This is a genomic window from Streptomyces puniciscabiei, assembly GCF_006715785.1.
Lineage (GTDB): Bacteria > Actinomycetota > Actinomycetes > Streptomycetales > Streptomycetaceae > Streptomyces > Streptomyces puniciscabiei.
Window position 1 is genome coordinate 3,464,960 of sequence record NZ_VFNX01000001.1, and the last position, 112,773, is coordinate 3,577,732.

Here is a 112,773-nt window from a genome sequence, read left to right on the forward strand (position 1 = left end):
CCGCAGCGGCAGCGATCGCCGGAGTGCTCACCGGCGTCATCGCCATGCTGGCGTTCCGTTGGAGCGAACGCGACCAGAAGCGACCGACCAGGACTTCTTTGCACACCGATCCCGTACTCCCGCCCGGCGTGGACACCGTACTGTCCGTGCTCCGCTCCTCGGCCGTCGTCCTCGACGAGGGCGACACCGTGGTCAAGGCAAGCTCCGCCGCCTACGCCCTCGGGCTGGTCCGCGGCGGCAAGCTCGCCGTAGAACCCATGCTGCAGATGGCCAGGGACACCAGACGCGACGGCGAGATACGCCAGGTCGAGCTGGACCTGCCCCGGCGCGGCACCGGACGCGGCGAGGCCCTCGCGGTCTCCGCGCGCGTGGCCCCGCTCGGCTCCCGCCTGGTCCTGCTGCTGGTCGAGGACCTGACCGAGGCCAGGAGGATCGAGGCCGTACGACGCGACTTCGTGGCGAACGTCAGCCATGAGCTGAAGACGCCCGTCGGCGCGCTCTCCCTCCTCTCCGAGGCGGTCATGGACGCCTCCGACGACCCCGAGGCCGTGCAGCGCTTCGCGGGCCGCATGCAGATCGAGGCGACCCGGCTGACCAACCTGGTCCAGGAGCTGATCGACCTCTCCCGGGTGCAGAACGACGACCCGCTGGAGGACGCCGAGCCCGTCCGCGTGGACGAGCTGGTCGCCGAGGCCATCGACCGCTGCCGCCACCAGGCCGGCACCAAGCAGATCACCATCGCCGCCGGTGGCACGGCCGACCTGCACGTCTGGGGCAACCGCGGCCAGCTCGCCGCCGCCCTCGGCAACCTGGTCGAGAACGCCGTGAACTACTCCCCGGCCCGCACCCGCGTCGGCATAGCCGCCCGCAGGATCAACGCACCCGGCGGCGACATGATCGAGCTCGCCGTGACGGACCAGGGCATCGGCATCTCCGACAAGGACAAGGAGCGCATCTTCGAGCGCTTCTACCGCGTCGACCCGGCCCGCTCACGGGCCACCGGGGGCACCGGTCTGGGTCTCGCGATCGTCAAGCACGTGGTCGCCTCGCACGGCGGGGAGGTCACGGTCTGGAGCGCCGAAGGCCAGGGCTCCACATTCACCCTCAGGCTGCCGGAGGCGGGCGCGGCCCGCGACCGCGCGCAACAGCACCCCGACCTCGACGAAGACGACGAGGACGGCGGCGCCCCCGACTCATCCCCGTACGAACCGCTTCCCGCCCCGGAGGTCCTTCCGTGACCCGAGTGCTCGTCGTCGAGGACGAGGAGTCCTTCTCCGACGCCCTGTCGTACATGCTCCGCAAGGAGGGCTTCGAGGTGGCCGTGGCGGCCACCGGCCCCGACGGACTCGACGAGTTCGAGCGCAACGGCGCCGACCTCGTCCTCCTCGACCTGATGCTGCCGGGGCTGCCCGGCACGGAGGTGTGCCGCCAGCTGCGCGGCCGCTCCAACGTCCCCGTGATCATGGTGACGGCCAAGGACAGCGAGATCGACAAGGTCGTCGGCCTGGAGATAGGAGCCGACGACTACGTCACCAAGCCCTTCTCCTCCCGTGAGCTGGTCGCCCGCATCCGCGCCGTCCTGCGCCGCCGCGGCGAGCCGGAGGAGGTCACCCCGGCCGCGCTGGAGGCGGGCCCGGTCCGCATGGACGTCGACCGCCACGTGGTCACCGTCTCCGGCTCCAAGGTCGACCTCCCCCTGAAGGAGTTCGACCTGCTGGAGATGCTCCTGCGCAACGCCGGCCGCGTCCTGACCCGCATGCAGCTCATCGACCGCGTCTGGGGCGCCGACTACGTGGGCGACACCAAGACGCTCGACGTCCACGTCAAGCGCCTGCGCGCCAAGATCGAACCGGACCCCGGGGCGCCGCGGTACCTGGTGACGGTGCGGGGGCTGGGCTACAAGTTCGAGCCGTAGGCCGTACCCGCCGGCCGCACCGGCCGTACGACGCCGCAATGGCCGTACGACGGAGGGCGGCACCCCGCCACGGGGTGCCGCCCTCCGTCGTACGGCTGCTCAGTGGCTGCTCACTGCCCGGCGACCGACTGGGAGGCGGAGTCGCTGGGGGTCGCGCCCGCACCCGTGGTCGCGGTGTTGCTCGCGGTCGCCGACGGGGTCGCCTTGCCCTTGCCGTGCTTGCCCGGCTTGGCGCTGCCGGAGGCGGTGGCGCCCGGGGCCGGGGAGGCCGTCGCCGGGCCGGACGGGATCTGCGACGGGCCCCACTTGTCGAAGTAGCTGGTGGCCGGCACCACGAAGGCGCGCAGGCTCACGTCACCGGTCTTGCTGAAGGTGAAGGTGATCTTCTGGGCGTTGCCGTCCTGGACGGCCTGACGGCCGTTCGGGATCTCGGCGGAGCTGTTGCCCTTGCCGCCGAGGATCAGGGAGCCGTGCGCCGGGACGGTCAGGCTGCCGCCCTTGGCCGCGGTCAGCTGCACGCTCTCGGTGCTGCCCGGAATGGCGATCGACTGCAGGGTCTCGTCCGTGGTGCCCGCGTTGAACAGGGTCGCGGAGATCACGGCCGGACCCGTCGACTTCAGGTCGGGCTGGGTGATGACCGTGGCGTTCTGGACCTTGATGTTGCCGACCGTGGTCGCGGCGTTGTCCGGCTTGACCTCCAGGGTCTGCGAGCCGTTGCCGGCACCACATGCGGCGAGCGAGGCGATCGAGAATGCGATGGCGGAGGCGGCGAGGGCGCCGCGTCGAAGGCTGCTGCTCACGGCGGCGGCAACTCCTTGAACGCGCGGGCGGCTCCCCTTATAAAGCCGCCCTAAGTGTCTGTCAGCGGGCTTAGGTTACCGAGCCGTTCCTGGGCCATCGCACCCGACCCTCCCCAAGCGTCCGGCTTCCCACCGGCTGGGGGTACCGCGAACACCCTCGTCACTCCAGTCACACGTGACTCTCCGGTCACTTTGCCTGGCGCTCGTCCGTCATTCACATAAGCGCTCGCAAAATTTCCGTGAAGGAATGCGCACCCCCTCGATATTGATCACGCTCGACCCCTGCCGGCGGCCGTTGATCAATTCCGGAATCGGCCCTGGATCGGCCCCGGACCACCGAACGGAGTAGCGGAAGTCGTACGCTTGGAAGCGGACAAAACGGGACGTTCGTCCACTTGGAGAGGGCTCCGGGAGTGTGTAACGTACGCGTTTCACTCCGCCCGAAGAGCCCCTCCGACCTGCGAATTCCCGCTTCCGCAGGCCTCTCGCAGCACGTTCCTGTCGCAGTTGTCAAGCCCCGAGATATGCCCTGACCTGCGAAAACGCCATTCAGAAGACGCCGTATCCGTGTTACCCTGGATAGCCACGGAAGGGGTACCTGTCACATGACGTTCAAGGTTGGCGACACCGTGGTCTATCCCCATCACGGGGCCGCGCTGATCGAGGCCATCGAAACTCGCCAGATCAAAGGCGTGGACAAGACCTACTTGGTGCTGAAGGTCGCCCAGGGTGACCTGACGGTACGTGTGCCAGCGGACAATGCTGAGTTCGTGGGCGTGCGTGATGTGGTCGGTCAGGACGGGCTGGACCGGGTCTTCGAGGTGCTGCGCGCGCCGTATGCCGAGGAGCCCACGAACTGGTCCCGTCGTTACAAGGCAAACCTGGAGAAGCTCGCCTCCGGCGATGTCATCAAGGTCGCGGAAGTCGTGCGTGACCTGTGGCGTCGCGAGCGCGAGCGAGGGCTCTCCGCCGGTGAGAAGCGCATGCTCGCCAAGGCCCGCCAGATCCTGGTGAGCGAGCTGGCGCTCGCGGAGAACACGAACGAGGACAAGGCCGAGGCCCTGCTCGACGAGGTGCTCGCCTCCTGACGCGCCACGGCGGCGAACCCTCGCTTCCGGCACGCTCAGCACGTTCAGCACAGTGAAATGCCGCGGTGCCCGATGACACAGACCATGTCGCCGGGCGCTGCGGCATGTTCATACCCGCAGGCGGTGTTCGGCGGGGAAGCCGGTGGCCCAGCCCCCCGATACTTGACGTGCCGGGCCCGGGCGGATGGCTCGACCAGGGTCACGGAAAGGGTCCGGTCAAGGCGTCGCGCCCGGCACTCCTCCAGGCCATACCCACCTAGGTCGAGCACACAAACCTGACAGGAACCGATGTCTGACGAATCGCGCCCTTCGCCCGCGCAGACCCCCACCGAACCCCGCGTCGCCGCCGTGATTCCCGCCGCCGGCCGGGGCGTGCGCCTCGGTCCCGGCGCCCCCAAGGCGCTCCGCGCGCTGAACGGCACGCCCATGCTCATCCACGCGCTCCGCGCGCTCGCCGCGTCCCGCCATGTCTCCCTGGTGATCGTCGTGGCCCCGCCGGACGGCGCCGCCGAGGTCAAGTCCCTGCTCGACGCGCACGCCCTGCCCGACCGCACCGACTTCCTGGTCGTCCCCGGCGGCGACAGCCGGCAGGAATCGGTCAGGCTCGGCCTCGCCGCGCTTCCCCCCGAGTACGGCATCGTCCTGGTGCACGACGCGGCCCGCCCGCTCGTCCCCGTCGACACGGTCGACGCCGTCATCGAGGCCGTACGCGCGGGCGCCCCCGCCGTCGTCCCCGCCCTGCCGCTCGCCGACACCGTCAAGGAGGTCGAGCCCGCGGCCGCCCCCGGCGACCCGGAGCCGGTGGTCGCCACCCCCGAACGCGCCCGCCTCCGCGCCGTCCAGACACCCCAGGGCTTCGACCGGGCCACCCTGATCCGCGCCCACGAGAGCGTCACCGACAACGTCACGGACGACGCGAGCATGGTCGAGCAGCTCGGTCTGCCCGTCGTGACCGTCCCCGGGCACGAGGAGGCCTTCAAGGTCACCCGCCCCCTCGACCTGGTCCTCGCCGAGGCGGTCCTGGCCCGCAGGAGGCTCAACGATGGCTTCTGAGGCACCCCTGCTCCCGCAGGTCGGCATCGGTACCGACATCCACGCCTTCGAGGAGGGCCGCGAGCTGTGGTGCGCGGGCCTGAAGTGGGAGGGCGAGGGACCGGGCCTGGCCGGGCACTCCGACGCGGACGTGGTCGCGCACGCCGCCTGCAACGCCCTCTTCTCCGCCGCCTGCCTCGGTGACCTGGGCCGGCACTTCGGCACCGGCCGCCCCGAGTGGTCCGGCGCCTCCGGGGTGGCCCTCCTCACCGAGGCCGCCCGGATCGTCCGCGAGGCCGGCTTCACCATCGGCAACATCGCCGTCCAGGTGGTCGGCCCCCGCCCGAAGATCGGCAAGCGCCGGGACGAGGCCCAGAAGATCCTCTCCGAGGCGGCCGGCGCGCCCGTCTCCGTCTCCGGCGCCACGACGGACGGCCTCGGCTTCCCGGGCCGCGAGGAGGGCCTGATGGCGGTGGCGACGGCACTGGTGGTCCGTACGGGCTGAGGCCGCAGCGATGGCGCTCGTGGTGCGGGTGAGCGGAGAGCGTGCGAGGGTACCCGGAGAGTCACTGCCGACTTGAGGAGGTACCACCATGCCCGCCACCCTGCCCGACCGGCTCAAGTCCCTGCTCGACGGTCCCGTCTTCATCGTGGTCGGCACGATCCAGCCGGACGGCCGCCCGCAGCTGTCCCCGGTGTGGGTGAAACGGGACGGTGACCAGATCCTGTTCTCCACCACCGTCGACCGCCGCAAGAAGAAGAACCTCGACCGCGACCCCCGGGTGAGCGTCGTCGTCCAGGACCCCGAGATGCCGTACACCTACGCCGAGATCCGCGGCACCGCCGAACTCGACACCCAGGGCGCCCAGGAACTCATCGACGAACTGTCCCTGAAGTACACCGGCAAGAAGTACGCCGAGTTCAACCCGGCGTCCGCCAATGACGCCGACCGCGTGATCGTCAGGATCTCGCCGGAGAAGGTCGTGGGCATGTTCTGAGGCATGCGGCACTGGGCACCACCCCGCGCCCACTACTCTGGAGTGGTGACCATTCGCCTGTACGACACCAGCGCCCGGCAGATCCGTGACTTCACCCCGCTCAAGCCGGGCTGCGTCTCGATCTACCTGTGTGGCGCCACCGTGCAGGCGGCACCGCACATCGGGCACATCCGGTCGGGCCTCAACTTCGACATCATGCGCCGCTGGTTCGAGTACCGCGGGTACGAGGTGACGTTCGTCAGGAACGTCACGGACATCGACGACAAGATCATCGCCAAGGCGCATGAGCAGGGCCGGCCGTGGTGGTCGATCGGGTACGAGAACGAACGCGCCTTCAACGAGGGCTACACCGCCCTCGGCTGCCTGCCGCCGACCTACGAGCCGCGCGCGACCGGCCACGTCACCGAGATGGTCGAGATGATGCAGCGCCTCATCGACCGCGGTCACGCCTACGCGGCCGACGGCAACGTCTACTTCGACGTGCGGTCCTTCCCGTCCTACCTGCAGCTGTCGAGGCAGGAGCTGGACAACCTGCTCCAGCCGTCCGGCGAGGGCGAGACCGGCAAGCGGGACGCGCGCGACTTCGCCATGTGGAAGGCGGCGAAGCCGGGTGAGCCGACCTGGCCGACCCCGTGGGGAGAGGGCCGCCCCGGCTGGCACCTGGAGTGCTCGGCCATGGCGCACAAGTACCTGGGCACCGCCTTCGACATCCACGGCGGCGGCCTGGACCTGATCTTCCCGCACCACGAGAACGAGATCGCCCAGGCCAAGGCCTACGGCGACGAGTTCGCGCAGTACTGGGTGCACAACGCCTGGGTGACCATGGCCGGCGACAAGATGTCCAAGTCGCTCGGCAACAGCGTGCTCGTGTCCGAGATGGTCAGGAAGTGGCGGCCCATCGTGCTCCGCTACTACCTCGGCACCCCCCACTACCGCTCGATGATCGAGTACAGCGAGGAGTCGCTGCGCGAGGCCGAGTCGGCGTTCGCGCGGATCGAGGGCTTCGTGCAGCGGGTCACCGAGCTGGCCGGCAAGACCGTGGAGCCGGCCGCCGAGGTCCCGCCCGCCTTCGCCGAGGCGATGGACGACGACCTGGGCGTTCCGCAGGCCCTGGCCGTGGTGCACACCACCGTCCGGCAGGGCAACAGCGCGCTGGCCGCCGACGACAAGGACGCCGCCGTCGCCCGCCTCGCCGAGGTGCGGGCCATGCTCGGTGTCCTGGGCCTGGACCCGCTCGACGAGCAGTGGGCGGCCGAGTCCGACCAGGGCGAGGACCTGCACGGCGTGGTCGACAGCCTCGTACGCCTCGTCCTGGACCAGCGCGAGTCCGCCCGCGCCCGCAAGGACTGGGCCACCGCCGACGCCATCCGCGACCAGCTGAACCAGTCGGGTCTGGTCATCGAGGACAGCCCGCAGGGCCCGCGCTGGACCCTGGGGTCCCGGTAGTCACCGACCCTTGATCGATTGTGCCGCCCGGCCCCCCGGGCGGCACACTGCATAGACGTACGCACACTTTTCCCGCAGAGAACGCAGAGAACAGGTAGGTCATGGCCGCGAACAACCGCCGCATGTCCGGCAAGAAGGGCGCGCAGGTCGGCAGCGGCGGGCAGCGGCGCCGGGGCCTGGAGGGCAAGGGCCCGACCCCGCCCGCCGAGATGCGCAAGGGCCACGCCAAGCAGCGCGCCGCCGCGGCCAAGGCCCGCCGCGCCCAGGGCCGCACGCAGCAGCGCCGGGGCGGCGGCAGGTCCTCCTCCGAGCTGGTCGTCGGCCGTAACCCGGTGGTCGAGGCGCTCCGCGAGGGCGTCCCCGCCTCCACCCTCTACGTCCAGCAGTTCATCGACAACGACGAGCGCGTCCGCGAGGCCCTCCAGCTCGCCGCCGAGCGCGGCGGCATCAACCTGATGGAGGCCCCGCGTCCCGAGCTGGACCGGATGACGAACGGCCTGAACCACCAGGGCCTCGTCCTGCAGGTCCCGCCGTACGAGTACGCGCACCCCGAGGACCTCACCGAAGCCGCCTACGACGAGTCCGAGGACCCGCTGATCGTCGCCCTCGACGGCGTCACCGACCCGCGCAACCTCGGCGCCGTCGTCCGCTCCGTCTCCGCCTTCGGCGGCCACGGCGTCGTCGTGCCCGAGCGCCGCTCGGCCGGCATGACCGCCGGCGCCTGGAAGACCTCCGCCGGCACGGCCGCCCGCACCCCGGTCGCCCGCGCCACCAACCTCACGCGCACCCTGGAGGCGTACAAGAAGGCCGGCATCACGGTCGTGGGCCTGGCGGCGGACGGCGAGGTCGAACTCGGCGAGCTCGAGGCCCTGGACGGCCCGGTCGTCATCGTCGTCGGCAGCGAGGGCAAGGGCCTGTCCCGTCTGGTCGGCGAGACCTGCGACTTCCGCGTCCGCATCCCCATGCCCGGTGGCGCGGAGTCCCTCAACGCCGGTGTGGCGGCGGGCATCGTCCTGTACGAGGCGGCGCGCCGCCGCCGCTGACGTGACGGCGCGCCGGCAGGACCGACGTGACGGCGCGCCGACGTGACTGAACACCCGTCCGGAATTTCACCCATGCGGGGTATTTCTGGCGTCCATGCGGCGTTCGAGGCCGCTTTGACGGGGTCCGGACACATCCGCCCGGTCAAAGCAGTGTCCTAACACCACGTCGCTCGGTTAGATGAGTGTGGACACCAGAACACCCCGCACACCCACGGGGGGACGCTCGTCGGGATTCCAGCCCGGACCCGACGACGCTCCCGCGCTGAGCATGGTGAAGGTGCCGAGCGATCCGGCGCAGGTCATCGTCAATCACGCCAGCTTCCGCGTGCAGCTGGGCGCATCGGCGAAGCGCACCCAATCCCCGCGGATCGCCCGGCATCTGAGCGCCGCCCAGGACACCGCCCGGATGCCCGTCATGGGCACCGCCGGCCGGCCGGGCGCCGCCGCCGGCCGCCGCCGCCCCGTCGTGTGGAGCGGCAAGTCCGCCCCCGACGACACCGGCGCCCACCGGCTCCTCCAGGCCGTGCGGGGCAGCAGCGTCCGCCACGCCGACGAGCCCGAGCCGGGCGCCACCCAGGTCATCCCACGCGTCGGGACCGACTACGCCGACGCCTACGACGCCCTGGAACAGACGGTCGAGACCCCGGTCCTGGGCCACCAGCGCACGGCCCCCGACGCCGCCGACGGCACCCGCCTGCTGCCGCACATGCGCCCGGCCGGCGGCGCCTACGACGAACCCCCCTACCCCGGCCCCGGCTTCGAGCCGTACGACGGCCAGGACAGCCGCGACGGCCACTACGACGACTACGACGACTACGCCGACCCCTCCGACCCCGACGCCCCGCGCCCCGCCCGGCGAGGCGGCGACGACCCGGCCCGGCACGCCTACTACCCCGGCCGCCGGATGAACCTCGGCGTCGTCCTCCTCCCCCTGCGCATCTTCCTCGGCTTCATCTCCATCTACGCCGGCATGGGCAAGCTGTGCGACCCGCTCTACTTCGACGGCGGCAAGCGCGGCTCCATGGTCAAGTGGCTGGACACCCTGCACCCCTGGGAAGTCGCCGAGCCACTGCGCCAGTTCGCCCTGCACCACCCCGTCGGCTCCGGACTGGTCATCGCCTTCCTCCAGGTGGTCGTCGGCGTCCTGACCGTCCTCGGCTGCTGGCAGCGCGTCGCCGCGGTCCTGGGCGCCCTGCTGTCCGCCGCCCTGATCGTCACCGTCAGCTGGAAGACGGTTCCCGCCTACGACGCCCCCGACATCATCTACATGGCCGCCTGGTCCCCGCTGATCATCGCCGGCGCCCCCGTCTACTCGGTGGACGGCCGCCTCGCCGCGGGCGCCTGGCGCCGCCTCGGCCCCCGCGCCGACATCTGGGACCTGCGCCGCTACGTCCTGCGCCGCGGCGTCCTGATCACGGCCGTCACCGCCGGCGTCACCCTGCTCGTCGGCTCCCTGCTCGGCGGCGCCGTACGCGACTCCAGCCGCGTCGTCGTCCCCGGACCGGGCGAGGCCCCCCGCAACAACCTCCCCGGCTCCCCGCTCCCGCAGGGACCCGGCAAGCGGCACCAGAAGACCCCGGCGGCGTCCAGCTCGCCCACGGGCGGTGCCACGGCCGGCGTGAGCCCCTCCGCGACGGCCCCGACCCGTACCGCCGGCGGTACGACCACGACCCCCAGTCAGACCCAGGGCACCCTGGGCCAGACCCCGCCCCGCCAGTCCTCCCCGACGGGCGGCGCCCCGAGCACGACGGCGGGCCCGACCAGCACCGGCGGCACATCGACCGGCGGCTCCTCCTCGGGTGGCGGCAGCAGCTCCGGCGGCTCCTCGTCCTCGGGCCAGTCGGGCCTGGTGGGCGGCCTGCTCGGGTAACCGCGCCTGCACCAAGGGCCCCGTACCGGTGCAGGTACGGGGCCCTTTCGGCATGCGGTACGGCCGGGCGGTATGCGGTAAGGCCGGCCGGCATGCGGTACGGCCGGGCTCACCGCCCCAGGGCCGCCAGCTCCTTGGCCGCTTCCGTCAGATCCTTCGCCGTGTCGATGGCCCGCCAGTACGCCCCCTGCGGGATCGGATACCCGAACAGCCGCCGCTCCCGGGCCAGCCCGGGAAACGTGGTCCGTTCGTGATCCCCCCGCTCGGGCAGCAATTCCGCGAACTCGGGCGAGAAGACGTACACGCCCGCGTTGATCTCGAACGTCGACGGCGGGGCTTCGATGAAGTCGGTGATGTGCCCGAACCCGTCGGTCTTCACCGCACCCCAGGGGATCCGCGGCCGGGCCAGGGCCAGGGTCGCGACGGCATCCCGCTCGGTGTGGAAGTCGGCCATGTCCCGCAGGGAGAAGCGGGTCCAGATGTCGCCGTTGGTGGCGTACCAGGGCCGGTCGGGGCGGGGAAGGCGCGCGGCGGCGTACTTGAGGCCGCCGCCACGGCCGAGGGGCTCGGTCTCCACGACGGTGGTGACGGAGACGGGCAGGTCGGCGGAGTCCAGCCACTTCTGCAGGACCTCGGCGAGATGGCCGCAGGAGACCACCACGTCGGTCACGCCTTCCTCGGCGAGCCAGGTCAGCTGATGGCCGATGATCGGAGTGCCCGTGCCCGGGATCTCGACCATCGGCTTGGGCCGGTCGTCGGTGTAGGGACGCAGCCGGGAGCCCTGGCCACCGGCCAGGACCACGGCTTGAGTGGGGCGCGACGCGGCGTTGGGATGGGTCATGACCGCACTGTACGGGGCGCCCTGCCAGGTCCGGCCGACAGCGACGCGCCCCTTGGGGAGCCGTTACCTTCGCGGTTCCTCCGGGGTGAGGAACCGGAACCCCAAGGAGCGGTCACCGGCGTCCCGGCGCACCCGGCGTTCAGCTGTGCGCGGCGGCGAGCACGCCCGAGGCGTACGACGTGTCGCACACCGGGCGGGCGTAGGACTGGGCGCGCGTGGCGCCGTAGATCCGCTCCGCGGCCTGGCCCACCGCGCGGGCGATGGAGGTGCAGTGCCGGGCCAGCGAGGGGCGTCCGTTGACCGCCTGCTGGAGGTGGGTGAGGACGACCCCGGGGTTCTTGTTCTGCAGCTCGGCGATCAGCTGGTCGCGGAGCACGTCCTGCGGGGCGCGGGAGACCGACTTGGTGGAGACCTGCGCCGCGGAGACGTCAGAGGCGGTCAGCGCCGAGCTGGAGGGGCTCCCCGTCCAGTTCACCCGGGTCACCGCGAGGGTTCCGGAGAGCACCAGGACGACGGGCAGGACGAGGGCGAGAGTGCGGCCGATCCGGCGGGCAGGGCCGCCCCGGTGGCCGCGTCGCGTCTGTGGGGTGGTGGAGTGCTTCACGCGTGTGAGGGTAGCGCGGGGTAATGATTTGGCGACATTTAGTCACCCCTTCGGGGGACGGGACGGTGCCAATTTCTGGGTAAGAGGTTGACGTCTCCCGCCCGGAATGATCGCTGTGCCGGGTATCTCCCGACGCGCACACCACACGAAAGGGGCCCCGCGGCACTCCGCGGGGCCCCTTTCGTCAACCTCGGTACAAACGCGCTGCTCAGTCGGAGAGACGCTCACCCGTGGACGTCGAGAACACGTGGGTCTCGCCCGGCCGCGGCACCACGTGCAGCGTCGAGCCCTTCTCCGGGACCTGGCGGCCGTTCACGCGGACGACCAGGTCCTTGACCTCGCCGCCGACCTCGGCCGTGCCGTAGACGTAGCCGTCGGCGCCCAGCTCCTCGACCACGTTCACGGAGACGGCCAGACCGGCCGGCGCGTCCGCGCTGTCCTTCGTCAGGGCGGTGGCCGCACCGCCGCCGAGCTCGACCACGTCGAAGTGCTCGGGCCGGACGCCCACGGTCACCGTACGGTCACCCTTGTCGGAGGCCGCCTTCAGCGCCTCCCGGTTGACCGGGACCACGCTGTTGCCGAACTTCACGCCGCCGTCGGCGATCGGGACCTCGACCAGGTTCATCGCCGGGGAGCCGATGAAGCCGGCGACGAAGAGGTTCGCGGGCTTGTCGTACATGTTCCGCGGCGAGTCCACCTGCTGCAGGATGCCGTCCTTGAGCACGGCCACCCGGTCGCCCATCGTCATGGCCTCGACCTGGTCGTGCGTGACGTAGACGGTGGTGATGCCGAGCCGGCGCTGCAGCGACGCGATCTGCGTACGGGTGCTCACCCGGAGCTTGGCGTCGAGGTTGGACAGCGGCTCGTCCATGAGGAAGACCTGGGGCTCACGCACGATGGCGCGGCCCATGGCGACACGCTGGCGCTGACCACCGGAGAGCGCCTTCGGCTTGCGGTCCAGGTACTCGGTGAGGTCGAGGATCTTCGCGGCCTCCTCGACCTTCTGCCGGATCTCCGCCTTGTTGACACCGGCGATCTTGAGCGCGAAGCCCATGTTGTCGGCGACCGTCATGTGCGGGTAGAGGGCGTAGTTCTGGAACACCATGGCGATGTCCCGGTCCTTGGGCGGCAGGTGCGTGACGTCGCGGTCACCGATGCGGATCGCGCCGCCGTTGACGTCCTCCAGGCCCGCGAGCATCCGCAGCGAGGTGGACTTTCCGCAACCCGACGGGCCGACCAGGACGAGGAACTCGCCGTCCTCGATCGCGATGTCGAGCGAGTCGACGGCGGGCTTGGTGGAACCCGGGTAGATCCGGGTCGCCTTGTCGAACGTGACAGTGGCCATGGTGAATGGGCCCCCTTCTACCGGCAGGAACGTGCCGGACGATCCGTTGTAGGAAGGTGGTTGGTGTAGTCCACACAGGTGAACCGCGCGAACTGGCTCAGGACGCTACCTGGCGTCCATGTGGTCTGTCAGTACCTGGGCCACTGTGAACTTCGCGGAAATTTTCGACGGGAGTCGGCCGAGACCTGGGTACACTGCACGGGCGCCCACGCGCACGCCTCCTTAGCTCAGCTGGTCAGAGCGCCGCTCTTGTAAAGCGAAGGTCGTCGGTTCGAATCCGACAGGGGGCTCTCATCCTGAGCAGCACGAACGCCCCGGCCGATGATCGGTCCGGGGCGTTCGGCATGCCGAAGCGGTCCGGCGGCCCCTGACCGCCGGGCCGCTATGAGTAGATCAAGATCCGAAGGTGAGGATGTACACCGGGCTGTTGGAGCTGCCCTCGTTGTGCACTACCGGACAGGACGTCTTCTGCGCGGTGTTGTTGGTCTTGACCTGAACTCCGCAGAAGGGCGAATCGTCCCAGTTCAACTGGTTGATGTTGCTGAGCACGGGGATGTTGTCCCCCCGCCGTTGTCCTGGGCGCAAGCGCTGGCCACCCCGATGCCGGCGAAGAGGATCCCGCAGGTGGCCGCGGCCACCCCTGCGATCTTCCGGACGGTCCTCATGCGTTCTTCTCCGCTGCTGTGCCCCGAATCGGGAAGATACCTGGAGAACGATGTGCAAAAAGAATCAGAGCGTAACGTCGTTCATGTTTTGATCACTCCGACGGCCGTACACATCACGAAGCTGCTGGACGAACTGAGCGGCCCATAGGCCTCGTTGCCCGTCGCGCCCCCGACGGACCCTGAAAAAAGGCCGCCGGCCTGGGGATTCCCCAGGCCGGCGGCTTTTGTGCGCGGTGTGGGCGGTCGGTCAGCCGATGGTTGTGATGCCGTCGGTGGTCACAGTCGGGCGGCCGGAGGTGCCGACCACGACGATCTTCAGGGTGTGTTTGGCGGAGCTGGACCAGGTCTTGGTCCAGATCGCCTGGCGGTAGAGGGTGGTGGAGGACTTCAGGTCCACCGTGGTGACCTTGGTGCCGTCGACGTAGACGTACGCCTGGCCGGAGGTGGAGGCGCGGGAGACGATCCAGGCCACCGAGCGTCCGGTGAAGGTCCAGCTGATCGAGGCGCCGGCGGAGGAGGAGCTGTAGGAGTAGCCGCCCAGGTAGCTGGTGCTGCTGCGGTGGGTCCAGGCGCCGGTGCGGGTGGTGGAGGTCTCCTGGATGATCGACGGTGTCCGGTTGACGGAGGCGCCCGCGGTGTTGCCGGCCGCGTCGTACGCCTTGAGGGCGAACAGGTCCGAGGTGCCGGGCTTCGCGGTGGTGTTCCAGGTGGTCGTGGTCGGGCCGAAGGCGGCCGAGGACGGCGAGGTCGCCAGGACCTTGGCGAGGGCCGCGTTGTCGGCGGCCTTCCAGGTCACGGTGACGGGGACCGCCGTCGCACTCACGGTGCCGGTGCGCGTCTGCACGGCCGGGGTGGTCGGGAAGGTGGGCGCGGTGGTGTCGCCGACCAGGGTGGCCGAACCGGACAGTGTGGTGGCGCCGCGGACGTGGGTGGCGCGGACCTGGACGGTGTGGCTGCCCGTGGCGACCGAGACCGCGGCGGAGCGGGCGGAGCCGGCGGTGTGTGCCACGGCCTTGCCGTCGACCAGGACGTCGAAGCCGGAGATCACGGCGGACGGTGTGGCGGTGCTCCAGCTCACCGTGGCCGCGCCCTTGGTGTAGTAGCTCGCCCCGGACTTGGTCGCCCCGCCGGACATGCCGGTGACGGTGACGGCGCCGACCGGGCCGGCCGCGTAGGAGCGGATGGTGCTCAGGGCGTTGTAGAGCTGGTTGCCGGGGCAGTCGGTGGCGTAGCCGTTGCGGTGCCCGGAGACGACGTTGAAGTTGTAGCTGTTGCCCAGGGTGAAGCCGTGGCTGTCGGAGGCGCCCTCGGGCAGGGAGGCGGTGCCGGTGCCCGGGTTCACGCCGGTCATGCCGAACTTCCAGGCCGCGATGCGGGCGATGGAGGCGAGCATGGCCTGGCTCGGGGTGGCGCCGGGGAAGGTGCTGGCGGTGGAGTCGCCGCCGCTGAGGTCGGTGTAGGTGCCGATGGCGGCGACGCCCATGCTGTTGGTGTTGAACCCGTACGTCTGGGCGCCCACGACCGGCAGTGCCATCCCGCCGAAGCGGCCCTCGAAGATGGTGCCGCACTTGTCGACGAGGAAGTTGTACCCGAGGTCGCGCCAGCCCTGGTTGAGGTGCTCGGCGTAGATGCCGCGCACGATCGCCGGGGAGTCGGCGCAGGAGTAGTTGTTGGTGGTGTCCGTGTGGTGGACGAACATCACCTTCACCGCCGAGCCGTACGACGGGTAACCGGACTCCCGCGCGCACTCGTCCGCGCCCCAGCCGGCCCGGGTGACGACGGTGGGCGGTGCCACCGTGGAGGTGGTCGCGGCCGGCATCGGGTCGGGCGGGGTCGGCGACGAGGACGGGGAGGGGCTTGCCGAGGAGGCCGGGCAGGACGGGTACGCCTGGTCCATGGTCGGCAGCTGGCTCGGCCAGGACGTCGGCGACGCGCTCGGCGACGCACTCGGCGAGGCGGGTGCGGAGGCGGAGGTGGACGCGGAGGCGGAGGCGGAGTCGGAGGCTGAGGTCCCGGTGGACGGCGTGGCCGATGCCGAGTCCGTGGCGGTGGCGGTGGCGGTGTCCGTGGGCGCGGCGGAGTCCGTCGCGGTCGGGGTGCCGGAGGCGTCCGCCGCGGTGTCGGTCGGTGCCGCGCTGTCCGTCGGGGTCGCGGTGTCGGTGGCCGTCGCGTCCATGGCGTACGCCGCCGGGTCCATGCCGGAGTCCTGCGTCGTGCCGGTGGCGGGCTTGCCCGGGTCGACCAGGTCCACCCGCAGCCCGGCGGGCAGTGCGGTCGTCCGGCCGGTGCCGCTCGCGCGGACCTGGATTCCGTTCGACGGCCCCGACCACATGGGGGACATGCCGCCGCGCACCCCGGGACGGTTCAGTTCGGCGGCGTCGGGGACGTCGTCCGGCTGCTGCATCTTCAGCCACGGCGTCCAGTGGCCGCTGACGGCGGATCGGGTCCGCACCTCCACCGTGCCGCGCAGCGTGGCGTGCGCGCCGTTCCAGGTGACACCCACCATGCTGAAGGGAGCCGTGGACCGGGCTCCCAGCGCCTTGAGCGACGCGCTGCTCCCGGTGAGGGAGAGCGAGTGGACATGTGTCTTGATCGGTCCCGACGCGGCAGAGGCTCCGCCGTGGCCTGCCGACCCGGCCATGGCGACGGTCGCCACGGTCACGCCGGCACCGGCGACGAGCGCGCCCAGCGCGATCCAGGTGCGCTTCTTCGGGCCGACTCGACGGCGGCCGCGCCGTACTCTCTGTTCAGTTCTCATGCCCACCCTGAAGCCCCGTTGTCGTTGTCATCACAGGCACTGCGAGGCACAGCCGTCACAGGAGTGCCCGGAAGTACCAGCGCACCGGGACGTTGAAGCATCACATATCCCGGGGAGGGCGTGGCGAAAATGCCGCCGGCCCGGGGGTTTCCCCGGGCCGGCGGGACGTTCAGGTGGTGTGCGTCAGGGCACGTACGACCGGGTGTTGCTCGCCCACAGAGCGCCGCCCTTGCCCGTTCCGCCGGTGGAGGTGTACACGACGAAGTTGCCGTCGTTCTGCATCACGGCGTACGCGCCGGAGTGGCCGTTGGTGTGGGTGGACCACAGGGCGGTGCCGGTGCTCGAGTAGACGACGAGGTTGCCGTCGGTCTGCATGTACGCGTAGGCGCCGGAGTGGCCGGAGGTGCCGGTGGACCAGATGGCCTTGCCGTCGTGCTTGCGGTACATCACGAGGTTGCCGTCGGGCTGCATCACGAGGCGGGTGTACGTGGCCTGGGCCCACCAGCCGCCCTTGAGCTTCTGGCCGGAGCCGATGGTCGCCGAGTGCACGTAGGTGCCGTCCGACCACAGCGAGCCGCCGGTGCTCGGGCCGCCGCCGGAGCCGTAGACCACCAGGTTGCCGTCGTCCTGGACCAGGAAGTAGGCGCCGCTGTGGCCGTTGGTGTGGGTGGACCACAGGGCGGTGCCGGTGCTCGAGTAGACGACGAGGTTGCCGTCGGTCTGCATGTACGCGTAGGCGCCGGAGTGGCCGGAGGTGCCGGTGGACCAGATCGCCGGGCCGCTGCCGCTGGTGCCGTTCGTCTTGAGGTAGGCGACCAGGTTGCCGTCGCTGCCCATGGTCAGCGTGATGTTCCCGCTGCTCAGCTTGTGGCCGGAGGTCAGCTTCTGGCCGGGCTGGAGCGAGTTGACGCTGTTGGCGCCGGGGGCGAAGGCGGCGGTGCCGTTCGGGGTGCCGAGGCCGGTCGGGCCGTCGTAGCCGGTGCCCGCGGTGCACAGGTAGGCCGGGGAGCAGGTGCCGTTGCTGCCCGTGCTGACGTCGTTCAGCGCGGAGGTGCGGCCGTAGGGGTAGGACGACGGGTAGCTGTTCGCGGTCGGGGTGCCGGCGAGGGCGTAGGTGGCCGCGACGATCGGCGCGGAGGCGCTGGTGCCGCCGTAGACGTCCCAGCCGGAGGCGCCGTAGGTGTCGTAGACGGCGACGCCGGTGTTCGGGTCGGCGACCGCGGAGACGTCCGCGACGGTACGGCGGGAGCAGCCGCTGTCGGTCTGCCAGGTGGGCTTGGCCTCGTCGGCGGAGCAGCCGGAGCCGGTGCCGTCGGTGGCGTCGTTGGACCACACCGACTCGGTCCAGCCGCGGGTGTTGCTCGCGCGGTTGAGCGAGGTGCCGCCGACCGCGGTGACGTAGGGGGAGGAGGCCGGGTACTCAACGCCGTAGCCGCTGTCGCCCGCGCTGACGGTGACGGCGACGCCGGGGTGGTTGAAGTACTGGACGTCGGCGGTGGTCTCGGTCGGGTCCTCGGTGCCGCCGAAGGAGTTGGAGACGTACTTGGCGCCGAGGGCGACGGCCTCGTTCTCGGCGGTGCCGATGTCGGTCATGCTCGCGGAGGAGGCCTCGACGAGCGTGATGTGGCACTGCGGGCAGACGGCGCTGACCATGTCGAGGTCGAGGGAGATCTCGCCGGCCCAGCCCGAGTCGGGGCTCGGGTAGGTGGTGCCGCCGGTCTGGTTCACCTTGTGGAAGCAGCCGTTGGCGGTGGTGCAGGCGGGGAGGCCGTACTGGGACCGGTAGGCGGCCAGGTCGGACTCGGCGTTCGGGTCGTCCATGGCGTCGACGATGGCGACGGTCCGGCCCGAACCGGCCGTCGCGGACGGCAGGTTGTAGGCGCTCTGGAGGTCCGAGGGGCCGTATCCGGACGGTGTGGCGTCCGGGCTGACGGTCAGGTGCTGGACGATGTCGGTGCGGGCCTCGGCGAGGCACGCGACATGGCCCGGCGTGGTGGTGTGGGCACACAGATGCTTGATGTGGGCCGCCGCGTGGGACGGCGGTGCCGCGAAGGCGGTCGCCGTGAGCCATCCGGTGGACATTCCGGCGGATATGAGTGCCGTGGTGGACAGCAGAGCGGCGGTGGATGCCGCCCGGTGTCTCCCTGAGAGCAAGGAAGTGCCCTTCTGGTGTGGTGGTGTTGGGGAGGCCGAGTGGTCTGCCCGTGACAGTCGAATGCTGTCGATGCATTTCGGCCAGGGGCAACGAGAAACAAGTAAGAGATTGATCGGAATCAGGTGCGGAGCTTGCGCGCCAGTTCGAGCTGCCGCTCCTCGACGGGCCGGCCGTCCTCCACGTCCCACAGGGCGTTCTGCAGCAGCCGGCCCAGCGTCCAGGCACGCGCCCGCTCCCGGTCCAGCCCGAGAACCTCGGTCATCGCGTCGAAGCGCCGGCGCACCTCGGCCGCCTCGAACCGGTTGTCCAGCGCCGGCCACAGCTCGAAACCCGGATCGCCCGCGAGCGGCTTCGGGTCGATGGCCAGCCAGTCCGCGCGGCCGGCGGCCAGCACGTTCTCGAAGTGCAGGTCCCAGTGCAGCAGCCGGTCACCGGGCTCGGCGACGACCTCACGCACGGCGGCCGCGCAGTCGGCGACGAGGCGCCGGGCCGCGAGATCCGGGATGCGCCCCAGCGCCCACGGGGTCTGTTCCAGCATGGCCCCGGCGATGTCACCGAGCCGGCGCATACCCGGCGGCGCCGGGAAGGACGTCAGATGGGCCAGCAGCCGCGCGACGACCACGACGGCCTCGCGCGTGTCGGCCACGGCGGTGAGCATCCGCGTCTCGTCCAGCCGCTCCAGGAGCATGGTGCCGGTCGCCGGATCATGGTCGAGGAGCCGTACGGCCCCGTCGCCGTCCCACACCCGCAGCGCGACCGGTTCCCCCTCGCTCTCCTCGTCCGGCAGCTGGAGCTTGAGGACGGCGCGGGTGCCGTCGGCGCGGGTGACCGGCAGGACCAGGGCGCTGACGCCGTTCATGGAGGGACCGTCGAGCCGCAGCCGCCATCGGTCGAGGAAGGCCGCCGCGAGGTCCGGCAGCCCGGCGACGAACGCCCGCCCCGCCGCGCCGTTGTACCTCGCCTGGGCCTCCGCGAGCTCGCCGGGGATGTCAATCACGGGCCGGACGATACCGGCGTGCGTGAATCGGCTCATGCGAATCATCCGGGGCCTCGGCGGCGTATGGGCGTACATCCGCAGTGCTCCCGGCACGTATGTGTGGCTGGGTGTCCTGTTCGTCACGACCGTCGCGCTGCACCAGATGTCGCCGGAGTTCGAGGAGCACTTCCTGCGGCAGCGGTCGACCAACATCCACGAGCTGTCGCGCAACCCGGTGCGGGTCCTCGTGGCCAGCGCGCTGTGGATCGACAGCGGCCGCTGGCTGCCGTACATCCTGCTGTACACCGTGTTCCACGCGCCGGTGGAGCGCTGGCTCGGCACCGCCCGCTGGCTCGCCGTGTGTGCGCTGGCGCATGTGCTCGCCACGCTGATCAGCGAGGGCGCGCTGCTCAAGGCGATCCGCGACGGCATGGCACCGCACTCGGCGGTCAACACCCTGGACGTGGGCGTGAGTTACGCCCTGGCCGGGGTCATCGCCGTGCTCGCCTACCGGATCGCGCCGCCCTGGCGGTACGCGTATCTGCTGGTGGTCCTCGGGGTCTTCGCGCTGCCGCTGACCGAGGGATCGACCTTCACCGACCTCGGCCACTTCGTCTCGGCACTGATCGGACTGGCCTGCTCCCCCCTGACCAGAGGCCGCGGAAAAGCATGGAATCCGAAGGAGACACTGGCCGCTCCGAGGGGTTAACGTCCCGGCCATGAGCAGCTCGGCAAGCAGTGTCGTCAACGGCGGGATCTCCTTCTGGTACGCGGACGACGGCCTCCCCGCGGTACGCGAGCCACTGCCCGGGGACGCGACCGCCGACGTCGCGATCGTCGGCGGCGGCTACACCGGCCTGTGGACCGCGTACTACCTGAAGAAGGCCGCCCCCTTCCTCCGCGTCACCGTCCTGGAGCAGAAGTTCTGCGGCTACGGCGCCTCCGGCCGCAACGGCGGCTGGCTCTACAACGGCATCGCCGGCCGCGACCGCTACGCGAAACTGCACGGCCGCGAGGCCGCCGTACGCCTGCAGAAGGCGATGAACGACACCGTCGCCGAGGTGATCGCGGTGGCCGGGGCCGAGGGCATCGACGCCGACATCCACCAGGGCGGCGTCCTCGAAGTGGCCACCACCCCCGCCCAGCTGGCCCGTCTGAAGGCCTTCCACGAGCACGAGCTGTCGTACGGCGAGAAGGACCGGGAACTCTACGGCGCCCGCCAGACCGCCGAACGCATCCGGATCGCCGACGCGGTCGGCTCCACCTGGACCCCGCACGGCGCCCGGCTGCACCCCGTGAAGCTGGTCAAGGGCCTCGCGGCGGCGGTGGAGGCCCTCGGCGTCACGATCCACGAGTCGACCCCGGTGACCGAGATCCGCCCCAAGCACGCCGTCACCCCCTACGGCACGGTCCGCGCCCCCTACGTCCTGCGCTGCACCGAGGGCTTCACCGCGTCCCTGAGGGGCCAGCGGCGCACCTGGCTCCCCATGAACTCCTCCATGATCGCCACCGAGCCGCTGACCGAGGAACAGTGGGGGGCCATCGGCTGGGAGGGCCGCGAGACCCTCGGCGACATGGCCCACGCCTACATGTACGCCCAGCGCACCGCCGACGGCCGGATCGCACTCGGCGGCCGCGGGATCCCCTACCGCTTCGGTTCGCGCACGGACAACGACGGCCGCACCCAGGCGGCGACGATCGAGGCCCTGCACGAGATCCTGACCCGCTTGTTCCCGGCGCTGGCCGGGGTGCGGGTGGAACACGCCTGGTCGGGCGTCCTGGGTGTGCCGCGCGACTGGTGTGCCACGGTGACCCTCGACCGCTCGACGGGTCTCGGCTGGGCCGGCGGGTACGTCGGCTCCGGCGTCGCCACCACCAACCTGGCCGCCCGCACCCTGCGCGACCTGGTCCAGCAGGACTCCGGCCAGGGCGGCCGCACCGAGCTCACGGACCTGCCCTGGGTCGGTCACAAGGTCCGCAAGTGGGAGCCGGAACCCTTCCGCTGGCTCGGCGTCCACGGCATGTACGCCACCTACCGCACCGCCGACCAGCGCGAACGCCTCCACCCGGGCACGGAGTCCTCGCGGCTGGCGAGGCTGGCGGACCGGGTGGCGGGGCGGCACTGAGCGGGTGGTGACCCCCATTAGTCTCGCCGCATGATTCGTACCGCGATACCCGCCGACATCCCCGTCATCCATGCCCTGATCCGTGAGCTGGCCGAGTACGAGAAGGCGCCGCAGGAGGCGCGGGCGACCCAGGAGCAGCTCCGCGAGGCGCTGTTCGGGGAGCGGCCGGCGGCGTTCGCGCACCTGGCGGTGGACGACGCCACCGGGGAGGCCGTGGGCTTCGCGCTGTGGTTCCTGAACTTCTCCACCTGGCGCGGGGTGCACGGGATCCACCTGGAGGACCTGTACGTCCGGCCGGGCGCGCGGGGCGGCGGACACGGGCGGGCGCTGCTGACGGAGCTGGCGCGGATCTGCGTCGAGCGCGGGTACGGGCGGCTGGAGTGGTCGGTGCTGGACTGGAACCGGCCCGCGATCGGCTTCTACGAGGCGCTGGGCGCCCGTCCGCAGGACGAGTGGACGGTGTACCGGCTGACGGACGGGGCGCTGGCGGCGCTGGGCTCAGGTCACTGATCGCTCGGGTCACCGATTGCTCAGGTCACTGATTCCGGTACCGGGGCCTCGGCCGCTCCCTCGTGTTTCGGGGCCCTGGCCGTGACCATCAGGCCGGCGGTCAGGCCCGCCAGGAGCATCACGCCGGCCGCCCACCAGATGGCGATGGTGCAGCCGTGGACGATGCCCGCCGGGATCGTGAGGGCCTCGGGCGTGCCGGTGCGAAGGTGGGCGGTGAGTCCGGCGAACCCGCCGCCGATGACGGTGATGCGGGGCTTGGGGCGGTGCAGGGGGCGGTGCATGGGCGGGCCCTCTCTCGGATCCGGACACCTGGTCCGTGCGTACGACTGTCGGTCCGACAAGAGGACCGTTCGGCGCGCCGGAATGTGACATCGACCGGGTTTGCCCAGGTCAGGGGGATTGTCAGTGGTGGGGTGCAGCATGGGGGCATGGCGAGGAGAGCGACGGGCGGCCGTGCGGCGGGCCGGACAGGAGTGCAGGGCGCGCGACGGCCGGAGCTGCGCCTGCCGCCCCTACGGCCGTGGCCGCAGGGCGAGTTGGAGCCGGACGGGGACTATGACGGCCTGGACTTCCAGGACGCCGACCTGACCGGGCAGGACGGCGTGGGCGCCCGGTTCATGGACTGCGCGCTGACCGGCTGCGTGCTGGACGACACGGCGCTGGGCCGGGCCAGAGTGCTCGACTCGGTCCTGACCGGCCTGCGCGGGGTGGGCACACATCTGGCCGAGTCCACGTTCCGGGACGTCGAGCTGATCGACGCCCGGCTGGGCGGCACGCAGCTGCACGGCGCCGTCCTGGAGCGGGTCGTGGTCCGCGGCGGCAAGATCGACTACCTCAATGTGCGGGAGGCCCGCCTGAAGGACGTCGTCTTCGAGTCCTGCGTCCTGGTCGAGCCGGACTTCGCCGGTGCGACGCTGGAGCGCGTGGAGTTCGTCGACTGCGCCCTGAGAGAGGCCGACTTCGGCAGCGCGACCCTGAAGGACGTGGACCTGCGCGGGGCGGCTCCGCTGGAGATCGTGCGGGGGCTGGACCGGCTGTCGGGGGCGGTGATCAGCACCGGGCAACTGCTGGACCTGGCACCGCTGTTGGCGGCGGAGCTGGGGATCCGGGTGGAGTAGGGCCTACGGCAGTCCCTCGGCGCCCTACGACACCCGGGGAAAGCGGGCCTGGAGCGTCCAGATCGCCGGGTTCTCCGCCAGGTCCTCATGGAGGTCGGTCAGGTCGGCGATCAGGTCGTGCAGGAAGTCGCGGGCCTCGCGGCGCAGGTCGGCGTGGGAGAAGGACAGCGGGGACTCCTCGGCCGGCACCCAGTCGGCGGTGATGTCGACCCAGCCGAAGCGGCGCTCGAACAGCATCCGGTCGGTGGACTCGGTGAAGTCCAGCTCCGCGCGCTGCGGCCGGGCGGCGCGGGAGCCCATCGGATCCCGGTCCAGCCGCTCCACGATGTCGCACAGCGCCCACGCGAAGTCCAGCACCGGCACCCATCCCCAGGCTGTGGACAGCTCCCGGTCCGTCTTCGTGTCCGCGAGATACACGTCACCGCAGAACAGGTCGTGCCGCAGCGCGTGGACGTCCGCGCGGCGGTAGTCGGTCTGCGGGGGGTCCGGGAACCGGTTGGAGAGGGCGTAGCCGATGTCGAGCACGTCAGAGATGGTGTCACGCCCCGGCAGGAGCCCGACGACACCCGGACCCCCTCGAACACCGCCGCTTAAGATCGCTGACATGTCCAGATCCGTGCGCCTGGTGCCGGCCACCGCCGCCCTGCTCGCCCTCGCCCTCACCGGCACCGCGTGCGACGCCGGTGTCCACGGCACCCCGGGCGGCTCCGGCGTACGCGACCCCTTCTTCCCGAAGGCCGGCAACGGCGGCTACGACGTCGGGCACTACGACCTCACCCTCGACTACACCCCCGCCACCCGTCATCTCACCGGCACGGCGGTCATCACCGCCCGCGCCACAAAGGATCTGTCCGCCTTCGACCTCGACCTCGCCGGGCTGCACGTCGACTCGGTCGACGTCGAGGGCAAGCAGGCCCGCTTCAACCGGGCCGGCCAGGAACTCACCGTCCGCCCGCACGACGACCTGAGCAGGGGCGAGACCTTCCGCACCACGGTCCACTACTCGGGCACCCCGCAGACCCTCACCGACCCCGACGGCTCGAAGGAGGGCTGGCTGCCCACCGCCGACGGCGCCCTCGGCCTCGGCGAGCCCGTCGGCTCCATGGCCTGGTTCCCGGGCAACCACCATCCCTCCGACAAGGCCTCCTACGACATCACCGTCACCGTCCCCCAGGGCCTCCAGGCCGTCTCCAACGGCGAGTTGGCGGAGCAGTCCACCAAGGGCGGCCGCACGAGCTGGCACTGGCACACCGCCCAGCCCATGGCGAGCTACCTGGCCGCCGTCGCCGTCGGCCACTTCGACATCGCCCGCACCACGGGCCCGCACGGACTGCCGATCCTCACCGCCGTCGACCCCACCCAGGCGAAGGCGAGCGAGCAGGCGCTCGCGCAGCTCCCCGAGGTCATCAAGTGGGAGGAGACCAACTTCGGGCCGTACCCCTTCTCCTCCACCGGCGCGATCGTCGACCGCCCCGACGACGCCGGCTACGCCCTGGAGACCCAGAACCGGCCCTTCTTCCCCGGCGCCCCGGACACCGGCACCCTCGTGCACGAACTCGCCCACCAGTGGTACGGCGACTCGGTCACCCCCAGGTCCTGGCAGGACATGTGGCTCAACGAGGGCTTCGCCACCTACGCGGAGTGGCTGTGGCAGGAGGACCACGGCGGCAAGAGCGCCCAGCAGACCTTCATGGACTACTACAACGGTGACGACGAGGCCGTCTGGGCCTACCCGCCCGCGAAGCCGCCGAGCGCCGCCCACATCTCCGACAGCCCCGTCTACCAGCGCGGCGCGATGGTCCTGCAGAAGATCCGGCAGAAGGTCGGCGACGACACCTTCTACGACATCGTCCAGGGCTGGGCCGCCACCCACCGCCACGGCAGCGCGAGCACCGCCGACTTCACCGCGTACGTGGAGAAGAAGGCCCCGCACAAGGACTTCACCGGGATCTGGAAGGACTGGCTGTACGGAGACGGCAAGCCGGCCCACCCGTGACCCGGCGGCGGGGCCGGGATGTCCCGCGGCGGCGGAAGCCCTGGGCCGCGTCCGCGCCCGGGCTTCCGCTCGCTGTGGCCGTCTCTCAGACGTTGACGCCGAAGTCCTGGGCGATGCCGACCAGGCCCGAGGCGTAACCCTGGCCCACCGCACGGAACTTCCACTCCGCGCCGTTGCGGTACAGCTCGCCGAAGACCATGGCCGTCTCGGTGGCGGCGTCCTCGGAGAGGTCGTAGCGGGCGATCTCGGCGCCGCCGGCCTGGTTGATGATGCGGATGTAGGCGTTGCGGACCTGGCCGAAGTTCTGGCCGCGGTTCTCGGCGTCGTAGATGGAGACCGGGAAGACGACCTTGTCGATGTCGGCCGGGAGCGCGGCCAGGTTGACGTTGATCGACTCGTCGTCGCCGGCACCCTCGCCGGTGCGGTTGTCGCCGGTGTGGACGATGGAGTTGTCCGGGGTCTGCTTGTTGTTGAAGAAGACGAAGTGCGCGTCCGAGTAGACCTTGCCCTGGCCGTTGACCGCGATGGCGGAGGCGTCCAGGTCGAAGTCCGTGCCGGTGGTGGTGCGGACGTCCCAGCCGAGGCCCACGGTGACGGCGGTCAGGCCCGGAGCCTCCTTGGTGAGCGAGACGTTGCCACCCTTGGACAGGCTTACAGCCATGTTGGGAGTCCTTTCCTTGGACAAGTGTGGTGCAGTGCCGTTGAAGCTACCGTCACCGGGAAGAACGTCGAGGGGGGTCCCGGTGGTTCCGGATGCCTTTACCTTTTTTACCGAGCATTCTTCGTGCCGAGTGTGAGGTCCGGCCCGGAAATCCAGGTGACGTGGACCGGGCACGGCCGGGAACATGGAGGGCATGTCCGGTCCTTACGTCATCCGTGGCTCCGTCTCGCTCCCCGAGGCCGAGCTGATGTGGCGTTTCTCCAGGTCGTCCGGGCCCGGCGGACAACACGTCAACACCAGTGACTCCCAGGTGGAGCTGCGCTTCGACCTCGCCCGCACCGAGGCGCTGCCCGCGGTCTGGAAGGAGCGGGCGCTGCAGCGGCTCGCGGGCCGGCTCGTGGACGGCGTGGTGACCGTACGGGCCTCCGAGCACCGCTCCCAGTGGCGCAACCGCGAGGCCGCCGCCGTACGCCTCGCCGCCCTCCTCGCGGAGGCGAGCGCGCCCCCGCCCAAGCCGCGCAGGCCGACCCGCATCCCGCGCGGCATCAATGAGCGCCGGCTGCGGGAGAAGAAGCAGCGCGCGGAGACGAAGCGGGGCCGCTCGGGCCGCGACTGGGCGTGAGCCCGGCCGGGCGCAGCACGGCACTCGTCCCCCGCACGGCCTGCCCTATCCGGTGAGCTGTCCCCCGCACGGCCTGTCCTGATCCGGTGAGCCGTCACATCCGGCGCCTGCCGTTCGTCAGTGAGGTGGCGGACCACCAGGGCGACGGAAAGGCCGGGCATCCCGATGAGCGAGCGCGAGCGGCAGTACCGTGACGACGAGTTTCTCGCCGAGCGGTTCGAGGGGTACCGGGGGCACCTGCGGGCCGTCGCCTACCGGATGCTGGGCTCGGCCGCCGAGGCCGAGGACGCGGTGCAGGAGGCGTGGTTCCGGCTGAGCCGGTCCGACACGCGTGAGGTGGGCAACCTCGGGGGCTGGCTGACGACCGTCGTCGGCCGGGTCTGCCTGGACATGCTCCGCTCCCGCCGCTCGCGGGGCGAGGAGCCCCTGGACACCTGGCGTCCCGGAGCCTCCGCCGAGCCGGACCCCGCGCAGGACGCGGTGCTCGCGGACTCGGTCGGGGTGGCCCTGCTGGTCGTCCTCGACACGCTCTCGCCGCCCGAGCGGCTGGCGTTCGTGCTGCACGACCTGTTCGGGGTGCCCTTCGACGAGGTCGGCGGGATTCTCGGCCGCAGCCCGGCCGCGGCACGGCAGCTGGCCAGCCGGGCGCGGCGCCGGGTGCGGGGCGCGGACGCGCCGGAGACCGACCTGGTGCGGCAGCGGGAGGTGGTCGACGCGTTCCTGGCGGCCGCGCGGGAGGGGGACTTCGACGGCTTGCTGGAGGTGCTCGACCCGGACGTGCTGGCGCGCGGCGAGGCCGGTACGGCCATCGGTGCGGCCGGCGTCGCCTCCGGCGCGAAGAGCTTCGCCCACCTGGCCCGGGTGGCGCGTCCCGCGCTGGTCGACGGGGCGACGGGGCTGGTGGTGTACGCCGACGGCCGCGTCGAGCGGGTCCTGACGTTCACCTTCGTCGCGGACCGCATCACGACCATCGACATCATGACGAACCGGGAAGTCCTGTCCGAGCTGACCATTGAGCCGGTGTAGCCGAGCCGGTCACAGATGCGGCACCCCCACCGTCTCGCCCCCGGCGGACGGAAGCCCGGGCCCGGACAGAAGGCCTCCGGGCCGTCCGCGCCGGGGTGCCGGCAGACGTACATCCCGGTGTCGCCGCGGCGGCGGAGCAGGTCGGCGACGGCGTCGACGGCGAGCCGGCCGTACCCCCGCCCCTGCGCGTCGGCCGCGATGCTGAGGCGCCACAGGCCCGAGCGGCGCACGCTGCCGTCGCCGTACCCGTCGATGTCGAGGAAGGCCGTCAGGAAGCCGACCGGGCGGTCGTCGTCGACGATCAGCCGGGGCCGGGCGAGGCCGGCGGGGTGGACGTACGCCTCGGCCAGGGACCGTACGACCGGCTGGACCGCGTGTTCCTGGCCGGGGCAGATCCGGATGCCGATCGCGGCGTCGAAGTTCGCGGGGGTGACTTCTTCCGGACGAGGGGTCATCCGTGCACCCCGGGCGGGCGGTTCACCCCTCGGCGACGCACTATCGGGCTCAGCCCAACTGCCGGTACCGGCCCCGGAAATAGAGCAGCGGGCCGCCCTCGGCGCTCGGGACCCGTGCGGTCAGGACGCGGCCGATGACGAGGGTGTGGTCGCCGGCCGTCACCCGTTGCTCGGTGCGGCACTCCAGCGTGGCCAGCGCGCCGCCCACCAGCGGGGCGCCGGTGGCCTCGCCGCGGACGTAGGGGATGTCCTCGAAGAGCAGACGGTCGCTGATCCGGCCCTTCATGGCGAAGCGGCCCGCGATGTGCCGCTGGCTCTCGGTGAGGACCGACACCGCCCACAGGGGCTGTTCGTCGAGCAGGTCGTCCATGCGGGCGCCCGTGCGCAGGCTCACCAGGACCAGCGGCGGGTCGAGGGAGACGGACAGGAAGGCGGTGGCGGTCATGCCGACGTCCTCCATGCCCGGCGCGTCCGGGTCGTCCGGGTCCAGCGGCGGCTCCTGCGCGGTCACCAGGACCACTCCGGCGGCCAGTCGGGACATCGCGGCCCGGAACTCGTCGTTGCTCACCCCCTCAGCATGCCCGGAAGCGGCGGTGGCGGTGGGTGAGGGACTCTTCAGCACGTCGGAAACGCTAGTCTCCGCCCCGCGGGGGCCGCATCGGGCCTCGGTCCGAGCCTGGTCCTAGGACCAGGGGAGGACCGCTGTGTGCATCATGTGAACCGAGCCCAAAAGTTTGCGTTCAGTAAACGCACGGGGAAAACGCAGAAACTCCACTCAATTGTTCACGTTCATCTGTGACTTGAGTCACAAGGGGCAGGAATTGTTGACCCTGTGTACCGAGTGGGCAGCGCGCTGTGATTCAGTGGCTGGGAAACTGAGACGCACCGTAAGAGGCACCCTTAAGAAGCGCCGAAGACAACCCTTGATTCGCTGCGAGGTCTCGGGGGGAGGGCGAGCATGGAGACCGAGTCGGAGCCGTATGTCCGTCTTGCGTCCCTGCGGCAGCTGCACCAGGTCATGGCCGACATGAACACGGCACGCAGCCTGGCGGACACACTGCAGACCGTCGCCGACGGCGTGGTCAACGCCCTCGGGTACGAGATGGCGTGCGTGAACCTCGTACGCCCCGACGGCGATCTCGTCGTCGCCGCGTTCTCCGGGAACTCCGCCGCCGAGGCCCTGATCACCGGCCGGGTCGGCTCCCGCGAGTCCTGGGAGCGGCGGCTGAACATGGGCGAGCGCTGGGGCGACCTGGTCTTCATACCGCACACCGAGGGCTGGGTCCTCGACGACGACGACGTCCCCCAGTGGTACACGGACGGCCCGGCCCCTCGCTTCGAGGACGAGTGGCACCCCTCCGACCGCCTCTTCGCCCCCATGTACACGCCCGGCGCGCAGGGCGCCACCTGCGGCGAGCTGCTCGGGGTCATCTCCGTCGACCGGCCGCGCAACGGCCGCCACCCCGGCGCCTGGGGCCGCGAGGCCCTGCAGATGTACGCCTTCCAGGCCGCCATCGCGATCAGCAACGCGCGTCTACGTGCGAACATGCAGCGCGCCCTGGTCCGCCTGGAGCGCGAGCAGCAGGCCCTGCGGGCGAGCGAGGAAAGCTTCAGGCAGGCCTTCGAGTACGCCCCCTCGGGCATGGCCATCGCCGAGATGGGCGGCGACCAGCACGGCCGCATCCTGCGCACCAACGACGCCCTGTGCCGCCTGCTCGGCCGCCCGGCCTCCGCGATGCGCCGCTACTCCTTCTCCGACCTGGTGCACCCCGAGGACATCGGCACGCTGCTCAGGACCTCGGCGGAGGGCGGCCGTGCGGAACTCCGCCTGGGGCGCCGCGACGGCACCTACGTCTGGGTGTCCCTGCGCAACTCCGTCGTGGCCGACGCCGCCGACGGCCCCCGCTTCCTCCTCACCCACGTCGAGGACATAGAGGAACGCAAGCGCCGCGAGCTGCAGCTCGCCCACCGCGCCTCCCACGACTCGCTCACCGGTCTGCCCAACTCCGCCGAGCTGCGCGCCCGCCTCGCGGCCCGGCTGTGCCGGCGCCCGGCCCACACCGGCGAACTGGAGTCCCTGGACGCGGCCTACGGCCACCCCGCCTTCGACGCCCCCGTGGCCCACGGCTTCGACTTCCGGCCGGGCGCGGAGGCGTTCGACAGCTTCGACCACCATGTCCACACCGTCGCTCCCGAGGACGGCCGCGACGACGGCACCAAGGGCCTCGCGGTCCTCTTCTGCGACCTCGACGGCTTCAAGTCGATCAACGACCGCTTCGGGCACAACGCGGGCGACGCGGTCCTCATCGAGGTGGCGAGGCGGCTCTCCCGCGGGGTCCGCGACGGCGACACGGTCGCCCGCCTCGGCGGCGACGAGTTCGTGATCCTCGCCGACGGCCTCGGCCGGGCCGACGCCCAGGACCTCGCCGTACGGCTGCGCAACGAGATCATCCAGCCGATCCGGGCCGAGGGCCGGGCCGTCCGGGTGGGCGCGAGCTTCGGCATCGGCTGGGCGCACTGCGGCATGACGGCGGACGAAGTGTTGAAGTCAGCCGACGAGCGTATGTACGTAGAGAAACGATCTCGTCCCAAACAGCACCGACGCGCCGGGTGATGCGCAGGTCAGGGACTTGATGCGATTCGAGTCACCCGTTTGGCCCAGCCGGACCGGGTAGGCTCCCCTTTCCAGACCTGTATCGCATCCACCCGCACCCGCTGAGGAGACCAAGGGATGACGCCCGGCGAAAACGGCCCGAGCACGCCCGAGGACGACGACCCGTTCGGCTACCTGTACGCCGACGGCCAGGCCAGAGGGGCCCAGCCGCCGTCCGGGGGTTACGGCTACCCGAACTCGGTCAGCAGGGTGCGGGCGGTCGGCGAGCGCCAGTACGGCCAGCAGCAGGCCGGGTACGGCCAGCAGCAGGCCACCTATGGCCAGCAGCCCGGCGTCCCGCAGCAGCCGGGCGCCTACGGCCAGCCGAACGCCCACTACCAGGCCCCCGAGACCCTCCCCGGCGGCGCCCCGACCACCCGTCAGCCCGCGCACCCCGCACCGGGCCGCCGCGGCCCCAACACCAAGGGCCTGCTGATCGGCGCGATCGCGGTGGTCGCCGCGGTGGTCATCGGCATCGGCGTGGCGATGCTCAACGACAACTCGGACGACAAGACCAACAACCAGGCGGGCACCACCCCGACCCAGTCCCAGAGCCAGTCCTCGAGCCCGTCGAGCAGCAACTCGGCGGCGCCGGGGGAACTGCCGAAGACGGACGCGAGCGCGCTGCAGCTCGGGCCCGGTGTGACGACAGCGTCGAGCATCAAGGGGTCGAAGGCCAAGGGTGGCAGCTACGTGACGGGCTTCAATCACGTGGGTGCGACCGTCACGTGGACCGTCAACGACGTTCAAGAGGCCGGCTCCTATCGCCTGTACGTGCGGTACGGCATCCCGGGCGTCGACGCCAACGCGACTCTGGTGGTCAACGGCAAGGCCGACTCACGGCCCCTGAACATGAAGAACTTCGGCAATCTGCCGCAGGGCGACTGGGAGAAGGGCTGGCAGACCACCTGGGCCAACGTGAACCTCAACCAGGGCACGAACACGATCCAGATCGCCTGCAACGACGGCAACCAGTGCAACGCCGTCTTGGACCAGCTCTACATCACCAAGTAGAGGCCGATGCGGTCCGTCAAGCGCGACAGCCGCCGGAGGTGTTGATTCCCGGCGGCTGTCGCGCATTGTGAACTTCAGGTTGAGTGCTTGTGGCGCACCTCAGCCGTAAATCTCAACGGAGTTGGCGCTGTCAACGTTGTCCGAGTAGGTGCCCGGCTTCAGAGTGACCAACTTGGTGCCGGTGGCACAGCCGAGGGTGGCCTTCCAAAAAACCAGAGTGTAAGAAGTCTGGTTCGAGACGGACCGGGCGATGCGGTCGAGAGGGATACAGCCGGGCTTTTCGGAGTAGACCGTCCGAGTTCCGGTCCTGTGTGTCCCCGACCACCCGCAGAACTTGCCCTTTGGACAGGTGTTGGGATCGGCTGCCGCGGCCGGCGTGGCAAAGGTGCCACCGAGCAACGCGCCGGCGACAGCTGCTGTCGTCAGGCCCTTCTTGAGCATGTTCATATGGGGTCCCCTATGTCTATCGCCACTGGTCAACGTGGCGAACAAGTGATCATCTGATCATCCCGTATACGTTGAGGGAAAGGCCGTTTTTCGGCCAACCGCCAGGCGGGCATGTCCGGTGGTGGGTTGCACAGCTTTCACGCCGCCGTCACCGACACGCATGCCAGGGGTCTCTCGTAGGCTGCGTGGTCGAACTCGCCCGCTGTTGCGGACCGTACGGCGGCTGCCACCAGGGCGACCGCCCGGGTGAGGCGGTTCGGCCAGGGAGTCGGTCCAGCAGGCCGGACAAGAGGCCGACGCCGGCCGAGTCGCCAGCGCCGGTGGGTCGTCTTGCTCAGGGGCGGGCAGGACTGCGCGCCAGCGGCCCTCGGACGACGACCGCGTGGGCGCCGCGGCGGCGGGCGTCCTGGGCGGCGCGTAGGGTTTTGTGTGAGCCGGTGAGTTCGGCCAGTTCGTCGGAGTTCGGCTTGATGAGGTCGGGGCGGGCGGCGCCGCCTCGGGCAGGGGTTCGGCGCCGGTGTCCAGTCTGGATCCTCGTCCGCTTCTCGACGGCCAGCTGGCCACTGCCGACCCGAAGAAGCTCCGCTACCGGCTGCTGCACGGGAGAAACGAACTGGCCACGGACTTCCTCACCTCGCCGCACTGCCCCGCCCTGGCGGCTGACCGGCAATCCTCTCCGCCGCGATCCGAAGGACCCAGGGGAGATCGACTACGGCGGAACTCCACGATGTCCGAAGACCGAAATCGCCTCGGTGCCCAACAGTTGACTCTCAGCGTCATCTCATCGCCCCAACTGAAGTGCGTAGGTTAGGAATCAGCCACGAGCTGTAGTTGGAGGTCCAGGCAGCGAAGGTGCCAGGAGCACCTGACTGCACAAGTAATGGGACCGCTCCGCGCCGGAGCTCTCATTGCGGAGTACGTAAATGTCCGTTCTGAGTCCACAGATCGGACAACAGCATTTTTCAGACAAGCCGTTCAGTCCCCCTTCACTGGAAGGCCTCGATCTGTACAAGATCCCTCTGCGACTCCCACACGGGGAATCAGGGAGGGGTACTCCATGAAGGTTTTCGGCAGATGCATGGCTTTCGCCTTTGCGGGCGCAGGCCTTGCTGCCGGCGTCCTCACGACACCGGCCACCGCAGACGCTGATCAGACCCGCACCCTCAGCGCCACCGTCACCATTCACACTCGCGGGGACGGCACCCAGCCGCCTGCAGAGCTGGGCAACCCCAAGGAATGGGGTGTGGTGAAGCTCACGATGGACGATTCGGCGGGAAGTATTACGCCGAAGACCATCGTCGAGGTCGGCGGCGGAAAGTGGAGCTTCGGCTGGAACGCCGTCACGGACGGCAAGGACTGCTATTCGAACTACTACCACCCGAAGGTGGGTCATAGTTCCACCGCGAAGATCGCTGGCGGCTCGGACTATGACTGGTCTCGTGCTAACCAGACCTCCAGCGCCCACGTCACCGGAGGCGGCGCCTACACGTGCTATGCATACTGGTCTAAGGACAAGGACTAGGTTCCCACGCCCCTGCCCCTGGCAGTGATGCCGGGCAGGGCGCGCAAGTCCGCATCGTCTGGGGTGTCTATGCGGGCGCCCACATAGACACCCCAGACGGGCGTCATTCCGTATGAGAAAATTACCACAGAATAGGGCAAGTGAAATCGTAAGCTTTCTGCGCGCTCACGTCATTCCTGCCGTGGTAGCTCTAGGGGTGGGCGCGATAATTGGTGCAATTGGGCCACTGGCGGGTAAATTTGATAACCCGATTAGTCATGTTGTGAATCTTGCATTTTCCGGCGGGTGGTCGTGGGCATGTTTTGCCTTTATTGTCGGCTATTTGCGGCGGTCTAAGATTGAGTCAACGCTGCTGGCCTCTTCGGCTTTGGCAATCGGTGTGGTCGTGTACTACCTCTTTAAATATCTAAGCCCCACTGCTCCGATTGGACGGGTTATCTCTGGCGGGCCTGGAGAGGGCCTCTTGTCCAGAATCTTGCTCTGGGGAATAGCAGCGTTCGTCCTCGGGGCGCCTGTGGGGGTCTTGGGGAACCTTGCGCGGACGCCCGGCGTCGGCGGCCTCCCATTCCGTCTGCTTGTTCCGTTGATCGCATTCTTCGAGACCTCTCAGCGGCTCGCCGTCGAGGCGAACTTGCAAGGCTCGGTTGCCAACATGACCTGGAATGCCATTCGCCTCACCGCGGTGGTGGTTGCCGTCGTGCTTGTGGGACACACAGCCTGGGGCTGGTGGCGTGCTCGGCGAAGCGGACCCGGGGGGACCGCAACTGGGGCGTCGACGAAGCGTCTCTGATACAGCGCATGCCCGCCCGCGAGTGGCGGTTGTCGCCTCGTGCCGTCTCGCCGGCCGGGAGGCACTAGAGATCTTTAACGGCTGAGGTGACGGCGGTTGGAAGTCGAGCCCGGTCTTGGCGATGAGACCCTGTATGAGGCTGGGCCGGTACTGCATGCGTTTCAGCCGCGTCCTCACCCACGCGGTGAGCTGGTCCAGGCTGTGTTTGGTGAGGTTGGCCAGCGACCTCTTCAGGTGCGACCACACGCCCTCGACGGGATTGAGCTCGGGAGCGTACGGCGGCAGCTGGTAGACGGTCAGCCATAATCGGGCGGCGATCAACTCCCGCATGGTCCAGCCCGCCAGGGTGTACTCGACACCGAACTGGCGGCGCACGACCTCGGCGATCCGCGCCAGCGTCCAGCACTGGTCAGGCCAGCCAGAGGCGGCCGGGCCGGCATCCAACACCGTCTGCAGTAGTCGCAGTTGCCCTGAGTCGAGCTTGCAGCGAGCACCGCCGAGGCCCTTGGAGGCCAGGGCCTGCCGACCTCCTGAGGCCAAGGCCCGCCGCCAGCGGGTCGCCGACATCCGGGTCACCCTGAACCGCCGGGCCACCTCCCGGTCACTGGCCCCGGCCTCGATCAGATCGGCGGCCGCGAGCCGGGCTTGCTCACTCCGAGCCCGTTCCTCAGCCGTCAAGCCGCCGCAATCGGGATACCTCATCCTCCCGGCATAGCGCGGCCCACGACAGCCGTCACGACCCGCCGTAACCCGCACCGTTAAAGATCTCTAGCGGTAGTTCGTTAAGTTCGGAGGTAGAGGTCAATGCCCTCTCCGGTGGTGACCGCGTCGATGAGGGCCTGCAGCTCGGCGGGTGGGTCCGTGTCCGTCCATGCTCGCCACCACTGGGTATGGCTGAGGGCGGGGGTGAGTCAGGAGCGGATGGCCGTAAGGCCCTGGGCCAGCAAGGCGGTTGGGGCTGGTGGGGTAAGACTGGGCCCCTCTCTTCTCTGCCCCCTCGTCGGGGCGCGGGTCCGGCGCGGTGGCATCCAGGGGTCAGGGTGGGGCGAACCATTGGTCCCAGCAGAAGGAGAAGGCGCAGTTGACCAGGGTCTGGTGGCGGCGGATGGCGCGGTCGGAGCGGACTTGGAAGTCGGCCCAGCCGAGTTCGTCCTTGATCTGCTTGCAGCTCTGCTCGATCCATGGCCGCAGGCCGTAGAGGCGGACGATCTCGGCGAGGTCGGCCGGCGGGTGTGGGCTGGTGGTGGCGTGGGGTGCGTCGGGGTGGGGAATCACGCCGCGCCGGCCACCCCGGTCACCGCCACCCGCCCCCACAGTTCCTCGTACACCGCGGGGTCGAACTCACCGGCGGCCGGGGCCCGTACGGTCGCCGCCGACAGCGCGACCGCGCGGGCCAGCCGGTCCGGCCAGGGGAGTTGTTCCACGAGCCCCGACAGCAGGCCCGCCACCGCCGAGTCGCCCGCGCCCGTCGGGTTGCCGTGGAGGTGGGTCGGTGGGGTGGCGTGCCAGTGGCCCTCGGGGGTGACGGCGAGCAGGCCCTGTGCGCCGAGGGAGGCCACCACCGACTGTGCCCCACGCCGTCGCGCGTCCTGGGTGGCGCGCAACGGCTCGTGGGAGCCGGTCAGTTCGGCCAGTTCGTCGGCGTTCGGTTTGATGAGGTCGGGGCGGGCGGCCACTCCCCGGCGCAGGGGTTCGCCGCTGGTGTCCAGCAGGACGGGGACTCCGGCGGCGCGGGCGGCCCGGACGAGGTTCGCGTACGCCCCCACCGGCACGCCCGGCGGCAGGCTGCCGCACAGGGCCACCGCCGAGACGGACGGCAGCAGTTCCTCGTAGCGGTCCAGGAACGCGCCCCACTCGGCCGGCGCGATGTGCGGGCCCGGCTCGTTCAACTGGGTCGTGTCGCCGGAGACTTCGTCGACGATCGCGATCGTGCGCCGGGTCGTCCCGGCGACCGGCACCAGCGCGTCCGTGAGCCGGGGCACGCCGGCGAGCAGGTCGCGTATCGCGCGTCCCGTGCCGCCGCCCGCGAACCCCGTGACCGTCACCTCGTGTCCGAGCGCGGCCAGCACCCGGGCCGCGTTCACGCCCTTGCCGCCGGGCCGTTCGATGACCTCCGAGACCCGGTGCGAGGTGTGCGGGCGCAGCGACCGTACCCGGTAAGTCAGGTCGAGAGCGGTGTTCAGCGTGACCGTGAGGATCACCCGGGCCGACCTCCCTCGAAGTCCCTGCGGCGCGTCATCGCGCCCGACATCGGTTTCCGGGGCCACGATCATGCCAAAGAGACGGCGGTCCGCCCAGTCACGAGTCGGCCGCCGTCCAGGGAAAAGAAGGGCAGATCAGGCCAGTTGGGGCGGGACCACCACCCACTCGCCCCGCCGCATCACACCCTTGAGGCCGAAGTCCGCGTCCAGCACCAGCAGATCGGCGTCCTTGCCGGGCTCCAGCGAGCCGATGCGGTCGTAGAGCCCCAGGAGGCGGGCCGGGTTGGCGGACAGGGCCTGTACGGCGTCCTCGACCGGCAGCCTGTCGACCGTCACCGCCCGCTTGAACGCGCGGTCCAGGGTGAGCGTGGAGCCGGCGATCGAGCCGCCCTCCACCAGCCGGGCCACCCCCTCGCTGACCTCGACCTCCAGCGGGCCCAGCATGTAGCGGCCGTCGCCGATGCCGGCCGCGTCCATCGCGTCCGTGATGAAGGCGACGCGGGAGGCGCCCGCCCGGTGGAAGGCCAGTTCCAGGGCGGCGGGGTGGAGGTGTACGCCGTCGTTGATCAGCTCGACCGTGACCCGCTCGTCCTCCAGCAGGGCGGCGATGGGGCCGGGCGCCCGGTGGTTCAGGGCCGGCATCGCGTTGAACAGGTGGGTGGCGACCGTGGCGCCCGCGTCGATGGCCTCGACCGTCTGCTCGTACGTGGCGTCCGTGTGCCCGATCGCCGCGATGACGCCGTGCTCGGCGAGCAGCCGTACGGAGTCGATGCCGCCCGGCAGCTCGGTCGCGAGGGTGACCATCTTCGCCCTGCCGCGCGCCGCGTCGATCAGCTTGCGGACCTCGGCCGGGTCCGGGTCGCGCAGCAGTGACTCGGAGTGCGCGCCCTTGCGGCACGGCGAGATGAACGGTCCCTCGAAGTGGATGCCGGCGATCTCGCCCTGCTCGGCCAGCTCGCTCAGCAGCCCGGCCTGGCGGACCAGCAGGTCCATCTCGTCGGTGACGGTGGAGGCCACCAGGGTGGTGGTGCCGTGCGCGCGGTGCGTGGCGACGGCCTTCATGATCTGGTCCGGGGTGCCGGAGAAGGAGGCTCCGCCGCCGCCGTGGTTGTGGATGTCGACGAACCCCGGTACCAGCCAGTGGCCGCTCACGTCGAGTACCTCGGCGTTCTCGGGAGCGGCAGCCGCGATCCGCGTGTCCTCGACGACCACGCACCCGTCGTCCAGGACCCCGCCGGGCAGCACCACCCGAGCACCTGTGAGAACCAAGCTGGGAGCCATCAGGCGCTTACCTCCGGAGTCGTAGAAGTGGTGGTCAGTAGGTCCTGCGCGAGCAGTCCGGCGCCCAGGCAGCCGGCCGTGTCCCCCAGCGCCGCCGGGACGATCGCCGGCAGTTTCTGGAAGGTGACCCGCCGCCGGACGGCGTCCCGCAGCGGCTGGAACAACACTTCCCCCGCCTCGGCGAGACCGCCACCGATGATCAGGGTGCGCGGGTCCAGCAGGGTGAGCGCGGTGACCAGGCCGTCGGCGAGTGCGTCGACCGCCTCCTGCCAGGCCCGAACGGCGTTCGGGTCGCCGGACGCGACGGCCTTGGCGCAGTCGGCGGCGTCCGCGTCCGGGTCGCCGCAGACCGCCGCCCACGCCTCGCTGACGGCGGACGCGGAGGCGTACCGCTCCAGGCAGCCGAGCTGCCCGCAGGGACACGGGATCCCGCCGGGCCGTACGACGACATGGCCGATCTCGCCCGCGAAGCCGTGCGCGCCCGCCTCCACCCGGCCGTCGATGCCGATCGCGCCCGCGATGCCGGTGCCGAGCGGCACGAAGAGGAACCGGTCGGCGCCCCTGCCCGCGCCGATCCGGCCCTCGGCGAGGCCGCCGGTGCGCACGTCGTGGCCGAGGGCGACGGGGATGCCGAGCCGCCGCGCGAGCAGCGCGCGCAGCGGTACGTCCCGCCAGCCGAGGTTGGCCGCGTAGGCGGCGATGCCCTGCTCCTCGTCGACGATGCCGGGGACCGCGATGCCGGCAGCGGCGGCGGCCTCGCCGTGGTGCCGCACGCCGTACGCGTGCAGCTCGGCGGCGAAGTCGAGGATCGCCCCGACCACCGCGTCCGGTCCGCGCTCGCGGCCGGTGGCGCGGCGGGCGCGGTGGAGCAGTTCGCCGTCGTCGCCGACGAGGGCGGCCTTCATCCCGGTACCGCCCACGTCCAGGGCGATGACATGTCTTACCACGGGCCCTAGTGTGACCCCCTACCCGCGAGAGGTCTAGTCCACTCACGTGGTGTAGACCTTATGTGTCCATATATTGAACGGTCAGACAGCAGGGTTGGGGCTTTGAGCGTGCGTCGGCGTACGGCAGGAACGATCGCGATGATGTCCGCACTGGGCATGACGGCGGTCCTCGGCGGCTGCGGGAGCACGGGCTCCTCCGACGTGACGCTGAGACTCGTCGCCGCCGACTACGGCGACTCTCCCGCCAACAGCTCCCAGAAGTACTGGGACACCCTGGTCAAGGAGTACGAGTCGAAGCACCCCGGGGTGAAGATCGACGTCAGCGTGTACTCCTGGAACGACGTCGACGCCAAGGTCAAGGAGATGGTCGCCGCCGGCCACGCGCCCGACCTGGCCCAGATCGGCGCCTACGCCGACTACGCGGCCGCGGGCAAGCTCTACCCGGTCTCCGACCTGCTCTCCATACCCACCCAGGCCGACTTCCTCTCCCCGCTCTCCGAGGCCGGGCAGTGGAACCACACGCAGTACGGCATCCCCTTCGCGGCCTCCACGCGCGTGCTCTTCTACAACAAGACCCTGTTCGCCAAGGCCGGCATCACCACCGCGCCCACGACCTGGGACCAGTTGGCCGCCGACGCCCAGGCGCTCAAGGACAAGGGTGTGAAGTACCCCTTCGCCCTGCCGCTCGGCCCCGAGGAGGCCCAGGCCGAGACCATGCAGTGGCTGCTCAGCGGCAGCGACCCCGGCAACGGCGGCAACGGCTACACCGACGAGATCGGCACCTACACCATCGACTCGGCGCAGAACGTCCAGACGTTCACCTGGCTCAAGGACGACCTGGTCGGCAAGGGCCTGACCGGGCCGGTCGCGCCCGGCAGGCTCAACCGCGCGACCGCCTTCGCCGCCTTCGCCGACGGCCAGGTGGGCATGCTCAACGGACACCCCACACTCATCCAGCAGGCCGAGAAGAAGGGCGTGCAGTTCGGCATGGTGCCGATGCCGGGGCACACCGGCAGGGCCAGGGCCTCCATGGGCGTCGCCGACTGGATGATGGCCTTCAAGCAGAACGGGCACCGCGACCGGATGGGCGACTTCCTCAACTTCGTCTACAGCAAGAAGAACGTCCTGGACTTCTCCCGCGAGTACGGCCTGCTGCCGGTCACCGGCTCCGCCTCCACCGCCATGGGCGAGTCGGACTCCGCCCCCGACAAGGCCCTGCACCCCTTCCTCGACGAGCTGCCCACCTCCGAGCTGTACCCCGTCGGCAAGACCTCCTGGGCCTCGGTCAGCGCGGCCGTGAAGCAGAACATCGGCCAGGCCGTCTCCCCCGGCGGCGACCCCGCCGGCGTCCTCGGCCGCCTCCAGGCGACGGCGTCGGCGGCGGACAGCAGCGCCAGGAACTGAGCGGGCTCTGTCAGTCCCCACCGCTACGGTGACTGCATGGAACTCGCCCCCCGCGAACAAGCGATCCTCGCCCTGGAGCGCCGCGGCTTCCCCGGCCCCGGCGCCAAGGAACGGGCGATACGCGAGGAACTGGGCCTGTCCCCGGTCCGCTACTACCAGCTGCTGAACGCGTTGCTGGACGACGAGCGGGCGCTGGCGCACGACCCGGTGACGGTGAACCGCCTGCGCCGGGTACGGGAGACCCGGCGCTCGGAGCGCTGAAGCCGGCCTGGGTGGGCGTGACGGCGGTCCGGGCTGGATAGTGTCGCTGTATGGACGCTCTGCCCACCCCGCAGACCCACCCCGGCCGGGCCGGACTCGCCGCGCTGCTCGCCAGGCCGGCCGCAGCGCTCGTCGGGCTGGACTTCGACGGCACCCTCGCCCCCATCGTCGCCGACCCCGAACAGGCCCGCGCCCACCCCGGCGCCGTACCGGCTCTCGCCCTCCTCGCCCCGAAGGTCGCCTCCGTCGCCGTGATCACCGGCCGCCCCGCCGGGGTCGCGGTCCGCCACGGCGGCTTCGCCGGCGTCCCGGGCCTGGAGCACCTGACCGTCCTCGGCCACTACGGCGCCGAACGCTGGGACGCGGTCACCGGCACCGTCACCGCCCCGCCCCCGCACCCCGGCGTCGCGGCGGTGCGCGCCGAGCTGCCGGGCGTGCTGGACCGCGCCGGCGCCTGGCACGGCACCTGGATCGAGGAGAAGGGCCGCGCCGTCGCGGTGCACACCCGCCGCGCCGACGACCCGCAGGCCGCGTTCGAGGCCCTGCGCGGCCCCCTCACCGACCTCGCCACCCGCCACGGCCTGATCGTCGAACCCGGCCGTATGGTCCTGGAACTGCGCCCGCCGGGCATGGACAAGGGCGTGGCCCTCGCCGACCACGTCCGCAGGACCGGCGCCGAGTCCGTCCTCTACGCCGGCGACGACCTCGGCGACCTCCCCGCCTTCGCCGCCGTCGAGAAACTCCGCTCCGACGGCGTCCCCGGCCTCCTGGTCTGCAGCGGCAGCACCGAGGTCACCGAACTGGCGGAACGCGCGGACGTGGTGGTCGACGGCCCCGCGGGTGTCGTACAGCTGCTGCGGACCCTCGCCGCTCAGCTGGACCGAAGCTCCTCGAGCGCCTGAAGCTGCTGAAGGAACCACTGAGCGGGCGGCAACGCGGTGGCGGCCGCGGCCAGCCGCTTCGACCGCTCCGCCCGCTCGCCCGCCGGCATGCTCAACGCGGAGTGCAACGCGTCGGCCGTGCCCCCGATGTCGTACGGGTTCACCACGAGCGCGTCGGAGCCCAGCTCCTCGTACGCTCCCGCCTCCCGTGACAGCACCAGCGCACAGCCCTCGTCGGAGACGACCGGCACCTCCTTGGCGACCAGGTTCATGCCGTCCCGGATGGGGTTGACCAGCGCCACGTCGGCGAGCCGGTACGCGGCCAGGGAGCGCGCGAAGTCGTCCTTGACGTGAAGCACGACCGGCGTCCAATCGGGTGTGCCCCAGGCCGAATTGATCTCCTCGGCCACCCGCTGGACCTCGGCGGTGTAGTCGCGGTACACGGCGAGATCCTGGCGGGACGGGTACGCGAAGGCGAGGTGGACGACCTTCTCGCGCCACTCGGGGTGGTCGACCAGCAGCTGCCGGTACGCGAGCAGCCCGCGCACGATGTTCTTGGACAGCTCGGTGCGGTCGACGCGCACGATGGTCCTGCGGCCCTCGCCGATCTCCTCGCGCAGCGCCGCCATCCGCTCGTCCACATCGGGCTCGTGGGCCCGCTTGCGCAGGAAGTCGGCGTCCGCGCCGAGCCCGTGCACACCGACCCGCACGGCCGGGGCCCCGGATCCCAGTACCGCGTGACAGCACTCCGTGAACGCGTCCGCCCAGCGCCTGGTCAGGAACGCCGCCCGGTCCGCGCCCAGGATGCCGCCCAGCAGCTCGGCGGCGATGTCGTCCGGCAGCAGCCGGAAGTACTCCGGCGGCGCCCACGGGGTGTGCGAGAAGTGCCCGATCCGCAGGTCGGGGCGGAGCTCGCGGAGCATGCCGGGCACCAGGCACAGGTGGTAGTCCTGCACCAGCACCGCCGCCCCCTCGGCCGCCGCCCCGGCCAGCGCCTCGGCGAACGCCCGGTTGTAGGCCTCGTACGACGCCCACTGCCGCCGGAACTCCGCGTCGAAGACCGGTTCCAGCGGGGTCTGGTACAGCATGTGGTGCACGAACCACAGCACCGAGTTGGCGATCCCGTTGTAGGCGTCCGAGTGCACCTGGGCGTCGATGTCCAGCATCCGCACCCGTTGCCCGCCGGTGTCCTCCTCCGGCAGCAGTCCGCCGCCCGCGCGCCGTACCGCCTCCCGGTCGCCGTCGCCGAGCGCCGCGCACACCCACAGCGAGTCCGCGTCCGGCCCGATGGCCGACAGCCCCGAGACCAGCCCGCCGCCGCCCCGCCTGGCGCGCGGCGAGCCGCTCTCGTCCACCGTGTACGACACCGGGCCGCGGTTGGACGCGACCAGTACCTGAGCCTTCTCGGAAGCATCCTGCGTGGAAGCCATGGTCCTCAACCTAGCCCGGCCCGGAAACGCTCAAACGTACGGCCGCGCCCGGCACGCCGCCGTATACGACCCCCGCGGCCGGTTTCACGCCACCCGGCGCTCGGCGTACTCGGCGATCTCCACCATGGGCGGTCGTTCCTCGGTGTCGACCGAGTAGGTGCGTGGCTCGAAGCCGTCCTCCCCGCGCTCGAACTGGGTGAGGGAGGGCCGGATCAGATGGCCGCGGGCCAGCCTCAGCTGGGCCGTGCGGTAGATCGCCGCGGCCATCCGGCCGAGCGCCTGCCCGTCCTGGTGGCGGTGCTTGCGCACACCCACGTCGACCTGCCCCAGCGCGTTCAGCCCCACCAGGTGCAGGGCGTCCACCAGCATGCCCAGCTCCACGCCGTACCCGACCGGGAAGGGGAGCTGTTCCAGCAGGCTGCGCCGGGCCGCGTACTCGCCGCCCAGCGGCTGCACGAATCCGGCCAGCTGCGGCCAGTGCATGTTCAGCAGCGGGCGGGCCATCAGCTCGGTGACCCGGCCGCCCTGGCCCGCGGACCCGGCGAGCGGGCGGTCGTACATCGCCTTGACCAGGTCCACGCCCGGCTCGGTGAGCAGCGGGCCGACGATCCCGGAGACGAAGTCGGAGGAGAAGTCGCGCAGGTCGGCGTCGATGAAACAGACGATGTCCCCGGTGGTGACCAGGAGCGAGCGCCACAGCACCTCACCCTTCCCGGGGACGGCGGGGACGCGGGGCAGGATCTCGTCCCGGTGAACGACCCGCGCGCCCGCGGCGGCGGCGACCGCGGAGGTACGGTCGGTGGAGCCGGAGTCGACCACCACGATCTCGTCGACGAGCGGTACCTGCTCCACGAGGTCGTGGCGGATGACCGCGACGATGTCGCCGACCGTCTCCTCCTCGTTGAGCGCGGGCAGCACGACGGAGACCGACTGGCCCGTGCGCTGCTTGGCCGCCAGGATCTTGTGCAGCGGGCGATCGGTCACGGACCAGGAGCGGGTGGCCAGCCAGCGCTCGACTTCTTCCAGCACAGTCAGCGGCTCCTCACGTGTCTCGCGGTTCGGACGACTATCTCAACTGTCCTGGCCTTCGGTTACAGTCTTGAACAACGCCGGTGACCATCGCATGTCGGGGTCGACCGCGCGCTCACAACTGCATACCGCTCATCCAGAGGGGCAGAGGGACACGGCCCGATGAAGCCCCGGCAACCCCCCTGAGCCGAACTCGTCTCCGCGAGGCTCCAGGCCAGGGAAGGTGCCAAATCCGTCTCACGGCGAGGTGCGTCGTGAGGAAGATGAGGAGAAAGGGCCTCGCCTCCATGGCTGTGCAGACAGTTGCAAGCTCCACCGATTCCACCGTCGACCTCGGTCCCGCCGCGGCCCTGAGCTGTCGCGAGTGCGGTCACCGTGTTCCGCTCGGCCCGGTGTTCGCCTGCGAGGAGTGTTTCGGCCCGCTGGAGATCGCCTACGACTTCTCCGGCTACGACACCGAAGAGCTGCGCCGCCGTATCGAGGCCGGCCCCGCCAACATCTGGCGGTACGCCCCGCTGCTTCCGGTCCCGGCCGACGTGGCCGACAAGCCGAACCTGAACCCGGGCTGGACCAAGCTCGTCAAGGCCGACAACCTCGCCGCCGAACTCGGAGTCACCGGCGGCCTGTTCGTCAAGGACGACTCCGGCAACCCGACGCACTCCTTCAAGGACCGCGTGGTCGCCCAGGCCCTGGAGGCCGCCCGCGCCTTCGGCTTCACCACCCTGTCCTGCTCCTCCACCGGCAACCTCGCCGGTGCCGTCGGCGCCGCCGCCGCCCGGGCCGGCTTCCGCTCGTGCGTGTTCATCCCGCACGACCTGGAGCAGGGCAAGGTCGTCATGGCCGCGATCTACGGCGGCGAGCTCGTCGGCATCGAGGGCAACTACGACGACGTGAACCGCTTCTGCTCGGAGCTGATCGGCGACCCGGCCGGCGAGGGCTGGGGCTTCGTCAACGTCAACCTGCGGCCGTACTACGCGGAGGGCTCCAAGACCCTGGCGTACGAGATCTGCGAGCAGCTCGGCTGGCGGCTGCCCGACCAGATCGTGGTCCCGATCGCCTCCGGCTCCCAGCTCACGAAGATCGACAAGGGTCTGCGGGAGCTGATCGAGCTGGGGCTCGTCGAGGACAAGCCGTACAAGGTCTTCGGCGCCCAGGCCGAGGGCTGCTCGCCGGTGTCGACCGCCTTCAAGGCCGGTCACGACGTCGTACGGCCGCAGAAGCCGAACACCATCGCCAAGTCCCTCGCCATCGGCAACCCGGCCGACGGTCCGTACGTCCTGGACATCGCCCGCCGCACCGGCGGTGCCGTGGAGGACGTGACGGACGAGGAGGTCGTGGACGCCATCAAGCTGCTGGCCCGCACCGAGGGCATCTTCGCCGAGACGGCGGGCGGCGTGACCGTCGGCGTCACCCGCAAGCTGCTCAAGGACGGCGTCCTGGACCCGACGAAGACCACGGTGGTCCTCAACACCGGCGACGGCCTGAAGACCCTGGACGCGGTGGCCGGCACCGGCCTGACCGCCACCATCCGCCCGACCCTGGACTCCTTCCGAGAGGCTGGCCTCGCATGAGCGTGACCGTTCGCATCCCCACCATCCTGCGCACCTACACCGGTGGCCGGGCGGAGGTCAGCGCCGAGGGCGCGACCCTCTCCGAGGTCATCGCCGACCTGGAGAAGAACCACACCGGGATCGCCGCCCGGGTGCTGGACGACCAGGGCAAGCTGCGCCGGTTCGTCAACGTGTACGTCAACGACGACGACGTGCGCTTCGAACAGGGCCTGGACACCGCCACCCCGGACGGCGCCGGCGTGTCCATCATTCCGGCCGTCGCCGGCGGCTGATCGTTACCTTAGGTAACTTCGGTTACGCATTGTTCATCGAATTGCCTCCTCCGTGAGAGAAGCGGAGGGGGCAATTCTGTGTGATTGAGCGCGATAGAGTTGGGGAACGCGCTCTCGGTCGGACCGGTCGGGGGCCCTGAATTCATGCCGCACACCCGATGAGAAGTAGCCAAAGTACGCAGGTTTTATGCGGCTTTTGTGGCGGTTTGTGGGGTCCGACTTGCCCCGAAGTCGGCTGAATTCTCGCCACATTCCGGACGGTTCCCGTCCAGAATTCTCGTCCGATTGACCTGTTGCAGACGGCAGTTGGACAGATACATTCAGCCGCGGTCGACGCGTTCCGGCGCACGCCCCCGTCCGATGGGGGGTGAGGTCTGACCCGGGTCCGCGAAGTGTGGATCTGTGCAAGGGCCAGTAATAGGGGAGTTAGGCATGGCTCAGGGCACCGTCAAGTGGTTCAACGCGGAGAAGGGGTACGGCTTCATCGCGGTCGACGGTGGTGCGGACGTCTTCGTCCACTACAGCGCGATTCAGATGGACGGCTACCGCACCCTGGAAGAGGGTCAGCGGGTCGAGTTCGAGATCTCGCAGGGCCAGAAGGGTCCGCAGGCCGACATGGTTCGCGTCACCGCCTGAACGTTTCTTGCACGAAGGGCCCGCACCTCGCACAGGGTGCGGGCCCTTCGCCATGCCCGGGCTGCCCCGTTCGCCCCGGGCTGATCCGGCTGAGCCGCTTGCACTCGACCATGCCGAGTGCTAATCATTGGCGTTAGCACTCTGAAGGTGAGAGTGACAAAGAAGGACCGGGTCGGTGAGGCCCGCAGGCCAAGTGGGGCAAGGAACCACGGGTCGGCGAGCCGTCCGTCGCGGGCGCGGGCGCGGTCCGAAGGAATCACCCCCAGTCCTGGAGGGACCACTTCACATGGCCAAGATCATCGCGTTCGACGAGGAGGCGCGGCGCGGCCTCGAGCGCGGCATGAACCAGCTCGCGGACGCCGTGAAGGTGACGCTCGGCCCCAAGGGCCGCAACGTCGTCCTCGAGAAGAAGTGGGGCGCCCCCACGATCACCAACGATGGTGTCTCCATCGCCAAGGAGATCGAGCTCGAGGACCCGTACGAGAAGATCGGCGCCGAGCTGGTCAAGGAAGTCGCCAAGAAGACGGACGACGTCGCCGGTGACGGTACGACCACCGCGACCGTGCTCGCCCAGGCCCTGGTCAAGGAGGGCCTGCGCAACGTCGCCGCCGGTGCCAACCCGATGGCCCTGAAGCGCGGTATCGAGAAGGCCGTCGAGGCCGTCTCCGCCGCCCTGCTGGAGCAGGCGAAGGACGTCGAGACCAAGGAGCAGATCGCCTCCACCGCGTCCATCTCCGCCGCCGACACCCAGATCGGCGAGCTGATCGCCGAGGCCATGGACAAGGTCGGCAAGGAAGGCGTCATCACCGTCGAGGAGAGCAACACCTTCGGCCTGGAGCTCGAGCTCACCGAGGGCATGCGCTTCGACAAGGGCTACATCTCCGCCTACTTCGCGACCGACATGGAGCGCATGGAGGCGGTGCTCGAGGACCCGTACATCCTCATCGCCAACTCCAAGATCTCCTCGGTCAAGGACCTGCTCCCGCTGCTGGAGAAGGTCATGCAGTCCGGCAAGCCGCTGCTGATCATCGCCGAGGACGTCGAGGGCGAGGCCCTGTCGACCCTGGTCGTCAACAAGATCCGCGGCACCTTCAAGTCCGTCGCCGTCAAGGCCCCGGGCTTCGGTGACCGCCGCAAGGCCATGCTCGGCGACATCGCCATCCTCACGGGCGGCGAGGTCATCTCCGAGGAGGTCGGCCTCAAGCTGGAGAACGCGACCCTGGACCTCCTGGGCCGCGCCCGCAAGGTCGTCATCACCAAGGACGAGACCACCATCGTCGACGGTGCCGGCTCCTCCGAGCAGGTCAACGGTCGCGTCAACCAGATCCGCGCCGAGATCGAGAACAGCGACTCCGACTACGACCGCGAGAAGCTGCAGGAGCGCCTGGCGAAGCTCGCCGGCGGTGTCGCGGTCATCAAGGCCGGTGCCGCCACCGAGGTGGAGCTCAAGGAGCGCAAGCACCGCATCGAGGACGCCGTCCGCAACGCCAAGGCGGCCGTCGAGGAGGGCATCGTCGCCGGTGGTGGCGTGGCCCTGCTGCAGGCCTCCCAGGTCTTCGAGAAGCTGGAGCTCGAGGGTGACGAGGCGACCGGCGCCAACGCCGTGCGCATCGCGCTCGAGGCCCCGCTGAAGCAGATCGCCGTCAACGCCGGCCTCGAGGGCGGCGTCGTGGTGGAGAAGGTGCGCAACCTGACCCCGGGCCACGGCCTGAACGCCGCGACCGGCGAGTACGTCGACCTGGTCGCCGAGGGCATCATCGACCCGGCGAAGGTGACCCGTTCCGCGCTGCAGAACGCCGCCTCCATCGCCGCGCTGTTCCTCACCACCGAGGCCGTCATCGCCGACAAGCCGGAGAAGGCCGCCGCGCCGGCCGGCGGCGGCATGCCGGGCGGTGACATGGACTTCTGATCGACCTGAGGGTTGATCGCCTGTCCTTTCGGACCGAGGGCGGTGCTTCCAGCTTCCGGCTGGGAGTGCCGCCCTCGGGCGTTTTCGGGTTCCGGGCTCAGTCGGCGTAGTCCTTGAGGTCCTCCGTGTTCAGGGTGATGCCGACCGGAGGCGGCAGTTCGACGGTCGCCCCCCAGGGGCGGGTGGAGCACTGGAGGTAACGCCCCTCCTTCGGCTCGCTGTACACGCTGACGGTGGCGCTGTCGCGGTCGATGAGCAGATAGACGGGGATCCCGGCCGCCGCGTAGCCCACGGGCTTGTCGATGCGGTCGCGCTGGTCGGTGTCGCGGTCGTGGGAGGTGATCTCCACGGCCATGAGCGCGCCGTCGGTGTCGGACCAGTTTCCGTGGCCCTTGAAGTGGCCCACGGGAGCGAGGAAGCCGTCGGTGATGGCGCGGCCCTTCCGGTAGGCCTCGGCCTTGACGCCCCTCTCGGGCATGAGGTTCAGCTCGGGGCGCTGCTGCATGCACTGACGTAGCAGCCACATGAAGATCTCGCCGTGGTTGCCATCCGGCATGGCCTTGACGACTACCTTTCCGTTGACGTACTCAAGCCGCACGGTTTCGGGGGCGGCCGCGGCCAGTTCCTCGAACTCCTCCACGTCGAGCGGCCCGTGCCGGATGCACAGCCTTCCGCCCAGGAACTCGAGCCGGTACCGCAGCTCCCTGGGGGCCCTGCGGACGAGTTCCTCGAAGTCCTCGACGGACATCTGCGGGCGTTCTTCGGTGTCAGGGGTCATGGCGTCGCCTCCTCCCCTCCATCGTGCCCCTAGGTGGTCATGTCGGACCGTGGAAGCCGTCATACGGGTGTCCTTTCCTCTCGTTTGAGAGCCATCGCAGCGCGGATCCCCGCTGCTCGGGACTGGATCGCCGAGGGAGCCAGGGGCGCGTTGGAGCGTGTAGGTGCGCGCCCGTCTCGGCAGCCCGCACACACGCCCCCCGGCAGCGCCTCCGGCCGCCCCGGCAGCCCGCATTCCGCGCACTCCAGCAGCCGCCGGGGCGCCGGACGGGGGACCGGTTCCGGCGGCAGCTTGTCGATGAGGCGGCGGCGGACCAGCGCGGCCGGATGGTGGACGGGCGAGGGGAGCCCGTCGGTCAGGGCACGCAGTACGGCCTCGTCGGTCGCCCCGCGCGCGAACCACTCCGTGAGCAGCGGCGCGAGTACGGCGCAGTCGGCGGCGGACAGCGACAGCACGGGTGCCGTACGGCCCAGGGCGGCGAGCAGGATGTGGGCACGGGACCGGGTGGGGCGGGGCGACGGCTCGGTCGGCTCCTCCGGTACGTCGCCGCGCGAGAACGCCGCCCACCAGGCGTCGTCGCGCGCGGTACGGGACCACCACGATCGGGTGATCCACCGCGTGCCGCCGGAATCCGTCTCCAGCCGCTCCCGGCCGCGCCGCAAGTGCCCCGCCGCCTGAAGGCGGTTGAGGATGGTCCGCAGCGCGCACTGGCCGTACGGGAGCTGCTTGGCCAGCGTTTTCACCGAGATGTCGGCGCCTTCGGGGAGGCGGTCGAGGTACCCGGCGACGGCCGCCTCACGGGGCGGGAGATGCGAGAAGTCGTGGTGGGTGCGCGGGCATTGGTCCGGCACGGAGCGCTTGCCGTAGCCCGGATTGGCCATCGGGTGCGGGGTCGCGTGCGGGGTCGCGTGCGCGGGCAGGGAGGCAGGGCTAAAGTGGGTGTCAGCCACGGGATCGCCTACTCCGATCTCGTCGGTCAAGCCCCCGCAGGTGTTGGTAGCACCTGACGGGGGCTGTTCGTTATGCGGGCACGCTAGAGCCTTGTGACCGTGCGTGGCAAGTCGAGCGCGTTGCGTCAACTCGCGGGGTGGGTGGGTGGGTTGGGCCCTCCACCTGTTCCTTGGAAAGAGGTCTCGAACCTCAGGGCTTGAGCCCCGAGACGAACGCTGACCAGGCCTCGGCCGGGAACGCCAGCTTCGGGCCGTCGGGGTTGCGCTGCAATGTCAAGGTGGCCTCGCGGCCGGCGGCCGCGCTGAACCGTGCGTGCGAGTACGCCGTCGACGCGCGCAGGGGCGGGCCGGTGAGGTGATGGGGCGCGTGGGCGGCCGGGTGCAGCTGCGTCCCCTCGGCGGCGGGCGGGAGTGGGACTGTCCGCCGGGGTCGGTCGAGCCGGCGCCGCCGGACGCCGTGCTGCGGGAGCGGGTGCGGCAGTTGAACCGGGCCAGTGTGAGTGGCGTCACGTGAAGGCTTCGGCGGGAGCGGGAATGTGGGCCGGCGCACAGCCCGTTACTTCAGAAGCTGCAACAATGCGTGCACACATACCGCCCGGTCAGCAGAGTTATTCACCAGGAGCCCCCGTGACCGTCACGACCCCCGCCTCCCGCGCGGCCCAGATCCTGTCCCGCCCGATCGCGCTCAACGGTCTCACGGTTCCCAACCGGATCGTGATGGCGCCGATGACCCGCATGTTCTCCCCGGGCGGCGTCCCCGGCGAGGACGTGCGCTCGTACTACGCCCGCCGCGCCGCCGCCGGCGTCGGCCTCATCGTCACCGAGGGCACGTACGTGGGCCACGAGTCGGCGGGGCAGAGCGACCGGGTGCCGAGGTTCCACGGGGAGGAGCAGCTCGCGGGCTGGGCGAAGGTCGCCGAGGACGTGCACGCGGCGGGCGGCACCATCGTCCCGCAGCTGTGGCATATCGGCATGGTTCGCAAGGACGGCGACGCGCCGTACCCGGACGCCCCCGCGATGGGCCCGTCCGGCCTGGTCACGGCCGGTGCCGAGCCCACCGGCAAGGCGATGACCCAGAAGGACCTGGACGACGTCGTCGCCGCGTTCGCCCAGGCGGCCGCCGACGCCGAGCGCATCGGCTTCGACGGCGTGGAGATCCACGGCGCCCACGGCTACCTCGTCGACCAGTTCCTGTGGGAGGGCACCAACCGCCGTACCGACGCCTACGGCGGCGACCCGGTGTCCCGCACCCGGTTCGCCGCGGAGATCGTCGCCGCGGTCCGTGAGCAGGTCTCGGCCGACTTCCCGGTCATCTTCCGCTACTCGCAGTGGAAGCAGCAGGACTACACCGCCCGGCTCGCCGAGACGCCCGAGGAGCTGGAGGCGATCCTCACCCCGCTGGCGGCGGCCGGCGTCGATGTCTTCCACGCCTCCACCCGCCGCTACTGGCTGCCGGAGTTCGACGGCTCGGACCTGAACCTGGCCGGCTGGACCAAGAAGCTCACCGGCAAGCAGGTCATCAGCGTCGGCTCGGTCGGCCTCGACGGCGAGTTCCTGGGCGCCTTCCAGGGCCAGGGCTCCGAGGTCAAGGGCATCGACAACCTCCTCGACCGCCTGGAGTCCGACGAGTTCGACATGGTCGCCGTCGGCCGCGCGCTGCTCCAGGACCCTCAGTGGGCGGCCAAGGTGCTCTCCGACCGCTTCGACGAGCTGAAGCCGTACGACGCCGCGTCCCTGAAGACGCTCAGCTGAACCGGCCCCGCGGGGGTGCCTACAGCGGGCCGTTCAGCGGCTCGATGTCGACGCGCACGGGGGTGCCCCACACCCGCAGCACCTCGTAGTCGGTGAACTCGTGCACGAGCCGGTAGGCCATGGCGGGCCGGGACCCGCGCCGCTGGGCGCTGAGATAGGCCTCGGCCTCCTGCCGGTCGCGCCGCGGGGTCCCGCACAGTTGCCACTCCTGCCCGTTCCAGGCCTCCGGCAGCCAGCGCTGCTGGGGCTGGGGCCGGTCACCGCGCACCCCGTACCGGGAGGGCGCGGTGGCCACGGGCTCGGCGGCGGCCGGCCGGCCCTGGAACTCCGAGCGGCGGGCCGCCCGGCGCCGGGTCTCGCAGAGCAGACACAGATCGGGCGCGCTCTCGTCCACGGGACCCTGGGGGTGCTCGGGGCAGCGGGTGCTGGGCGCGCTGCTCCCGGTGCTCTCGTCCACCAGGTCGAGTGCCCGGCGCAGATCCGCCTTGATCTCATGCAGCCGGGCGTCCGGGGTGTCGGCGGTCAGGGCCTCCCCGTGCTCCCCGAGCACCCTCAGGGCCCTTCCCAGGGCGGCGAGCTGGGCGTGGTTCATGGTCCCCAAGGGTACGAGGGCGGGGAGGGTGAACCGGAGCGTCGTAGGGTGTGCGGGTGTTGCCGAGTCGAGTGGTCGACGCCCTCCAGCGGTTCAATGCCGCCCATCCCTGGGATCACAACGCGCACTACCACCCCTGGTTGCTACGGCAGTTGCCCCGGCGGTTCGGCAGGGCCCTGGACGTGGGCTGCGGGAGCGGGGACCTGGTGCGGTTGCTGGCCGGGCGGGGGGAGCGGGTCCAGGGGGTCGACTCGGATCCGGGGATTCTTCGGCGGGCCCGGGAGCTGACCGGGTCCGCCGCGCCCGTCGGTTACCTTCTCGCCGAAGCCCCGGAGGGCGTCCCCGGCGGGCCGTACGACGTCATCACCTGCGTCGCCGTGCTTCACCATCTGCCCTTCGCCGGGACTCTCGACCGGCTCAAGAGGGAGCTGGCTCCCGGGGGAACCCTGGTCGTCGTCGGCTGTGCGCGGGCCGCCGGTCCGCTCGATCACCTGCTCGGGCTCGTCGCCGTACCGCTCAACGCGCTGACGGGATGGGTGAAGAACCGCGGGCGGGTGGCCTCGCAGCGGCCCGTCTCCATGACCGCGCCGGTCCGTGAGCCCGAGATGACCTTCGAGGAGATCGCCCGGGAGGCGCGCCGGCTGCTCCCCGGAGCCCGGCTCCGGAGGCGGCTGTTCTGGCGGTACACCCTTGTCTGGCGCGCCCCTGGCGGTCCGGCAGGCCACTGAGGGCCCGCGTCGGTGGTCAGCCGGCGATGCGGTCGAGGGCGCTCTGCGCCCCGCAGGCGGGGGCGGCGGCGAGGGCGCCGGCCGCCAGCGACAGCGGTGAGACCGGACTGAACGCGGGCAGCAGGGCGAGGTTCTCGACACACCTCGCGGCATCGGTGTCGGAGAGGCGGGTGTCGGCGTGGGCGGGGGCGGCCAGGGCCGCGGCGGAGGCCGTGAGGACGGCGGTGACCAGGAGCTTCTTCATCATGCCCGGGGCAACGACGTGCCCCGGCCCGGCGTCACGCCGGTGCCGCCACACGGGGGCCGCGGGGGAAGCCGAACAGGTACGTCGCCGTGAAGCCGACCACGTAACCGGTGAGCAGACCGCCCGCGTAGACCGCCGCCGCCGTCCCCACCCCCCTGTTCCCCGTCAGCAGCGGGAAAAGGGCCCAGCCGGAGGGGCCGATCGCCGTCGCGCCCACCTTGGTGCCGAGCATCGCGAAGAAGCCGACGAACGCCCCGCCCGCCGCCCCGCCCGCGCAGGCGGTCAGGAACGGCCGGCCCAGCGGCAGGGACACCCCGTAGATCAGCGGCTCGCCCACGCCCAGCAGGCCCGCCGGGAGCGCCGAGCGGATCGTCGTACGCAACGCCGTGTCGTGCCGCAGGCGGACGTACACCGCCAGCGCCGCGCCCACCTGGCCCGCGCCCGCCATGGCCAGCAGGGGGAGCAGGACGGTGTAGCCCTGCTGCTCGATGAGGGTGGTGTGGATGGGGATGAGGGCCTGGTGCAGGCCCACCATGACCAGGGGCAGGAAGAGGCCCCCGAGGAGCAGGCCGGCGACCGCGCCGGCGGTGGCCAGCAGCCAGTTCGCCGCTGTGCCGATCGCGGTCGCCACCGCACCGGCCGCGTACATCAGGCCGTACAGCGTCACCAAGCCCGGGACGAGGACGGTGACCGTGGGCGTGAGAAGGACGTCGAGCGCGCCCGGCACCCGGCCCCGGACCCACTTCTCCACGCGGGTCGCCAGCAGCGCCGCCGCGAGCGCGCCGAGCACTCCGCCCTGGCCGGGGGCGAGGTGGGTCCCGAACACGGTCACCTTCGCGACGCCGGGGTGGACGACCACGGCCGCGACCGCGCCGCCCAGTACGGGTGTCCCGCCGAACTCCTTCGCCGTGTTGTGGCCGACGAACACCGCGATCAGCGCCAGGAAGGCGGAGGCGATGGCGGTCAGGGCCGGGGTGAGGGCCGGGAGCCGGCCGGTGTTCAGCAGCAGGCCGTTGACGCCGGACAGGATGCCGCAGCCGATCAGGGCGGGGATGAGCGGGACGAAGACGTTCGCCACCCGGCGCAGGGAGGCCTTGAGGGCCGTACGCTCCGCCGGTGCGGCGGCGGAGGGCACGGGGCGCCCGGCGTCGACCCGTGCCGCCACCTCCGCGGTGACCTCGTCGACCACCCCGGGCCCGAGCACGATCTGCCAGGTGGGTCCGTCGGAGACCACCCCCAGCACACCGGGCAGGGCCCGCAGTTCCTCCTCGTCGGCCGATGCCGGGTCGGTGAGGGTCAGCCGGAGGCGGGTCATGCAGTGGGCCGCGGAGGTGACGTTGGCCGGGCCGCCGACCCGGTGGAGGATGGCGGTCGCGGTGGAGGCGGGGTCGTTGCGCACGCCCCGAGCGTGCGGGTCAGCCGGCCGCGTGCGCCAGCGCGGCACGCAGATGTCCGCCGGACTCCTCCAGAAGGCGGGCGGCCGTCGGGCCGTCGACGCCGGCGAGGAGGGCGAGGATCGCGTTCTTCACCTCGCCGCCGGACTCGGTGAGGGCCTTCTCGATCTCCGCGTCGGAGGCGCCGGTGGCCAGGGACACGATCCGCCGGGAGCGGGCCCGGAGCTTGTCGTTGGACGCCCGCACGTCGACCATCAGGTTCCCGTAGGTCTTGCCGAGCCGGATCATCGTGATGGTCGAGAGCATGTTGAGGACCAGCTTCTGGGCCGTGCCCGCCTTCAGACGGGTGGAGCCGGTGATCAGCTCGGGGCCCACGACGACCTCGATGCCGTGCTCGGCGGCGGCCGCGAGCGCGCTGTGCTCGTTGCAGGCCAGGCCGACGGTCAGCGCGCCCAGGGCGCGGGCGTGTTCGACGGCGCCGATCGCGTAGGGGGTGCGCCCGGAGGCGGAGACGCCGACGACGGTGTCGTCGGGGACGAGCCCCAGCGCGTCCAGGTCCCGGCGGGCCAGCTCCCCGGAGTCCTCGGCGCCCTCGACGGAGGTCACCATCGCCTCCGGGCCGCCCGCGATCAGGCCGACGACCTGCGCCGGGTCGGTGTTGAAGGTGGGCGGGCACTCGGAGGCGTCCAGCACGCCGAGCCGGCCCGCGGTGCCGGCACCGGCGTAGACCAGCCGTCCGCCGCGCGCCATGCGCTCGGCCACGGCGTCGATGGCGGCGGCGATCCGGGGCAACTGCTTCGCCACGGCGGCGGGCACGCCCGCGTCCTCACCGTTCATCAGGCGGGCGATGTCGAGGGTGGGCAGGCGGTCGATGTCGGCGAGCTCGGGGCGGAAGGCTTCGGTGGTCAGGGAAGCCAACTGATGACGCAGGTCGTGCGAGGTCATGGGGGGTGGCTCTCTCCAGTGCGGGGGTGTGCGATTCCCTGCGGTCTAGCGCGAAGAACTCCGGTGCCGGTGCGCCAGCGCCTCGTACGACGCGGCCAGCGCGGGCGCCGCCGTCTCGTAGGTCCGCTGGGCCACTCCCACGAACAGGCAGTCCACCACGAGCAGTTGACTCGTCCGCGAGGACATCGCGGCCGGTCGCAGCTCGCTCTCCCGTGAGGTGGACGTGGTCAGTACGTGGTCGGCGTACTGGGTGACCGGCGAGTCCGGCCGGCCGGTGATGGCCACGGTCGTGGCCCCGTGCTCGAAGGCGACCCGCAGCGGCTCGATGACGTCCCCCGTCGAGCCGGAGTGGGTGATGGCGATCGCCACGTCACCCGAACGGAGCTGCACCGCGTTGGTCACGGCGAGGTGCGGATCGCTGTGGGCGTGGGCTATCAGGCCTATGCGCAGGAGCTTCTGGGTGAGGTCCTGGGCGACGAGACCGGAGGCCCCTATGCCGTACACATCGGTGCGCCGGGCGGTGGCCAGGGCACTCACGGCCGCGCCGAGCTGGGCGGTGTCGAGCCCGGCGGCCGTGTCGGCGAGGGTCTGCTGCTCCTCGTAGGCGAGCTTGGTGACGACGTCGGCGATGGGGTCGTCCACCGCGATGTCGGTCGTGATCGCGGGCGCCCGGCCCGACTGCGCTTGCGCGGCGAGGCCCGCGAGGGCCAGGCGCAGGTCCCGGTAACCCGGGTAGCCGAGGATGCGGGCGGTGCGGACGACCGTGGCCTCGCTGGTGCCGGTGAGTTCGGCGAGGCCGGTGACCGTCAGGGCGGCGCAGCCGGCCGGGTCGCTCGCGACGGCCTCCGCGACGCGCTGCATGGAGCGGGTCATGGAGGGGGCGAGGGTGCGCACCTTGGCGGCGAGGGACCCGCCCGGGCTGCCGAAACTTTCCTTCACGTCCTGGGTCACACATGAAAGATATTTTCGGTTCGGCGTCGGGGTCAAGAGTGCGCACAATGGGTGCCATGGAGCCCATCAGTCCCCTTGAGCAGGCCCTGCACGCCGCCCGGGCCCTCGTGCTCGCCGATCTGATCGCGGGTGAGGTCGCGGAGGCGGACGTGGTCTCGCTCGTCGAGGACTCCGTCGCCGAGCGCCGCTGGTGGGTCGAACAGTGGCCGGACGGCGCCTCCTATGTCGCCGGGCTGATCGCCCAGGACGTACAGGACGCGCTGCTCGACCGGTACGGCCGCTGGCCCCTGTGCCCGGTCTGCGGCTCCGGGGACCCGCACGCCCTGGACGTGGAGCCCGAACTGGGCCCCGACCCGCACTGGGTGTGCCACAAGGCGGGCGTGAAGGTCGCGGCCGTGGGCTCACTGGGCTCCGCCACGGGCGGAACGACCTCCTCGTGACGCTGTACATCGACCCGCCCGCCTGGCCCGGACACGGCCGCATGTGGTCGCACGTGGTCAGCGACGAGTCGTACGACGAACTCCACGCGTTCGCCGAGAGGCTGGGCGTGCCGAGGCGCGCCTTCGAACGCGACCACTACGACCTTCCGTCGCACCGGTACGCGGACGCGGTGGCCGCCGGCGCGGTCGAGGTCAGCAGCCGCGAGGTGGTGCGGCTGCTGCACGCCTCGGGCCTGCGCCGGCGCAAGCGCAAAGGGGCTCAGACCCGGCGGATGTAGAGCTGCAGCCCCTCGTCCATGCCGTGCTCGTCGCGGGCGACGCGCTCCTCCTCCACGGTCGCCCGGGTGAACCCGGCCCGGGACGCCACGTGCTGGGAAGGGACGTTGGCGTGCTCGATGGTCGCGAACACCATCTGGACGTCGTCGCGGGCCAGCGCCCAGTCCGTGAGGGTGCGCAGCGCCTCGGTGGCGTATCCCTGGCCCCGGGCGCCTTCGACGAGGTCGTAGCCGACCTCCACCCAGCCGTGCTCGTCCGGGGCGCCGTGGAAGCCGATGCCGCCGACCGCGCGGCCGTCCTCGTGCCGGACCAGCGCGAAGACCCCGAACTCGGGCCGGTGCCGGCCCGCTTCGTACGCCTTGACCAGGAAGCCGGAAGCCACCCGGGTGCCCTCGTACGGGCCGCCGTCGAGCCAGGTGAAGCCGCCGTCGCCGCCCAGGCGCAGATCGTGGGCGGCGGCCGGGCGGACGCCGGTCAGGGCGACGCGCTCGGCCGGGATGACGAGGTTGTTGTTCCAGCGCCACTCGGTGACCGGGGCGCGGCCGGGCAGCTCGCCGCGGCCGGTGGCCCACAGCAGGGTCGGCCAGGGGGCGGGGCCGGGCTGGACGTGCGGGAAGAGGCAGGCCAGGACGGAGGCGACGAGCTCGGCCGGCGGCTCGTAGGGGATGCCCAGCCCCTCGGCCATGTCATGCGTGTGCAGCAGCACTTCGGCGATGCCCATGGCGGCGAAGCCCTCGGCGTCGGCGCTGCGGAAGGGGTAGGGGTGGAAGGCGCGGACGCCGGGCGGGGCGGTGCGGACGGCGGCGGCGAGCAGGGCGCCCGTCGTCTCGATGACGTGCAGCAGGCCCGCGTTGCCGGTGCCCTCGTCCAGGAAGGACAGCTCGAAGGGGACGTAGGCGTCCTGCGCGCGTCCGGCCAGGTTGCCGGCGTAGGCGATGAGGTCGTCGGCGACGTGGACGGCGGTGGCGTGGCAGTCCCACTCCAGCCGCCCGGCCCGTACGGCCTTCCAGTCCCGGTCCACCGCCGCGCGCAGTGCCGCCGTGGAGCCGGCCACGGCCTTCGTCACATCGTCCCCGTTTATCGGTCGCATGGGGCGAACCCTAGGGGGCCGCGTTCCTCAGGTCGAAAGCATTTCCAGTTCGGAGGCGAGGTTGTAGCGGGCGGTGGACTCCCAGTGCTGCTGGCCGTAGGGGGTGTGGAACAGCCTCGGCAGATCCAGGAGTTGGCGCAGAATGGCCGAACGGCCCGCCCTGAAGGCGTCGTTCGGCACGAAGTGGTACTCCTCGCGCACCTCGGCGGTGTAGACGGCGTACGCCGACGGGGGCGCGGCCAGGATCGCGAGGTCGGCGTCGCACAGCACCTGGCCGTCGCGGTCGTCGTCGGCCGGGTCGTGTGTGACGGTGAGCCGGACCAGGCGGGCCACCTCGGCGGTCTTGGCGTCCGGCACACCGGCCTCCGGCAGGGCGCGCTCGGCGAGCCGCGCCGACCGCTCCTCGTTCTCGGACCGCTCCGGGAGGTACACGGCGTCGTGGAACCAGGCGGCCAGGCGTACGACGTCCGGGTCGGCGGCGTACTCCTCGAGTGCGTCGACGTGGTCGAGGACCGCGGTGAGGTGGGCCACCGTGTGGTACCGGCGCTGCGGCTCCTGCCAGCGGGCGAGCAGGTTGTCGGCGTACGGCGCGGGATCGGGACCGCCGCCGGGGGCACGGGCGGCTTCCAGCGCAGCGGCGAAACGGAGGCGCAGGGCATCGAGGTCGGCCATGGGCCCATTCTTCCGCGCCGCGCGCCGTCGTCCGAGGTAGGTCTCGCCCGACGGTGGTGCGGCGCCCCGAAGGGGCGCGGGGCTGTATCGATGTGCGGCTCCGCCGCGTGACCAGCCGCGACCGGCCCGCAGCCGGGAGGCGGCCGCAAGCGCCACGGCGGCACTCCGGCCCGGGGGCGGGCAGGAGCCGGCCGGGGCGCGGGAGGGGGGAACTCGACGTCTTCGGGTGAAGGGCACCCCCGCACGGGCGTAGTCTTGGAATTGGACTAGACCTGTAGCGGCCGACGGACGATTGGGGTGCCATGAGCAAGCGTGCAGTCCTGGAGGTGATCGCCCTCGACGTCGAGGACGCGGTCGCCGCCCAGGCCGGAGGCGCGGACCGCCTGGAGCTGGTCACCGACATGGCGGCCGACGGGCTCAGCCCGGCGCCCGCCACCGTCGCCGGGATCCGGGCCGCCGTCGACATCGACCTGCGCGTGATGCTCCGCCTCGCGGACGGGTTCGCGGCCGGCGACGTGGACCGTCTGGTCCGGGTGGCCGGTGACCTGCGCGAGGCCGGCGCCGACCAGTTCGTCCTCGGCTTCCTCGACGGGGACGGCGCGGTGGACCTGGCCGCCGTCGAGCGGGTGGTCGGCATGCTGGACGGCTGCGCCTGGACGTTCCACCGGGCGATCGACCGCGCCGCGGACCGCGACGCCCTGCGCAAGCAGCTCGCCGACCTGCCCGGCCTGGACACCTACCTCACCGCGGGCTCCGCCGACGGGGTGGACGAGGGCGTGCCGACGCTGGTCGCCGAGGCGCGGCGGCGCGGGCAGCCGGGGTACGAGCAGACGGTGCTCGTCGGCGGCGGGCTGCGGCTGGATCATGTGCGGCCGCTGCGCGACGCCGGGATCGACGCCTTCCACATCGGCGGCGCGGCCCGGCCCTCCGGGTGGGAGGGGCCGGTTTCCGAGGGGGCCGTGCGGGAGTGGCGCAGGGTGCTGGACGGGGCGTAGGACGGGCCCCGTCCAGCGTGGTCACGCGGTCGCGAGGACGACCAGGACGAAGAGGAACGACAGGCAGAAGCCGGTGAGCGGGACCAGGCCGATCATCCCGGCCGGGCGCCGCAGGACCGGGAGGCCCGGGTCCAGGCCGGGGCCGAAGGCGGCCGTCGGCGCCGGGAGCTTCCGGATCCTGGACAGGGTGAAGAGGTTGATCAGCAGCGTGATGGGCGTGATGATCACCGACATCGGACCCCACCAGCCCTGCACCATCGTGTCCGACTGCATCTTCCGGAAGACGGCGAGCGCGCAGGTCTGGCAGAAGGTGCCCTTCCGCCAGAGGTTCCGCATCACGATCAGCATGCCCTGGTGGCCGCGGACCGTCACCCGCGCGGCGGGCCCGGCTCCGCACACGTCGCACCCCGGGCCGGCGGGTGCGGGGGCGGCGGGCGACGGGTGGGCGCCGGGGGCCTGCTGCTGGTACGGGGCGGCCTGGCCGTAGCCGGCGGGCGCCGGCTGGGGCGCGTACGGCGCCGGAGCCTGCTGGTACGGCCCGGGTGCCGGCTGCTGGTACGGACCCGGCTGCGGCGTGTACGGCCCAGGAGCCTGCTGGTACGGGCCCGGCTGCGGCGCGTACGGCCCAGGAGTCTGCGGGTAGCCGGGATGCGGGGACGGCGGTGTGCTCAACGGAGGCCTTTCCAGGGGGACGAGGCGGAACGGAGCAGCACCCTACTCACCGTTGCTCTCAGCCAGTTGCGCAGGCACCGGGGCCGAGTGCGTCACGATCAGGCCCGACACCGCACGCGTCAGCGCCACGTACAGCCGCCGCAGGCCGGTGCGTTCGTCCGGCTCGCCGTCCACCACCGCCTGGGGCTCGTCCAGGACGACGTAGTCGTACTCCAGGCCCTTGGCGAGGGATGCCGGGACCAGGGTGAGGCGGGTCTCGCGGGTGGTCTCCTCGCCGGGGGCGAGGTACGGGATCCCCGCCGCCGTCAGGGCCTCGGCCAGGGCCGGTACGCGGGCGTCGGCGGCGATCAGACCGGTCGAGCCCTCGTTGCCCAGCAACTCCTCGCAGGCGGCGACGACTTCGGACGCGTCCGTGATGGTACGCACCTCGAAGAAGCCGGGGTTCTCCCGGACGGAGGCCACCGGGGTGAGGCCGGGGGCGATGTGGGGGAGGAGGCGGGAGGCGTAGGTGATGACGTCCGTGGGGACGCGGAAACCGGCCGTCAGTTCTTCGATGATCCCGTCCCGCTTGCCGAGGTGGGCCAGCGCCTCCTCCCAGCTGCGGGTCGCCCAGGGGGTCGTACCCTGCGCCAGGTCGCCCAGGACCGTCGCACTGCCCGTGGTGCAGCGGCGGCCGACGGCCCGGTACTGCATGGGGGACAGGTCCTGCGCCTCGTCCAGGACGACGTGACCCAGCGAGTGGGTGCGCTGGATCAGATCGGCCGCCTCGTCGACCAGCACCGCGTCCGCCGCCGACCACTTGGCCGACTTCACACTGCGCACCGGCCCGGCCCACAGGATGGTCTTCTGCTCGTCCTCGTCCAGGACCCCGGCGGCGTGCTCGGCGAGGAAGTCGGCGTCCGTCAGCAGGCGCAGGACCAGCTTCGCCGGGTCCACCTGCGGCCAGATCGCCTTCACCGCCGCCTTCACCGCGCTGTTGCGGGCCACCGCGTCCTGCACCCGGTCGTCCGGCGCCTCGCCCGAGCGCTCCATCTGCACCAGCACCGCGTGCGCGATCCGCTGCGGCAGGGCCTCGCGGGCGGCGCCGTAACGGATGTCCCGCTCCAGCAACTGCCGGACGATCTCCTCCAGTTCGTACGCCGGCACCCGCCAGCGCCGTGAGCCGCGCACCACCACGACGGCATCCGCCGGCATGGTCACGTGGGAGTACAGGGCCCGGCGCAGCACCTCGGCCATCCTGGCGTCACCCTTGATCACGGCCGCGGCCGCGTCGTCCGTGCCGCGCACCTCGACATGGGCGACCAGGTCGTCCACGGTGGCCTGCTGGACGGTCAACTCGCCCAGCGCGGGCAGGACCTGCTCGATGTAGTGCAGGAAGGACCGGTTCGGCCCGATGACCAGCGTGCCGGTGCGGGCCAGGCGCTCCCGGTGCGCGTAGAGGAGGTAGGCGACCCGGTGCAGGCCGACGGCGGTCTTTCCGGTGCCTGGGCCTCCCTGCACGCACACGGTGCCGCCCAGCCCGCTGCGGACGATCTCGTCCTGCTCGGGCTGGATGGTGGCGACGATGTCCCGCATGGGGCCGACACGCGGCCGCTCGATCTCCTGCTGGAGCAGTTTGCTGGTGGCGGCCGCCTCGGCCGGGTCGGAGAGGTGCTCGTCCTCGTACGCGGTCAGGTCGCCGCCGGTGTAGCCGAAGCGGCGGCGCAGCCCGACGTCCATCGGGTCCTTCTTGGAGGCGCGGTAGAACGGCTGCGAGACCGGTGCGCGCCAGTCGATGACCATGGGGTCGCCGCCGGCGTCGTGGACGTGCCGCCGCCCGATGTAGAACCGCTCCCCTTCCGCTCCCTCGGCCCGGTCCGCGCCCGGTGCGTGCAGGTAGTCGAGGCGGCCGAAGAACAGCGGGGTGTCGCTGAGGTCGGCCAGTGCCCTGATCCGCTCGTCGATCTGGCGGGACAGCACCTCGGCGTTGACCCAGTTCGCGGTGACGTCCCGGATGTCCAGCGACTCCACGTCCTCGCGCATGGCGCGCAGCGCGGCACGGGAGGCGGCGAGGTGGGAGCGCTCTCGGGTGAGGGGGTCGGTGTGGGGGTCGTCGAGTGGTTCGTGGGCGGGCGCGGACAAGGGGAGTGCCTCCGGATCTGCTCTTTCATGGCTGGGGCATGACTGAGCCGCCCGGTTTCCGTCCGGGCGGCGGCTCTCCGTGAAGGGAGGCGGGCAAGAGCGGAGATTTTAGAGCAGGCCCTCAGGGGCGGGCCAGCGAATTGTTCACGGGCACGCCCGCCGGCCGGACCATCTGTGCCGCCGCCGGCCGCCGTTACACCGGACTGGTGGTGAGTAGTTCCTCATGACGGCCGCGGGCGGTGACCCGGCCCTGGTCCATCACGACGATCCGGTCCGCGTGCTGAACGGTGGAGAGCCGGTGGGCGATGACGAGGACCGCGCACTCCTCGGTGACGTCCTTCAGGGCCGCGGTGAGCGCGGCTTCGTTGAGGGCGTCGAGGTGGGAGGTGGGTTCGTCGAGGAGAGCCACCTCCTCCAGGCGGGCCGGCTTCAGGGCCCGGTGCACCTCGTCCTCCGTGGCGTCCGGGCGGCCGTAGACGATGTTGTCGCCCGGCCCGGCAGGCGTCGCGACCGGGTTCCGCGGCGGGGCGCCCGTGGAAGCGGAGCCGGCCCGCGTCGGGTTCGTAGAACCGGGCGATCAGCGCGAACACGGTGCTCTTGCCCGCGCCGGAGAGCCCGGCCAGGGCGACCTGCCGGCGTTGCGGCACGGTGAAGGAGACCCCGCGCAGTACCGGCCGCTCGGGCCGGTGGGCGAAATGGACGTCCCGCAGTTCGAGGGCCGGTCTGCACATTCTGTCCGGAACCGGCGCGGGCGGGGGCGGGAGGGTGCACTCCGGTTCCGGCCGTGATTCCGGATGAGGACCCCTAGGGGGCGAGGCCGCCCGGCGTAGGGGGAGCACTCCACCCGGAGGGGTACGCGCGGGCGGAGGAGATTGGCTCTGGAGATTGATGCCGGTCACACCGAGCGAGAGCGACTATGAAGGCATGAGCGCAGCAACCATCTCCCCAGGCCCTGTCCGACCACCGACCGGCGCCACGGCCGTGGACGGCCCGCATCACCACTGGCTCGGCAACGCCCTGCGCGCCCTCAAGGTGTTCGCTCAGGCGGCGTTCGGCGTCGTCATCCTCGGCGAGTACGGCGAGGAGGCGGGCATACGCCGTAAGTGACCGGACAGGGGTCGCGGGCAACGCGCTCCTGCTCGCCGCCCCGAGCCCCTCGCCGTCCGCTCAGCTCTCCGCCAGGAGTTCGTCGGCGTCCATGATCCGGTAGGCGTAGCCCTGTTCGGCCAGGAAGCGCTGGCGGTGGGCGGCGAAGTCCTGGTCGATCGTGTCGCGGGCGACGACCGAGTAGAAGTGCGCCTGGTGGCCGTCGGCCTTGGGGCGCAGGACGCGACCGAGGCGCTGGGCCTCCTCCTGGCGGGAACCGAAGGTGCCGGACACCTGGATGGCGACGGTCGCCTCCGGCAGGTCGATGGAGAAGTTCGCGACCTTCGACACCACCAGCACGCTGATCTCGCCCTCCCGGAAGGCGTCGAAGAGCTTCTCGCGCTGGGCGTTGGAGGTCTCGCCCTTGATGACCGGGGCGTTCAAGTGCTCGCCCAGTTCGTCGAGTTGGTCGATGTACTGGCCGATCACCAGGATCTGCTGGCCGGCGAAACGGCGGACGATCGCCTCCGTCACCCTCCGCTTGGTGTCCGTCGTCGCACAGTAGCGGTACTTCTCCTCCGTCTCGGCCGTCGCGTACGCCAGCCGCTCGGAGTCGGTGAGGTTCACCCGGACCTCGACACAGTCCGCCGGGGCGATATAGCCCTGGGCCTCGATCTCCTTCCACGGCGCGTCGAACCGCTTCGGCCCGATGAGCGAGAACACGTCCGACTCGCGGCCGTCCTCGCGGACCAGGGTGGCCGTGAGACCCAGGCGGCGCCGGGCCTGGAGATCCGCCGTGAACTTGAAGACGGGCGCGGGCAGCAGATGCACCTCGTCGTAGACGATCAGACCCCAGTCCCGGGAGTCGAAGAGTTCCAGGTGCGGGTAGACGCCCTTCCGCCTGGTCGTCAGCACCTGGTAGGTCGCGATGGTGACCGGGCGGATCTCCTTCTTCGTCCCGCTGTACTCGCCGATCTCGTCCTCGGTCAGCGAGGTCCGCTTCACCAGCTCGTGCTTCCACTGCCGGGCCGAGACGGTGTTGGTGACCAGGATCAGGGTCGTGGACTTGGCCTGGGCCATCGACCCGGCGCCGACCAGCGTCTTCCCCGCACCACAGGGGAGCACGACCACACCGCTGCCGCCGTGCCAGAAGTTCTCCACGGCCTGCTTCTGGTACGGCCTGAGCGCCCAGCCGTCCTCCAGCAGCTCGATCGGGTGCGCCTCACCGTCGACGTACCCGGCGAGGTCCTCGGCCGGCCAGCCCAGCTTCAGCAGCACCTGCTTGATCTGCCCGCGCTCCGAGGGGTGCACGGCCACCGTGTCCGGGTCGATCCGGGCGCCGACCAGCGGGGCGATCCGCTTGGACTTCAGCACCTCCTCCAGCACCGGACGGTCGGTGGTGGTCAGCACGAGTCCGTGCGCGGGGTGCTTGCTGAGGGACAGGCGGCCGTAGCGGTCCATCGTCTCGGCGATGTCCACCAGCAGCGCGTGCGGCACCGGATACCGGCTGTACTGCACCAGCGCGTCCACGACCTGCTCGGCGTCGTGCCCGGCCGCGCGCGCGTTCCACAGCCCGAGCGGGGTGACCCGGTAGGTGTGGATGTGCTCCGGCGCCCGCTCCAGCTCGGCGAACGGCGCGATGGCACGCCGGCAGTCGTCGGCCCGCTCGTGGTCGACTTCCAGGAGCAGGGTCTTGTCGGACTGGACGATCAGCGGTCCGTTCACGTGCGGCACACACCCTTTCCACAACGGCCAAACGTCCAGTGTGCCCTAAACACCGGCGATCACCGTCAGTCCTCCGCCAGCTCCGCCACTCCGGTGATCCGGTGCAGCGGGTAGGTGCGCACCTCGTCCGCGGTGTGGTCGTACGCCGTGACGAAGCCGCCCTCCACCTTGACCGGGGCGATGACGCGCTGGCTGGCGGTGCCCTCGGCGTTGACGTAGCCGATCCAGAGGGAGTCGCCGGTCAGGACGGCGGCCTGCATGGTGGCCAGGGTCTCGGCGGAGGAGGTGCGGGGCAGTTCACCGGCCGCGAGCGGGGCCGCAGCACCGGTGGGCTTACGGGGGGTGGTGGCGGCCAGGTCACCCGCCCGGATCGCCCGGATCGCCGCCGCGAGCAGCGTGGCGTCGGGCGGTGGCGGGCCGTCCGGGACCGGCTCGGGGGCGGTGCGCGGCGGGGTGCGGCGGGCGTGGGCGCGGGCGATCAGCACATCGCCCTCGGCGGACTCGGCGGCGGGCGCGTACCCCATGGCGCGCAGGCCCTCGAGCAGCGTGGCCGGGTCGGACTGGGCGGCCAGCACGGTCGGGGCGAGCCGGCGCAGACGCAGGGCGGCGGCGCGCTTGTCGGCCAGGATCTCGTTCAGCACGGCGTCGTCGTCGCAGCGTACGTACGCCGAGGCGGCGCCGACCCGGAGGTGGCCGTGCTTGCGGGCCACGTCGTCGATCAGATACGCGAGCGGCTGCGGTACCGGGGTGCGGGAGTGCTCGGCGAGGAAGGCGTGCAGGTCGGCGGCGGCACGGCCGGCGTCCAGGGCCCGCCGCACCGAGGCCGGGGTGAAGCGGTACACGGTCGCGCCGCCCTTGGACTCGACGTCCGCGAGCACGTCCAGCAGATCGGCGAGGGGGCGCTTGAGCGGCCCCGGCGCCACCGCCGTCAGGTCGGCCTGGAGCAGGACGTGGTCCAGCGGCTCGGGCAGGAGCGGCGCGAGGAGCCGGGCGGCGGCGGCCGTCGCCACGGCCTGCTCGGCGGCGGAGAGCGGGGCCGGGGCGGCGGACGGCCGGTGGTGATGGTGGACGGGGAGCTTGTCGCCGGGGCCGACGGGTTCGGCGGGGCCGGTGGGCTCGGGCGAGCCGGACGCGGCGGGCGGGGTGCCCGCGGCGCCGAGCAGGGCCCGCCCGTGCGCCGACAGCGCGCCGCGCCCGGTGATGCCCAGCAGTTCCGCCTCGGACAGGGTCCAGCGGGCGAGCCGGGAGCGCAGGTCCTCGTCGCCGTCCCGCTGCTGGGCCCCGCGCAGCGGCCGCTCCCAGCGCAGCCGGGCCAGCAGCGACTCGGGGTCGGGGGCCGTGCCCGCCGGGAGCCCGGCCAGCAGCGTCAGCACCCGGTGCCGTACCTCCGGCGCGGCCGAGCGGTCCAGGCCCGGGCCCAGCGCGGCGAGCGTACGGTCCTTGGCGTCCCGCCCGCCGACCAGCCCCGGCGTCCGGGTGGCCGCCAGCCAGGCCTCCGCGAGCCGGGACCAGCGCTCGGCGGCGGGCCGCTCCAGCCACTCGTCGTAGGCGGGCGTGGCCGCGTACCGTTCGTTGGCCTCGCCGTCGGAGGCGATCAGCCCGGCCGCGTACGCCAGCTCCACCCAGAACGCGGCGACCGGCTCGGACACGTCCAGCGCGACGGCGGTCCGCTTCAGGTCACGCACGCTCAGGCCGCCGGCCCGCAGCACGGCCGGGCCGCCCTCGTCCCAGTCCTTCAGCAGCTCCTCGACCGTGGCGAGCGCGGTGTACGCCTGCCCGGCTGCCGTCGCGTCCACCGTCTGCGGACCGTGCGCCGCGGCCGGTTCCACCGCGGGCGGCAGCGGCTCGGGCGCGCGGTGCGCGCGGCCCTCGCGCAGGTGCAGGGCGACCTCACGCGGCAGGACGACCGTGCCCGGTGCGGTCGGCAGCAGCAGGCCGCGGTCGAGCAGCCAGCGCAGATGCGCCGCCGGGTCCGGGGTGACCTGCCCGTACGGCGGCCCCCACACCAGCCGTGCCAGCACCTCGCGGGCGGCCTCCGGGGCCCCGGCCAGCAGCCTGGCCATCTTCTTGCGGTCGTTGAACAGTGCGGTGAGCGCGGTCACGGCGGAGACCGAGTCGTGAGTCGAGGGCAGCCCGGCCGCCGTCACGATCTCCTGGATCCGGCCCGGCGACATGCCCGAGGTGGCCTCCTGCACCGAGGGCCCGAGGCCGGTCGGGGAGGGATGCTGCGGGGAGGGTGCGAGCAGCTCACGGGCGGTCCGCACCAGCCGCAGCCGCTCGTCGTCGCCCCACACCAGCGCCTGTTCGCGCAGGCCGCCGAGGGCGAGCGGCAGCGCGGCGGCGACCGTCTCGTCCCCGGCGTCCCCGGCCATCAGCGCGAGCAGCGTGTCGTACGACGCCGGGTCCGGGGCCACGGCCAGCGCCTCCGCCGTCTGCAGCGCGAACCGGTCCAGCCGCTCCAGCGCGCGCAGCACCGAGGCACGGGTGCCGGCGCGGGTGGCCAGCTGGGTCAGGTCGGTCGGGACGGGTGTGATGAGGTCGGGACGGCTGCGCAGCAGCGCGGCCAGGGAGACGTCGTCCCACGCGCGGAGCGCTTCCGCGAGGGAACGGGGGGCTGGGTGGGCCGCTTGGCTCATCTGACCCACAGTAGCCGGGGTCGGCGGGCGGAGCCCCCAGGGGCGGCAACACCAGCCCCGGGCAACCGAGAAGAAGCGGTACCGTCCTCACGGGGTTTCATCGCCACCGTCACCCCGGAGGGGTTTTCCGTTGGGGATCGAGAGCGACCAGGTCGTCTACGAGTACCTGAGCCGTGTCGGGGACATCGCGCAGCAACGGCAGCTGCCGTCGGCCACGCGGATGCGGCTCGTGTCGGAGCTGCGCAACGAGATCGACCGGCACCGGGCCAGGGCGACGGTCGACAGTCCCGCCGCGGTCCGCCGGATCCTGGACCGGCTGGGCACCCCGGACGAGGTCGTCGAGGCCGCGGGCGGCAGGTCCGGCGTGTCGGGTACGAGCAGTACGACCGGTGCGTCCGGCACCGGCCGGGTCGCGCAGCCGCCGGCCGCCGCCGTGCCCGTACAGCCGGTGCCGGCGGACGGGGACCGGGACAGGAACCGGAACGGGGAACGGCGCAAGGGCCTGCGCCGGGTCGTCCCCCGCCCACGCTCCGCCGCGACCGACGCCGCCACCCCGCGTGACGACGGCCCCTCCCCGCCGCATCTCGCCGGCGCGCACGAACTCGGGGACAGCGCCGTGCAGCCCGACTGGTGGCGGGTGGGCGGCGGTTCCTTCGGTGCCGCCGCCGAGACGGACTCGGTGCCGGGGTTCGTCGGCGGTGTGGAGATTCCGGAGCTGCTGAGGCGGCCGCCGAAGCCGACGGAGCGGAAGGCGGAGCCGGCCGCCGACCCCGCGGCCGAACCGGAAACGAAGACCACCGAGGCCGAGCCCGCGCCGCGCCGCCGCCTCGTCCCCCGCCCCGCCGCCGGCTGGACCAACCCGCTCCTGCTGCTGGCGGCCGCCGCGCTGGTCGCCGGTGCGGTGCTCGGGAACTGGTTCGCCCTGATCCTCGGCTGGGTGATCGCCTACGGCTCGCGGCGGCTGACCCCCGCGGAGACCAAGTGGGCGGTCATGGTGCTGCCGGGTACGGCGGTCGCCGGCGGGCTGGTGTGGCTGTGGGGAAGGGTCAACGGCCGCTGGGGCGCCCCGATCGCGCAGGGGCACATGAACGACGCGATCGCCGGGACGTGGCCGTGGGTGGTCAGGGCGGCGGCGGTGGCTTCGGCGCTGTTCCTGGTGTGGCGGTCACAGAGGCGAAGGTGAGCCCGCCGGTCACCCCCACGCCACTGACACAATGCCCCATATGACATTCACCGTCGGATTCGACCTCGACATGACCCTGATCGACTCCCGGCCCGGTATCCACGCCTGCTACCTGGCGCTGGCCGAGCGGACCGGGACGTTCATCGATGCCGACCTGGCGGTGACCCGGCTGGGCCCACCCCTCGTCGAGGAACTGATCAACTGGTTCCCCGAGGAGCAGGTGCCCGCGATGGCCACCCTGTACCGGGAGATGTACCCGGCGATCGCCATTGCCGCGACGCCCGCCATGGAGGGCGCCCGGGAGGCGATAGCCGCGGTGCGGGCGGCCGGTGGACGGACGATGGTGGTCACGGCGAAGTACGAGCCCAACGCCAAGCTGCACCTGAGCCACCTCGGCATCGAGCCGGACGTCGTCGTGGGCGACCTGTGGGCCGAGCAGAAGGCTCAGGCGCTGCGCGAGTACCGGGCCGGTGTGTACGTCGGCGATCACGTCGGGGACGTGCGCGGGGCCCGTACGGCGGGAGCGCTGTCGGTCGCCGTGGCGACCGGACCCTGCCCCGCCGGAGAACTGCACGCCGCCGGGGCGGACGTCGTCCTCGCGGACCTGTCCGCCTTCCCGGCGTGGCTGGCCGCCTACCGTGCGGCGCCGCGCGCCTGACGGCGGCCGGCGGCGATCGACCGCAGGACGCCCGCGCCGGCCACGAGGAAACCGACGGCCATGAGCATGCTCAGTCCGAACATGTACGTCGGAAAAGGCTTTGCGCCGAGGAAGAGCGGGGCCATCGTGACCAGAGTGGCCACGGCCCCGATGAAGAAGACGATCGCACCGGCGCGGATCAGCCGGTCACCGGGCGCGGCGGAATTCGTTTGGGTTTTGTCACGCACCGGACCAGGGTAGTTCCCAGCGCGAGAGAACAACCGGGGGACGTCTTGTCACCCGCCCCGAGACCATTACGCTTGGTAGCGGCGGGTCACGGTCGACCCGCTCTAGTGCTATCAAGAGCACTTTCGATGCAGTAGAAGCGCTAGCAGCAGTGGCAGTTTCCCCAACTAGCACGAGGACGAGGACAGACGGTGCCGACCGGGCGAGTCAAATGGTTCAACAGCGAGAAGGGCTTCGGCTTTCTCTCCCGCGACGACGGCGGTGACGTCTTCGTCCATTCCTCGGTTCTCCCCGCCGGAGTCGACGCGCTCAAGCCGGGACAGCGCGTGGAGTTCGGCGTCGTCGCCGGTCAGCGCGGTGACCAGGCGCTGTCGGTGACCGTGCTGGAGCCGACGCCGTCGGTGGCCGCGGCCCAGCGCAAGAAGCCGGACGAGCTGGCCTCCATCGTGCAGGACCTGACGACCCTTCTCGAGAACATCACGCCGATGCTCGAGAAGGGCCGGTACCCGGACAAGGCCTCCGGCAAGAAGATCGCCGGCCTGCTGCGAGCGGTCGCCGACCAGCTGGACGTGTAGCGAGCCGAGAAAAGGACCCGTCAGGGGAACGCGAGCACATCGCGGCCGAGGGGCGGCACCAGCCCCTCGGCCGCCGCACGTGTGAGCAGGCCGCGGATCGCCGCGGTGCTTTTGTCTGTGTTCGCTGTCGGTGTCAGGGGAACGCGAGCGCATCGGGTCCGAGTGCCGGCAGCAGTCCTTCGGCCGCCGCACGTGTGAGCAGGCCGCGGATCGCCGCGTAGCCGGCCTCGCCGAGGTCGGCGGTGAACTCGTTGACGTACAGGCCGATGTGCTGGTCCGCCACGGCCGGGTCCATCTCCTGGGCGTGTGCCATGACGTACGGCCGGGACGCCTCGGGGTCGTCCCAGGCGGCCCGTACGGAGGCGCGGACGGCGTCGGCGAGCCGGGTCAGGGCTCCGGTGCCCAGGGAGCGCTTGGCGATGATCGCGCCGAGCGGAATCGGCAGTCCCGTCGTCCGCTCCCAGTGCTCGCCCATGTCGGCGAGCTTGTGCAGCCCGTAGTTCTGGTAGGTGAACCGGGCCTCGTGGATGACCAGACCGGCGTCCACCTTGCCGTCCCGCACGGCCGGCATGATCTCGTGGAACGGCATGACGACGATCTCGCCGACCCCGCCCGGCAGGGTGTCCGCCGCCCACAGGCGGAAGAGCAGGTACGCCGTCGACTTCTCGCTCGGCACCGCGACCGTACGGCCCGTCAGATCGGTACCGGGCTCCCGCGTGAGCACCAGCGGCCCGCAGCCCCGCCCCAGCGCGCCGCCGCACGGCAGCAGCGCGTACTCGCCGAGGACGTACGGCAGCACGGCGTACGACACCTTCAGCAGGTCGAACTCGCCGCGCTCGGCCATGCCGTTGGTGATGTCGATGTCGGCGAAGGTCACGTCCAGCGCGGGCGCGTCCGGGACGCGGCCGTGGGCGAGGGCGTCGAAGACGAAGGTGTCGTTGGGGCAGGGGGAGTACGCGATCCGCAAGGGCTCATTCGTCATGTGGGTTCCAACTCTCCAGTACGGGGGCGAGCTTCCCGAAGGCCTCGGTGAGCGCGCCGAGGGCGTCGCCGATGCGCCAGGCGGCCCGGTCGCGCGGGCCGACCGGGTTGGAGACCGCACGGATCTCCAGCACCGGTACCCCGTGCGCGGCGGCGGCCTCCGCCACCCCGAAGCCCTCCATGCCCTCGGCGAGGGCGCGCGGGTGCCGGGCGCGCAGGGCGGCGGCGCGGGCGGCGGTGCCGGTGACGGTGGAGACGGTGAGGATCGTGCCGGTGCGGGCACCGGTCGCCTCGGCGGCGGCGCGTACGACCGGCCCGGGCGGCCGGTGGGTGACGGTCCCGAAGCCCAGCTCGGTGACCGGCAGGAAGCCGTCGGCGGTCTCGGCGCCCAGGTCGGCGACGGTGATCGCGTCGGCGACGACGAGCGAGCCGACGGGTGCCCCGGGCTGGAAACCACCGCCGATCCCGGCGCAGACCACCAGGTCGTACGGGCTGCCCTCGAGGGCGGCGGCGGTCAGCGCGCCGGCGGCGGAGGCGGCGGCCAGGGCCGGACCGACCCCGGCGGCCAGCAGGTCACAGCCGGTCGCGGTACGGCACAGGAGCGCGCCGGGGAGCCGTACCTCGGTCACGGCCGGGGGAAACGCCCGTGCCACCGCGTCCCGCTCGACGGGGACCGCGGTGGCCACGAGGACGCGCACGGCAGCCGTGATCAGGCGGCCTTCTTCAGCTTGAACGACCACATGCCCTGGTTGGCCTTCGAGCCCATCCGGATCGTGACCGTGTTGGTGTCGCCCTGGGTGCCGTACTGCTGGTTGAAGAACGCGCTGCCCGGGATGGTGCGGTAGGTCTTCTTGCTGACGTCGGTGAACTGCTGGCCGTTCACCAGCAGGACCCAGCCGGCGTCGGCGATCTTCGGGTCGACGCCGAAGCGGACCGTCTCGTCCTGGTCCACCTTGATCGACTTGGCGTTGCCGACGTTCTTCACGCACGTCGCCAGCGACTTGGCGTCCAGCGCGTTGCCGTCGTTGTAGCACATGGCCTCGGAGTTGACCGAGCTGTCGCCGACGGTGACCGTCGCGACGGGCGTCGGCTTCTCACAGGCCGAGAGAAGGAGCAGTCCGGCGGAAACGGCGCCGGCGGCGGCGACGGCGCGGCGGCGTCGCACAGCGGATTGCAGCGTGGTCATGGCCGAAGGCTATCGGGCGCTCCGAGGCGTCCGCCCACGCGGGGTGCGGCGTGCCCGCTTCGTTACGCCAGCCGTGCCCCAGGGCCGGCAAACCGTGTCCGCTTCGTTATGCCGGAGCAGATCGGGCATGGTCGGTCCCCGTGGGCCGGGGCGGGCACGTCAGGCCACCCGGGGCCCCGGGCGGCCGCCGTGGCGGGCCGAGGCGAGCAGGCCCTTGAGCGTGGCCAGCCAGCCGACCGCCACGAACGCCGCGCCGATCAGCAGGCCGACGGTGCCGTTGAGCGGCAGCACGATGCCGACGGCCCCGCCGAACACCCACGCCATCTGCAGCAGCGTCTCCGAGCGGGCGAACGCCGAGGTGCGCACCAGCTCCGGCACGTCCCGCTGGATCAACGCGTCCAGGGCCAGCTTGGCCAGCGCCTGGCCGAACCCGGCGACGGCCGCGAGGCAGGCCACCAGGAACGCCCCGAAGAACAGGGCGGCCACGATCGCCGTCCCCAGCACCACCGCGACGACGGTCACGATGATGATCTCCGGCGCGCGCGAGCGCAGCCAGGCGCCGACGGCCGTACCCAGCGCGTTGCCCGCCCCGGCGGCGACCCCGACGATCCCGAGCGAGACCGCCGCGCTCTCGCCGGTCAGCGGGTGCTCGCGCAGCAGGAAGGCGAGGAAGAAGATCAGGAAGCCGGACAGGCAGCGCAGGGCGGCGTTGGCGCCGAGCGCGTGCGTGACGGCGGGGCCCACGGTCCGCAGCCCCGGCCGCCGCACCTGCGCCTTCCGGCGCTGCGGCCCGTGCAGATGCTGCTCGTCGGCCGCGAGCAGCGCCACGTCCTCGCCCTTGGCCGAGTCCACCTTGGGCGGCAGGGAGAACGACAGGAACGTTCCCGCCACGAAGATCACGAAGGCGCCGTACAGCGGCCAGGGATCGCCGACCCTGTGCAGCCCCGCCGCGACCGGCGCGGCCACACCGGTGGCCAGCAGCCCCGCAAGGGTGACCCGCGAGTTGGCCTTCACCAGCGAGAACCGGGGCGGCAGCAGCCGCGGTACGACCGCACTGCGCACCACCCCGTACGCCTTGGACGCGACCAGCACCCCCAGCGCGGCGGGATACAGCTCCAGGCTGCCGCTCGCCACGGCGCCCGAGATGACCAGCGCGAGCAGGGCGCGGGCCAGCATGGCCCCGGCCATCGCGGCGCGCCGGCCGTGCGGCAGCCGGTCGAGGAGCGGGCCGATGACCGGGGCGAGGACGGTGAACGGCGCCATCGTGATGGCGAGGTAGAGCGCGACCCGCCCACGGGCCTCGTCGGTCGGCACGGAGAAGAACACCGTGGAGGCGAGCGCCACGGTGATCATCACGTCACCTGCGCCGTTGACGGCGTGCAGCTCGATCAGCTTGCCGAGCCCCGACTCGCCCGCCCCGTGCGCGTGCGTGGCCTTGCGGATCCCGCGTGCGGCACCGGTGACCGGGAGGTTCAGGGCACGCCCGACGGAACGGACGGCGCCACCGACCCGGCTCGCACCGCCACCCCGAACACCACGCCTGTCCGCGGTCGCCACGTGCTTCATAGTGCCCCGAGAAGCGGGCGGATAGTGCGGTACGGCACGGAAGAGACCGGCCGGCGGGCGGGAAGAGACGGGCGGGCGGCCGCGAAAGAAAGCCGCGTGGCGGCGAGGAATCTCGTTCGGTGTAGCGTGCGTGTCTCAGCCATAACGCAGAATGGATGGCAGAGGTGCGCCCAGCGCGCGGATGCAGACGTCGATGCGGTCCTCCGGTCCGCTCCGTCGGCAGCCCCGCCGTCAGGCAGCCGCACTCGACGAGACGGCGTAGGAGAGAAGCGATACCTGTGAGCGCAGCGACAACGCGAAGCCGCACCCCCGACCGCCTGTGCGCCGAGGCGGTCGACCTCGCCCGCGCCGCCGCCGAGGAGGCCGCCGCCCCCGGTGTGGTCGGAGAACACGTCGGTCTCGTCTCCGAGGGCGACCGCGTTGTCACGCACTTCTTCGAGTGCAAGGAGCTGGGCTACCGCGGCTGGCGCTGGGCGGCGACCGTGGCCCGCGCCTCCCGCGCCAAGATCGTCACGCTCGACGAGGTGGTCCTCCTCCCCGGCCCCGACGCCCTGCTCGCCCCCGAGTGGGTTCCCTGGAGCGAGCGGCTGCGCCCCGGCGACCTCGGCCCCGGCGACCTGCTCCCCACCGACCAGGACGACCTGCGCCTGGAGCCCGGCTACACCGGCGAGGAGGAGCCGCCGCCGAACTCGGTGGTCTCGCAGGAGATGGCGGAGCTGGCGGAGGCGGAGGACGCCGACGTCACCCCGGGAGCCCCTGCCGTCCAGCCCACGGCGCCCTCCCGTGGCTCGATCGCCTCGGTGGCGGAGGAACTGGGCATGCGCCGCGCCCGCGTCCTGTCCCGCTACGGCCTGCACGTCGCCGCGGACCGCTGGGAGGAGTCGTACGGCCCGAAGACCGCGATGGCCCAGGCGGCCCCGGCCACCTGTATGAGCTGCGGCTTCCTGACCCCCATCGGCGGCTCGCTCGGCCAGGCCTTCGGTGTCTGCGCCAACGAGTTCTCCCCGGCCGACGGCCGTGTGGTCTCCCTCTCCTACGGCTGCGGCGGCCACTCGGAGGCGGCGGTCATGCCCAAGCCCCCGCAGCCGGCCCCGCCGGTCATCGACGAGACCCGGGTGGACCCCTTCCCCCTCCGCCCCGCCCGCGACTCGGGCTCGGTCCCGGAGACCGGCGACGAGGAGACGGCGGAACTGGGCCACTCCTGAGGGCCCTGCGGCCGTGCTCCAACGGGAGCCCGGCGCAGCCAAGTTGTTCTCCGCCGGGCAACCGCGCGAGACGGCTGCGGCCCGCCGCCGACCGGATGAAACCCGCTGCTCCATAAGGGGTGCCGCGCCCCGTCGTGGAACCCCGCGGGAACCCCGCTCCTTGACCATCGCCGGGTCGGCATTCGGCCGGCCGCGAGGCGAGGAGTGGCCCGATGGCGGATCGGTGGGTTTCCCGAAGGCGGTCGAACCGACGGCCCGGGAACCGGCGGTGCGGCAGGTGGGCCGCCGTCTGTGCGGGGCTCGCCCTGGCACTCGGCGCGGGGCAGGGCGCGGCGGCCGCGGCGGGCGATCCCGCGCCCCCGGCACCGAAGGGGAACATCCTCTCCGTCCCCCTGGCGGGGCTCGGCGGGCTCGTCCACCCGGACGCGCCGCCGCCCGGCGCCGACGACTGGAGCTGCAGGCCCACGCGTGAGCATCCGCGCCCGGTCGTCCTGCTGCACGGGACCTGGGCGAACGCCTACGACGACTGGGGACTGATGTCCCCGTACCTCAAGTGGCTGGGCTACTGCGTCTTCGCCGCCGAGTACGGCGGGGCGCCCGGCAACCCGGTCAAGGCCACCGCGCACGTCCCGGACTCGGCTCGGCAGATCGCGGACTACGTCGACCGCGTGCTGAAGGCCACCGGTGCCCACCAGGTCGACCTCGTCGGGCACTCCCAGGGCGGCGGCCTGACGCCCCGCTGGTATCTGCGCTTCGACGGCGGCACGGATCCCGGGCATCCGGAACGGAACAAGGTGCACAGCCTCATCGGCCTGGCGCCGTCCAACCACGGCACGACCGGCTCCGGCCTCGGCACCCTGACCACGAAGCTGGGCCTCGACCCGGCCGTGTCCCTCCTCGCCGGACAGGCGTACTCGGACCAGATGGTCGGCTCCGAGGTGAACACGACACTGGACCGGGACGGCGACACCCGGCCAGGGGTCGCCTACACCGTCATCGCCACCGGACTGGACGAGGTCGTCACCCCCTACACCCGCCAGTTCCTGACCGCGGGACCGGGCGCGACCGTCAAGAACATCACGATCCAGGACATCTGCCGCGAGGACGCCTCCGAGCACCTCTCGATCGCCTACGACGCCAACGCCGCCCAACTCGTCCGCAACGCCCTCGATCCCGCCCACGCGGAACCCGTCCGCTGCGGCGTCTCCCTGCCCGTCCTCGGCGGCTGACCGGGGTCCGTCGCCCGGCCGCCCGGTTCCCCGTCACACGAACGAACCCCCGTACGTCCCCCGGCCGATACGTCTCTGCGGCTGCGTCTCCTTCCTCGCCGTTCACCCGACCGACCCGCGGTCGCTCCACCGCCGCCCACCTGTCGAAGTTGCGGTCCTCCCACGGCGCGGTACCTTCAGTCGTCGTCGACGAGGAGAGGGAACGTGAGCAGCAAGTACGTGCGGCCGGCGGCCGAGGGTGCCGATCCCTTCGGGACGGCCCGGCTGCGCCGTGGTGTCCTCGACGCCTGGGCCACCAGCCCCGCCCGGTTCCGGGAGGACGCCAACGCCGAGGAGGACCTGGTCCTCGGCGGCTACCGGGACCGGCTCGTGGTCGAGCTGGCCCAGAACGCCGCCGACGCCGCCGCGCGGGCCGGGACACCCGGCCGACTGTGGCTCACCCTCCACGGCGGGGTCCTCGTCGCCGCCAACACCGGTGCCCCGCTGGACGCGGCCGGAGTCGAGTCGCTGTCCACGCTGCGCGCCTCCGCCAAGCGGGACGCCGAGACCACCCAGGGGGCCGTCGGGCGGTTCGGGGTGGGGTTCGCCGCCGTCCTCGCGGTGACCGACGAACCCGCGATCGTGGGCCGGCACGGTGGCGTGCGGTGGTCACTCGGCGAGGCGCGGGAGCTGGCCGGTGAGATCGCCCGGCACAGCCCGGGCCTCGGGGACGAGGTCCGGCGCCGGGACGGGCATGTGCCGCTGCTCCGGCTGCCGCTCGCCGCCGAGGGCACCGCCCCGGACCCGTACGACACCGCCGTCATCCTGCCCCTCAGGGACGCGGCCGCCGCCGATCTCGCCGAGCGGCTGCTGAACGCCGTCGACGACGCGCTGCTCCTCGCCCTGCCGGGCCTGGCGGAGGTGGTGATCGAGGTCAACGGCGAACAGCCGCGCACGCTGCGGCGCCGCAGCGAGGGCGCCGTCGTCGTCGTGGAGGACTCGCGGGAGGGGACCACGCGGTGGCGTACCGCCTCCGCCCATGGGCCACTCACCCCGGACCTGCTGGCCGACCGGCCGGTGGAGGAGCGGCTGCGGCCCCACTGGTCGGTGACCTGGGCCGTACCGGAGGACGGCCGGGGGCGGCCCGTCCGGCCCCGGACCACGCCCGTCGTGCACGCCCCCACTCCGAGCGACGAACCCCTCGGCGTGCCCGCCCTCCTCATCGCCTCCTTCCCCCTCGACACCACCCGGCGGCACACGGCCCCCGGCCCGCTCACCGACTTCCTGGTGCAGCGCGCCGCCGACCTCTACGCCGAACTGCTCGCCGACTGGCGGCCGGTGACGGACGGCGTCATCGACCTCGTCCCGGGACCGCTCGGCAAGGGCGAGCTGGACGGCGCGCTGCGGCAGGCCGTGCTGGAGCGGCTGCCCCGGACGGCCTTCCTGCCGCCCGCCGTGCAGCCCGTGGACCACGACACCGACCTCCCCGAGGCCCTGCGGCCCCGGGACGCCGAGGTCGTGGAGGGCGCCGGGGCGGACACCGTACGGGTGCTCGCCGAGGTGCTGCCCACGCTGCTGCCCGCCGGTCTGGAGCGGCGCGTCGAGCTGCGCACCCTCGGCGTCGCCCGGCTGCGGCTCGCCGACGCCATCGACCGGCTCGCCGGTCTGGAGAAGGACCCCGGCTGGTGGTGGCGGCTCTACGACAGTCTGGCCGGGGTGGACCCGGACCGGCTGTCCGGGCTTCCGGTGCCGCTCGCCGACGGGCGCACCACCATCGGCCCCCGGCAGGTGCTCCTCCCCACCCCGGACGCCGCCCGGATCGACGCGGACGTCCTCGGCCGGCTCGGGCTGAAGGTGGCCCACGAGGATGCCGCGCACCCGCTGCTGGAGAAGCTGGGCGCGCTGCCCGCCACCCCGCGCGCGGTGCTCACCACCCCGCAGGTGCGGGCCGCCGTGGCCGCCTCGCTGGAGGACGAGGGGATCGGCTGGGAGGAGGACGCGCCGGACGCCGAGGAACTGGCCGACACCGTCCTGGCGTTGGTCCGGGACGCGGGCCTGGAGCCCGGCGACGAGCCCTGGCTGGGCGCCCTCGCCCTGCCCGACGAGGACGGGGAACCGGCCCCCGCGGGCGAACTCGTCCTCCCCGGCAGCCCGTTCGCGCGCGTGATCCGCGAGGGCGAACTGGCCGCCGTGGACCACGACCTGGCCGAGAAGTGGGGCGAGCAGCCGCTGACCGCCTGTGGCGTGCTCGCGAACTTCGCGCTGGTCCGCGCCACCGACGTGGTCCTCGACCCGGATGAACTGGAACCCCGGGAGGGCGACTTCGCCGAGCCCGACGACGCCGGGCTGCTCGACGCGGTCGACGTGTGGTGCGAGGACATCCTCGACCGCTTCCCGGACAGCCCGGTGCCCCCGGTCGCCACCGAGCTGGTCGCCGTGCGCGATCTGGACCTGGTGGATGACGACCACTGGCCGGAGGCCCTGGCCCTGCTCGCGCAGCCCCCGCTGCGGGACGCCCTCACCCAGCCCGTCCGCATCCTGCTGCACGACGGCACGCACGAGGTCGTACGGCCGTACACCGCGTGGTGGCTGCGCGGACACCCCGTGCTCGACGGGCGCCGGCCCGCCGGTCTCCTCGCCGCCGGCGGGGACCCGCTGCTCGGCGGCCTGTACGACGAGGCCGACGCGACCGGGTTCGAGGACGAGCAGGTGCTGCGGGCCCTGGGCGTACGGACCTCCGTCGCGGCCCTGCTGGACGAGCCGGGCGGCGCCGCCGAGCTGCTGGACCGGCTCGCCGACCCCGAGCGCCCGGTCACCTCGGCCCAACTGCACGGGCTGTACGGGGCGTTGGCGGAGCTGGACCCCGAGCAGGTGACCCTGCCGGACGAGCTGCGGGCCGTGGTCGACGGCCGGGTGGAGGTGGTGGACGCGGCCGAGGCGGTCGTGGTCGACTCGCCCGACCTGCTCCCGTTCACCTCCGGGGTGCCGCTGCTGCCCGTCCGGCCGGCCCGGTCCGCCGAGCTGGCGGAGCTGTTCCAGGTGCGGCGGCTGAGCGAGTCCGTCACCGGTGAGGTGCACTCCGAGGGAACCGAGCACGAGGTGCCGGGCCCGGTGCGGGTGCTGCTCGGACCGCGGACGCCCGAGACCTATGTCGAGCACGAGGAACTGGTCGTGGACGGCGTGGAGATCGACTGGCGGCTCACCGACGACGGGGTGCTGCACGCGGCCACACTGGAGGGCGTCGCGGCGGGGCTGGCCTGGGCGGCCGGTCAGTGGCCGCGGCGCTTCGAGGTGGCGGCCCTGCTGGAGGACCCCTCGCGGACGGAGGAGCTGGCCAGGGACCGCTGGTTCGACTGACCCCGCGATCCGCTCGGCCGCGCGAGGCACACGCCTCCGCAACCCTCTTGCTAAAAAATTCAACTTCCGTACAACCGTTCCCCTGCGTGTCAGGTCTGACCAGCGAGTCACCAGACTCACCGATCACTCTGCACGCAGGGGAACACATGCGTATTCGTGCCACCGTGGCCGCCGTCTCCGGCGCCCTGGCCCTCTCCGCCTTCGTCGTGCCGGCCGCCCAGGCCGCCGGCTCGGCCCCGTCGTACCAGACGGCGGCCGCGAAGGCGCTCCACGCCTCCGGCGTGTCCGCGTTCAGCACGGCCGAGGGCGCGGACCTCGGTGTGACCTTCTCGAACCTCAAGATCGGCTCGGCGATCAAGGTCGGTACGACCAACCACGTCTCCGCCACGGTCTCCTACAAGCTGACCCACGGCGCGAACTACGACGTCTCGTCGGACGACTTCGCCACCGGCCCCTTCCTCTACAAGGGTTCCTCGCCCCGCACCGCGAGCAACGTCCTGTTCGGCGACGCCCCGGCCAAGTGCACCGCCACCTCGTCGACGACCGCCAACTGCACGGGCCTGATCGACATCTACCCCGCCGACGACGAGCTGCTCAACTCCGACGCGGGCACCTGGAACGCCGGCGCGCTGGCGCTGCAGTACAGCACCGGGGACAGCTCCGTGCAGGGCGGCCTGGGCACCACCAAGGTCCAGCGCTACTCCAGGCTGACGGTCAACGCGGGCCCCGAGCCGGTCGCCAAGGGCAAGACCCTCACGGTCACCGGCAAGCTCTCCCGGGCCAACTGGGAGGACCACCAGTACCACGGCTACACCAAGCAGCCGGTCAAGCTGCAGTTCCGCAAGTACGGCACCAGCACGTACAGCACCGTCAAGACGGTGTACACGGACTCGTACGGCAACCTGAAGACCACCACCACCGCCGGCTACGACGGCTACTGGCGCTTCTCCTTCGCGGGCACCACGACCACCCCGGCGGTCAACGCCACGGGTGACTTCGTCGACGTGAAGTAATGGATCAGTAAGCCCGGGACAAATCCGGTCCGCGGGGGCAACGGCCGTACAACCAGCGGCATCCCCCGCGGATCTGATCGCGTGAGTCGACCGACTCCACGATCACTTCTCCCTCCAGGGGAAACGCACATGCGCATACGTGCCACCGTGGCCGCCGTCTCCGGCGCCCTGGCCCTCACCGCCCTCGCAGTCCCGGCCGCGCAGGCCACCACCGACTCGGGCACCCCGTACACGCTGAACGCGAGCTTCTCGAACGTCTCGATCGCCAAGGCGATCAAGGTCGGCACCACCAACGAGGTCAGCGTCTCGTACTCGTACACGCTGACGCACGGCTCGGACGTGAACATCACCGCGAGCGACTTCTACACGGACGCCTTCCTCTACCACGGCACCTACAGCGACACCGCCCCCGAGCTGTACGGCGACAACCCGGCGACCTGCACCGCCACCTCCGCGACGACGGCCACCTGCAAGGGCTCCGTCAACATCTACCCGGCCAACTCCTCCTCCGAGGGCGGCCTGCTGAACTCCTGGGCCGGCGGCTGGAGCGTGGCCGCCGAGGCCGTCGCCTTCAACGGCCAGGACCAGCAGAACCCCGACATGAGCAAGGTCGGCTACAAGGACCAGAGCGGCCTGGGCACCACCCTGGTCCAGCGCTACTCCAAGCTGACGACCACCGTCAGCTCGACGTCCGTCTACAAGGGCAAGACGTTCACGGTGTCGGGCAAGCTGTCCCGGGCCAACTGGGAGGACCACCAGTACCACGGCTACACCGGCCAGCCGGTCCAGCTCCAGTTCCGCAAGGCGGGCACCAGCACCTACACCACGGTCAAGACGGTGAACACCGACTCCTACGGCAACCTGAAGACCACGGCCACCGCGAACTACAGCGGCTACTGGCGCTACAGCTTCGCCGGCACGTCGACGACCCCGGCGGTCAGCGCGACGGGTGTGTACGTGGGCGTGAAGTAGGCCCCGCCTAGTCGGGAAAGCGGCGGTCGACCCACTTCCAGATCCATTCCAGGGCGGCCGCCGCCACCGCCGCGATGCCGACGGCGGTCCACGGCATCGTGACCCCCACCAGCTTCAACGCGAAGAACCCCTGCAGCGCCGGGACGGCCAGGACCAGCAGGAACGCCACTGCCATCGCGGCCACCAGGGCCAGGCGCCACCAGGTGTAGGGGCGGGCGATGATCGCCAGGATCCACATGGAGACCAGGAACAGGGTCAGGGTGGCCGCGCTGGTCTCCGCGTCCAGCTCGCCGGGCCCGGTGTAGTAGTCGCGGGCGATCAGGTACGTCACGAAGGTCGCCACCCCCGCCACCACGCCGCCCGGGACCGAGTACCGCATGACCCTGCGCACGAAGTGCGGTTTCGCCCGCTCCCTGTTGGGCGCCAGGGCCAGGAAGAACGCCGGGACGCCGATGGTCAGGGTGGACAGCAGGGTCAGATGCCGGGGCAGGAACGGATACTCCACCTGCCCGCACACCACCAGGACGGCCAGCAGCACCGAGTAGACGGTCTTCACCAGGAAGAGCGTCGCGACCCGCGTGATGTTGCCGATCACCCGGCGGCCCTCGCCGACCACCGACGGCAGACCGGCGAAGCTGTTGTCCAGCAGCACGATCTGCGCCACCGCCCGCGTCGCCTCCGAGCCGGAGCCCATGGCGACCCCGATGTCGGCGTCCTTCAGGGCGAGCACGTCGTTCACGCCGTCGCCGGTCATCGCGACCATGTGCCCGTGCGACTGCAGCGCCCCGACCATGTCCCGCTTCTGCCGCGGGGTGACCCGCCCGAAGACCGTCCCCCGGTCCAGCGCCCGCGCCATCCCCGCCCGGTCGCCGGGCAGGTGCCGCGCGTCCAGCGTCTGCCCCTCCAGGCCCAGCTTGGCGGCGACCGCGCCGACCGAGACCGCGTTGTCGCCGGAGATGACCTTGGCGCGGACGTTCTGGTCCGCGAAGTAGCGCAGGGTGTCGGCGGCGTCCGGGCGCAGCCGCTGCTCCAGGACGACGAGGGCGGTGGGGCGGGCCCCGAGGGCCGGCTCGGCGTCGTCCAGATCGCGGCTCGCCCGGGTCAGCAGCAGCACCCGCAGACCCTGCTCGTTGAGGCGCTCGGTTTCGGCCAGGGCCGGGTCGCCGTCGGCGAGGAGGACATCGGGAGCGCCCAGCAGCCACGTGCTGATCTCGCCGTCCGCCTCGCTGAACGCGGCCCCGCTGTACTTGCGGGCCGAGGAGAAGGGCAGCGACTCCACGCAGCGCCAGTCCTCGCTGTCCGGGTAGGCGTCGATGATCGCCTTCAGGGAGGCGTTGGGGCGCGGGTCGGACTCGCCGAGGGCGCCGAGCACCTTGCGCACGTGATCCTCGTCGGCCCCGCCGAGCGGCCGTAGCTCGGTGACGTCCATGCCCCCCTCGGTGAGCGTGCCGGTCTTGTCCAGGCAGACGGTGTCGACGCGGGCCAGCCCCTCGATCGCCGGCAGCTCCTGCACCAGGCACTGCTTGCGGCCGAGCCGGATGACCCCGATGGCGAACGCGACCGAGGTGAGCAGGACCAGCCCCTCGGGGACCATCGGGACGATGCCGCCGACCGTGCGGGCGATGGAGTCCTTGACGTCGTTGCTCTGGACGACGAGCTGGGTGATGACGAGTCCGACGGCCGCCGGGACCATCATCCAGGTGACGTACTTGAGGATCGTGGAGATGCCGGTGCGCAGCTCGGAGTGGACCAGGGTGAAGCGGGAGGCCTCGTCGGCGAGCTGGGCGGCATAGGCCTCGCGGCCGACCCTGGTCGCCTGGAAGGCGCCGCCGCCCGCGACGACGAAGCTGCCGGACATGACCGCGTCGCCGGGGCGTTTGACGACGGGGTCGGCCTCGCCGGTGAGCAGCGACTCGTCGATCTCCAGCCCGTCGGCCTCGACGCAGACCCCGTCCACCACGACCTTGTCCCCGGGTCCGATCTCCAGCAGGTCGTCGAGGACGATCTCATGGGTGGCGACCTCGACGGCCGTCCCGTCCCTGCGTACCGTCGGCCGGGCCTCTCCGACGACCGCGAGCGAGTCGAGGGTCTGCTTGGCCCGCCACTCCTGGACGATGCCGATGCCGGTGTTGGCGAGGATCACGAAGCCGAACAGGCTGTCCTGGATCGGCGCCACGAACAGCGTGATCAGCCAGAGCACGCCGATGATCGCGTTGAACCGGGTGAAGACGTTCGCCCGGACGATCTCGCCCAGCGAGCGGCTGCTGCGCACCGGTACGTCGTTGACCGATCCGCGGGTGACGCGTTCCGCGACCTCGGCACCGGTCAGCCCTGCCGACCTGGTCATCGGGAGGGCGACGGGATGCACGGGGTCGAGCTCCGCGCCCGCGTCTATGTGGGTCATGTCATCGACGGTACGTGCGGATGCGCCCACCCGCCCGCTTTCCGTCCGTGGCCTTTCCGCCCGCGGCCGCCGCGGCTATCGGGCCGACGTCGACTCCGGCTCGGCCGCCCGCTTGATCGCCGCGTCCCGCTTGCGGACGTACCAGATGCCGATCAGCCCCAGCCCGCCCCCGGCCAGGCAGGTCCACAGCCACCACAGGTGCCCGTGGTCCTCGAACCAGCCGTAGAAGGGCAGCTGGACGAGGAAGAGGACGAACCAGACGATCGTGCCGCCGGTGATGGTGGCGACCACGGGGCCCTCCAGGGGCTCGGGCGCCTCGTGCTTGGGGGTCCACTTGGCCATGGGGCACAGCTTACGAGGCGACCGCTTGCCTACCGCTTTCCGATCGTTCTACGCGCGGAGATAGCGTTCTCGGACTCATACGTTCATACTGAAACCGTTTGTCTGTGTCCACTTCTGCTCGTATGAAACTCCAACAGGGCTCGGGGGAACCCCGTTGGTGATGGAGACCCGCATGTCCACCTCGGCTCCCGCCAAGGTCCCCACCCCCGAAATTCCCGGCGGTGCGCCCGCCCAGGGCCCCCTCGACCGCTACTTCAGGATCTCCGAGCGCGGCAGCTCCGTCGCCCGCGAGATCCGTGGTGGTTTCGCCACCTTCTTTGCGATGGCGTACATCATCGTGCTGAATCCGATCATCCTCGGCAGCGCGAAGGACATGTACGGGCACCACCTGGACAACGGCCAGCTTGTGACGGCGACCGCGCTGACGGCCGCGTTCACCACGCTGCTGATGGGCGTCATCGGCAACGTCCCGATCGCGCTCGCCGCCGGCCTCGGCGTGAACTCGGTCGTCGCGCTCCAGCTGGCGCCCCGGATGTCCTGGCCGGACGCGATGGGCATGGTCGTCCTGGCCGGGTTCGTCGTCATGCTGCTGGTCGCCACGGGGCTGCGCGAGCGCGTGATGAACGCCGTGCCGTTCGGGCTGCGCAAGGCGATCTCGATCGGCATCGGCCTGTTCATCATGCTGATCGGCCTGGTCGACTCCGGTTTCATCACGCGGATGCCGGACGCCGCCCAGACCACCGTCCCGGTCCAGCTCGGCACCGGCGGCCATCTGCACGGCTGGCCGGTGCTGGTCTTCATCCTCGGCGTGCTGCTCACCTTCGCGCTGATCGTCCGCAAGGTGCCGGGCGCCATCCTGATCTCGATCGTCGGCATGACCGTCCTCGCGGTGATCCTCAACGCGGTCACCACGATCCCGTCCTGGGGCCTGACCGTCCCGAAATGGCCGGGCAACCCGGTCGCCACCCCCGACTTCGGCCTGGTCGGCCACGTCAGCCTGTTCGGCGGCTTCTCCAAGGTCGGCGTGCTGACCGGCGTCCTCTTCGTCTTCACGGTCCTGCTGTCGTGCTTCTTCGACGCGATGGGCACGATCATGGGCGTCAGTGACGAGGCCAAGCTGACCGACGCCGAGGGCTACATGCCGGGCATCAACAAGGTCCTCTTCATCGACGGCCTCGCGGTCGCGGCGGGCGGCGCCAGCTCCTCCTCGGCCACCACCGCGTTCGTGGAGTCCACGGCCGGCGTCGGCGAGGGCGCCCGCACGGGCCTCGCGAACGTCGTCACGGGCGGTCTGTTCGCCGTGGCGCTGTTCCTCACCCCGGTCGCCACGATGGTCCCGTCCCAGGCGGCGACCCCGGCGCTGATCGCGGTCGGCTTCCTGATCCTGTCGAACTCGATCAAGGAGATCGACTGGGCGGACTACACCATCGCGATCCCGGCGTTCGTGACGATGCTGATGATGCCGTTCACCTACTCGATCACCAACGGCATCGGCATGGGCTTCATCACCTTCACGGTGCTGCGCCTGGCCGCCGGCCGGTTCCGGGAGATCCCGGCCGCGATGTACGTCGTCTCGGCGGTCTTCGCCTTCTACTACCTGATGCCGGCCCTGGGCCTTACCTGAGCCCCGGCGCACCACGGCGTCAATTGACGCCGTAGAACCTCTCCGTCTCCTCGACGGCGGCCTGGAACCGCTCGTCGAAGTCGTCCCGGATGAGCGTGCGGACCACATAGTCCTGCACGCTCATTCCTCTTTTCGCCGCGTGGTGCCGGAGCCTTTCGAGCAGCTCCCCGTCTATCCGCAGGCTGAGCACGGTGGTCCCCATGCCTACGAGGGTCGCCACACCGGGCCACCCCGTGCGTCACTTTCCGGCACGGACTCACTCATATGAGTGATCGAAGCTTCAGTGGCGGGTATCACGGGCATTCGGGCGTGTCGGTGGTGGTCCTTAGCGAGAGTAATGAGTTACTCTAAGGAACATGCCGGACCTCACCCATGGCGACGACGCTGCCGCCGTGAACGCCCTCCGCTCCGCCGTGATGCGGTTGTCCCGTCGGCTCAAGCACCAGCGGGTCGACGAGTCGCTGAGCCCCACCGAGATGTCGGTGCTCGGCACCCTCGCCCGCTGCGGCTCGGCCACCCCGGGCGAGCTCGCCCGCAAGGAGCACGTCCAGCCGCCGTCGATGACCCGCATCGTCGCGCTGCTCGAGGCCAAGGGGCTGGTCCGGCTGGAGCCGCACCCCGAGGACCGGCGCCAGAAGGTCGTCACCCAGACCGAGCAGGCCGAGGCGATGCTCGAGGAGAGCCGCCGCAAGCGCAACGCGTTCCTGGCCGGCCTGGTCGAGGGCCTCGACGAGGACGAGTGGGCCAAGCTGCGCGCCGCCGCCCCCGTGCTGGAGAAGCTCGCACACCTGTAAGCCGTTTCAAGGAGGAGGCGAACCCTTTTGAGTACGGGACCCGGAAAAGATTCCGCCCCCGCACCGACCACCCCCACTACCCCCACCGCCCGCAAGGGCTCGATGTTCAGCTCGCTGAAGATCCGGAACTACCGCCTCTTCTTCGTCGGCCAGGTCGTCTCCAACACCGGCACCTGGATGCAGCGCATAGCCCAGGACTGGCTCGTCCTCAGCCTCACGGGCTCCTCCGCGGCCGTCGGCATCACGACGGCCCTGCAGTTCCTGCCGATGCTCCTCTTCGGCCTCTACGGCGGAGTCCTGGTCGACCGCCTCCCCAAGCGCCCGACGCTGCTGGTCACACAGACCGCCATGGCCGTGACGGGCCTGGCGCTCGCCTTTCTCACGCTCACCGGCCACGTCCAGGTCTGGCACGTCTACGTCGCCGCCTTCGCCGTCGGCCTCGCCACGGTGCTCGACAACCCGGCCCGCCAGTCCTTCGTCTCCGAGATGGTCGGCCCCGATCAGCTGCAGAACGCGGTCAGTCTGAACTCGGCGAACTTCCAGTCCGCCCGCCTGGTCGGCCCCGCCGTCGCCGGTCTGATGATCACCGGCGTGGGCACCGGCTGGGCGTTCCTCGCCAACGGCCTGTCCTTCGTCGCGCCCATCACCGGCCTGCTGCTGATGCGCGCCCGCGAACTGCACGTCGTCCGGCGTGCGCCGCGCGGGAAGGGCCAGCTGCGCGAAGGCCTGCGGTACGTGGCCGGCCGCCCGGAGCTGATCTGGCCGATCGTCCTCGTCGGCTTCATCGGCACCTTCGGCTTCAACTTCCCGGTGTGGCTGTCGGCCTACGCGAACGGCGTCTTCCACTCCGGCGCCGGCGCCTACAGCCTCTTCAACACCCTGATGGCCGTCGGCTCCCTGTGCGGCGCCCTGCTGGCCGCCCGCCGCGGCACGGCCCGGCTGCGCGTCCTGATCGCCGCCGCGCTGGCCTTCGGCGCGCTGGAGGTGGTGGCCGCGCTGGCCCCGTCGTACTGGCTGTTCGCGCTGCTCATGGTCCCGATCGGGGTCTGCGGCCTGACGGTCAACGTCACCGCGAACACCGCCGTGCAGATGGCGACCGACCCGGCCATGCGCGGCCGGGTGATGTCCCTGTTCATGATGGTGTTCATGGGCGGCACGCCGCTGGGCGCGCCGGTCGTCGGCTGGATAACCGACACGTACGGCCCCCGGGTCGGCTTCGCCCTCGGCGGTGTCATCTCCGCCGCGGCGGCTGCGGGTATCGGCCTGGTCCTGGCCCGCATCGGCGGACTGCGGGTGGCGGTGGGCTGGCACCACGGCCACCCCCGGCTCCGCTTCGTCCCGCGGGAGCGGGAGGAGCTGACGACGGCCGCGTAGCACTCGGAGAGAGGTCCGGTGCCGGGCGCGGTGGACCGCTCGCGTGGTCCCCCGCGCCCTCAGGCCGCTACAGCACCCGCCGGGCCAGCACCTGCCCCGGCCACTTGTCCTCGCCGACCGTGAAACGCTCGGTGCGGGTGAACCCCTGGCTCTCGTAGTACGCGACCAGCTTGCCGTCGTCGCCCGCGTAGCAGTCCACCCGCAGCAGCGAGATCCCGGCCCGCCGGGTCTCCTCGGCCGCGTGCGCGAGCAGCGCGGCACCGGCACCGAGGCCCTTGAAACGGCGGTCGGTGGCGAAGAGGTGGATGTACCGCTCGGGCTCGTCGGCGGGCTCCAGGTACGAGCCGGGGCGCTCGCTGAGCGTGAGGGTGGCCGCCGGGGCGCCGTCCACCTCGGCCAGGTACGGGGTGCCCGCGGCGGTGTACTGGTGCACCAGTTCCACGGCTCGCTCGTTCGTCGACCAGGGCTCGGTGCCCCACTGCCCGGTCCGGCCCTGTGAGACCAGCCACTCCACGGCGCTGTCGAGCATGCCGAGGATCAGGGGAGCGTCGTCCGGGCCGCCGGTGCGTATGGTGATCGTCATGGGTTCATCATGCCGATCCGCGTCTGCGAAGGTGACGTCATGAGACTCTTCGCCGCGGTGCTCCCGCCGGAGCGCGTCGTACACGAACTCGCCGTCGAGGTCGCCAAGTTGAAGGAACTGCCCGGCGCGGAGCGGCTGCGCTGGACGGGCCGCCCGGGCTGGCACTTCACCCTCGCCTTCTACGGCGAGGTCGCCGACGACCTCGTACCGGACCTGTCGGACCGCCTGGCCCGCGCGGCCCACCGTACGGCGCCCTTCGACCTGGCCCTGGTCGGCGGCGGCCAGTTCGGGCACGGCAAGGTCCTGTGGACCGGCGCCCACGGCGAGGTGGAGGCGCTGCGGCTGCTGGCCGACCGGGCGGAGTCGGCGGCGCGGAGAGCGGGCGTGCCGATGGGGGAGCACCGCCGGTACACGGCCCACCTGACGGTGGCGCGGGGCCGGGACTCGGTGGACGTACGGCCGTATGTCGAGCTGCTCCGTGAGTTCACCAGCCGGACCTGGACGGTGAACGAGCTGGTGCTGGTGCGGAGCAATCTGCCGCGCTCGGGAGTGGCGGGGGAGCAGCCGCGGTACGAGGCGGTTGCCCGCTGGGCGTTCGGCGGCGTTGGTTAGGCTCGGGTATGTGGACCCGAAAACCCGGAACCGGATCATGGCCGGTGTGCTTGTGCTGATGTTCGTGGTGGTGGCTGTCTCGGCGGCCATGAGGTAGGAGGACCGGGGAACTGCGGCCGGCTTTTCGGCTGCGGGCCGGGTGTGGCCGGTCGCGCAGTTCCCCGCGCCCCTACGGGGCCCCTACCAGGCGAAGGCCTCCGGGGACGGGCCCGTCCCCGGGAAGATCTCGTCCAGGCCCGCCAGCAGCTCCTCGCTCAGCTCCAGCTCCGAAGCCCTGATCGCGGACTGAAGCTGCTCGGCCGTACGCGGACCGACGATGGGCCCGGTCACACCCGGCCGGGTGAGCAGCCAGGCCAGGGCCACCTCGCCGGCTTCCAGGCCGTGCTTGTCGACCAGGTCCTCGTACGCCTGGATCTGGGCGCGGGCGGCCGGGTCCTTGAGGGTGTCGGCGGCCCGGCCGGTGGCTCGGCGCCCGCCCTGGACCTCCTTCTTGATGATCCCGCCGAGCAGACCGCCGTGCAGCGGCGACCAGGGGATGACCCCGAGGCCGTAGTCCTGCGCGGCCGGGATGACCTCCATCTCGGCGCGCCGCTCGGCGAGGTTGTAGAGGCACTGCTCGCTGACCAGGCCGATGGTGCCGCCGCGGCGGGCGGCGATCTCGTTGGCCTGGGCGATCTTGTAGCCGGGGAAGTTGGAGGAGCCGACGTAGAGGATCTTGCCCTGCTGGACCAGGGTGTCGATGGCCTGCCAGATCTCCTCGAACGGCGTGCTGCGGTCGATGTGGTGGAACTGGTAGAGGTCGATGTAGTCGGTCTGCAGCCGCTTCAGGCTGGCGTCCACGGCGCGGCGGATGTTCAGCGCGGAGAGCTTGTCGTGGTTGGGCCAGGCGGCCTCGCCGTCGGGGGCCATGTTGGCGTAGACCTTGGTGGCCAGGACGACCTTGTCGCGGCGGTCGCCGCCCTTGGCGAACCAGTTGCCGATGATCGTCTCGGTACGGCCCTTGTTCTCGCCCCAGCCGTACACGTTTGCGGTGTCGAAGAAGTTGATGCCCGCGTCCAGCGCCGCGTCCATGATGGCGTGGCTGTCGGCCTCTTCGGTGTGCGGCCCGAAGTTCATCGTCCCGAGGACGAGTCGGCTGACCTTGAGTCCCGTGCGTCCAAGCTGCGTGTACTTCATGGTCCTCAAGCCAACGGCTTGAAGTGCGCTCGAAGCAAGGGCTTTCGGCGGGGTGTTCCGGCTCAGAGACCGAGCCCGCCCGCGATGGCCAGTTCCTGCTTGGTGAACTCGCCCGTGAGCAAGGGCATGGCCTTCCCGATCGCCGCCCGCGCCTGAGGCAGTTCCAGGGAGGCGTCGTGGTGCTCCTTGCTCCGCCAGACCTCGGTCACCCAGATCGTCACGTCGTCATCGTCGGCGAGCCCCACGACATAGGCGTCGCATCCGGCCGCGCGGAGGCCCTCGGCGGCACCGAGGAGGATGGCCACGACCTCGTCGCGGGAGCCGGGAGTTGTCTTCATGGAGGCGATGCAGCCGTAGGTCATGGGCGGCACTCTGCCATGGAGGGAGTGTCAGTCGCGGGGGAACTCGTCGGTCTTGAGGGTGAGGCCCAGAGCGGTGGTGGTCATGTCGACGTCCGTGCCGAAGGTGACCGTCAGTTCGCTGACATAGTCGCCGTCCTTCGGCTGGGTGTAGAGGTGGCACTTGCCCTGATAGGGGTCGGCGATGAGGTAGACCGGGACCTCGGCGGTGGCGTAGGCCGTCTTCTTCGGGCCGTAGTCGTTGTGTGCCGTGCCCCTTGAGATGACCTCCGCGACGAATTCGACGTCGTCACAGAGCCAGAGGCCCCTGGGCGTCTTCTCGGCGCCCTCGGCCACGAGCGTGACGTCGGATGCGAAGCCGTTGAGGTGGCCCGGATAGTCCACACGGACGTCCGACTTGACGCGGTTGCGTGGGTACTTGGTGCGCAACTGCTCGAAAATGCCGGCGATGATCTCCCAGTGAGTGTCCCGCTGCGGCGTCATATGGATGTTGCCCCCGACGATCTCGACCTTGTATCCCTCGGGGGTGATTCGCCCAAGCGACTCGAACAGCTTGTCCAGAGTCAGCTCGCCGCTCTCCTCGGCCATCTCGATCCTGTCTTCAAGGACGGTCATCGTGCCGTTCCTCCCCGGCTGCCCCACGCACCGGTGCAGCCGCGCAGTTCAACGATACGCACCGTGACCAGGAGAGGCCGGAAATCAGTCAACCTGTTCAGGCCGCGTACGCCCGTCCGACCCCCCACGCCTCCCACATCGCCCCCGCGAAGGCCCCCGCGATCCGGTGCTCGCCACTGGCGTTGGGATGCGTGCCGTCGTAGGTGTCGGAGTGGATGTCGTACCCCTCCGGCCGCGAGGCCAGCAGGACCGGCGACCGGGGCTCGTCCAGGTCGGCGACCGTCTTAGCCAGCAGGACGTTGAAGAGGTCCACCTGCGCGGCGAAGGGCGCGTCGGCCTCGGCCCGTATGTTCGGGATCACCGGCAGCAGCACCATGCGGATGCGCGGCCGGGCCTGGCGGGCACTCGCGACGAAGGCCCGCACGTTCTCCGCCGTCTGCTCGGGGTTGGTGTAGAAGCCCAGGTCGATCAGGCCGAGGGAGACCAGCAGCACGTCCGCCCGGTGCTCCCGTACCGCGTCGCCGATGAGCGGAGCCATGTGCAGCCAGCCCTCGCCCCAGCCGGCCAGGTGGCGGCGGGGGAAGTCGGGGTCGGCGTAGGCGTGGGACGTGGGCGCGTCGGTCGCCTTGTCGTAGAGCTCCTCGCGCGGGCCGACGAAGGTGAACGGGCCGTCGTACGTGTCGCGCAGATGCCGCCACAGCCGGTAGCGCCATGTGTGCTCGCCGGCGCTCCCGATCGTCATGGAGTCACCTACGGGCATGAACCTGAGCATCCGCTCATGATGGACGATCACGGCCGCCGGTGGGATGTGAGGCCCACCACGTCCGGCGAGCCCCGTCGGGCGGGCGCCCGGTGAACGCCCGGAGGGAGTGGCAGTCTTGGGGGCATGCGTCGATCGTCCGCCGTCCTCGCCGGGTTGCTGCTCGCCGGCGCCTGCGCGCTGCCCGCCTCCGCCGCCGGGAGCGCGGGCGGGGACGGCGACAACGGCTTCACCATCAAGGACCCGAGGATCGCCGAGTCCAGCGGGCTCGCCGCCTCCCGCCTCCACCCCGGCATCTACTGGACGCACAACGACAGCGGCGACGGGCCGTACGTCTACGCCGTGGACAGCCGGACCGGGAGGACCGTCGCCCGGATCACCCTGCGCGGCATCGGCGCCCCGCGCGACGTCGAGGCCATCTCCATCGGGCCGCACAACGAGATCTACCTGGGCGACATCGGCGACAACCTGGGCGGCACGTGGCCGTACGTGTGGATCTACCGGCTGCCCGAGCCGAAGGAGCTGAGGGACCAGACGGTCACCGCCACCCAGTACGTCGTGAAGTACGCGAACGGACCGCGCGACGCCGAGTCGCTGATCGTCCACCCGAAGACCGGGCGGGTCTACATCATCGACAAGAAGGAGGACGGCGGGCACCTGTACGAGGGCCCGGCCACCCTGTCCGCCTCCGGCACGAACGTCTTCCGGCCGATCGCCCCCGTCGACCTCTGGGCCACGGACGCGGCCTTCTCGCCGGACGGGCGGCAGCTCGCCGTACGCGGCTACCTGGGCGGGATCTACTACGACTGGAACGGCGGCCGGATCAAGCGCGAGGGTCAGCTCGACGTGCCCCTGCAGGGACAGGGGGAGGGCGTCTCGTACTCCGTGGACGGGACCAAGCTGCTGTACAGCAGTGAGGGGGCGGACAGCGAGGTCGTGGCGAAGGACGCGCCGGACCGGCCGGCCTCCGAGTCGCCGTCGCCGCACGGTGGTTCTGTCACGGCCGGGGGTGCGAGCGGTGGCGGTGGCAGTGGTCTGAAGGTCGGTGCGGCCGTCGCCGCCGGGCTGGCCGCCCTGTTCGGGTTGCGGTGGCTGCGGCGGCGGGGCTGACGAGGTCATTCGTCCTTGGTGAAGCAGGTCGTCGTCATGTCTCCATGGAGGCACCGCGGGCCGCGCCGCACAAGTGCGGGCCGTCCGTGCCTCGGCACCGGGGTGGAGCGGGGCCGGTGGCGGCGGTGGGGGCGGGACCGGCCCGTCTCGTCCGTGAGCTTCGGGTTCGGGGTGCGCCCGCCGCGAGTTCCGGGGACGGCCGTCCACCGACCATGATGTGGGCATGAAGATTCCCGACCGGCGGATCGAACTGTTCACCGGCACCGGCAGCGAGCAGCGGTTCAGCGGCCCCGCGACCGGTGACGAGCGGAACATGCTCGTGGCCGTGCTGGACGCCCAGCGTGCCACCCTGAAGCTGAAGTGCTCCGGTCTGGGGCCCGAGTTGGCCCGGCGGTCCGTGTCCCCGTCCTCGCTCTCCCTGCTCGGCCTCGTCCGGCACCTCGCCGACGTGGAACGCCGCTGGTTCCGGGCCGTGCTCGCCGGACAGGAGGTCGAGCTGCGCTTCTCCTCCACGGACGCCCCCGAGGGCGACTTCGACGGCGCCGATCCCGATCCCGGGGTCGTCGCGGAGTCCTGGGCGGCCTGGCACGACGAGGTGGCCTTCGCGGAGGCCTTCGTCGCCGAGGCGGCGCACCTCGACATCGAGGGCCACGACGCCTGGCGGGGGACCGTCTCCCTGCGCTGGGTGCTCGTCCACATGATCGAGGAGTACGCCCGGCACAACGGACACGCCGACCTGCTCCGCGAACGCATCGACGGCGCGGTCGGGGTGTGACCGGGCGCGCGCTGCCCGCACGGGCCCCGGACGCCGCAAGGGCGCCCCGCGGAACGTGCTCCGCAAGGCGCCCTTCACCGTCGTACCCGGGAGGTCAGAGCCTCTCGATCACGTAGTCCACGCACTTCGTCAGCGCCTCGACGTCCACCGGGTCGATCGCCGGGAACATCGCGATGCGCAGCTGGTTGCGGCCGAGCTTGCGGTACGGCTCGGTGTCGACGATGCCGTTGGCGCGCAGCACCTTGGCGACGGCGGCCGCGTCGATCTCCTCGGAGAAGTCGATCGTGCCGATGACCTGCGAGCGCTTGGCCGGGTCGGTGACGAACGGGGTGGCGTACTTGGACTCCTCCGCCCAGGAGTACAGGCGGGTCGAGGAGTCCTTGGTACGCGCCGTGGACCAGGCCAGGCCGCCCTGGCCGTTGAGCCACTCCAGCTGCTGGTTGAGGAGGAACAGGGTGGCGAGGGCCGGGGTGTTGTACGTCTGGTTCTTGCGGGAGTTGTCGATCGCCGTGGGGAGCGAGAAGAACTCCGGGACGTGGCGGCCGGAGGCGTGGACGCGCTCGGCGCGCTCGATGGCGGCCGGGGAGAAGACGCCGATCCACAGGCCGCCGTCGGAGGCGAAGGACTTCTGCGGGGCGAAGTAGTAGACGTCGGTCTCGGCGACGTCGACCGGGAGGCCGCCGGCGCCGCTCGTCGCGTCCACGAGGACGAGGGAACCGGAGTCCGCGCCCGAGACCCGCTTGATGGGCATCGCGACGCCCGTCGAGGTCTCGTTGTGGGTGAAGGCGTAGACGTCGACGCCCGCCTCCGCCTGCGCCTCGGGGTGGGTGCCGGGGTCGGCGGAGATGACGGTGGGCTCGGCCAGCCAGGGGGCCAGCTTGGCGGCCTTGGCGAACTTGGAGGAGAACTCGCCGAAGCTCAGGTGCTGGGACTTGTTCTCGATCAGGCCGTGGGTGGCGATGTCCCAGAAGGCGGTCGAGCCGCCGTTGCCGAGGATCACCTCGTAGCCCTCGGGGAGGGAGAACAGCTCGGAGATGCCCTCGCGGACCTTGCCGACCAGGTTCTTGACGGGCGCCTGGCGGTGGGAGGTGCCCATCAGGGACGTACCGGTCGCGGCGAGGGCGTCCAGCGCCTCTGTGCGCACCTTGGAGGGGCCCGCGCCGAAACGTCCGTCGGCGGGCTTGATGTCAGCGGGAATCTGGATGTCGGCCACGAGTCGGAGAGTATCGCGGTGGGCGAAACCGGGCAGAGCCTTGTCCGTCCGATGAGACAAGATCGTCGAGGCGTGGACTTGTGAATCAGTACGACGATATGCGCGGGCCTGTGGAAAACTTTCGGTGACTGTCCGTGAGCGGATGCATCCTGGACGCATGACGGATCACGCGGGTCTCGAAGGTCTCGAAGCGGAGCTGCGCGGCGCCGTCCGGGGCGAGGTCGGTTTCGACACCACCTCCCGGGCGCTGGTCACCATGGACGCGTCCAACTACCGGCGGGTGCCGGCGGGCGTCGTGGCGCCGAGAGACGCCGACGACGTGGCCGCCGTCCTGGAGGTCTGCCGGGCGCGCGGAGTACCGGTGGTGGCGCGCGGCGGGGGCACGTCGATCGCCGGGCAGGCGACCGGCACCGGCGTGGTGCTGGACTTCACCCGGCACATGAACGGCCTGCTGGAGCTCGACCCCGGCACCCGTACGGCCGTCGTCCAACCGGGGCTCGTCCTCGACCGGCTCCAGGAGGCCGCCGCGCCGCACGGTCTGCGCTTCGGCCCCGACCCCTCCACGCACAGCCGGTGCACGCTCGGCGGGATGATCGGCAACAACTCCTGCGGCTCCCACTCGGTCGCCTGGGGCACGACCGCCGACAGTGTGCGGGAGCTGTCCGTCGTCACCGTGCGCGGGCGCCGGCTGCGGCTCGGCCGGGACTGGGCCGGGGCACCGGACGGGCTGCGCGAGCTGGCGGAGGGCGAACTGGCGCGGCTGCGCACCGGCTTCCCGGAGCTGCCCCGCCGTATCTCCGGGTATGCGCTGGACGCGCTGCTGCCCGAGAAGGGCGCCGATGTCGCCCGCTCCTTCTGCGGATCCGAGGGCACCCTCGCCCTCCTCACCGAGGCCGTCGTCCAGCTGGTGCGGGCCCCACGCGCGCGTGCCCTGGCCGTGCTGGCGTACGGCGACGAGAGCGCCGCCGCCGAGGCCGCCGCCGGACTCCTGCCGCTCGGCCCGCTGACGGTGGAGGGCATGGCGGCCGACCTGGTGCGCACACCGGCCGGACTGCCCGAGGGGGGTGCCTGGCTGTTCGTGGAGACCGGAGGGGAGTCGGCGGCCGAGGCACGCGCCCGTGCCGAGGCGATCGTCCGCGCGGCCGACGTCGACGACTCCCTGGTGGTGACCGACCCGGCAGCCCAGCGGACCCTGTGGCGCATCCGCGAGGACGCGAGCGGCACGGCCACCCGTATGCCCGACGGCAGTGAGGCCTGGCCCGGTTGGGAGGACTGCGCGGTGCCGCCCGCCCGGCTCGGCGCCTATCTGCGGGACTTCCGCGCCCTGCTGTCGGCGCACGGCCTGCGCGGCACGCCGTACGGCCACTTCGGTGACGGCTGCATCCACGTCCGCATCGACTTCGACCTGCTCACCGGGCCCGGCATCGGCCGCTTCCGCCGCTTCTCCGAGGAACTGGCCGACCTGGTGGTGGCCCACGGCGGCTCCCTGTCCGGGGAGCACGGCGACGGGCAGGCCCGCGCGGAGCTGCTGCCGCGCATGTACGGCGCGGAGACGGTCCGGCTCTTCGAGCGGGCCAAGGCGGTCTGGGACCCCGACGACCTCCTCAACCCCGGCATGCTGGTCCGCCCGGCCCCGCTGGATGCGAACCTTCGCTTCTCCGTCCTGCCGGCGAAGCCCGTCGACGTGGCCTTCGGCTACCCGGCCGACGAAGGCGACTTCCGCGCCGCCGTCCGCCGCTGCGTCGGCGTCGCCAAGTGCCGTACGACGTCCGTGTCCGGCCCCGCCGTGATGTGCCCGTCCTTCCGTGCGACCGGCGAGGAGGAGCACTCCACGCGCGGCCGGGCCCGGCTGCTGCACGAGATGCTGGCCGGTGAACTGGTCACCGACGGCTGGCGCTCGACGGAGGTCCGTGACGCCCTCGACCTGTGTCTGTCCTGCAAGGGCTGCCGCTCGGACTGCCCGGTCGGCGTCGACATGGCCACCTACAAGGCCGAGTTCCTGCACCACCACTACGCCGGCCGGCGCCGTCCCGCCGCCCACCTCACCATGGGCCGGCTGCCGCAGTGGCTGCGCTGGGTCGCCCGCACCCGCACGGCCCCGCTGCTCAACGCCCTCGCCTCGGTACGCCCGTTGGCCCGGGCCGGCAAGCGTCTGGGCGGGATCGCGGCCGAGCGGGATATTCCCCGGCTGGCGGCGCGGACGTTCACCGGCTGGTGGCGCGGCGGGAGGCCGGTCCGCGGCGGTGCCGGGGAGCAGGTGCCGGGGGGCTCGGGCCCGGGGGACCTGGTCGTGCTCTGGCCGGACACCTTTACCGAGCATCTGTCGCCCTCCGTCGGCCGGGCCGCCGTGCGCGTACTGGAGGCCGCCGGGCTGCGGGTGGCCCTGCCGCCGACGCTGCTGCCGCGCGGGGCGAGGATCGGCGGGCGCGGGCTCGGCGACGGCCGGACCAGGTCGGCCGCCGCGCTGCTCACCGCCCGCCGGGCACGGGTCTGCTGCGGCCTCACCTACGTCTCCACCGGCCAGCTCGACCGCGCCCGTACGGTCCTGCGGCGCACGCTGGACCTGATGGAGCCGGTGCTGCGGGCCGGGGTCCCGGTCGTCGTCCTGGAGCCCAGCTGTGCCGCGGCCCTCCGCACCGACCTGCCCGAGCTGCTGCACGACGACCCGCGCGCGGCCCGGCTCGCCTCCGCCGTCGTCACCTTCGCCGAGGCCCTGCAGCGGCACGCCCCGCACTGGACCCCGCCCGCCGTGGACCGTCCGGTCGCCGGCCAGACCCACTGCCATCAGCACGCGGTGCTCGGCGACACCCCCGACCGCAGACTGCGCGAGTCCGCCGGGCTCACCGGCGAGCTGAGCGGCGGCTGCTGCGGCCTCGCGGGCAACTTCGGCTTCGAGAAGGGCCACTTCGAGGTGTCCAGGGCCTGCGCGGAGGAACAGCTCCTGCCCGCGGTCCGCGCAGCTCCCGAGCGGACGGTGATCCTGGCCGACGGCTTCTCCTGCCGCACCCAGCTGCAACAGCTGGCCGGGGTGCGGGGGCGGCACCTGGCGGAGGTACTGGCGCAGGCGCTGGATCAGGAGACCAGGGGCTCGGAGTGACCGTGCGGGCCGGTGTCCGGTGGAGGCGGTGCAAGCGAGAGACGGAGGCGCGAAGTGCCCGAGGAGGACGGCAGGTCGGCCGTGCCGTCCGGCATCCACGGCGTGCTGCCCGTCCTGGGAGCAGGGCGAGAGGGCGCTGTGGCCCCTGGGGAACCCTGCCGTCCGGTATCGGCGCGGTCGTGTGCGGCCACACCCACATGCCCTATGTCCGTCGGCGCAGGGCCGTCCGGTGGCCGCCCCCGGCAGTGTCGGCATGCCCTACGGCCGCCCCGGTGCCCACTGGCGCCTCCTGGGCCCCGGCACCGACCTGCGGGTGACGTCGTACGACATACCGGCGGCATGGGGACCGAAGCACGGGCGGGGTGGTTCGTAGGGTGAGGTGACCGGTTGATCTTGTGATTGCGAAGGAACGCGCATGTCCCTCACCCTGCGGACCATCTCCCCTGCCGAGCACCTCGCCTTCGTGGCGGGCCGCCCCTCCGTCAGTCATCTGCAGGTGCCGTCGTGGGGGGACGTGAAAGCGGAGTGGAAGGCGGAGAGCCTCGGGTGGTTCGAGCCGGACGGGCGGCTCGTCGGGGTCGGGCTGGTGCTGCTCAGGCCGCTGCCGAGGATCAGGCGCTACCTGGCCTATCTGCCGGAGGGGCCGGTCATCGACTGGGACACGCCCGAGCTGGAGCGCTGGCTGGAGCCGATGCTCGCCCATCTCAAGGGGCTGGGCGCGTTCTCGGTGAAGATGGGCCCGCCCGTGGTGACCCGGCGCTGGAGTCCCGAGGCGGTCAAGGCCGCGATCGCCGACCCGGACGCGCACCGGCTGCGGGACGTGCCGCCGACCTCGTCCGAGCAGCGCGGCGCCGACCTGGCCGAGCGGCTGCGCCGGATGGGCTGGCGGCAGTCGGAACCGGGCGGAGAGGAGGGCTTCGCCGCGGGCCAGCCCCGGTACGTCTGCCAAGTGCCGCTCGCCGGGCGGTCGTTGGACGACATCCAGCGGGGCCTCAACCAGCAGTGGCGGCGCAACATCAAGAAGGCGGAGAAGGCGGGGGTGAAGGTCGTCCGGGGCGGCTACGAGGACCTGCCGGTCTTCTACCGGCTGTACACCGAGACCGCCGAGCGCGACCGGTTCCTCCCGCGCCCGCTGTCGTACTTCCAGCGCATGTGGACCGCGCTCACCGCCGAGGACCCCGACCGGATGCGGCTGTACCTCGCCCACCACGACGGCGATGTCCTCGCCGCGGCCACGATGCTGACCGTCGGCGGGCACGTCTGGTATTCCTACGGCGCCTCCACCGCCCGCAAGCGCGAGGTGCAGCCGAACAACGCGATGCAGTGGCGGATGATGTGCGACGCCCACGAACTCGGCGCGCACGTCTACGACTTCCGGGGCATCACCGACACCCTGGAGGAGTCCGACCACCTCCTCGGCCTGCTGCGCTTCAAGGTGGGCGCGGGCGGCGAGGCCGTGGAGTACGTGGGCGAGTGGGACCTCCCGCTGAACCGCCTGCTGCACACGGCACTCGGCCTCTACCTGGCCCGGCGCTGATGCCGCCGTTAAAAGGCGGTCCTCAGGCTCATGAGAGAACTCTCAGCTTCGGGGGCCGTCCCTCAGGATTCACCAAGCTATTCACAGCGTCCCTTTGCCATTTTTGACCTCCGGCGGCCAGCTGCAGCGCCTGGCCATCGCCCGCGCCATCCTGCGCGACTCCCCCGTCCTGGTCCTGGACGAGCCGACGACGGGCCTGGACGCGCTGGCCGCCCGCCGCGTCGTCAAACCCCCGCGCCGCCTGATGACCGGCCGTACGACGATCATGATCACCCACGACCTCAACCCCGCCCCCGACGCCGACCGCATCCTCGTGGTCGACCGCGGCCGGATCGTGGAGACGGGCCGCCACGACGAACTCCTGGCCCGGGGCGGGCCCTACTGGCGGCTGCACCGCTCGCAGAACAACGCGGCGATGGACACCGGCGAGCTGCGCATGCCGCTGTGGGGGGAGCGGCAGACGCCGGGGCCGGTGTACGAGCCCGCGCCGGCGTACCAGCAGCCGTACGGTCACGGCCCCTACGCGCATGAACCCCACGCGCATGACCCCTACGCCCAGGACCCGTACGCCGCCCCCGTCCCCACCACTCTCCCCGACGGCCGCCCCCTCCTCCGTGACGAGGAGGCCTGGCCGGGCATCTGACTTCCAGCATCCGGGACAGTTCCTTAAAGGGTTCACGCACCTGTCAAAGTCCATTACCCTGGACCCAGTAGTACATCGAGCTGAACGAACCCGATCAAACACAGGACCGCCCGTGACCGCCACCTCCAGCACCGCAGCGCCCACCTCGGTCACCCCCCTCGGAAGGCAGAGCCGCTTCGGTTCGCTCGGCCCCGTGGGCCTGGTGCTGGCCGGCGGTATCTCGGTCCAGTTCGGCGGGGCCCTGGCGGTGACCCTGATGCCTCGCGCCGGTGCGCCGGGCGTGGTCACCCTCCGCCTCCTCGCCGCGGCGATCGTCCTCCTCCTGGTCTGCCGCCCCCGGCTGCGCGGCCACTCCCGCGCCGACTGGGGCACGGTGATCGCCTTCGGCATCGCCATGGGCGCGATGAACGGCCTCTTCTACGAGGCCGTCGCCCGCATCCCGCTGGGCCCGGCGGTCACCCTGGAGGTCCTGGGCCCCCTGACCCTCTCGGTCCTGGCCTCCCGCCGCGCGATCAACGCGCTGTGGGCGGCCCTGGCCCTGCTCGGCGTCTTCCTGCTGAGCGGCGGAGGCTTCGGCAGCCTCGACCCCACAGGTGTCGGATTCGCCCTGGGCGCCGGCGCCATGTGGGCGGTCTACATACTCTTCAGCGCCCGTACGGGCCGCCGCTTCCCCCAGGCGGACGGCCTGGCCCTGGCCATGGCCGTAGCGGCCGTCCTCTTCCTCCCGATCGGCATCGCCTCGGCGGGCTCCCGCCTCCTGAACCCCACCACCGTCGCCCTCGGTTCCGCCGTGGCCCTGCTCTCCTCGGTCCTCCCCTACACCCTCGAACTCCTGGCCCTGCGCCGCCTCCCCGCCTCCACCTTCGCGATCCTGATGAGCCTGGAACCGGCGATAGCGGCAACGGCCGGCTTGCTGATCCTCGGCCAGTCCCTCTCCCTGCCCCAGGCCGCCGCCATCGCGTTGGTCATCGCGGCGAGCATCGGCGCGGTCCGCACCCAGGTGGGGCGGGGCAAGGCCAGGGTCGAACCGGCCCCGGAGGCCTGACGGGCGCGTGACCTCGCCGCTCCCCGTGAGGGGCCGGTCGACGTGACGAGCATCGACCGGTTGACCCGCTCGCACGACCAGCGCATCGTCAGGGGGAGTCGCGATGCCTCTGCGGCGTGGTCGGGCGCCGTGCCGTGCGGCCCCGCTGTGCGGGCAGGCGCCGGGGGTTCTGTCAGTCCCGTGCCTCCGCTCTCGCCGTGGCCGCGGCAGCGACGGCCGGGGCAGGGGGCGCGGGCCGGGCCGGCCGAGGAACTCGGCGAGGTCCGGGGTGGTGGCGGGCAGGAAGCCGTGCCGGACGGCGGTGGCGATCGAGGTGAGCATGGGCGGCTGGAACGGCGGCAGTCCGGGGCCGTCGTCGAGGAGTCGGCGCCGGTGCTCGGCCGGGCTGATGGTGCGGTGCGCGACCCCCGGCCGACCGGCGACCTGCGCGGCGGTGATCGGCATGCCGACAAGGTCGTACACGCCCCGCGTGCCGGTCCGGATCCGCCGCGACGATCGCCGCCGCCCCGGCGAGATCCGCGCGCGACCGCGGCCAGGCGCCCTCGCCGAACGCGGACTCCACGACCCCCTCGGCCGCCCACCGGAGCAGGCCGCCGAAGAGCCCGGCGTGCAGGCCGTTGAGCAGAATCGTGCACGGCAGTCCGCTCTCCCGCACCAGGCGTTCGGTCGCCCGGTGCGCGAGCGCGAAACCGACCCGCCGCGCCTACGACGAGACCCACCCCGACCACGACATCCGCTGAGGACCGCCACCGTGCCGCGTACCACCCCGCCCCGCCCCCTCGACATAGAGGCGATCTTCCCCGAGCTCTCCGCGATGCGCCGGCCGGCCACACGGCTGCACCCCCGGCGCGGCACACCCACGGCCGGTGACAGCTCGGTCGGCGGCCCCATGCTGTGGCCCGCCGACGAGCCCTGGCCGGTGTGCACGGTGCCGCACAAGCGCCACAGCGGTTACCGGTACGCCGATGTGCTGCGTGAGCGGGAGATCCAGGAGCGGGCCCTGCGGCGCGATCCGCGGGGGACGACGCGCGAGGAGGACCAGGAGATCGCCGGGTTCAGGCGCGGCCGACACGCCCCGCAGCTCTCCGACACGGACCCCATCCCGCTGATCGCCGTCGCCCAGCTGTACCGGCGCGACGTCCCCGGCCTGCCCGACACCGGTGAGGGCGACCTGCTCCAGGTGTTCTGGTGCGGATACGAGAGACACGGCGACAGCCGCCATGAGCCGTACGTGCATGTGCGCCGGCGCCGCTCCCAGGACGTCGGCGCGGTCCTGACCGAGCAGCCGGTACCCGAGGTCGTCGGCCGCACCGAACTCGTCCCGGCCCCCTGCGTCCTGCACCCCGAGGAAATCACCGAGCTCCCCTGGTTCGAGGAGCTCGAACTCTCCCTGCAGGACCGCATCGCCGAGTGGGCGGGACCGGACGACGAGGGCGACGGGTACGTCTCCGATCTGTCCATCGCCCCCGGCTGGAAGGTCGGCGGCCACATCGCGTGGAACCTCACCGGCCCGACGGCCCTGAACTGTCCCACCTGCGGCGCGGAGCTCTTCCCGCTCCTCACCGCGGCGTCCTGCGAGTGGGACTCCAGCACGACGAGCTGGATCCCGTACGAGGACCGGCCGACGGCGGATGCCGGACGGGCCTGCGGCCCCACGGAGGTCTCGCCGGGGCGGGGCCGCCTGGTCGTCGCCGTATGCCCGGGCGACCCGCGACACCCGGTCCGGCTGATCAGTCAGTGACCGGACGAAGGCCGCCCGAGACCCGGCCTCACCAATTCATGCAAGCATGCTTGATTGTTTTTTGCTCCGCTGCCATGCTCCCCCCATGGCCGACCCGACGCCCGTCATCGACGACCTGCGTGCCGAGAGCGACGAACTGGACCGACTGATTGCCGAGTTGACGCCGGAGCAGTGGAGGCTCGCCACCCCCGCGCCCGGCTGGACCCTCGCCCACCAGATCGCCCACCTCGCCTGGACCGACCGCTCGGCCCTGCTGGCCGTCACCGATGCCCGTGCCTTCCAGGCGCTGGTCGAGAAGGCGCTCGCCGCCCCGGACTCCTTCGTGGACGAAGGCGCGGAGGACGGCGCCCGGCTCCCGCCCGGCGAGCTGCTGCGTACATGGCGCACCGGACGGGACGCCCTCGACCGGGCCCTGCGCACCGCACCACCCGGCGCCCGTTTCCCCTGGTACGGCCCGCCCATGTCCGCAGCCTCCATGGCCACGGCCCGTCTTATGGAGACCTGGGCCCACGGGCTGGACATCGCCGACGCCCTGGGTGTGGTGCGCCCACCCACCGACCGGCTCAGGCATGTGGCGCGGCTCGGGGTCCGTACCCGGGACTTCGCCCACACCGTCCACGGGCTCACCCCTCCGGTGGAGGAATTCCGGGTGGAACTGACGGCAGAAGACGGCGAGGTGTGGGCATACGGCCCCGAGGACGCCCCCCAGCGCGTCACCGGCCCCGCCCTCGACTTCTGCCTCCTGGTCACCCAGCGCGCCCACCGGTCCGACCTCGCCCTGAGCGCCGTCGGCCCGGACGCCGGCCGCTGGCTGGACATCGCACAGGCCTTCGCGGGCCCGCCCGGCAGCGGCCGCCCGTCGAAGGGGGACCCGGCATGACCGGCTTGCGCATCGGCAACTTCTCCGGCTTCTACGGCGACCGTTTCGACGCCCTGCGCGAGATGCTCACCGGCGGCGAGATCGACGTCCTCACCGGCGACTACCTCGCCGAACTCACCATGCTGATCCTCGCCCGCGACCGGCTGAAGGACCCCGGCGCCGGTTACGCCCGCACCTTCCCGCGCCAGCTGGAGGACTGCCTCGGCCTCGCCCACGAGCGCGGGGTGCGGATCGTCACCAACGCCGGGGGGCTCAATCCGGCCGGACTGGCCACCGCCGTGCGGGAGTTGGCCGACCGGCTCGGCATTCCGGTGCGCGTCGCCCACGTCGAGGGCGACGACCTCACCGCCTCCCACCCCGGCACCCTCGCCGCCCACGCCTACCTCGGCGGCTTCGGGATCGCCGAGTGTCTGCGGGCCGGTGCGGACATCGTCGTCACCGGGCGGGTGACCGACGCGGCCCTCGTCACCGGGCCGGCCGCCGCCCACTTCGGGTGGGGACGAACGGACCACGACCGGCTGGCGGGCGCCGTCGTCGCCGGGCATGTGCTGGAGTGCGGGACGCAGGCCACCGGCGGCAACTACGCGTTCTTCCGCGAGGGGGACGTACGCCGGCCCGGCTTCCCGCTCGCCGAGATCCACGCCGACGGCAGCAGCGTCATCACCAAGCACCCCGGCACCGGCGGCCTGGTCGACGTCGGCACGGTCACCGCGCAGCTGCTGTACGAGACCGGCGGCGGCCGGTACGCCGGGCCCGATGTCACCGCCCGGCTGGACACCGTACGGCTGAGCCAGGACGGGCCGGACCGGGTGCGGATCGAGGGGGTGCGGGGCGAGGCGCCGCCGCCGACCCTGAAAGCCGGGCTGAACCGGCTCGGCGGCTTCCGCAACGAGGTCGTCTTCGTCCTCACCGGACTCGACATCGAGGCCAAGGCCGCCCTCGTGCGGGAGCAGCTCTCCGACGCGCTCGCCAAGTCGCCGCCCGCCGAGGTCCGCTGGGAGCTGGTCCGCACCGACCGGGCCGACGCCGGCACCGAGGAGACCGCGAGCGCCCTGCTGCGGCTGGTCGTACGGGACGCGGACGAGCGGGTCGTCGGGCGGGCGCTCAGCGGGGCCGCCGTGGAGCTGGCGCTGGCCAGCTATCCGGGGTTCCATGTGCTGTCCCCACCGGGGAAGGGCTCGCCTTATGGGGTCTTCGAGGATGTGGCAGTACCCCATGGCGCCGTGGACCATATGGCGGTCCTCCACGACGGACGGCGCGTCCCCGTGCCGCCACCCCAGGAAACCCGGCCGCTGGAGGCCGTACCGGAGCCGGCCCTCCCCGACCCGCTCCCGCCCGGTCCGACGCGCCGCGCACCCCTCGGGCTGGTCGCCGGGGCCCGCAGCGGGGACAAGGGCGGGAACGCCAACGTCGGCGTCTGGACCCGCAGTGACGAGGCCTGGCGGTGGCTCGCGCACGAGCTGACCGCCGAGAGGTTCCGGCAGCTGATACCCGAGAGCCGGGACCTGCCCGTCACCCGGCACCTGCTGCCGAACCTCCGCGCGGTCAACTTCGTCGTCGAGGGCATCCTCGGCGCGGGCGTCGCCGCGCAGGCCCGCTTCGACCCGCAGGCCAAGGCCCTCGGCGAATGGCTGCGCTCCCGCCACCTGGACATCCCGGAGGTTCTGCTGTGACGGTTCTGCACACCTCCCTCGACACTGCGAGCCCCGAGCACCGGGCCAACCGCGAGGCCATGCTCGCCAAGCTCACCGAACTCGACGCCGAGCACGCCAAGGCCCTCGCGGGCGGCGGCGAGAAATACGTGCAACGGCACCGCAGGCGCGGCAAGCTGCTCGCACGGGAGCGGATCGAGCTGCTCCTCGACCCGGACACGCCCTTCCTGGAGCTGTCCCCGCTCGCCGCCTGGGGGAGCGACCACACCGTCGGCGCCTCGCTCGTCACCGGCATCGGCGTGGTCGAGGGCGTCGAGTGCCTGATCACCGCCAACGACCCGACCGTGCGCGGCGGCGCGAGCAACCCGTGGAGCCTGAAGAAGGCCCTGCGGGCGAACGACATCGCCCTCGCCAACCGGCTGCCCTGCATCTCCCTGGTGGAGTCCGGCGGCGCCGACCTGCCGTCCCAGAAGGAGATCTTCATCCCGGGCGGCGCCATCTTCCGCGACCTGACCCGGCTCTCCGCCGCCGGCATCCCGACCGTGGCGGTCGTCTTCGGCAACTCCACCGCCGGCGGCGCCTACGTCCCCGGCATGTCCGACCACGTGATCATGGTGAAGGAGCGGGCCAAGGTGTTCCTCGGCGGCCCGCCGCTGGTGAAGATGGCCACCGGCGAGGAGAGCGACGACGAGTCCCTGGGCGGCGCCGAGATGCACGCGCGTGTGTCGGGCCTCGCCGACCACTTCGCCGTGGACGAACCGGACGCGCTGCGGCAGGCGCGGCGGGTGGTGGCCCGCCTCAACCACCGCAAGGCCCACCCGGACCCCGGTCCCGCCGAGCCGCCCAAGTACGACCCGGAGGAGCTGCTGGGCATCGTCCCGGGCGACCTGAAGACCCCCTTCGACCCGCGCGAGGTCATCGCCCGGATCGTCGACGCCTCCGACTTCGACGAGTTCAAGCCGCTGTACGGGACCAGCCTGGTCACCGGCTGGGCCGCCCTGCACGGCTACCCGGTGGGCATCCTGGCCAACGCGCAGGGAGTGCTCTTCAGCGCCGAGTCGCAGAAGGCCGCCCAGTTCATCCAGCTCGCCAACCAGCGCGACATCCCGCTGCTCTTCCTGCACAACACCACCGGCTACATGGTCGGCAGGGAGTACGAACAGGGCGGGATCATCAAGCACGGCGCGATGATGATCAACGCGGTCAGCAACAGCCGGGTCCCGCACCTGTCCGTGCTCATGGGCGCGTCGTACGGCGCCGGGCACTACGGCATGTGCGGGCGGGCGTACGACCCCCGCTTCCTGTTCGCCTGGCCCAGCGCCAAGTCCGCCGTGATGGGCCCGCAGCAGCTCGCCGGGGTGCTGTCGATCGTCGCCCGGCAGTCCGCGGCGGCGAAGGGACAGCCGTACGACGAGGACGCGGACGCCGCCCTGCGCGCCATGGTGGAGCAGCAGATCGAGGCCGAGTCGCTGCCGATGTTCCTTTCCGGGCGGCTGTACGACGACGGCGTCATCGACCCGCGCGACACCCGTACCGTCCTCGGCCTGTGCCTGTCCGCCATCCACACCGCGCCCTACGAGGGCGCGCGCGGCGGCTTCGGCGTCTTCCGGATGTGACGGTCATGACGGATATGAGGGGTTCCGTGATTTCGACACTGCTCGTGGCCAACCGGGGCGAGATCGCCTGCCGGATCTTCCGCACCTGCCGTGAGCTGGGGATCCGGACGGTCGCCGTGCACTCGGACGCGGACGAGAACGCGCTCCACACGCGCGTGGCCGACACGGCGGTACGGCTGCCGGGCGCGGCGCCCGCCGAGACGTATCTGCGCGGCGACCTGGTCGTGAAGGCGGCCCTCGCCGCAGGCGCGGACGCCGTGCACCCCGGCTACGGCTTCCTCTCCGAGAACGCCGACTTCGCGCGTGCCGTCCTCGACGCCGGACTGGTGTGGATCGGGCCGCCCCCCGAGGCCATCGAGGCGATGGCGTCCAAGACCCGCGCCAAGGACCTGATGGGCATCGCGCCCCTCGACGCGGCCGACGTCACCGAGGCCGACCTGCCGGTGCTGGTGAAGGCGGCCGCCGGCGGCGGGGGGCGCGGCATGCGGGTCGTGCGCCGCCTGGAGGAGCTGAGCGCCGCACTGGAGGGCGCACGCGCCGAGGCCGCGAGCGCCTTCGGCGACGGCGAGGTCTTCGTCGAGCCCTACCTGGAGCGCGGCCGCCACGTCGAGGTGCAGATCCTCGCCGACACCCACGGCACCGTCCGGCCCCTCGGCACCCGCGACTGCTCCCTCCAGCGCCGCCACCAGAAGGTCATCGAGGAGGCCCCGGCACCCGGCCTCTCCGAGGGGCTCACCCAGGACCTGTACGCCCTGGCCGTACAGGCCGCGAGCGCCGTCGCCTACGTCGGCGCGGGAACCGTCGAGTTCCTGGTCGCCGACGGCCGCGCCCACTTCCTGGAGATGAACACCCGCCTCCAGGTCGAACACCCGGTGACGGAGGAGGTGTTCGGCGTCGACCTGGTGGCGGAACAGATCCGGATCGCCGAGGGCCACGCCCTCGCGGAGGACCCGCCACGCGCGCGTGGCCACGCGATCGAGGCCCGCCTGTACGCCGAGGACCCCGCCCACGACTGGGCCCCGCAGACCGGCACCCTGCACCACCTCGCCCTGCCGTCCGGCGTACGCCTGGACACCGGCTACACCGGCGGCGACACCATCGGCGTCCACTACGACCCGATGCTCGCCAAGGTCGTCGCCCACGCACCCACCCGCACGGAGGCGATCCGCCGGCTCGCCGGCGCACTGGAGCGCGCGGAGATCCACGGCCCGGTCACCAACCGCGACCTGCTCATCCGCTCCCTGCGCCACGAGGAGTTCGCGGCGGTCCGCATGGACACGGGCTTCTACGACCGCCACCTCGCCGCACTGACCGAGCCCACGCCCGACCCGTACGCCCCCCTGGCCGCCGCCCTCGCCGACACCCACGGCCGCTCCCGCTTCGGCGGCTGGCGCAACCTGCCCTCGGGGCCGCAGGTGAAGCGGTACGCGATGGCGGGGCAGGAGCACGAGGTCCGCTACCGGCACACCCGGCAGGGCCTCGCGGCCGACGGGGTGCGGGTCGTGCAGGCCGGGCCGCGCCTGGTCGTCCTCGAAGTGGACGGCGTGGAGCGCCGGTTCACGGTGGCGGCGTACGGCGACGAGGTCCACGTCAACACCACCCGGCTCACCGCCCTGCCCCGTTTCCCCGACCCCGCCACCCAGCTCGCCCCCGGTTCCCTGCTCGCGCCGATGCCGGGCACGGTCGTACGCATCGCCGACGGCCTGACCGAGGGGGCAACGGTCCAGGCCGGCCAGGGACTCATATGGGTGGAGGCGATGAAGATGCAGCACCAGATCTCGTCACCGGTCACCGGCGTGCTGGGCGCTTTGCACGCGGAGACCGGTCAGCAGGTGGAACCAGGAACGTTGCTCGCCGTAGTGCAGGAAACCTCTTCTTAGGAGCCTCATGTCTCCCGTCATCGAAACCGAAGAGCACAAAGCCCTCCGCTCCGCAGTGTCCGCCCTCGGCAACCGCTACGGCCGCGACTACCTCACCCGCACCATCGCCGAGGGCCGCCACCCCACCGAACTCTGGTCCGAAGCAGGCAAACTCGGCTACCTCGGCGTCAACCTTCCCGAGGAGTACGGAGGCGGAGGCGGCGGCGTCACCGAACTGTCCATCGTGCTGGAGGAACTGGGAGCGGCGGGATCCCCCCTGCTGATGCTCGTCGTCTCCCCGGCCATCTGCGGCACCGTGATCTCCCGCTTCGGCACCGAGGACCAGAAACGCGCCTGGCTCCCCGGCATCGCCGACGGCACCCGCCTCATGGCCTTCGGCATCACCGAACCCGACGCCGGCTCCAACTCCCACCGCATCACCACCACCGCCCGCCGGGACGGCACCGACTGGCTCCTGACCGGCCGCAAGGTGTTCGTGTCCGGCGTGGACCAGGCCGACGCCACCCTCATCGTCGGCCGCACCCACGACGCCCGCACCGGCTCCCTCAAACCCTGCCTCTTCATCGTCCCGCGCGACGCCGAAGGTTTCTCCCGGCGCCCCATCGACATGGAACTGAGCGCCGCGGAGAAGCAGTTCGAGCTGGTTCTGGACGACGTACGACTGCCCGCCGAAGCGCTCGTCGGCGACGAGGACGCCGGTCTGCTGCAGCTGTTCGCCGGACTGAACCCCGAGCGGATCATGACCGCCGCGTTCGCCATCGGGATGGGCCGCTACGCGCTCGCCAAGGCCGTCGAGTACGCCCGCGACCGCACCGTCTGGACGTCACCGATCGGCGCCCACCAGGCCATCGCCCACCCCCTGGCGCAGGCGCACATCGACCTGGAACTGGCCCGGCTGATGATGCAGAAGGCCGCCCACCTCTACGACGCCGGCGACGACACCGGCGCGGGCGAGGCCGCCAACATGGCCAAGTACGCGGCCGGTGAAGCCTGCGTGAAGGCGGTCGACCAGGCCGTGCACACCCTCGGCGGCAACGGCCTCACCCGCGAGTTCGGACTCGCCTCGCTGATAACGGCCGCACGCGTGTCTCGTATTGCCCCGGTGAGCCGGGAGATGATTCTCAACTACGTCTCCCACCAGACCCTCGGTCTGCCCAAGTCGTACTAGGCCGCCGCATCCGCCTGGAGGAACCGTGTTCCGCAGCGAGTACGCAGACGTCCCGCCCGTAAGCCTCCCCATCCACGAGGCCGTCCTGGGCCAGGCCGCCGCATACGGCGAGCGCCCCGCCCTCATCGACGGCACGGACGGCACCACGCTCACGTACGAGCAGGTGGACCGGTTCCACCGGCGCGTCGCCGCCGGACTCGCCGACGCGGGCGTCGGCAAGGGCGACGTCCTCGCCCTGCACAGCCCCAACACCATCGCCTTCCCCACCGCCTTCTACGCCGCCACGCGCGCCGGCGCCACCGTCACCACGGCACACCCGCTCGCCACGCCCGAGGAGTTCGCGAAACAGCTCGGCGACAGTGGCGCGCGCTGGATCGTCACCGTCTCGCCCCTGCTGCAGACGGCCCGCCGCGCCGCCGAACTCGCGGGCGGCATACGCGAGATCTTCGTGTGCGACAGCGCGCCCGGGCACCGGTCGCTCATCGACATGCTCGCCACCACCGCCCCCGAGCCCCGGCCCGCACTCGACCCCGCCGAGGACATCGCCGCGCTGCCGTACTCCTCCGGCACCACCGGCATCCCCAAGGGCGTGATGCTCACCCACCGGCAGATCGCCACCAACCTCGCCCAGCTGGAACCCGCCGTACCGGCCGGCCCCGGCGACCGCATCCTCGCCGTCCTGCCGTTCTTCCACATCTACGGCCTCACCGCCCTGATGAACGCGCCCCTGCGCAAGGGCGCCACGGTCGTCGTCCTGCCCCGCTTCGACCTCGAGACCTTCCTCGCCGCCATCGAGAACCACCGCATCACCGGCCTGTACGTCGCCCCGCCGATCGTCCTCGCCCTCGCCAAACACCCGGCCGTCGCCCGCTACGACCTGTCCTCCCTGAAGTACGTCATCAGCGCCGCGGCCCCGCTGGACGCCACCCTCGCCCGCGCCTGCTCCGAGCGGCTCGGCCTGCCACCGATCGGCCAGGCCTACGGCATGACGGAACTGTCCCCCGGCACCCACGTCGTCCCCCTCGACCGCCTCCACGACGCCCCCGCAGGCACCGTCGGCAGGCTCATCGCCGGCACCGAGATGCGGATCGTCTCCCTGGACGACCCCGACAAGGACCTCGGCACCGGCGAGGCGGGCGAGATCCTGATCCGCGGCCCCCAGGTGATGAAGGGCTACCTCGGCCGCCCCGACGCCACCGCCGCGATGATCGACACCGACGGCTGGCTGCACACCGGCGACGTCGGGCACGTGGACGAGGGCGGCTGGCTGTTCGTCGTCGACCGGGTCAAGGAACTCAT

General features: G+C 71.7%; 103 protein-coding genes, 1 tRNA gene, 8 pseudogenes and 1 riboswitch (2 of these 113 only partly in view). Of the genes and pseudogenes, 60 read left to right on the forward strand and 52 right to left on the reverse strand.

Translation table 11 applies throughout. The features are described from left to right. Positions 1-1,238, forward strand: the 3' portion of a protein-coding gene (phoR, locus tag FB563_RS15960) for a two-component system sensor histidine kinase PhoR (RefSeq protein ID WP_055706923.1). It extends 22 nt beyond the left edge of the window; only the last 1,238 of its 1,260 coding nucleotides appear in the window; its start codon lies off the left edge, out of view; it ends in the stop codon at positions 1,236-1,238. Between the two features lie 5 nt (positions 1,239-1,243). Further along, on the forward strand, positions 1,244-1,915 hold the full coding sequence (gene phoP / locus FB563_RS15965; protein WP_018568744.1) for a two-component system response regulator PhoP: 672 nt from the start codon (positions 1,244-1,246) through the stop codon (positions 1,913-1,915). A 110-nt stretch (positions 1,916-2,025) separates the two neighbouring features. On the opposite strand, the gene FB563_RS15970 is transcribed toward phoP, so the two are convergent. Then, the gene (locus FB563_RS15970) at positions 2,026-2,715 is read right to left on the reverse strand and encodes a copper chaperone PCu(A)C domain-containing protein (RefSeq protein WP_055706924.1); all 690 of its coding nucleotides are present in this window, start codon (positions 2,713-2,715) and stop codon (positions 2,026-2,028) included. A gap of 605 nt (positions 2,716-3,320) precedes the next feature. Between FB563_RS15970 and FB563_RS15980 the strand changes: the two genes are divergently transcribed. The 7 genes from FB563_RS15980 to FB563_RS16015 all read left to right on the forward strand — a co-directional run bounded on the left by FB563_RS15980 (position 3,321) and on the right by FB563_RS16015 (position 10,192). Then, entirely contained in the window at positions 3,321-3,803 is a 483-nt protein-coding gene (locus FB563_RS15980; RefSeq protein ID WP_003953493.1) for a CarD family transcriptional regulator, read from the forward strand. Positions 3,804-4,091: 288 nt separating this feature from the next. Next, complete coding sequence (gene ispD, locus FB563_RS15990; RefSeq protein WP_055706925.1) at positions 4,092-4,856, forward strand: 2-C-methyl-D-erythritol 4-phosphate cytidylyltransferase; 765 nt, start codon at positions 4,092-4,094, stop codon at positions 4,854-4,856. Continuing rightward, positions 4,846-5,340 (forward strand): 2-C-methyl-D-erythritol 2,4-cyclodiphosphate synthase, encoded by a 495-nt coding sequence (gene ispF, locus FB563_RS15995; RefSeq protein WP_055706926.1) that lies wholly within the window; start codon positions 4,846-4,848, stop codon positions 5,338-5,340. Before ispD ends, ispF begins: the two co-directional genes overlap by 11 nt. Before the next feature lie 88 nt (positions 5,341-5,428). Continuing rightward, positions 5,429-5,833 carry a PPOX class F420-dependent oxidoreductase gene (locus FB563_RS16000; protein WP_055706927.1) on the forward strand — a complete coding sequence of 135 codons (405 nt, stop codon included), beginning with the start codon at positions 5,429-5,431 and terminating at the stop codon, positions 5,831-5,833. Between the two features lie 45 nt (positions 5,834-5,878). Then, positions 5,879-7,279 (forward strand): cysteine--tRNA ligase, encoded by a 1,401-nt coding sequence (cysS, locus tag FB563_RS16005; RefSeq protein ID WP_055706928.1) that lies wholly within the window; start codon positions 5,879-5,881, stop codon positions 7,277-7,279. A gap of 101 nt (positions 7,280-7,380) precedes the next feature. Then, positions 7,381-8,322, forward strand: coding sequence for a 23S rRNA (guanosine(2251)-2'-O)-methyltransferase RlmB (gene rlmB / locus FB563_RS16010; RefSeq protein WP_055706929.1), 942 nt, complete (start codon positions 7,381-7,383; stop codon positions 8,320-8,322). A 178-nt stretch (positions 8,323-8,500) separates the two neighbouring features. Beyond that, a complete protein-coding gene (locus FB563_RS16015; protein ID WP_208766301.1) occupies positions 8,501-10,192 on the forward strand; it encodes a DoxX family membrane protein in 1,692 nt (563 codons plus the stop codon). Positions 10,193-10,301: 109 nt separating this feature from the next. Here the strand turns inward: FB563_RS16015 and FB563_RS16020 are convergent, their stop codons facing one another. The 3 genes from FB563_RS16020 to FB563_RS16030 all read right to left on the reverse strand — a co-directional run bounded on the left by FB563_RS16020 (position 10,302) and on the right by FB563_RS16030 (position 12,982). After that, positions 10,302-11,033, reverse strand: coding sequence for a nucleotidyltransferase family protein (locus FB563_RS16020; RefSeq protein WP_055706271.1), 732 nt, complete (start codon positions 11,031-11,033; stop codon positions 10,302-10,304). A gap of 139 nt (positions 11,034-11,172) precedes the next feature. Then, entirely contained in the window at positions 11,173-11,637 is a 465-nt protein-coding gene (locus FB563_RS16025; RefSeq protein ID WP_055706270.1) for a hypothetical protein, read from the reverse strand. Between the two features lie 208 nt (positions 11,638-11,845). Beyond that, a complete protein-coding gene (locus FB563_RS16030) occupies positions 11,846-12,982 on the reverse strand; it encodes an ABC transporter ATP-binding protein (RefSeq protein ID WP_055706269.1) in 1,137 nt (378 codons plus the stop codon). Between the two features lie 216 nt (positions 12,983-13,198). On the opposite strand from FB563_RS16030, the gene FB563_RS16035 reads away from it, so the two are divergent. After that, a tRNA-Thr gene (locus FB563_RS16035) sits at positions 13,199-13,272 on the forward strand. 103 nt (positions 13,273-13,375) lie between these two features. On the opposite strand, the gene FB563_RS16040 is transcribed toward FB563_RS16035, so the two are convergent. The 4 genes and pseudogenes from FB563_RS16040 to FB563_RS16055 form a co-directional block, all read right to left on the reverse strand. After that, the gene (locus tag FB563_RS16040) at positions 13,376-13,567 is read right to left on the reverse strand and encodes a hypothetical protein (RefSeq protein WP_142218734.1); all 192 of its coding nucleotides are present in this window, start codon (positions 13,565-13,567) and stop codon (positions 13,376-13,378) included. 327 nt (positions 13,568-13,894) lie between these two features. Then, positions 13,895-16,405: a peptidoglycan recognition protein family protein gene (locus tag FB563_RS16045; RefSeq protein WP_234357753.1), complete on the reverse strand. Its 2,511-nt coding sequence runs from the start codon at positions 16,403-16,405 to the stop codon at positions 13,895-13,897. A 927-nt stretch (positions 16,406-17,332) separates the two neighbouring features. After that, a pseudogene (locus FB563_RS45460) lies at positions 17,333-18,487 on the reverse strand (S53 family peptidase); the annotation flags it as partial. Between the two features lie 191 nt (positions 18,488-18,678). Next, a complete protein-coding gene (locus FB563_RS16055; RefSeq protein ID WP_055706268.1) occupies positions 18,679-19,593 on the reverse strand; it encodes an aminoglycoside phosphotransferase family protein in 915 nt (304 codons plus the stop codon). Here FB563_RS16055 and FB563_RS16060 point away from each other — a divergent pair. From FB563_RS16060 to FB563_RS16070, 3 genes are read left to right on the forward strand one after another with little or no spacing between them, the layout of a single operon-like run. Next, entirely contained in the window at positions 19,592-20,245 is a 654-nt protein-coding gene (locus tag FB563_RS16060) for a rhomboid-like protein (RefSeq protein ID WP_199832817.1), read from the forward strand. The genes FB563_RS16055 and FB563_RS16060 overlap by 2 nt on opposite strands. A gap of 10 nt (positions 20,246-20,255) precedes the next feature. Continuing rightward, positions 20,256-21,662, forward strand: a complete 1,407-nt coding sequence (locus FB563_RS16065) for an NAD(P)/FAD-dependent oxidoreductase (RefSeq protein ID WP_055706267.1) — start codon at positions 20,256-20,258, stop codon at positions 21,660-21,662. A 30-nt stretch (positions 21,663-21,692) separates the two neighbouring features. Beyond that, the gene (locus FB563_RS16070) at positions 21,693-22,172 is read left to right on the forward strand and encodes a GNAT family N-acetyltransferase (RefSeq protein ID WP_055706266.1); all 480 of its coding nucleotides are present in this window, start codon (positions 21,693-21,695) and stop codon (positions 22,170-22,172) included. A 20-nt stretch (positions 22,173-22,192) separates the two neighbouring features. Here FB563_RS16070 and FB563_RS16075 read toward each other — a convergent pair whose 3' ends face one another. Then, positions 22,193-22,453: a hypothetical protein gene (locus FB563_RS16075; RefSeq protein ID WP_055706265.1), complete on the reverse strand. Its 261-nt coding sequence runs from the start codon at positions 22,451-22,453 to the stop codon at positions 22,193-22,195. Positions 22,454-22,600: 147 nt separating this feature from the next. On the opposite strand from FB563_RS16075, the gene FB563_RS16080 reads away from it, so the two are divergent. Then, positions 22,601-23,290 carry a pentapeptide repeat-containing protein gene (locus tag FB563_RS16080; RefSeq protein WP_107100618.1) on the forward strand — a complete coding sequence of 230 codons (690 nt, stop codon included), beginning with the start codon at positions 22,601-22,603 and terminating at the stop codon, positions 23,288-23,290. 24 nt (positions 23,291-23,314) lie between these two features. On the opposite strand, the gene FB563_RS16085 is transcribed toward FB563_RS16080, so the two are convergent. After that, positions 23,315-23,815, reverse strand: a complete 501-nt coding sequence (locus tag FB563_RS16085) for a hypothetical protein (protein WP_055706263.1) — start codon at positions 23,813-23,815, stop codon at positions 23,315-23,317. Positions 23,816-23,894: 79 nt separating this feature from the next. Between FB563_RS16085 and FB563_RS16090 the strand changes: the two genes are divergently transcribed. Next, positions 23,895-25,286, forward strand: coding sequence for a M1 family metallopeptidase (locus FB563_RS16090; RefSeq protein WP_055706262.1), 1,392 nt, complete (start codon positions 23,895-23,897; stop codon positions 25,284-25,286). A gap of 85 nt (positions 25,287-25,371) precedes the next feature. On the opposite strand, the gene FB563_RS16095 is transcribed toward FB563_RS16090, so the two are convergent. Continuing rightward, positions 25,372-25,947 carry a TerD family protein gene (locus FB563_RS16095; protein WP_055706261.1) on the reverse strand — a complete coding sequence of 192 codons (576 nt, stop codon included), beginning with the start codon at positions 25,945-25,947 and terminating at the stop codon, positions 25,372-25,374. Positions 25,948-26,131: 184 nt separating this feature from the next. On the opposite strand from FB563_RS16095, the gene arfB reads away from it, so the two are divergent. Then, positions 26,132-26,569 carry an alternative ribosome rescue aminoacyl-tRNA hydrolase ArfB gene (gene arfB / locus FB563_RS16100; RefSeq protein ID WP_055706260.1) on the forward strand — a complete coding sequence of 146 codons (438 nt, stop codon included), beginning with the start codon at positions 26,132-26,134 and terminating at the stop codon, positions 26,567-26,569. Positions 26,570-26,734: 165 nt separating this feature from the next. Beyond that, positions 26,735-27,595, forward strand: coding sequence for a sigma-70 family RNA polymerase sigma factor (locus tag FB563_RS16105; RefSeq protein ID WP_055706259.1), 861 nt, complete (start codon positions 26,735-26,737; stop codon positions 27,593-27,595). A gap of 38 nt (positions 27,596-27,633) precedes the next feature. Here FB563_RS16105 and FB563_RS16110 read toward each other — a convergent pair. Next, positions 27,634-28,050, reverse strand: a pseudogene (locus tag FB563_RS16110) (GNAT family N-acetyltransferase); the annotation flags it as partial. Between the two features lie 49 nt (positions 28,051-28,099). Beyond that, entirely contained in the window at positions 28,100-28,591 is a 492-nt protein-coding gene (locus FB563_RS16115) for a flavin reductase family protein (RefSeq protein WP_234357754.1), read from the reverse strand. A gap of 417 nt (positions 28,592-29,008) precedes the next feature. On the opposite strand from FB563_RS16115, the gene cdgB reads away from it, so the two are divergent. Both cdgB and FB563_RS16125 read left to right on the forward strand, forming a co-directional pair. Then, a complete protein-coding gene (gene cdgB / locus FB563_RS16120) occupies positions 29,009-30,664 on the forward strand; it encodes a diguanylate cyclase CdgB (protein WP_055708933.1) in 1,656 nt (551 codons plus the stop codon). A gap of 117 nt (positions 30,665-30,781) precedes the next feature. After that, positions 30,782-31,717, forward strand: a complete 936-nt coding sequence (locus FB563_RS16125) for a CBM35 domain-containing protein (protein WP_055708932.1) — start codon at positions 30,782-30,784, stop codon at positions 31,715-31,717. A gap of 99 nt (positions 31,718-31,816) precedes the next feature. Here FB563_RS16125 and FB563_RS16130 read toward each other — a convergent pair whose 3' ends face one another. Together FB563_RS16130 and FB563_RS16135 are read right to left on the reverse strand one after the other, a co-directional pair. Then, the gene (locus FB563_RS16130; protein ID WP_079049001.1) at positions 31,817-32,164 is read right to left on the reverse strand and encodes a peptidase inhibitor family I36 protein; all 348 of its coding nucleotides are present in this window, start codon (positions 32,162-32,164) and stop codon (positions 31,817-31,819) included. Between the two features lie 137 nt (positions 32,165-32,301). Further along, positions 32,302-32,689: pseudogene (locus tag FB563_RS16135) on the reverse strand (PfkB family carbohydrate kinase); the annotation flags it as partial. Positions 32,690-33,221: 532 nt separating this feature from the next. Between FB563_RS16135 and FB563_RS16140 the strand changes: the two are divergent. Beyond that, on the forward strand, positions 33,222-33,686 hold the full coding sequence (locus FB563_RS16140) for a lactococcin 972 family bacteriocin (protein WP_055708931.1): 465 nt from the start codon (positions 33,222-33,224) through the stop codon (positions 33,684-33,686). Positions 33,687-34,566: 880 nt separating this feature from the next. On the opposite strand, the pseudogene FB563_RS44035 reads toward FB563_RS16140, so the two are convergent. The 5 genes and pseudogenes from FB563_RS44035 to FB563_RS16175 all read right to left on the reverse strand — a co-directional run. After that, positions 34,567-35,178, reverse strand: a pseudogene (locus tag FB563_RS44035) (transposase); the annotation flags it as partial. Positions 35,179-35,277: 99 nt separating this feature from the next. Continuing rightward, positions 35,278-35,748, reverse strand: a pseudogene (locus FB563_RS45465) (IS701 family transposase); the annotation flags it as partial. Continuing rightward, positions 35,748-36,677 carry a 1-phosphofructokinase family hexose kinase gene (locus FB563_RS16165; RefSeq protein WP_055708930.1) on the reverse strand — a complete coding sequence of 310 codons (930 nt, stop codon included), beginning with the start codon at positions 36,675-36,677 and terminating at the stop codon, positions 35,748-35,750. The gene FB563_RS16165 and the pseudogene FB563_RS45465, both read right to left, overlap by 1 nt. A 135-nt stretch (positions 36,678-36,812) precedes the next feature. Beyond that, positions 36,813-37,958: an N-acetylglucosamine-6-phosphate deacetylase gene (nagA, locus tag FB563_RS16170; RefSeq protein WP_055708929.1), complete on the reverse strand. Its 1,146-nt coding sequence runs from the start codon at positions 37,956-37,958 to the stop codon at positions 36,813-36,815. Next, entirely contained in the window at positions 37,958-38,863 is a 906-nt protein-coding gene (locus tag FB563_RS16175) for an ROK family protein (RefSeq protein ID WP_234357929.1), read from the reverse strand. The genes nagA and FB563_RS16175 overlap by 1 nt, the downstream gene beginning before the upstream one ends. A 180-nt stretch (positions 38,864-39,043) precedes the next feature. On the opposite strand from FB563_RS16175, the gene FB563_RS16180 reads away from it, so the two are divergent. The 3 genes from FB563_RS16180 to otsB are packed head-to-tail and all read left to right on the forward strand — an operon-like array spanning position 39,044 to position 41,472. Further along, complete coding sequence (locus FB563_RS16180; RefSeq protein ID WP_055708927.1) at positions 39,044-40,309, forward strand: extracellular solute-binding protein; 1,266 nt, start codon at positions 39,044-39,046, stop codon at positions 40,307-40,309. Between the two features lie 36 nt (positions 40,310-40,345). Next, positions 40,346-40,570 (forward strand): DUF3263 domain-containing protein, encoded by a 225-nt coding sequence (locus FB563_RS16185; RefSeq protein WP_055708926.1) that lies wholly within the window; start codon positions 40,346-40,348, stop codon positions 40,568-40,570. Positions 40,571-40,620: 50 nt separating this feature from the next. Beyond that, positions 40,621-41,472 (forward strand): trehalose-phosphatase, encoded by an 852-nt coding sequence (otsB, locus tag FB563_RS16190; RefSeq protein ID WP_055708391.1) that lies wholly within the window; start codon positions 40,621-40,623, stop codon positions 41,470-41,472. On the opposite strand, the gene FB563_RS16195 is transcribed toward otsB, so the two are convergent. After that, positions 41,442-42,881 carry an alpha,alpha-trehalose-phosphate synthase (UDP-forming) gene (locus FB563_RS16195; RefSeq protein WP_055708390.1) on the reverse strand — a complete coding sequence of 480 codons (1,440 nt, stop codon included), beginning with the start codon at positions 42,879-42,881 and terminating at the stop codon, positions 41,442-41,444. The genes otsB and FB563_RS16195 overlap by 31 nt on opposite strands. A gap of 84 nt (positions 42,882-42,965) precedes the next feature. Beyond that, entirely contained in the window at positions 42,966-43,910 is a 945-nt protein-coding gene (locus FB563_RS16200; RefSeq protein WP_055708389.1) for a glucosyl-3-phosphoglycerate synthase, read from the reverse strand. A gap of 129 nt (positions 43,911-44,039) precedes the next feature. Next, positions 44,040-44,180: riboswitch (SAM riboswitch) on the forward strand. A 17-nt stretch (positions 44,181-44,197) separates the two neighbouring features. Here FB563_RS16200 and thrC point away from each other — a divergent pair. From thrC to groL, 4 genes are all read left to right on the forward strand, one after another. Continuing rightward, positions 44,198-45,481 (forward strand): threonine synthase, encoded by a 1,284-nt coding sequence (gene thrC / locus FB563_RS16205; RefSeq protein WP_055708388.1) that lies wholly within the window; start codon positions 44,198-44,200, stop codon positions 45,479-45,481. Beyond that, on the forward strand, positions 45,478-45,753 hold the full coding sequence (locus tag FB563_RS16210; protein ID WP_055708387.1) for a MoaD/ThiS family protein: 276 nt from the start codon (positions 45,478-45,480) through the stop codon (positions 45,751-45,753). Before thrC ends, FB563_RS16210 begins: the two co-directional genes overlap by 4 nt. Positions 45,754-46,185: 432 nt before the next feature. Further along, on the forward strand, positions 46,186-46,389 hold the full coding sequence (locus tag FB563_RS16215) for a cold-shock protein (RefSeq protein ID WP_004986573.1): 204 nt from the start codon (positions 46,186-46,188) through the stop codon (positions 46,387-46,389). A 286-nt stretch (positions 46,390-46,675) separates the two neighbouring features. Then, positions 46,676-48,298, forward strand: coding sequence for a chaperonin GroEL (gene groL, locus FB563_RS16220; RefSeq protein WP_014673417.1), 1,623 nt, complete (start codon positions 46,676-46,678; stop codon positions 48,296-48,298). 97 nt (positions 48,299-48,395) lie between these two features. On the opposite strand, the gene FB563_RS16225 is transcribed toward groL, so the two are convergent. The 3 genes from FB563_RS16225 to FB563_RS45470 form a co-directional block, all read right to left on the reverse strand. Further along, positions 48,396-49,076 carry a Uma2 family endonuclease gene (locus tag FB563_RS16225; RefSeq protein WP_234357881.1) on the reverse strand — a complete coding sequence of 227 codons (681 nt, stop codon included), beginning with the start codon at positions 49,074-49,076 and terminating at the stop codon, positions 48,396-48,398. A gap of 59 nt (positions 49,077-49,135) precedes the next feature. Then, positions 49,136-49,957 carry a hypothetical protein gene (locus FB563_RS16230; RefSeq protein WP_055708386.1) on the reverse strand — a complete coding sequence of 274 codons (822 nt, stop codon included), beginning with the start codon at positions 49,955-49,957 and terminating at the stop codon, positions 49,136-49,138. 259 nt (positions 49,958-50,216) lie between these two features. Continuing rightward, on the reverse strand, positions 50,217-50,576 hold the full coding sequence (locus tag FB563_RS45470) for a DUF397 domain-containing protein (RefSeq protein WP_159045648.1): 360 nt from the start codon (positions 50,574-50,576) through the stop codon (positions 50,217-50,219). A gap of 77 nt (positions 50,577-50,653) precedes the next feature. On the opposite strand from FB563_RS45470, the gene FB563_RS16240 reads away from it, so the two are divergent. Beyond that, positions 50,654-51,778: an NADH:flavin oxidoreductase gene (locus tag FB563_RS16240; protein WP_055710537.1), complete on the forward strand. Its 1,125-nt coding sequence runs from the start codon at positions 50,654-50,656 to the stop codon at positions 51,776-51,778. Positions 51,779-51,797: 19 nt separating this feature from the next. Here the strand turns inward: FB563_RS16240 and FB563_RS16245 are convergent, their stop codons facing one another. Next, entirely contained in the window at positions 51,798-52,370 is a 573-nt protein-coding gene (locus tag FB563_RS16245) for a hypothetical protein (protein ID WP_055710536.1), read from the reverse strand. A 50-nt stretch (positions 52,371-52,420) separates the two neighbouring features. Here FB563_RS16245 and FB563_RS16250 point away from each other — a divergent pair, with 50 nt between their 5' ends. After that, positions 52,421-53,098, forward strand: a complete 678-nt coding sequence (locus FB563_RS16250) for a class I SAM-dependent methyltransferase (RefSeq protein ID WP_142218735.1) — start codon at positions 52,421-52,423, stop codon at positions 53,096-53,098. Between the two features lie 16 nt (positions 53,099-53,114). On the opposite strand, the gene FB563_RS16255 is transcribed toward FB563_RS16250, so the two are convergent. From FB563_RS16255 to FB563_RS16270, 4 genes are read right to left on the reverse strand one after another with little or no spacing between them, the layout of a single operon-like run. Continuing rightward, a complete protein-coding gene (locus FB563_RS16255) occupies positions 53,115-53,345 on the reverse strand; it encodes a hypothetical protein (protein ID WP_055710373.1) in 231 nt (76 codons plus the stop codon). 31 nt (positions 53,346-53,376) lie between these two features. Next, entirely contained in the window at positions 53,377-54,741 is a 1,365-nt protein-coding gene (locus tag FB563_RS16260; protein ID WP_055710376.1) for a PTS transporter subunit EIIC, read from the reverse strand. A 16-nt stretch (positions 54,742-54,757) separates the two neighbouring features. After that, positions 54,758-55,681, reverse strand: coding sequence for an N-acetylmuramic acid 6-phosphate etherase (gene murQ, locus FB563_RS16265; protein ID WP_055710372.1), 924 nt, complete (start codon positions 55,679-55,681; stop codon positions 54,758-54,760). 45 nt (positions 55,682-55,726) lie between these two features. Continuing rightward, the gene (locus FB563_RS16270) at positions 55,727-56,632 is read right to left on the reverse strand and encodes a MurR/RpiR family transcriptional regulator (protein ID WP_055710371.1); all 906 of its coding nucleotides are present in this window, start codon (positions 56,630-56,632) and stop codon (positions 55,727-55,729) included. Between the two features lie 56 nt (positions 56,633-56,688). On the opposite strand from FB563_RS16270, the gene FB563_RS16275 reads away from it, so the two are divergent. Both FB563_RS16275 and FB563_RS16280 read left to right on the forward strand, forming a co-directional pair. Then, positions 56,689-57,072 (forward strand): hypothetical protein, encoded by a 384-nt coding sequence (locus FB563_RS16275; protein WP_055710375.1) that lies wholly within the window; start codon positions 56,689-56,691, stop codon positions 57,070-57,072. Further along, on the forward strand, positions 57,069-57,350 hold the full coding sequence (locus FB563_RS16280; RefSeq protein ID WP_055710370.1) for a DUF4031 domain-containing protein: 282 nt from the start codon (positions 57,069-57,071) through the stop codon (positions 57,348-57,350). Before FB563_RS16275 ends, FB563_RS16280 begins: the two co-directional genes overlap by 4 nt. Here the strand turns inward: FB563_RS16280 and FB563_RS16285 are convergent. Then, on the reverse strand, positions 57,332-58,438 hold the full coding sequence (locus FB563_RS16285) for a GNAT family N-acetyltransferase (protein WP_079049132.1): 1,107 nt from the start codon (positions 58,436-58,438) through the stop codon (positions 57,332-57,334). The two genes, FB563_RS16280 and FB563_RS16285, sit on opposite strands and share 19 nt — an antisense overlap. A 27-nt stretch (positions 58,439-58,465) precedes the next feature. Further along, positions 58,466-59,110 (reverse strand): HD domain-containing protein, encoded by a 645-nt coding sequence (locus FB563_RS16290; RefSeq protein WP_055710368.1) that lies wholly within the window; start codon positions 59,108-59,110, stop codon positions 58,466-58,468. A 302-nt stretch (positions 59,111-59,412) separates the two neighbouring features. Between FB563_RS16290 and FB563_RS16295 the strand changes: the two genes are divergently transcribed. Next, positions 59,413-60,105, forward strand: a complete 693-nt coding sequence (locus tag FB563_RS16295; protein ID WP_142218736.1) for a copper homeostasis protein CutC — start codon at positions 59,413-59,415, stop codon at positions 60,103-60,105. 21 nt (positions 60,106-60,126) lie between these two features. Here FB563_RS16295 and FB563_RS16300 read toward each other — a convergent pair whose 3' ends face one another. The 4 genes and pseudogenes from FB563_RS16300 to FB563_RS45195 all read right to left on the reverse strand — a co-directional run. Continuing rightward, positions 60,127-60,777, reverse strand: a complete 651-nt coding sequence (locus FB563_RS16300) for a hypothetical protein (RefSeq protein ID WP_142218737.1) — start codon at positions 60,775-60,777, stop codon at positions 60,127-60,129. Positions 60,778-60,819: 42 nt separating this feature from the next. Further along, positions 60,820-62,898: a HelD family protein gene (locus FB563_RS16305; RefSeq protein WP_142218738.1), complete on the reverse strand. Its 2,079-nt coding sequence runs from the start codon at positions 62,896-62,898 to the stop codon at positions 60,820-60,822. Between the two features lie 193 nt (positions 62,899-63,091). Next, positions 63,092-63,343 (reverse strand): ABC transporter ATP-binding protein, encoded by a 252-nt coding sequence (locus FB563_RS45190; RefSeq protein WP_055709973.1) that lies wholly within the window; start codon positions 63,341-63,343, stop codon positions 63,092-63,094. A gap of 124 nt (positions 63,344-63,467) precedes the next feature. After that, positions 63,468-63,629, reverse strand: a pseudogene (locus FB563_RS45195) (ATP-binding cassette domain-containing protein); the annotation flags it as partial. A gap of 193 nt (positions 63,630-63,822) precedes the next feature. On the opposite strand from FB563_RS45195, the gene FB563_RS16315 reads away from it, so the two are divergent. Continuing rightward, positions 63,823-64,005 (forward strand): hypothetical protein, encoded by a 183-nt coding sequence (locus FB563_RS16315; RefSeq protein ID WP_055709976.1) that lies wholly within the window; start codon positions 63,823-63,825, stop codon positions 64,003-64,005. Positions 64,006-64,065: 60 nt separating this feature from the next. Here the strand turns inward: FB563_RS16315 and FB563_RS16320 are convergent, their stop codons facing one another. Together FB563_RS16320 and FB563_RS16325 are read right to left on the reverse strand one after the other, a co-directional pair. After that, a complete protein-coding gene (locus tag FB563_RS16320) occupies positions 64,066-65,709 on the reverse strand; it encodes a DNA repair helicase XPB (RefSeq protein WP_055709975.1) in 1,644 nt (547 codons plus the stop codon). A 65-nt stretch (positions 65,710-65,774) separates the two neighbouring features. Further along, positions 65,775-68,345, reverse strand: a complete 2,571-nt coding sequence (locus FB563_RS16325; RefSeq protein ID WP_055709972.1) for a helicase-associated domain-containing protein — start codon at positions 68,343-68,345, stop codon at positions 65,775-65,777. A gap of 130 nt (positions 68,346-68,475) precedes the next feature. On the opposite strand from FB563_RS16325, the gene FB563_RS16330 reads away from it, so the two are divergent. Next, on the forward strand, positions 68,476-69,528 hold the full coding sequence (locus tag FB563_RS16330) for a hypothetical protein (protein WP_142218739.1): 1,053 nt from the start codon (positions 68,476-68,478) through the stop codon (positions 69,526-69,528). 40 nt (positions 69,529-69,568) lie between these two features. Next, positions 69,569-70,186 (forward strand): HAD family hydrolase, encoded by a 618-nt coding sequence (locus tag FB563_RS16335; protein ID WP_199832937.1) that lies wholly within the window; start codon positions 69,569-69,571, stop codon positions 70,184-70,186. Here the strand turns inward: FB563_RS16335 and FB563_RS16340 are convergent. Next, entirely contained in the window at positions 70,162-70,413 is a 252-nt protein-coding gene (locus FB563_RS16340; RefSeq protein WP_055708595.1) for a hypothetical protein, read from the reverse strand. The genes FB563_RS16335 and FB563_RS16340 overlap by 25 nt on opposite strands. Before the next feature lie 189 nt (positions 70,414-70,602). On the opposite strand from FB563_RS16340, the gene FB563_RS44915 reads away from it, so the two are divergent. Further along, positions 70,603-70,986 (forward strand): cold-shock protein, encoded by a 384-nt coding sequence (locus tag FB563_RS44915; RefSeq protein ID WP_055708594.1) that lies wholly within the window; start codon positions 70,603-70,605, stop codon positions 70,984-70,986. A 133-nt stretch (positions 70,987-71,119) separates the two neighbouring features. Here the strand turns inward: FB563_RS44915 and FB563_RS16350 are convergent, their stop codons facing one another. From FB563_RS16350 to FB563_RS16365, 4 genes are all read right to left on the reverse strand, one after another. After that, on the reverse strand, positions 71,120-71,968 hold the full coding sequence (locus FB563_RS16350) for a 1,4-dihydroxy-6-naphtoate synthase (RefSeq protein WP_055708593.1): 849 nt from the start codon (positions 71,966-71,968) through the stop codon (positions 71,120-71,122). Further along, the gene (locus tag FB563_RS16355; RefSeq protein ID WP_079048971.1) at positions 71,958-72,665 is read right to left on the reverse strand and encodes a futalosine hydrolase; all 708 of its coding nucleotides are present in this window, start codon (positions 72,663-72,665) and stop codon (positions 71,958-71,960) included. The genes FB563_RS16350 and FB563_RS16355 overlap by 11 nt, the downstream gene beginning before the upstream one ends. Before the next feature lie 11 nt (positions 72,666-72,676). Then, the gene (locus tag FB563_RS16360) at positions 72,677-73,153 is read right to left on the reverse strand and encodes a hypothetical protein (RefSeq protein ID WP_055708592.1); all 477 of its coding nucleotides are present in this window, start codon (positions 73,151-73,153) and stop codon (positions 72,677-72,679) included. A 159-nt stretch (positions 73,154-73,312) separates the two neighbouring features. Next, positions 73,313-74,719, reverse strand: a complete 1,407-nt coding sequence (locus tag FB563_RS16365) for an MFS transporter (RefSeq protein WP_055708591.1) — start codon at positions 74,717-74,719, stop codon at positions 73,313-73,315. 278 nt (positions 74,720-74,997) lie between these two features. On the opposite strand from FB563_RS16365, the gene FB563_RS16370 reads away from it, so the two are divergent. The 5 genes from FB563_RS16370 (at position 74,998) to FB563_RS16390 (ending at position 82,474) form a co-directional block, all read left to right on the forward strand. Next, on the forward strand, positions 74,998-75,924 hold the full coding sequence (locus FB563_RS16370) for a DUF3027 domain-containing protein (protein ID WP_055708590.1): 927 nt from the start codon (positions 74,998-75,000) through the stop codon (positions 75,922-75,924). 212 nt (positions 75,925-76,136) lie between these two features. Then, entirely contained in the window at positions 76,137-77,153 is a 1,017-nt protein-coding gene (locus FB563_RS16375) for an esterase/lipase family protein (protein ID WP_055708589.1), read from the forward strand. Between the two features lie 204 nt (positions 77,154-77,357). Continuing rightward, entirely contained in the window at positions 77,358-80,489 is a 3,132-nt protein-coding gene (locus FB563_RS16380; RefSeq protein ID WP_055708588.1) for a sacsin N-terminal ATP-binding-like domain-containing protein, read from the forward strand. A gap of 146 nt (positions 80,490-80,635) precedes the next feature. Beyond that, positions 80,636-81,502 (forward strand): hypothetical protein, encoded by an 867-nt coding sequence (locus FB563_RS16385; protein WP_055708587.1) that lies wholly within the window; start codon positions 80,636-80,638, stop codon positions 81,500-81,502. A gap of 129 nt (positions 81,503-81,631) precedes the next feature. After that, the gene (locus FB563_RS16390; protein WP_055708586.1) at positions 81,632-82,474 is read left to right on the forward strand and encodes a hypothetical protein; all 843 of its coding nucleotides are present in this window, start codon (positions 81,632-81,634) and stop codon (positions 82,472-82,474) included. Between the two features lie 7 nt (positions 82,475-82,481). Here FB563_RS16390 and FB563_RS16395 read toward each other — a convergent pair whose 3' ends face one another. Together FB563_RS16395 and FB563_RS16400 are read right to left on the reverse strand one after the other, a co-directional pair. Beyond that, the gene (locus FB563_RS16395) at positions 82,482-84,878 is read right to left on the reverse strand and encodes an HAD-IC family P-type ATPase (protein ID WP_055708600.1); all 2,397 of its coding nucleotides are present in this window, start codon (positions 84,876-84,878) and stop codon (positions 82,482-82,484) included. 75 nt (positions 84,879-84,953) lie between these two features. Beyond that, entirely contained in the window at positions 84,954-85,220 is a 267-nt protein-coding gene (locus FB563_RS16400) for a DUF2530 domain-containing protein (protein ID WP_055708585.1), read from the reverse strand. A gap of 172 nt (positions 85,221-85,392) precedes the next feature. On the opposite strand from FB563_RS16400, the gene FB563_RS16405 reads away from it, so the two are divergent. After that, on the forward strand, positions 85,393-86,844 hold the full coding sequence (locus FB563_RS16405) for an NCS2 family permease (protein WP_055708599.1): 1,452 nt from the start codon (positions 85,393-85,395) through the stop codon (positions 86,842-86,844). Positions 86,845-86,863: 19 nt separating this feature from the next. Here FB563_RS16405 and FB563_RS16410 read toward each other — a convergent pair whose 3' ends face one another. After that, the gene (locus tag FB563_RS16410; protein WP_055708598.1) at positions 86,864-87,046 is read right to left on the reverse strand and encodes a ribbon-helix-helix protein, CopG family; all 183 of its coding nucleotides are present in this window, start codon (positions 87,044-87,046) and stop codon (positions 86,864-86,866) included. A 154-nt stretch (positions 87,047-87,200) separates the two neighbouring features. Here FB563_RS16410 and FB563_RS16415 point away from each other — a divergent pair, with 154 nt between their 5' ends. Continuing rightward, positions 87,201-87,638 carry a MarR family winged helix-turn-helix transcriptional regulator gene (locus FB563_RS16415; protein ID WP_055708584.1) on the forward strand — a complete coding sequence of 146 codons (438 nt, stop codon included), beginning with the start codon at positions 87,201-87,203 and terminating at the stop codon, positions 87,636-87,638. Positions 87,639-87,665: 27 nt separating this feature from the next. Next, positions 87,666-89,012: an MFS transporter gene (locus FB563_RS16420; RefSeq protein ID WP_142218740.1), complete on the forward strand. Its 1,347-nt coding sequence runs from the start codon at positions 87,666-87,668 to the stop codon at positions 89,010-89,012. Positions 89,013-89,079: 67 nt separating this feature from the next. Here the strand turns inward: FB563_RS16420 and FB563_RS16425 are convergent, their stop codons facing one another. After that, entirely contained in the window at positions 89,080-89,595 is a 516-nt protein-coding gene (locus FB563_RS16425; RefSeq protein WP_055708435.1) for a GNAT family N-acetyltransferase, read from the reverse strand. 39 nt (positions 89,596-89,634) lie between these two features. Here FB563_RS16425 and thpR point away from each other — a divergent pair, with 39 nt between their 5' ends. Then, entirely contained in the window at positions 89,635-90,207 is a 573-nt protein-coding gene (gene thpR / locus FB563_RS16430; RefSeq protein WP_055708436.1) for an RNA 2',3'-cyclic phosphodiesterase, read from the forward strand. Positions 90,208-90,387: 180 nt separating this feature from the next. Here thpR and FB563_RS16435 read toward each other — a convergent pair whose 3' ends face one another. The 4 genes from FB563_RS16435 to FB563_RS16450 form a co-directional block, all read right to left on the reverse strand. Further along, positions 90,388-91,383, reverse strand: coding sequence for an aldo/keto reductase (locus tag FB563_RS16435; RefSeq protein WP_055708437.1), 996 nt, complete (start codon positions 91,381-91,383; stop codon positions 90,388-90,390). A gap of 62 nt (positions 91,384-91,445) precedes the next feature. Further along, a complete protein-coding gene (locus tag FB563_RS16440) occupies positions 91,446-91,745 on the reverse strand; it encodes a putative quinol monooxygenase (protein WP_055708438.1) in 300 nt (99 codons plus the stop codon). 27 nt (positions 91,746-91,772) lie between these two features. Then, on the reverse strand, positions 91,773-92,357 hold the full coding sequence (locus FB563_RS16445; protein WP_055708439.1) for a Uma2 family endonuclease: 585 nt from the start codon (positions 92,355-92,357) through the stop codon (positions 91,773-91,775). Between the two features lie 97 nt (positions 92,358-92,454). Then, positions 92,455-93,129, reverse strand: a complete 675-nt coding sequence (locus FB563_RS16450; RefSeq protein WP_055708440.1) for an SGNH/GDSL hydrolase family protein — start codon at positions 93,127-93,129, stop codon at positions 92,455-92,457. A 114-nt stretch (positions 93,130-93,243) separates the two neighbouring features. Between FB563_RS16450 and FB563_RS16455 the strand changes: the two genes are divergently transcribed. Together FB563_RS16455 and FB563_RS16460 are read left to right on the forward strand one after the other, a co-directional pair. Further along, positions 93,244-94,227, forward strand: coding sequence for a TolB-like translocation protein (locus tag FB563_RS16455; RefSeq protein ID WP_055708441.1), 984 nt, complete (start codon positions 93,244-93,246; stop codon positions 94,225-94,227). Positions 94,228-94,450: 223 nt separating this feature from the next. Beyond that, positions 94,451-95,002 carry a DinB family protein gene (locus FB563_RS16460; RefSeq protein WP_142218741.1) on the forward strand — a complete coding sequence of 184 codons (552 nt, stop codon included), beginning with the start codon at positions 94,451-94,453 and terminating at the stop codon, positions 95,000-95,002. A 94-nt stretch (positions 95,003-95,096) separates the two neighbouring features. Here the strand turns inward: FB563_RS16460 and serC are convergent, their stop codons facing one another. Beyond that, complete coding sequence (serC, locus tag FB563_RS16465; RefSeq protein WP_055708405.1) at positions 95,097-96,215, reverse strand: phosphoserine transaminase; 1,119 nt, start codon at positions 96,213-96,215, stop codon at positions 95,097-95,099. Positions 96,216-96,372: 157 nt separating this feature from the next. Here serC and FB563_RS16470 point away from each other — a divergent pair, with 157 nt between their 5' ends. The 13 genes and pseudogenes from FB563_RS16470 to FB563_RS16530 all read left to right on the forward strand — a co-directional run. Next, positions 96,373-99,312, forward strand: coding sequence for an FAD-binding and (Fe-S)-binding domain-containing protein (locus FB563_RS16470; protein ID WP_055708404.1), 2,940 nt, complete (start codon positions 96,373-96,375; stop codon positions 99,310-99,312). Between the two features lie 173 nt (positions 99,313-99,485). After that, a pseudogene (locus FB563_RS44045) lies at positions 99,486-99,652 on the forward strand (metallophosphoesterase family protein); the annotation flags it as partial. A 75-nt stretch (positions 99,653-99,727) separates the two neighbouring features. Then, entirely contained in the window at positions 99,728-100,849 is a 1,122-nt protein-coding gene (locus FB563_RS16480) for a lipid II:glycine glycyltransferase FemX (RefSeq protein ID WP_055708403.1), read from the forward strand. Between the two features lie 109 nt (positions 100,850-100,958). Next, positions 100,959-101,492 (forward strand): annotated as a pseudogene (locus FB563_RS16485) (ATP-binding cassette domain-containing protein); the annotation flags it as partial. Between the two features lie 112 nt (positions 101,493-101,604). Beyond that, positions 101,605-102,537, forward strand: a complete 933-nt coding sequence (locus FB563_RS16490) for an EamA family transporter (protein WP_055709726.1) — start codon at positions 101,605-101,607, stop codon at positions 102,535-102,537. A gap of 617 nt (positions 102,538-103,154) precedes the next feature. Next, positions 103,155-103,277, forward strand: a complete 123-nt coding sequence (locus tag FB563_RS44920; RefSeq protein ID WP_280116564.1) for a hypothetical protein — start codon at positions 103,155-103,157, stop codon at positions 103,275-103,277. A gap of 11 nt (positions 103,278-103,288) precedes the next feature. Further along, the gene (locus FB563_RS16500; protein WP_142218742.1) at positions 103,289-104,278 is read left to right on the forward strand and encodes a hypothetical protein; all 990 of its coding nucleotides are present in this window, start codon (positions 103,289-103,291) and stop codon (positions 104,276-104,278) included. Between the two features lie 85 nt (positions 104,279-104,363). Next, positions 104,364-105,158, forward strand: coding sequence for a TIGR03084 family metal-binding protein (locus tag FB563_RS16505; protein WP_055707872.1), 795 nt, complete (start codon positions 104,364-104,366; stop codon positions 105,156-105,158). Continuing rightward, positions 105,155-106,831 carry an acyclic terpene utilization AtuA family protein gene (locus FB563_RS16510; protein WP_055707873.1) on the forward strand — a complete coding sequence of 559 codons (1,677 nt, stop codon included), beginning with the start codon at positions 105,155-105,157 and terminating at the stop codon, positions 106,829-106,831. Before FB563_RS16505 ends, FB563_RS16510 begins: the two co-directional genes overlap by 4 nt. Continuing rightward, positions 106,828-108,426: an acyl-CoA carboxylase subunit beta gene (locus FB563_RS16515; RefSeq protein WP_055707874.1), complete on the forward strand. Its 1,599-nt coding sequence runs from the start codon at positions 106,828-106,830 to the stop codon at positions 108,424-108,426. The genes FB563_RS16510 and FB563_RS16515 overlap by 4 nt, the downstream gene beginning before the upstream one ends. A 26-nt stretch (positions 108,427-108,452) precedes the next feature. After that, positions 108,453-110,306 carry an acetyl/propionyl/methylcrotonyl-CoA carboxylase subunit alpha gene (locus FB563_RS16520; protein WP_055707876.1) on the forward strand — a complete coding sequence of 618 codons (1,854 nt, stop codon included), beginning with the start codon at positions 108,453-108,455 and terminating at the stop codon, positions 110,304-110,306. Positions 110,307-110,313: 7 nt separating this feature from the next. Next, positions 110,314-111,474: an acyl-CoA dehydrogenase family protein gene (locus FB563_RS16525; protein ID WP_055707875.1), complete on the forward strand. Its 1,161-nt coding sequence runs from the start codon at positions 110,314-110,316 to the stop codon at positions 111,472-111,474. Between the two features lie 25 nt (positions 111,475-111,499). Continuing rightward, positions 111,500-112,773, forward strand: the 5' portion of a protein-coding gene (locus tag FB563_RS16530; protein WP_142218743.1) for a 4-coumarate--CoA ligase family protein. Its footprint extends 298 nt past the window's final position; the window shows 1,274 of its 1,572 coding nt (coding positions 1-1,274); the start codon lies at positions 111,500-111,502; its stop codon lies off the right edge, out of view.

What these genes read in the sequence shown, in the direction of transcription:
- FB563_RS15980 (WP_003953493.1), top strand. Translation starts at nt 3,321, where the DNA reads ATGACGTTCAAGGTTGGCGACACCGTGGTCTATCCCCATCACGGGGCC.
- ispD (WP_055706925.1), top strand. Translation starts at nt 4,092, where the DNA reads ATGTCTGACGAATCGCGCCCTTCGCCCGCGCAGACCCCCACCGAACCC.
- ispF (WP_055706926.1), top strand. Translation starts at nt 4,846, where the DNA reads ATGGCTTCTGAGGCACCCCTGCTCCCGCAGGTCGGCATCGGTACCGAC.
- FB563_RS16000 (WP_055706927.1), top strand. Translation starts at nt 5,429, where the DNA reads ATGCCCGCCACCCTGCCCGACCGGCTCAAGTCCCTGCTCGACGGTCCC.
- rlmB (WP_055706929.1), top strand. Translation starts at nt 7,381, where the DNA reads ATGGCCGCGAACAACCGCCGCATGTCCGGCAAGAAGGGCGCGCAGGTC.
- FB563_RS16015 (WP_208766301.1), top strand. Translation starts at nt 8,501, where the DNA reads ATGAGTGTGGACACCAGAACACCCCGCACACCCACGGGGGGACGCTCG.
- FB563_RS16020 (WP_055706271.1), bottom strand. Translation starts at nt 11,033, where the DNA reads ATGACCCATCCCAACGCCGCGTCGCGCCCCACTCAAGCCGTGGTCCTG.
- FB563_RS16030 (WP_055706269.1), bottom strand. Translation starts at nt 12,982, where the DNA reads ATGGCCACTGTCACGTTCGACAAGGCGACCCGGATCTACCCGGGTTCC.
- FB563_RS16045 (WP_234357753.1), bottom strand. Translation starts at nt 16,405, where the DNA reads ATGAGAACTGAACAGAGAGTACGGCGCGGCCGCCGTCGAGTCGGCCCG.
- FB563_RS16060 (WP_199832817.1), top strand. Translation starts at nt 19,592, where the DNA reads ATGCGAATCATCCGGGGCCTCGGCGGCGTATGGGCGTACATCCGCAGT.
- FB563_RS16055 (WP_055706268.1), bottom strand. Translation starts at nt 19,593, where the DNA reads ATGAGCCGATTCACGCACGCCGGTATCGTCCGGCCCGTGATTGACATC.
- FB563_RS16065 (WP_055706267.1), top strand. Translation starts at nt 20,256, where the DNA reads ATGAGCAGCTCGGCAAGCAGTGTCGTCAACGGCGGGATCTCCTTCTGG.
- FB563_RS16070 (WP_055706266.1), top strand. Translation starts at nt 21,693, where the DNA reads ATGATTCGTACCGCGATACCCGCCGACATCCCCGTCATCCATGCCCTG.
- FB563_RS16075 (WP_055706265.1), bottom strand. Translation starts at nt 22,453, where the DNA reads ATGCACCGCCCCCTGCACCGCCCCAAGCCCCGCATCACCGTCATCGGC.
- FB563_RS16080 (WP_107100618.1), top strand. Translation starts at nt 22,601, where the DNA reads ATGGCGAGGAGAGCGACGGGCGGCCGTGCGGCGGGCCGGACAGGAGTG.
- FB563_RS16090 (WP_055706262.1), top strand. Translation starts at nt 23,895, where the DNA reads ATGTCCAGATCCGTGCGCCTGGTGCCGGCCACCGCCGCCCTGCTCGCC.
- FB563_RS16095 (WP_055706261.1), bottom strand. Translation starts at nt 25,947, where the DNA reads ATGGCTGTAAGCCTGTCCAAGGGTGGCAACGTCTCGCTCACCAAGGAG.
- arfB (WP_055706260.1), top strand. Translation starts at nt 26,132, where the DNA reads ATGGAGGGCATGTCCGGTCCTTACGTCATCCGTGGCTCCGTCTCGCTC.
- FB563_RS16105 (WP_055706259.1), top strand. Translation starts at nt 26,735, where the DNA reads ATGAGCGAGCGCGAGCGGCAGTACCGTGACGACGAGTTTCTCGCCGAG.
- FB563_RS16115 (WP_234357754.1), bottom strand. Translation starts at nt 28,591, where the DNA reads ATGTCCCGACTGGCCGCCGGAGTGGTCCTGGTGACCGCGCAGGAGCCG.
- cdgB (WP_055708933.1), top strand. Translation starts at nt 29,009, where the DNA reads ATGGAGACCGAGTCGGAGCCGTATGTCCGTCTTGCGTCCCTGCGGCAG.
- FB563_RS16125 (WP_055708932.1), top strand. Translation starts at nt 30,782, where the DNA reads ATGACGCCCGGCGAAAACGGCCCGAGCACGCCCGAGGACGACGACCCG.
- FB563_RS16130 (WP_079049001.1), bottom strand. Translation starts at nt 32,164, where the DNA reads ATGAACATGCTCAAGAAGGGCCTGACGACAGCAGCTGTCGCCGGCGCG.
- FB563_RS16140 (WP_055708931.1), top strand. Translation starts at nt 33,222, where the DNA reads ATGAAGGTTTTCGGCAGATGCATGGCTTTCGCCTTTGCGGGCGCAGGC.
- nagA (WP_055708929.1), bottom strand. Translation starts at nt 37,958, where the DNA reads ATGGCTCCCAGCTTGGTTCTCACAGGTGCTCGGGTGGTGCTGCCCGGC.
- FB563_RS16175 (WP_234357929.1), bottom strand. Translation starts at nt 38,863, where the DNA reads ATGAAGGCCGCCCTCGTCGGCGACGACGGCGAACTGCTCCACCGCGCC.
- FB563_RS16180 (WP_055708927.1), top strand. Translation starts at nt 39,044, where the DNA reads ATGATGTCCGCACTGGGCATGACGGCGGTCCTCGGCGGCTGCGGGAGC.
- FB563_RS16185 (WP_055708926.1), top strand. Translation starts at nt 40,346, where the DNA reads ATGGAACTCGCCCCCCGCGAACAAGCGATCCTCGCCCTGGAGCGCCGC.
- otsB (WP_055708391.1), top strand. Translation starts at nt 40,621, where the DNA reads ATGGACGCTCTGCCCACCCCGCAGACCCACCCCGGCCGGGCCGGACTC.
- FB563_RS16195 (WP_055708390.1), bottom strand. Translation starts at nt 42,881, where the DNA reads ATGGCTTCCACGCAGGATGCTTCCGAGAAGGCTCAGGTACTGGTCGCG.
- thrC (WP_055708388.1), top strand. Translation starts at nt 44,198, where the DNA reads ATGGCTGTGCAGACAGTTGCAAGCTCCACCGATTCCACCGTCGACCTC.
- FB563_RS16210 (WP_055708387.1), top strand. Translation starts at nt 45,478, where the DNA reads ATGAGCGTGACCGTTCGCATCCCCACCATCCTGCGCACCTACACCGGT.
- FB563_RS16215 (WP_004986573.1), top strand. Translation starts at nt 46,186, where the DNA reads ATGGCTCAGGGCACCGTCAAGTGGTTCAACGCGGAGAAGGGGTACGGC.
- groL (WP_014673417.1), top strand. Translation starts at nt 46,676, where the DNA reads ATGGCCAAGATCATCGCGTTCGACGAGGAGGCGCGGCGCGGCCTCGAG.
- FB563_RS16225 (WP_234357881.1), bottom strand. Translation starts at nt 49,076, where the DNA reads ATGACCCCTGACACCGAAGAACGCCCGCAGATGTCCGTCGAGGACTTC.
- FB563_RS16230 (WP_055708386.1), bottom strand. Translation starts at nt 49,957, where the DNA reads ATGGCCAATCCGGGCTACGGCAAGCGCTCCGTGCCGGACCAATGCCCG.
- FB563_RS16245 (WP_055710536.1), bottom strand. Translation starts at nt 52,370, where the DNA reads ATGAACCACGCCCAGCTCGCCGCCCTGGGAAGGGCCCTGAGGGTGCTC.
- FB563_RS16255 (WP_055710373.1), bottom strand. Translation starts at nt 53,345, where the DNA reads ATGATGAAGAAGCTCCTGGTCACCGCCGTCCTCACGGCCTCCGCCGCG.
- murQ (WP_055710372.1), bottom strand. Translation starts at nt 55,681, where the DNA reads ATGACCTCGCACGACCTGCGTCATCAGTTGGCTTCCCTGACCACCGAA.
- FB563_RS16275 (WP_055710375.1), top strand. Translation starts at nt 56,689, where the DNA reads ATGGAGCCCATCAGTCCCCTTGAGCAGGCCCTGCACGCCGCCCGGGCC.
- FB563_RS16285 (WP_079049132.1), bottom strand. Translation starts at nt 58,438, where the DNA reads ATGCGACCGATAAACGGGGACGATGTGACGAAGGCCGTGGCCGGCTCC.
- FB563_RS16290 (WP_055710368.1), bottom strand. Translation starts at nt 59,110, where the DNA reads ATGGCCGACCTCGATGCCCTGCGCCTCCGTTTCGCCGCTGCGCTGGAA.
- FB563_RS16295 (WP_142218736.1), top strand. Translation starts at nt 59,413, where the DNA reads ATGAGCAAGCGTGCAGTCCTGGAGGTGATCGCCCTCGACGTCGAGGAC.
- FB563_RS16315 (WP_055709976.1), top strand. Translation starts at nt 63,823, where the DNA reads ATGAGCGCAGCAACCATCTCCCCAGGCCCTGTCCGACCACCGACCGGC.
- FB563_RS16325 (WP_055709972.1), bottom strand. Translation starts at nt 68,345, where the DNA reads ATGAGCCAAGCGGCCCACCCAGCCCCCCGTTCCCTCGCGGAAGCGCTC.
- FB563_RS16335 (WP_199832937.1), top strand. Translation starts at nt 69,569, where the DNA reads ATGACATTCACCGTCGGATTCGACCTCGACATGACCCTGATCGACTCC.
- FB563_RS16350 (WP_055708593.1), bottom strand. Translation starts at nt 71,968, where the DNA reads ATGACGAATGAGCCCTTGCGGATCGCGTACTCCCCCTGCCCCAACGAC.
- FB563_RS16360 (WP_055708592.1), bottom strand. Translation starts at nt 73,153, where the DNA reads ATGACCACGCTGCAATCCGCTGTGCGACGCCGCCGCGCCGTCGCCGCC.
- FB563_RS16365 (WP_055708591.1), bottom strand. Translation starts at nt 74,719, where the DNA reads ATGAAGCACGTGGCGACCGCGGACAGGCGTGGTGTTCGGGGTGGCGGT.
- FB563_RS16375 (WP_055708589.1), top strand. Translation starts at nt 76,137, where the DNA reads ATGGCGGATCGGTGGGTTTCCCGAAGGCGGTCGAACCGACGGCCCGGG.
- FB563_RS16385 (WP_055708587.1), top strand. Translation starts at nt 80,636, where the DNA reads ATGCGTATTCGTGCCACCGTGGCCGCCGTCTCCGGCGCCCTGGCCCTC.
- FB563_RS16390 (WP_055708586.1), top strand. Translation starts at nt 81,632, where the DNA reads ATGCGCATACGTGCCACCGTGGCCGCCGTCTCCGGCGCCCTGGCCCTC.
- FB563_RS16395 (WP_055708600.1), bottom strand. Translation starts at nt 84,878, where the DNA reads ATGACCCACATAGACGCGGGCGCGGAGCTCGACCCCGTGCATCCCGTC.
- FB563_RS16400 (WP_055708585.1), bottom strand. Translation starts at nt 85,220, where the DNA reads ATGGCCAAGTGGACCCCCAAGCACGAGGCGCCCGAGCCCCTGGAGGGC.
- FB563_RS16405 (WP_055708599.1), top strand. Translation starts at nt 85,393, where the DNA reads ATGTCCACCTCGGCTCCCGCCAAGGTCCCCACCCCCGAAATTCCCGGC.
- FB563_RS16410 (WP_055708598.1), bottom strand. Translation starts at nt 87,046, where the DNA reads ATGGGGACCACCGTGCTCAGCCTGCGGATAGACGGGGAGCTGCTCGAA.
- FB563_RS16415 (WP_055708584.1), top strand. Translation starts at nt 87,201, where the DNA reads ATGCCGGACCTCACCCATGGCGACGACGCTGCCGCCGTGAACGCCCTC.
- FB563_RS16425 (WP_055708435.1), bottom strand. Translation starts at nt 89,595, where the DNA reads ATGACGATCACCATACGCACCGGCGGCCCGGACGACGCTCCCCTGATC.
- thpR (WP_055708436.1), top strand. Translation starts at nt 89,635, where the DNA reads ATGAGACTCTTCGCCGCGGTGCTCCCGCCGGAGCGCGTCGTACACGAA.
- FB563_RS16435 (WP_055708437.1), bottom strand. Translation starts at nt 91,383, where the DNA reads ATGAAGTACACGCAGCTTGGACGCACGGGACTCAAGGTCAGCCGACTC.
- FB563_RS16440 (WP_055708438.1), bottom strand. Translation starts at nt 91,745, where the DNA reads ATGACCTACGGCTGCATCGCCTCCATGAAGACAACTCCCGGCTCCCGC.
- FB563_RS16445 (WP_055708439.1), bottom strand. Translation starts at nt 92,357, where the DNA reads ATGACCGTCCTTGAAGACAGGATCGAGATGGCCGAGGAGAGCGGCGAG.
- FB563_RS16450 (WP_055708440.1), bottom strand. Translation starts at nt 93,129, where the DNA reads ATGCTCAGGTTCATGCCCGTAGGTGACTCCATGACGATCGGGAGCGCC.
- FB563_RS16455 (WP_055708441.1), top strand. Translation starts at nt 93,244, where the DNA reads ATGCGTCGATCGTCCGCCGTCCTCGCCGGGTTGCTGCTCGCCGGCGCC.
- FB563_RS16460 (WP_142218741.1), top strand. Translation starts at nt 94,451, where the DNA reads ATGAAGATTCCCGACCGGCGGATCGAACTGTTCACCGGCACCGGCAGC.
- FB563_RS16470 (WP_055708404.1), top strand. Translation starts at nt 96,373, where the DNA reads ATGACGGATCACGCGGGTCTCGAAGGTCTCGAAGCGGAGCTGCGCGGC.
- FB563_RS16480 (WP_055708403.1), top strand. Translation starts at nt 99,728, where the DNA reads ATGTCCCTCACCCTGCGGACCATCTCCCCTGCCGAGCACCTCGCCTTC.
- FB563_RS16505 (WP_055707872.1), top strand. Translation starts at nt 104,364, where the DNA reads ATGGCCGACCCGACGCCCGTCATCGACGACCTGCGTGCCGAGAGCGAC.
- FB563_RS16510 (WP_055707873.1), top strand. Translation starts at nt 105,155, where the DNA reads ATGACCGGCTTGCGCATCGGCAACTTCTCCGGCTTCTACGGCGACCGT.
- FB563_RS16525 (WP_055707875.1), top strand. Translation starts at nt 110,314, where the DNA reads ATGTCTCCCGTCATCGAAACCGAAGAGCACAAAGCCCTCCGCTCCGCA.